The sequence below is a fragment of the Streptococcus mitis SK1080 genome (assembly GCF_000220085.1).
GTDB classification, from domain to species: Bacteria; Bacillota; Bacilli; order Lactobacillales; family Streptococcaceae; genus Streptococcus; species Streptococcus mitis_K.
This window is the reverse complement of the sequence record NZ_AFQV01000023.1, coordinates 230686-318811: the sequence shown is the minus strand read 5'-3', so window position 1 is coordinate 318811 and position 88126 is coordinate 230686. Positions and strand designations below refer to the sequence as shown.

Annotated in this window: 80 protein-coding genes, 1 tRNA gene, 1 other RNA gene and 1 pseudogene; 18 read left to right on the top strand and 65 right to left on the bottom strand. The window is 40.5% G+C overall.

Features of this window, described 5'->3' with window-relative positions; translation table 11 throughout:
• Positions 1–565, bottom strand: a 565-nt coding sequence (locus HMPREF9957_RS12845) for a YSIRK-type signal peptide-containing protein (RefSeq protein WP_000808573.1), incomplete at its 3' end; no start/stop codon positions are given.
• Between the two features lie 560 nt (positions 566–1125).
• Here HMPREF9957_RS12845 and HMPREF9957_RS10790 point away from each other — a divergent pair.
• A complete protein-coding gene (locus tag HMPREF9957_RS10790; protein ID WP_000981521.1) occupies positions 1126–1425 on the top strand; it encodes a YbaB/EbfC family nucleoid-associated protein in 300 nt (99 codons plus the stop codon).
• Positions 1426–1497: 72 nt separating this feature from the next.
• On the opposite strand, the gene HMPREF9957_RS10785 is transcribed toward HMPREF9957_RS10790, so the two are convergent.
• From HMPREF9957_RS10785 to glmU, 7 genes are all read right to left on the bottom strand, one after another.
• A complete protein-coding gene (locus HMPREF9957_RS10785; RefSeq protein ID WP_000801735.1) occupies positions 1498–3261 on the bottom strand; it encodes a glycerophosphoryl diester phosphodiesterase membrane domain-containing protein in 1764 nt (587 codons plus the stop codon).
• A gap of 8 nt (positions 3262–3269) precedes the next feature.
• Entirely contained in the window at positions 3270–3860 is a 591-nt protein-coding gene (locus tag HMPREF9957_RS10780; protein ID WP_000440262.1) for a 3'-5' exonuclease, read from the bottom strand.
• Between the two features lie 238 nt (positions 3861–4098).
• Positions 4099–4590 (bottom strand): chromosome segregation protein RocS, encoded by a 492-nt coding sequence (rocS, locus tag HMPREF9957_RS10775; protein ID WP_000021242.1) that lies wholly within the window; start codon positions 4588–4590, stop codon positions 4099–4101.
• Between the two features lie 76 nt (positions 4591–4666).
• Positions 4667–5359 carry a 5'-methylthioadenosine/adenosylhomocysteine nucleosidase gene (locus HMPREF9957_RS10770; RefSeq protein WP_000689768.1) on the bottom strand — a complete coding sequence of 231 codons (693 nt, stop codon included), beginning with the start codon at positions 5357–5359 and terminating at the stop codon, positions 4667–4669.
• 16 nt (positions 5360–5375) lie between these two features.
• Positions 5376–5687 (bottom strand): cell wall synthase accessory phosphoprotein MacP, encoded by a 312-nt coding sequence (gene macP / locus HMPREF9957_RS10765; RefSeq protein WP_000520407.1) that lies wholly within the window; start codon positions 5685–5687, stop codon positions 5376–5378.
• Between the two features lie 11 nt (positions 5688–5698).
• Positions 5699–6244, bottom strand: a complete 546-nt coding sequence (locus HMPREF9957_RS10760) for an NUDIX hydrolase (RefSeq protein WP_000393816.1) — start codon at positions 6242–6244, stop codon at positions 5699–5701.
• Positions 6245–6253: 9 nt separating this feature from the next.
• Complete coding sequence (glmU, locus tag HMPREF9957_RS10755) at positions 6254–7633, bottom strand: bifunctional UDP-N-acetylglucosamine diphosphorylase/glucosamine-1-phosphate N-acetyltransferase GlmU (protein WP_000073744.1); 1380 nt, start codon at positions 7631–7633, stop codon at positions 6254–6256.
• Between the two features lie 144 nt (positions 7634–7777).
• Between glmU and HMPREF9957_RS10750 the strand changes: the two genes are divergently transcribed.
• From HMPREF9957_RS10750 to lysS, 5 genes are all read left to right on the top strand, one after another.
• The gene (locus tag HMPREF9957_RS10750) at positions 7778–8578 is read left to right on the top strand and encodes a GH25 family lysozyme (protein ID WP_001231220.1); all 801 of its coding nucleotides are present in this window, start codon (positions 7778–7780) and stop codon (positions 8576–8578) included.
• A gap of 94 nt (positions 8579–8672) precedes the next feature.
• On the top strand, positions 8673–9515 hold the full coding sequence (locus tag HMPREF9957_RS10745; protein ID WP_000954104.1) for a DUF368 domain-containing protein: 843 nt from the start codon (positions 8673–8675) through the stop codon (positions 9513–9515).
• Positions 9515–9997, top strand: a complete 483-nt coding sequence (locus HMPREF9957_RS10740) for an aminoacyl-tRNA deacylase (RefSeq protein WP_001085898.1) — start codon at positions 9515–9517, stop codon at positions 9995–9997. Before HMPREF9957_RS10745 ends, HMPREF9957_RS10740 begins: the two co-directional genes overlap by 1 nt.
• On the top strand, positions 9997–10614 hold the full coding sequence (locus tag HMPREF9957_RS10735) for a histidine phosphatase family protein (protein WP_000780827.1): 618 nt from the start codon (positions 9997–9999) through the stop codon (positions 10612–10614). The genes HMPREF9957_RS10740 and HMPREF9957_RS10735 overlap by 1 nt, the downstream gene beginning before the upstream one ends.
• 334 nt (positions 10615–10948) lie before the next feature.
• Positions 10949–12439, top strand: a complete 1491-nt coding sequence (gene lysS / locus HMPREF9957_RS10730) for a lysine--tRNA ligase (protein ID WP_000102451.1) — start codon at positions 10949–10951, stop codon at positions 12437–12439.
• Positions 12440–12500: 61 nt separating this feature from the next.
• Here lysS and HMPREF9957_RS10725 read toward each other — a convergent pair whose 3' ends face one another.
• From HMPREF9957_RS10725 to HMPREF9957_RS10705, 5 genes are all read right to left on the bottom strand, one after another.
• Positions 12501–13340: an amino acid ABC transporter substrate-binding protein gene (locus HMPREF9957_RS10725; protein ID WP_000182490.1), complete on the bottom strand. Its 840-nt coding sequence runs from the start codon at positions 13338–13340 to the stop codon at positions 12501–12503.
• 9 nt (positions 13341–13349) lie between these two features.
• Positions 13350–13979 (bottom strand): amino acid ABC transporter ATP-binding protein, encoded by a 630-nt coding sequence (locus HMPREF9957_RS10720; RefSeq protein WP_000891760.1) that lies wholly within the window; start codon positions 13977–13979, stop codon positions 13350–13352.
• A gap of 9 nt (positions 13980–13988) precedes the next feature.
• The gene (locus HMPREF9957_RS10715) at positions 13989–14630 is read right to left on the bottom strand and encodes an amino acid ABC transporter permease (RefSeq protein ID WP_000120826.1); all 642 of its coding nucleotides are present in this window, start codon (positions 14628–14630) and stop codon (positions 13989–13991) included.
• 145 nt (positions 14631–14775) lie between these two features.
• Entirely contained in the window at positions 14776–16005 is a 1230-nt protein-coding gene (locus tag HMPREF9957_RS10710) for a tetratricopeptide repeat protein (protein WP_001065967.1), read from the bottom strand.
• Entirely contained in the window at positions 15995–17161 is a 1167-nt protein-coding gene (locus tag HMPREF9957_RS10705; RefSeq protein WP_000435448.1) for an AI-2E family transporter, read from the bottom strand. Before HMPREF9957_RS10705 ends, HMPREF9957_RS10710 begins: the two co-directional genes overlap by 11 nt.
• Positions 17162–17305: 144 nt before the next feature.
• Here HMPREF9957_RS10705 and HMPREF9957_RS10700 point away from each other — a divergent pair, with 144 nt between their 5' ends.
• Complete coding sequence (locus HMPREF9957_RS10700; RefSeq protein WP_000665629.1) at positions 17306–18319, top strand: lactonase family protein; 1014 nt, start codon at positions 17306–17308, stop codon at positions 18317–18319.
• Positions 18320–18363: 44 nt separating this feature from the next.
• Here HMPREF9957_RS10700 and HMPREF9957_RS10695 read toward each other — a convergent pair whose 3' ends face one another.
• The 11 genes from HMPREF9957_RS10695 to guaA form a co-directional block, all read right to left on the bottom strand.
• Positions 18364–18783, bottom strand: a complete 420-nt coding sequence (locus HMPREF9957_RS10695) for a F0F1 ATP synthase subunit epsilon (RefSeq protein ID WP_000068042.1) — start codon at positions 18781–18783, stop codon at positions 18364–18366.
• 10 nt (positions 18784–18793) lie between these two features.
• Positions 18794–20200 carry a F0F1 ATP synthase subunit beta gene (gene atpD, locus HMPREF9957_RS10690; RefSeq protein WP_000094360.1) on the bottom strand — a complete coding sequence of 469 codons (1407 nt, stop codon included), beginning with the start codon at positions 20198–20200 and terminating at the stop codon, positions 18794–18796.
• 191 nt (positions 20201–20391) lie between these two features.
• Entirely contained in the window at positions 20392–21270 is an 879-nt protein-coding gene (locus tag HMPREF9957_RS10685; protein ID WP_000301222.1) for a F0F1 ATP synthase subunit gamma, read from the bottom strand.
• 15 nt (positions 21271–21285) lie between these two features.
• Positions 21286–22791, bottom strand: coding sequence for a F0F1 ATP synthase subunit alpha (atpA, locus tag HMPREF9957_RS10680; protein ID WP_000996629.1), 1506 nt, complete (start codon positions 22789–22791; stop codon positions 21286–21288).
• Between the two features lie 14 nt (positions 22792–22805).
• Positions 22806–23342: a F0F1 ATP synthase subunit delta gene (locus tag HMPREF9957_RS10675; RefSeq protein WP_000359033.1), complete on the bottom strand. Its 537-nt coding sequence runs from the start codon at positions 23340–23342 to the stop codon at positions 22806–22808.
• Positions 23342–23836 carry a F0F1 ATP synthase subunit B gene (gene atpF / locus HMPREF9957_RS10670; RefSeq protein WP_000558549.1) on the bottom strand — a complete coding sequence of 165 codons (495 nt, stop codon included), beginning with the start codon at positions 23834–23836 and terminating at the stop codon, positions 23342–23344. Before atpF ends, HMPREF9957_RS10675 begins: the two co-directional genes overlap by 1 nt.
• Before the next feature lie 13 nt (positions 23837–23849).
• Positions 23850–24563, bottom strand: a complete 714-nt coding sequence (gene atpB / locus HMPREF9957_RS10665; RefSeq protein ID WP_000392863.1) for a F0F1 ATP synthase subunit A — start codon at positions 24561–24563, stop codon at positions 23850–23852.
• Between the two features lie 32 nt (positions 24564–24595).
• Positions 24596–24796, bottom strand: a complete 201-nt coding sequence (locus HMPREF9957_RS10660) for a F0F1 ATP synthase subunit C (protein WP_001054557.1) — start codon at positions 24794–24796, stop codon at positions 24596–24598.
• Between the two features lie 312 nt (positions 24797–25108).
• Positions 25109–26395, bottom strand: a complete 1287-nt coding sequence (locus HMPREF9957_RS10655) for a peptidase U32 family protein (protein WP_000169104.1) — start codon at positions 26393–26395, stop codon at positions 25109–25111.
• A 443-nt stretch (positions 26396–26838) separates the two neighbouring features.
• On the bottom strand, positions 26839–32841 hold the full coding sequence (locus tag HMPREF9957_RS10650) for a collagen-flanked surface repeat-containing protein (protein WP_004242573.1): 6003 nt from the start codon (positions 32839–32841) through the stop codon (positions 26839–26841).
• A gap of 539 nt (positions 32842–33380) precedes the next feature.
• Complete coding sequence (guaA, locus tag HMPREF9957_RS10645) at positions 33381–34943, bottom strand: glutamine-hydrolyzing GMP synthase (RefSeq protein WP_000065709.1); 1563 nt, start codon at positions 34941–34943, stop codon at positions 33381–33383.
• A 246-nt stretch (positions 34944–35189) separates the two neighbouring features.
• On the opposite strand from guaA, the gene HMPREF9957_RS10640 reads away from it, so the two are divergent.
• Positions 35190–35888: a GntR family transcriptional regulator gene (locus HMPREF9957_RS10640; protein ID WP_000936191.1), complete on the top strand. Its 699-nt coding sequence runs from the start codon at positions 35190–35192 to the stop codon at positions 35886–35888.
• Between the two features lie 42 nt (positions 35889–35930).
• On the opposite strand, the gene HMPREF9957_RS10635 is transcribed toward HMPREF9957_RS10640, so the two are convergent.
• The 9 genes from HMPREF9957_RS10635 to HMPREF9957_RS10595 form a co-directional block, all read right to left on the bottom strand.
• Positions 35931–36827, bottom strand: a complete 897-nt coding sequence (locus tag HMPREF9957_RS10635; RefSeq protein ID WP_000071687.1) for a DMT family transporter — start codon at positions 36825–36827, stop codon at positions 35931–35933.
• An 8-nt stretch (positions 36828–36835) separates the two neighbouring features.
• Positions 36836–37771, bottom strand: coding sequence for a serine hydrolase domain-containing protein (locus tag HMPREF9957_RS10630; protein WP_000831501.1), 936 nt, complete (start codon positions 37769–37771; stop codon positions 36836–36838).
• Complete coding sequence (locus HMPREF9957_RS10625; RefSeq protein ID WP_001102231.1) at positions 37768–38493, bottom strand: CppA family protein; 726 nt, start codon at positions 38491–38493, stop codon at positions 37768–37770. The genes HMPREF9957_RS10630 and HMPREF9957_RS10625 overlap by 4 nt, the downstream gene beginning before the upstream one ends.
• Positions 38494–38619: 126 nt before the next feature.
• Complete coding sequence (gla, locus tag HMPREF9957_RS10620) at positions 38620–39489, bottom strand: aquaglyceroporin Gla (RefSeq protein WP_000348101.1); 870 nt, start codon at positions 39487–39489, stop codon at positions 38620–38622.
• 158 nt (positions 39490–39647) lie between these two features.
• A complete protein-coding gene (locus tag HMPREF9957_RS10615) occupies positions 39648–40811 on the bottom strand; it encodes an ATP-grasp domain-containing protein (protein WP_001108611.1) in 1164 nt (387 codons plus the stop codon).
• 12 nt (positions 40812–40823) lie between these two features.
• A complete protein-coding gene (locus HMPREF9957_RS10610; protein ID WP_000546808.1) occupies positions 40824–41564 on the bottom strand; it encodes an esterase family protein in 741 nt (246 codons plus the stop codon).
• Between the two features lie 20 nt (positions 41565–41584).
• Positions 41585–42409, bottom strand: coding sequence for an alpha/beta hydrolase (locus HMPREF9957_RS10605; RefSeq protein WP_001076724.1), 825 nt, complete (start codon positions 42407–42409; stop codon positions 41585–41587).
• A gap of 136 nt (positions 42410–42545) precedes the next feature.
• Positions 42546–43760, bottom strand: a complete 1215-nt coding sequence (gene thiI, locus HMPREF9957_RS10600) for a tRNA uracil 4-sulfurtransferase ThiI (RefSeq protein WP_001200056.1) — start codon at positions 43758–43760, stop codon at positions 42546–42548.
• 8 nt (positions 43761–43768) lie between these two features.
• A complete protein-coding gene (locus tag HMPREF9957_RS10595) occupies positions 43769–44911 on the bottom strand; it encodes a cysteine desulfurase family protein (protein WP_000638918.1) in 1143 nt (380 codons plus the stop codon).
• Between the two features lie 138 nt (positions 44912–45049).
• Between HMPREF9957_RS10595 and HMPREF9957_RS10590 the strand changes: the two genes are divergently transcribed.
• Positions 45050–45487 carry a DUF6556 family protein gene (locus tag HMPREF9957_RS10590; RefSeq protein ID WP_000073940.1) on the top strand — a complete coding sequence of 146 codons (438 nt, stop codon included), beginning with the start codon at positions 45050–45052 and terminating at the stop codon, positions 45485–45487.
• A 43-nt stretch (positions 45488–45530) separates the two neighbouring features.
• Here the strand turns inward: HMPREF9957_RS10590 and HMPREF9957_RS10585 are convergent, their stop codons facing one another.
• From HMPREF9957_RS10585 to HMPREF9957_RS10570, 4 genes are all read right to left on the bottom strand, one after another.
• A complete protein-coding gene (locus HMPREF9957_RS10585; protein WP_004242599.1) occupies positions 45531–47834 on the bottom strand; it encodes a DNA translocase FtsK in 2304 nt (767 codons plus the stop codon).
• A gap of 85 nt (positions 47835–47919) precedes the next feature.
• Positions 47920–49872 carry a fructose-specific PTS transporter subunit EIIC gene (locus HMPREF9957_RS10580; RefSeq protein ID WP_000701467.1) on the bottom strand — a complete coding sequence of 651 codons (1953 nt, stop codon included), beginning with the start codon at positions 49870–49872 and terminating at the stop codon, positions 47920–47922.
• Positions 49869–50780, bottom strand: coding sequence for a 1-phosphofructokinase (pfkB, locus tag HMPREF9957_RS10575; RefSeq protein ID WP_000640810.1), 912 nt, complete (start codon positions 50778–50780; stop codon positions 49869–49871). The genes HMPREF9957_RS10580 and pfkB overlap by 4 nt, the downstream gene beginning before the upstream one ends.
• Entirely contained in the window at positions 50777–51517 is a 741-nt protein-coding gene (locus HMPREF9957_RS10570; protein WP_000920674.1) for a DeoR/GlpR family DNA-binding transcription regulator, read from the bottom strand. The genes pfkB and HMPREF9957_RS10570 overlap by 4 nt, the downstream gene beginning before the upstream one ends.
• A gap of 161 nt (positions 51518–51678) precedes the next feature.
• On the opposite strand from HMPREF9957_RS10570, the gene HMPREF9957_RS10565 reads away from it, so the two are divergent.
• A tRNA-Ser gene (locus HMPREF9957_RS10565) sits at positions 51679–51766 on the top strand.
• Between the two features lie 78 nt (positions 51767–51844).
• On the opposite strand, the gene HMPREF9957_RS10560 is transcribed toward HMPREF9957_RS10565, so the two are convergent.
• The 5 genes from HMPREF9957_RS10560 to HMPREF9957_RS12825 all read right to left on the bottom strand — a co-directional run bounded on the left by HMPREF9957_RS10560 (position 51845) and on the right by HMPREF9957_RS12825 (position 56791).
• On the bottom strand, positions 51845–53179 hold the full coding sequence (locus HMPREF9957_RS10560; protein WP_000094601.1) for an Nramp family divalent metal transporter: 1335 nt from the start codon (positions 53177–53179) through the stop codon (positions 51845–51847).
• 397 nt (positions 53180–53576) lie between these two features.
• Positions 53577–53924: a transfer-messenger RNA gene (gene ssrA, locus HMPREF9957_RS12830) on the bottom strand.
• Between the two features lie 61 nt (positions 53925–53985).
• A complete protein-coding gene (locus HMPREF9957_RS10555) occupies positions 53986–54621 on the bottom strand; it encodes an SGNH/GDSL hydrolase family protein (RefSeq protein WP_000290667.1) in 636 nt (211 codons plus the stop codon).
• A 1-nt stretch (position 54622) separates the two neighbouring features.
• Positions 54623–55450, bottom strand: a complete 828-nt coding sequence (locus tag HMPREF9957_RS10550; protein WP_000153514.1) for an HAD family hydrolase — start codon at positions 55448–55450, stop codon at positions 54623–54625.
• Positions 55451–55471: 21 nt separating this feature from the next.
• Positions 55472–56791, bottom strand: coding sequence for a CapA family protein (locus tag HMPREF9957_RS12825; protein ID WP_025170724.1), 1320 nt, complete (start codon positions 56789–56791; stop codon positions 55472–55474).
• A 325-nt stretch (positions 56792–57116) separates the two neighbouring features.
• Between HMPREF9957_RS12825 and def the strand changes: the two genes are divergently transcribed.
• On the top strand, positions 57117–57728 hold the full coding sequence (def, locus tag HMPREF9957_RS10525) for a peptide deformylase (protein WP_001272955.1): 612 nt from the start codon (positions 57117–57119) through the stop codon (positions 57726–57728).
• A gap of 44 nt (positions 57729–57772) precedes the next feature.
• Positions 57773–58501 (top strand): 23S rRNA (guanosine(2251)-2'-O)-methyltransferase RlmB, encoded by a 729-nt coding sequence (gene rlmB, locus HMPREF9957_RS10520; RefSeq protein ID WP_000855739.1) that lies wholly within the window; start codon positions 57773–57775, stop codon positions 58499–58501.
• A gap of 236 nt (positions 58502–58737) precedes the next feature.
• Here the strand turns inward: rlmB and trxB are convergent, their stop codons facing one another.
• The 7 genes from trxB to HMPREF9957_RS10490 all read right to left on the bottom strand — a co-directional run bounded on the left by trxB (position 58738) and on the right by HMPREF9957_RS10490 (position 63092).
• Positions 58738–59649: a thioredoxin-disulfide reductase gene (trxB, locus tag HMPREF9957_RS10515; protein WP_000272338.1), complete on the bottom strand. Its 912-nt coding sequence runs from the start codon at positions 59647–59649 to the stop codon at positions 58738–58740.
• A gap of 65 nt (positions 59650–59714) precedes the next feature.
• Positions 59715–59939 carry a DUF4059 family protein gene (locus HMPREF9957_RS0102635; RefSeq protein WP_000926601.1) on the bottom strand — a complete coding sequence of 75 codons (225 nt, stop codon included), beginning with the start codon at positions 59937–59939 and terminating at the stop codon, positions 59715–59717.
• A gap of 77 nt (positions 59940–60016) precedes the next feature.
• Positions 60017–60760 carry an amino acid ABC transporter ATP-binding protein gene (locus HMPREF9957_RS10510; RefSeq protein ID WP_000590966.1) on the bottom strand — a complete coding sequence of 248 codons (744 nt, stop codon included), beginning with the start codon at positions 60758–60760 and terminating at the stop codon, positions 60017–60019.
• Positions 60760–61560, bottom strand: a complete 801-nt coding sequence (locus HMPREF9957_RS10505) for an amino acid ABC transporter permease (protein WP_001103449.1) — start codon at positions 61558–61560, stop codon at positions 60760–60762. The genes HMPREF9957_RS10510 and HMPREF9957_RS10505 overlap by 1 nt, the downstream gene beginning before the upstream one ends.
• Before the next feature lie 157 nt (positions 61561–61717).
• A complete protein-coding gene (locus tag HMPREF9957_RS10500) occupies positions 61718–62074 on the bottom strand; it encodes an arsenate reductase family protein (protein WP_000889091.1) in 357 nt (118 codons plus the stop codon).
• 5 nt (positions 62075–62079) lie between these two features.
• Entirely contained in the window at positions 62080–62598 is a 519-nt protein-coding gene (locus HMPREF9957_RS10495; protein WP_001170332.1) for a methylated-DNA--[protein]-cysteine S-methyltransferase, read from the bottom strand.
• Positions 62598–63092 (bottom strand): GNAT family N-acetyltransferase, encoded by a 495-nt coding sequence (locus HMPREF9957_RS10490; RefSeq protein ID WP_000405851.1) that lies wholly within the window; start codon positions 63090–63092, stop codon positions 62598–62600. The genes HMPREF9957_RS10495 and HMPREF9957_RS10490 overlap by 1 nt, the downstream gene beginning before the upstream one ends.
• Positions 63093–63226: 134 nt before the next feature.
• Here HMPREF9957_RS10490 and HMPREF9957_RS10485 point away from each other — a divergent pair, with 134 nt between their 5' ends.
• Positions 63227–63673, top strand: coding sequence for a DUF1836 domain-containing protein (locus tag HMPREF9957_RS10485; RefSeq protein ID WP_000858733.1), 447 nt, complete (start codon positions 63227–63229; stop codon positions 63671–63673).
• Entirely contained in the window at positions 63670–64317 is a 648-nt protein-coding gene (trhA, locus tag HMPREF9957_RS10480; protein WP_001098003.1) for a PAQR family membrane homeostasis protein TrhA, read from the top strand. The genes HMPREF9957_RS10485 and trhA overlap by 4 nt, the downstream gene beginning before the upstream one ends.
• Positions 64318–64337: 20 nt before the next feature.
• Here the strand turns inward: trhA and pdxT are convergent, their stop codons facing one another.
• The 3 genes from pdxT to nox form a co-directional block, all read right to left on the bottom strand.
• Positions 64338–64919 carry a pyridoxal 5'-phosphate synthase glutaminase subunit PdxT gene (pdxT, locus tag HMPREF9957_RS10475; protein WP_000689930.1) on the bottom strand — a complete coding sequence of 194 codons (582 nt, stop codon included), beginning with the start codon at positions 64917–64919 and terminating at the stop codon, positions 64338–64340.
• Positions 64920–65795 carry a pyridoxal 5'-phosphate synthase lyase subunit PdxS gene (gene pdxS, locus HMPREF9957_RS10470; protein ID WP_000138517.1) on the bottom strand — a complete coding sequence of 292 codons (876 nt, stop codon included), beginning with the start codon at positions 65793–65795 and terminating at the stop codon, positions 64920–64922.
• Positions 65796–65946: 151 nt separating this feature from the next.
• A complete protein-coding gene (gene nox, locus HMPREF9957_RS10465; protein WP_000036780.1) occupies positions 65947–67326 on the bottom strand; it encodes a H2O-forming NADH oxidase in 1380 nt (459 codons plus the stop codon).
• A 306-nt stretch (positions 67327–67632) separates the two neighbouring features.
• On the opposite strand from nox, the gene HMPREF9957_RS10460 reads away from it, so the two are divergent.
• From HMPREF9957_RS10460 to HMPREF9957_RS12820, 4 genes are all read left to right on the top strand, one after another.
• Positions 67633–68556 carry an FAD:protein FMN transferase gene (locus HMPREF9957_RS10460; RefSeq protein ID WP_001131404.1) on the top strand — a complete coding sequence of 308 codons (924 nt, stop codon included), beginning with the start codon at positions 67633–67635 and terminating at the stop codon, positions 68554–68556.
• 59 nt (positions 68557–68615) lie between these two features.
• On the top strand, positions 68616–69221 hold the full coding sequence (locus HMPREF9957_RS10455; protein ID WP_000915952.1) for an NADPH-dependent FMN reductase: 606 nt from the start codon (positions 68616–68618) through the stop codon (positions 69219–69221).
• A gap of 18 nt (positions 69222–69239) precedes the next feature.
• The gene (locus tag HMPREF9957_RS10450) at positions 69240–70478 is read left to right on the top strand and encodes an NAD(P)H-dependent oxidoreductase (protein WP_000673654.1); all 1239 of its coding nucleotides are present in this window, start codon (positions 69240–69242) and stop codon (positions 70476–70478) included.
• A 209-nt stretch (positions 70479–70687) separates the two neighbouring features.
• Positions 70688–71944 carry an ISL3 family transposase gene (locus tag HMPREF9957_RS12820; protein WP_000436600.1) on the top strand — a complete coding sequence of 419 codons (1257 nt, stop codon included), beginning with the start codon at positions 70688–70690 and terminating at the stop codon, positions 71942–71944.
• Between the two features lie 71 nt (positions 71945–72015).
• Here HMPREF9957_RS12820 and HMPREF9957_RS10440 read toward each other — a convergent pair.
• From HMPREF9957_RS10440 to prfB, 13 genes and pseudogenes are all read right to left on the bottom strand, one after another.
• Positions 72016–72272, bottom strand: a pseudogene (locus tag HMPREF9957_RS10440) (DUF896 family protein).
• Positions 72273–72314: 42 nt separating this feature from the next.
• The gene (glyS, locus tag HMPREF9957_RS10435) at positions 72315–74351 is read right to left on the bottom strand and encodes a glycine--tRNA ligase subunit beta (RefSeq protein WP_000164775.1); all 2037 of its coding nucleotides are present in this window, start codon (positions 74349–74351) and stop codon (positions 72315–72317) included.
• A gap of 259 nt (positions 74352–74610) precedes the next feature.
• Complete coding sequence (gene glyQ, locus HMPREF9957_RS10430) at positions 74611–75528, bottom strand: glycine--tRNA ligase subunit alpha (protein ID WP_000038728.1); 918 nt, start codon at positions 75526–75528, stop codon at positions 74611–74613.
• 382 nt (positions 75529–75910) lie between these two features.
• The gene (locus tag HMPREF9957_RS0102625) at positions 75911–76282 is read right to left on the bottom strand and encodes a GFA family protein (protein ID WP_000912013.1); all 372 of its coding nucleotides are present in this window, start codon (positions 76280–76282) and stop codon (positions 75911–75913) included.
• 268 nt (positions 76283–76550) lie between these two features.
• Positions 76551–77393: an aldo/keto reductase gene (locus HMPREF9957_RS10425; RefSeq protein ID WP_000844578.1), complete on the bottom strand. Its 843-nt coding sequence runs from the start codon at positions 77391–77393 to the stop codon at positions 76551–76553.
• A 76-nt stretch (positions 77394–77469) separates the two neighbouring features.
• Positions 77470–78861, bottom strand: a complete 1392-nt coding sequence (pgdA, locus tag HMPREF9957_RS10420; RefSeq protein WP_050541857.1) for a peptidoglycan-N-acetylglucosamine deacetylase PgdA — start codon at positions 78859–78861, stop codon at positions 77470–77472.
• Positions 78862–78951: 90 nt separating this feature from the next.
• Complete coding sequence (gene metK / locus HMPREF9957_RS10415) at positions 78952–80142, bottom strand: methionine adenosyltransferase (protein WP_000003940.1); 1191 nt, start codon at positions 80140–80142, stop codon at positions 78952–78954.
• A gap of 213 nt (positions 80143–80355) precedes the next feature.
• Positions 80356–81699 carry a DEAD/DEAH box helicase gene (locus tag HMPREF9957_RS10410; RefSeq protein ID WP_004242683.1) on the bottom strand — a complete coding sequence of 448 codons (1344 nt, stop codon included), beginning with the start codon at positions 81697–81699 and terminating at the stop codon, positions 80356–80358.
• A gap of 140 nt (positions 81700–81839) precedes the next feature.
• Positions 81840–82655: an endonuclease/exonuclease/phosphatase family protein gene (locus HMPREF9957_RS10405; protein WP_000670825.1), complete on the bottom strand. Its 816-nt coding sequence runs from the start codon at positions 82653–82655 to the stop codon at positions 81840–81842.
• Between the two features lie 51 nt (positions 82656–82706).
• Complete coding sequence (locus HMPREF9957_RS10400; protein ID WP_000974073.1) at positions 82707–84887, bottom strand: PTS transporter subunit IIBC; 2181 nt, start codon at positions 84885–84887, stop codon at positions 82707–82709.
• Positions 84888–85299: 412 nt separating this feature from the next.
• Positions 85300–86226: a permease-like cell division protein FtsX gene (ftsX, locus tag HMPREF9957_RS10395; RefSeq protein WP_000625547.1), complete on the bottom strand. Its 927-nt coding sequence runs from the start codon at positions 86224–86226 to the stop codon at positions 85300–85302.
• Positions 86219–86911: a cell division ATP-binding protein FtsE gene (gene ftsE, locus HMPREF9957_RS10390; RefSeq protein ID WP_000022265.1), complete on the bottom strand. Its 693-nt coding sequence runs from the start codon at positions 86909–86911 to the stop codon at positions 86219–86221. The genes ftsX and ftsE overlap by 8 nt, the downstream gene beginning before the upstream one ends.
• 17 nt (positions 86912–86928) lie before the next feature.
• Positions 86929–88024, bottom strand: a protein-coding gene (prfB, locus tag HMPREF9957_RS10385; protein WP_141562085.1) for a peptide chain release factor 2 whose coding sequence is annotated in 2 segments (ribosomal slippage) — positions 86929–87951 and positions 87953–88024 — 1095 coding nt in all. Because the reading frame shifts where the segments join, the coding sequence is not laid out codon by codon here.
• Positions 88025–88126 lie beyond the last annotated feature (102 nt).

The following is an 88126-nucleotide window of genomic DNA, read 5'->3' as shown; positions in this document are numbered from 1 at the left end:
TTTTTTCTTTTGGTTTTGTCTTCAGTTGAGTTGTTGCTGTAACTAATTTACTATGCGCTTGTGTTAATTCACTTTCTGTTGTCGCATTACTTAAAACTGATCTTGCTTCTTCTAAAGTTGTCTTTAATTGGTTTACACTTTCTTCTGTTTTAGAAGCATATTTCCCGTTAGTAAATTTCCCATCAATTTCTTCTATTAGTTTTGATAAAGCTAATTTTCTCTCATTTGAATCTAAAATAGTTGAAACAACCGGCTCTAACTCTTGAGGATTTTGTGAACTCCCTACCAGATTTCCCTCTGGTTTATTCTCAACATTTGGAGCAGAAACTGAAGTATTAGCTTCTTTAGTAGACACTCCAGTAGTAGATGAGTTGCTCGGTATAAGAGGATTAGGAGTTTGTTTATTATCATTCACACTCACTACATTTTGACTTTGTTCAGCTGCTCGTACATCTTCAACTGAACTAACTGCAAAAAAGACTGACCCTAATAAGACAGAGGCAGCACCAATTGAAAATTTGCGAATCGAGAAACGCTGGCGCTCATTAAATTTAAATTGTTTCATTGTTACCTTTCTTTCTATCCTGTTCTAAATAGCTCAAGACTATATAGTGAATCTACACTTGTTTACTTCTTTAAAAAGCAGGAAAATGGACCTCCTATTATCTTTCTAGGAATAAGAAGTCTCATATTTTTATAGTTTTCCAATCTATTATATCAAATTTACTATATTTTTTGCAAACTGCTTTCCTCCTACAAATAAATAAATTATATATATATATATATATATGCACAAACCTTATACTATAAGGTTTGTAGCTCTTTTTTTAAAATTTAACATATTGTCGGATATTTTTAGAATTTTTACATTTTGATGACAATTGGTAGATGCTCCATTTAAGCAATCTCGCTTAAACCTATTCTTTATCTTTTCTTAGTGATAAACTTTATCTGACTTTCATATATGAGATAAATGAAAGACTATATTGCAAAAAAATGGTACAATGTAGTATGTACTTGGAGCTATTAAACTACACGGTAAAGTAGTTGCAAGACACAATCTACTCACTATTTAAAAAATATAAGGGAATTAACCCTTGATATGAAAGGAATTTTAGAAATCTTATGATGAACATGCAAAACATGATGCGCCAAGCACAAAAACTTCAAAAACAAATGGAACAAAGCCAAGCAGAACTTGCTGCTATGCAATTTGTTGGCAAATCTGCTCAAGACCTTGTTCAAGCGACCTTGGCTGGAGATAAGAAAGTTATCAGCATTGACTTCAATCCAGCTGTTGTTGACCCAGAAGACCTTGAAACTCTTTCTGATATGACCGTTCAGGCCATCAACTCTGCTCTTGAACAAATCGATGAAACTACCAAGAAAAAATTGGGTGCTTTCGCTGGAAAATTACCATTCTAAGCATAAGAAAAACAAGCATTCCAGAGAATACTTGCCTATCGTAGGAGGAACAATTGTTCCTCTTTTTGCTTACTAAAAATTAAAGAATTCCATAGCCTGTTTGAAAAGCAATTCAGTATACTCTGGGTCTTCTTGGGCAATGGTAACCTGCTCTTGAATCATTTCCAAGTCATCTGTTATCATGCCATCTGCTCCTAACTGAACAGATTTATCAAAGGACTCTGAACTATTGATGGTCCAAACGTACAATTTCTGATCCGTATTCCAAAGCTTGTTGACAAAATTTTCATCTAAAGTTGAATACTCCATGGTATAACCTGTAGCCTTGGTTCTTGGAAAAATACTATTATAAGGTAGGATGAAATAGACTGGAATTTGTGAGTCATAGGCCAACACCTGGTCAATCACATGGTAGTCCAAGGATTGCATTTGGTGACCATTCTGCTTAAGAACAGTTCCATATTTTTCCATAAAACGTTTCATCATATCTGGGCTATCTTTTCGACTGGTTTTAATTTCAATGAGGAGTTTTTGATGCAATTCATTGGCTTTATTGAGATAGTCATCAAAACTAGATACCTTGCTATGATAGCCATTTTCTGAAATATCGAGTTTGGTTAATTCTTCCAAGGTTAAATCCTGAGGATTGGCATTAACTCCTGTCAGATTCTTGATATTGGCATCATGCATCATGACAAACTGCCCATCTTTTGTTTCCTGAACATCTGTCTCAACGAAATCTGGAGATAACTGAGCGGTTTTTTCTAGTGATTGGACAGTATTTTGAACACCATTTTTATCTGAAACACCGCGATGAGAGATAACTAAAGGTTTATGTGCAACTGGAGCTTCCAAATAGACATACCCCTCAAGAGCGAAAAAGATGCCGGCACAGCCCATCACTCCCCATCTCATCCAGTGGTCTTTCTTTCTCCTTGGAGTGATTTCTAGTTCCTCCCCTGTCAAAAAGGAAACAAACTTAATGAGAAAGTAAGTCAAGGCCATATAGTGGAAATTCTTAATCAAGACAAAGTTGATAATTCCCAGCACAAGAGATTCCTTATGGGTCATACCATCCATCAGTGCCTGACTTGCTAAGATTGGAATCAAGAGAAGAATGAAAAATAGATAGGTTTTGACGATAATCCAAAGCAAGTTCCAAGTATAAAACCAGGAGTGCTTTCTTGTCTTCTCTAGACTGTATCTGACTGCCTCTTTGACTGTCTTCTTCTCAAATAAAAGCTGAGGTAGGGCAAACATGAAACGAACTGAAATGTAAAATAGAAGTAAAGCCAGAATAGTAACCACTATACCTACTAGCCAATACTTGTCTTCCACATAATCAACGATAAAGTCCGGAATGACAATTTTATTTAGGTAGTAAATCTTTAAAATCTTTCGAATCAATGGAAAGAGCATCATGACATAAAAGAAAATAAAGGCCATTTTTGAAATCGTCACTTGCTTCATAAACAAGAAACTTTGACGAAAGACCTTGCGACTGTACTCCAGCAGAGTTCTCCTTTCATGATAGAGGAGATGGCGAGCTCCGATAAAGAGAAGTCCTATCTGGTAATAGGCGACCAATAAATTAACAATCACCAGAATAAATAAAGCAAGACTAACAAAGGGAGAACCCTTTATAATGGCAAAAATATTGTTGTAGGAAAGAAAGAGATAGCCTGTCTGACGGAGTAAAAGTCCAGCAATCCAAGAATTAAGTGGTAACCAGACAAACTCAATCATCATAAATATCAAGAAAAAGAGAAAGAGAATTTTATCTAGATTAAAGTATATCTGCTTAAAATCTAGATTTTTAGGTTTTTCAGGTTTCATAGGCACTCCTAGTCAAATAATTGAGACAAGTCCAAGCCTCCAAAAGGATTGTTTGATAGGCTACTTTCTGTTTCTAACAATTCTCTAGCTTGATCTGACTCTAGGAAGGACTCGTAAACACGCGCCGTCATACGAGCATCCTCTAAGCTATTATGAGACTGACCTTGAAATCCAAGAAATGAGGCAACAGTTTGCAATTTAAGATTGGCAATACCATGTAAATCCGAGCTCCGACGTTCAAAAGCTTCATCATACAAATCCACCTTATACTGCTGGCTGTAGTCTAAACCATGATCCGCTAAAATAGGTAGATCACTTTTAGCAGCATTGTAGCCTACCATGGGTAAAGAACCCACAAACTCTTGGAATTCTTTTATGACTTCCTCCACTGGAGGAGCATCTTTTAAGGTCTCAGCTGTAATCCCTGTCAAACCATTGATAAAACTCTTTAGAGGCACACTAGTATGGACATAAGAGTCATAGGAATCGATTTCCCGACCATCTCTAAAACGCACTGCCGATACTTGAATCAAGTGTGTTTGCCCTTCGTGCTGATTAAATTCTAAGTCAAAAGCAATGTAATCTTCTAATCGTTCCATTTTCTACCTCTCCTATACTGTTATTTTATACTTTCAAACCGCGTCAGCTTCGCCTTGCCGTAGATATATGTAACTGACTTCGTCAGTCTTATCTACAACCTCAAAGCAGTGCTTTGAGCAGCCTGCGACTAGCTTCCTAGTTTGCTCTTTGATTTTCATTGAGTATTAATTGAGCAACTATACTATTTAGAAATAAAAGAAGCCATCAGGTTAGCATTTAACCTAAACAGCTCCTTGATTATCCTCCAAATAAACGAGCAAAAAAGCCTTTCTTAGTGGATTGGACTTCTTCTTTTGCTTGGTCCAGCTCTAGCTTAAGATTTTCTTGATCCTTCATAGCTTGAAGGGTCAACTGTTGTTGCTGATCGAGTTGTTTGTCTTTCTCAGCAATCTGACGGTCTTTGATACGCATCTGCTCGTCTTTTTCTGATAACTGACGATCCTTGGCTTTTAATTGTTCATAGAGACGAAGAATTTCTGCATTCTTCTCATCAACCAGAATCTCCATCAGTTCACGTTGCTTGACATCTTCACTGACAGGCTCATCTTCAAAAATCGTTTTTTTATAGATTTCTTCTAGCTTAATCAAGCCACTTCTGGTAACGACTGTTACCCCTTTGTCATTTTTATCTGTGTCTTCTTCTGGTAATTCTTTGACACGGTTATTGATTGCTTGGCGAGATAATCCTAAGACCTCTGCAATCTCACTGACGGTCATTTCAATACTCATAATATCCTCTGAAACGTTTTCTAGCTTTTCTTTACTTAAATCTTATCATAAGCTAGAAAAACTGTCAAATTTCCGCTTAATCTAAAGCCTTCAAAAAGGCTAATAAGACTTGGGCAGAGCGACGTCCAGCTTCGATAATAAACTCATCAAAAGAGATGTTTGCTTCATGGTTGGCATTGTCACTCATAGCTCGGATGACTAAAACTGGAAGATTAAGGGCATGCGCTGCTTGAGCAATAGCTGCCCCCTCCATCTCCACAGCTAAAACATCTGGGAAATGGGACTTAATCGCTTCTATCTTGTCATTTCCTGCAACAAAACTATCTCCTGTAGCAATCAAACCAAGATGCCATTTTTGGTCCAATTGAGATAAACTCTCTTGGATTTTGGCAACAAAGGTTTTATCTGATTCGAAATAAAGCGGTTGTTGCGCCATTTGTCCATAAGCATAGCCAAAAGCTGTAACATCCACATCATGATAGGCTAATTTGTCAGCAATCACGACATCCCCAACAGCAATACCTTCTGCTACTGCCCCAGCTGATCCCGTATTAATCACTGCATCCACTTGGAAATGATCAGCCAAAATCGCCACACTCATAGCAGACATGACCTTACCAATTCCACTTTCTACAAGAACGACTTCATGAGAGGCAAGGTTTCCTGTATGATAGGTATTCCCCAAAACAACTTGCTCCTGGGCATTGTCTAAATGCTGGACCAGATACGCCAGTTCTTCTGGCATAGCCGCAATAATTCCTATTTTCATTTCAATTCCTTTTCTATTACAAAAGTTTCATTGCTAAGACAAGCAAAATCAAGAGAAAGATGACTGCAAATAAGATTTTATTCAATTTAGAATTGAAGACATTTCTCTTGGTATTTTCAATGCGACGGCTTTTATGAATAGACGGTTCGACCTGAATCTTCAAGGTTTCCTGGCTAAAACCATGCCCCTTAGGGTTGGCATAGCCAAAACGGGAAGAAGAGGTTGGTAAAATCTTGGTTTCCTCGTCATCAAGTAAAGGAGGACCTGAAATTTTTTCGCCTCTATTAGCTCTTTCAATCATTTCATCCGTTAATAAAGATTTACCCACACTGACCTCCTCTATTTTTTGTGCAATTCCCAATACTGTACAGCCATAATTGTCTTGGCATCACAGATATGACCTGATTGGATCAATTCCTTGGCTTCTTCTAAGCTCACTTCAAGGACTTCCAAGGTCTCATCCTCATCCTGCGGACGCGGATTTTCCACTTTCGTCAAATCGCTTGCTAGGTATAATTTTAACTTTTCATTACAAAATCCAATGGCTGAGTAAAAGTCATACAAAAGTTCTAACTTCCCTGTATAGGCTGTTTCTTCCTCTAATTCACGAAGAGCAGCTGCTACAGGGTCTGTATTTTCTCCTACTTCTAATTTTCCGGCTGGAATTTCGTAAGAGACAGCCTCGATGGCCTTGCGGTACTGCTTGACCAAGATGAGTTTTTGCTCATCTGTTACTGCTAAAACACAGACAGCTCCATTGTGGAAAATCAAATCCCGTTGGGCAGTTCCCTTGCCTTCTGGTAATTCAACCTGATCTTGGACCAGTTTAAATATTGGTCCTTGATAGATTTCTTTTCGGCTAAGCGTTTTTTCTTCAAATTCCATGACAGGCTCCTACTGATTATTAGGATGATGAGGGAGGCGAGTCGCATATTCGTCTTTATTGACCTGACGACCGCGACCAATAGCAATCGCATCCGCTGGCACGTCTTTGGTAATAGTTGAACCAGCACCAACGAGGGAATTGTCACCAAGTTCTACTGGGGCAATAATGGTTGAATTTGAACCAACAAAGACATTGTTACCGATGACTGTCTTGTATTTGTTTTTGCCGTCATAGTTGACTGTAATGGTTCCAGCACCGAAATTAACCTTGCTACCCACTTCACAGTTTCCGATATAAGTCAAATGACCAGCCTTAGTATTCTCGCCGATAGAAGACCCTTTCACCTCAACAAAGTTACCAATATGTGCTTGGCTAGCGATACTTGAACCTGGACGAATGTGGGCGTAAGGACCGACTGTTACACCGTCTGCAACACTACTTTCCTCAATCATAGAATTGGTAATAATCGCTCTTGCTCCGATAGTGCTATCCACTACATACGTTCCATTTGTCAAAACAGTCTCAGCACCAATTTTCGTTTGACCTTTCAAGGTAACATTGGCTTCGATTTGAACTTCAGGCGCAATCTCAACATCAATATCAATATAAGTTGCTTCTGGGTTGACAAAGCTAACCCCATTGACCATATGTTGGTGATTGATGCGACGACGCATAACCGACTCAGCTGTCGCAAGAGCCACACGATCATTTACCCCAAGACTTTCATCAAAATCTTTCAAAGTATAAGCGCCAACTTTTTCACCAGCTTCACGGAAAATGCCAATGACATCTGTGATATAGTATTCTCCTTGAGCATTATTGGTATTGATATTTTTCAAAGCCTCAAACAAACGCTCGTTGTCAAAGACATATGTTCCAGTGTTGATTTCCTTGATTTGTTTTTCAAAATCTGTGGCATCCTTTTGCTCAACAATGCGAAGAACCTCAGCATTGTCATTACGAACAATTCGTCCATAGCCAAAAGGATTATCCGTCTCAGCAGTCAAGATAGTAGCCACATTTTTATGATTGATGTGGAAATCAATCAAGTTTTTCAAGCTTTCACCTGTGATTAAAGGAGTATCCCCTGCAATGACCAAGGTGTGACCTGACAAACCTTCTAGGATAGGCTCTGTCATCATAACTGCATGACCAGTCCCTAACTGTTCAGATTGAGTCACAAATTCTGTCTGTCCAGCCAAGACCTCTTCAACCAATTCCGCCTTGTGTCCGACAACTGTGACTGTCTTTTCAGGTTGGATAGCTCCCACACTACGGAAAACATGTTCCAACATAGAAATACCCGCAACCTTGTGCAAAACTTTTGGCAAATCAGATTTCATGCGAGTCCCTTTACCCGCTGCTAAAATAATGGCATAATTTGACATAATCTTCTCTTTTCTCTAGAAATTCCCTTTTATTATACCATATTTCAAATCATTCCGCGCCCTTGAATGAAAAAATGCTCCAAAGTCCTTTCCTTAACCCATTTTTTTTGATTTTTTTTCATTTTTAGGGTAAAATTATGAGATATGAGAAAACAAATTCATCCACTTATTTTATTTAGTTTTTTTGGGATTATAATTTTCATTTTAATCATCAATCGCCCACTTAATGACAACCAATCGTTTAAAACAAAATCCAATATAGCACAGATTGAAGCACAGGCTTTGAAACACTTAGACAAACCGATTATTGACCTCTCTGGCTGGCAGCGTCCTGAGGAAATCAACTACGACGCCCTCTCACAAAATATTTCAGGCGCTATTGTTCGTGTTCACAGTGGTGCTCAAACGACAAAAGAAAATGATGCTTCCTTTATCAATGGAATAGACAAGGCCTATAAGAGTCATATCACTGAACTTCAAAAGCGGAATGTCCCAGTTGCTGTCTACGCTTATGTAGCTGGAAAAAGTGTCCAAGAAATGGAAAAAGCCGCTGAGGTTTTCTACAATGCAGCCTCTCCTTACAGCCCTAGTTACTACTGGCTAGACGTAGAAGACAAAACCATGTCCAATATGAACGAGGGTGTTGAAGCCTTTCGAGCAAAACTAGCATCACTAGGTGCTAAAAACATCGGAATCTACGTTGGGGTCTATTTCATGGAAGAACATAGTATTGATACAGGCAAGTTTACCTCTGTTTGGATTCCGTCCTACGGCTCTAACTCAGGATTTTTGGAGAGCAGTCCTAAAACTGACTTAGATTATGATATTCACCAATACACATCTAAAGGAAAAATTGCCGGCTTTGACCACGATTTGGATATCAACGTTATCTCTCCCTTAAAAAACAAAGAAGAAACCTTTAGAAAAATCTTTTTAAAACCTTAAAAGCATTTGTTTATCATTTGCTTTTTCTTTTTGTGTTTGATTGTGATACAATATAGTAAGGATTTTTTGAAATAGAAATAGTTGGAGGAACTATATGCTCTCATGGTTAGCGCGCATTATTAAAGGGATTGTGATTGCTCTTGGATTTATCTTACCGGGAATTTCCGGAGGAGTTCTAGCAGCAATCTTAGGCATTTACGAACGGATGATTAGCTTTCTGGCTCATCCTTTTAAAGACTTTAAAGAAAATGTTTTGTACTTTATTCCAGTTGCAATCGGTATACTTCTGGGAATCGGCTTATTTTCCTACCCGATTGAATACCTGCTTGAAAATTACCAGGTCTTTGTCTTATGGAGCTTTGCGGGTGCCATCATTGGTACAGTTCCTAGCCTCCTCAAAGAATCGACTCGAGAATCTGACCGAGACAAGATTGATTTAGCTTGGTTCTGGACAACCTTTATCATTTCTGGACTAGGACTCTATGCCTTAAATTTTGTCGTTGGAACCTTAAGTGCTAGCTTTCTTAATTTGGTCCTAGCAGGTGCACTGCTGGCTCTTGGCGTATTGGTTCCTGGCCTCAGTCCATCAAATCTACTTTTGATTTTGGGACTCTATGCTCCTATGTTGACTGGTTTTAAAACCTTTGACCTCTTGGGAACCTTCTTCCCGATTGGAATCGGAGCAGGCGCAACTCTCATCGTTTTTTCAAAATTGATGGATTATGCCTTAAACAACTACCACTCACGCGTCTATCATTTCATCATCGGTATCGTCCTATCAAGCACCCTTTTGATCTTGATTCCAAATGCAGGAAACGCTGAAAGCATCCAATATACCGGTATTTCACTTGTTGGTTATGTCATCATCGCCTTCTTCTTTGCGCTGGGAATCTGGCTTGGTATTTGGATGAGCCAATTGGAGGATAAGTATAAATAATGGCAAAAAAAGTAAAAATCAAAAAAACATTGGTGGAACAAATCCTGTCGAAAGCAGGCATCCCACATCAGGGAATTCAAATCAATGCCCTGGAAGGAGAGCTGCCTCAAGGTTATGAACGAGATCAGATTTTCAAAACCTTGGCGCTTTTGGGAGATAAAACAGGACCGATTATCGGAATTGTGCCCATCACTCAACACTTGTCTGAAAAGAAACTAGCCAAAATTTCTGGCAATAAAAAAGTGAGCATGATTCCACAAAAGGACTTGGAAAAGACAACAGGTTATATTCATGGAGCCAATAATCCTGTCGGAATTCGTCAGAAACACAATTATCCCATTTTTATCGATAAAATCGCCCTAGACTTGAATCAAATGATTGTATCCGCTGGTGAAGTTGGTCACAGCATTATCGTCGCGCCACAAGACTTGGCTAGCTTTGTAAAGGCCGACTTTGCAGATATCTTGGAGGACAGCAAGTAATGAAACTCTACTTTGTCCGCCACGGTCGTACAGTCTGGAACCAAGAAGGACGCTTTCAAGGTGCTAGTGGAGATTCTCCCCTTCTTCCTGAATCCATTGACATTCTCAAAAAACTTGGCCAATATCTCAAGGAAATTCCTTTTAATCAGATTTATTCAAGTGATTTACCTCGAGCGGTCAGATCTGCCGAGATTATCCAAAGTCAACTCCATACGCCCTGTCCTTTAGAAAGTGTCCCTAATCTCCGCGAATGGCAGCTGGGGAAGTTGGAAGGTTTGAAAATTGCAACCTTGGAAGCTATTTACCCACAACAAATCAAAGCTTTCCGATCTAATCTTGCTCAATTTGACACTCAAATGTTTGGAGCTGAATCCCTCTATAGTACAACTCAACGGACCATCCAATTTATCAAATCACTCAAAGACAGTCCAGCTGAGCATATTCTAATTGTCGGACACGGCGCCAATCTTACTGCCAGTCTTCGTACTCTTCTAGGATATAAAGAACCACTTCTTCGTAAAGATGGCGGTCTAGCCAATGCCAGCCTAACCATTCTAGAAACCCATGATTTTGAAACATTCACTCTCGATACTTGGAATGATACTTCCTATCAATAACAGAACTTGATTTTATACTCAATGAAAATCAAAGAGCAAACTAGGAAACTAGCCGCAGGCTGCTCAAAGCACAGCTTTGAGGTTGTAGATGAAACTGACGAAGTCAGCTCAAAACACTGTTTTGAGGTTGTGGATAGAACTGACGAAGTCAGGAACATGCATACGGCAAGGCGACGTTGACGTGATCTGAATTTAATTTTCGAAGAGTATTAGCGTCAGGTTCTTTTTAGTTTTTAAAGATTATTCGTGAATTTCTTGCTTATTTATGATAAAATGGGAGTATCGCAAAAAATGACTCATCGTATTCAATTTTGAGTAAAACTAGGAGGATCCCATGTCTACAGAACATATGGAAGAACTAAATGACCAGCAGATCGTTCGCCGTGAAAAAATGGCTGCGCTCCGTGAACAAGGAATCGATCCTTTCGGAAAACGCTTTGAACGCACTGCAAATTCCCAAGAATTAAAAGATAAATATGCTGACCTCGATAAAGAACAATTACACGATAAAAACGAAACAGCTACTATCGCAGGACGCTTGGTAACCAAACGTGGTAAAGGTAAAGTAGGTTTTGCCCACCTTCAAGACCGCGAAGGGCAGATCCAAATCTACGTTCGCAAGGATGCTGTCGGTGAAGAAAACTACGAAATCTTCAAAAAAGCAGACCTTGGTGACTTCCTTGGTGTCGAAGGCGAAGTGATGCGTACAGATATGGGAGAACTCTCTATCAAGGCTACTCACATCACACACTTGTCTAAGGCTCTTCGTCCTCTACCAGAGAAATTCCATGGTTTGACAGACGTTGAAACCATTTACCGTAAACGTTACCTTGACTTGATTTCTAACCGTGAAAGCTTTGAGCGTTTTGTCACTCGTTCAAAAATCATTTCTGAAATCCGTCGTTACCTTGACCAAAAAGGTTTCCTTGAAGTGGAAACACCTGTTCTTCACAACGAAGCTGGTGGTGCTGCTGCCCGTCCATTTATCACCCACCACAATGCCCAAAACATTGACATGGTCCTTCGTATCGCAACTGAGCTTCACTTAAAACGCCTTATCGTTGGTGGTATGGAGCGTGTCTATGAGATTGGCCGTATCTTCCGTAACGAAGGAATGGATGCTACACATAACCCTGAGTTCACTTCTATCGAAGTTTACCAAGCTTATGCAGACTTCCAAGATATCATGGACTTGACGGAAGGCATTATCCAACACGCTGCTAAATCAGTTAAGGGTGATGGTCCAGTTAACTATCAAGGTACTGAAATCAAGATCAATGAACCATTTAAACGTGTTCACATGGTGGATGCTATCAAAGAAATTACTGGTGTAGATTTCTGGCAAGATATGACTTTGGAAGAAGCTAAAGCTATCGCTGCTGAGAAGAAAGTGCCAGTTGAGAAACACTACACTGAAGTTGGTCACATTATCAATGCCTTCTTTGAAGAGTTTGTTGAAGAAACCTTGATCCAACCAACCTTTGTCTATGGACATCCAGTAGCTGTATCTCCACTTGCTAAGAAGAATCCTGAAGACGAACGCTTTACTGACCGTTTCGAGCTCTTCATCATGACTAAGGAGTACGGTAATGCCTTTACTGAGCTCAACGATCCAATCGATCAACTTAGCCGTTTTGAAGCCCAAGCTAAAGCTAAAGAACTTGGTGACGATGAAGCGACAGGTATCGACTACGACTACATTGAGGCTCTTGAATACGGTATGCCTCCAACAGGTGGTTTGGGAATCGGTATCGACCGTCTCTGCATGCTTCTCACTGATACAACTACTATCCGTGACGTATTGCTCTTCCCAACAATGAAATAAATTCTTATCCTCTGGTTCTTGCCAGAGGATTTTTTGATGCAAAAAAAGACTGAGTAAAAACTCAATCTCTACTTTTCACTTCTTTGGTTGCTACATCTTCTCCAAACCATTTTTGGCTGATTTCCTGGAACTTTCCTTCTTGGTATAGTTCAATAAAGGCTTGGTTTAAAGCTTGTAGTAATCTTTTGTCAGCTGGTCTAACTCCGACTGCAAAGGATTCACTTTCAAATCCAGCCGAAAAGACATTGTAGTCATTTAATACCCCCTCAGACTGGAGATAGTAATTAGCATACACTCGGTCAATCAACAAGGCATCAATCCGGTCATTTTTCAAATCAATCAAGGCCTCATTAAAACTCTGGTACTGATTGGCCTTCTGATCTTTGACACGATTTTTCAGTAAATCTGGCTGGGCTTCAAAGTCTAAATAACCAGAGGAACCGGCTTGGGCTCCCAAAGTCTTATCCTTCATATCCTCTACTGAATGAATTTGCTGGCTTTTCTTCGCAACCAGAACTTGCTGATTTTCCATATATGGAATGCTAAAGGCAACCTTCTCTCGGCGTTCATCAGTGGCAGAATAGCCATTCCAGATGGCATCTATGGTTCCATTTTGCAGTTCCGTTTCCTTCATATCCCAGTCGATTGGCTGAAATTGAATCTTAAAACCTAATTTTTCAGAAACTGCTTGTGCTAAGTCAATATCAAAGCCCGTATATTGGCCATTCTTTTCTTCAAATCCCATGGGTACAAAGGTATTGTCAAAACCAATGGTTATACTGCCTTGCTCTTGATACTTATTCCAGTTATCCTGCTTTGGATCGCTAGCCTTCTGGGTACAAGCTGTTAAAAAGAGAGTCAGGAGCGAAACCAATACCAAAGCAATTTTCTTATTAGTCATTGGCACCTCCTACTTAGGCTCAACCTTGAGAATCTGATCTGCGATATTTTCAGCAAACTGCAAATCGTGGGTTACCACAATCTGGGTCATCCCAAGTTCCCTATTTTGCAAGATTAGTTTTTCCACTTCCAAGCGCAATTCTGGATCTAGGGCAGAAGTTGGTTCATCGTAGCCAATGATTTCTGGGTCAATCATCATAGCACGCGCCAAAGCCACTCGCTGCTTTTGCCCACCAGATAGTGAGAAAGGATAGGCATCTGCGTGTCCTCCTAGTCCTAACTGTTCCAAGAGTCCACTCGCCTTCTTCTCAGCCTCTTCCTGCTTCATTCCCATGGTCTTCACAGGCGATAAGGTCAAATTGTCCAGAACTGATAAATGAGGGAACAGTTGAAAATCTTGGAAGACAAATCCCAGTAGATTCCGCTTCTGCAATTCATCCAGCTCTAAAGGTTGTCCATTATAAAAGATTTGCCCAGAATCAATGGTTTCAAGACCCGCAAGCATACGTAAGAGAGTTGTCTTACCGCCACCAGAAGGTCCAACGATTGCCAGGATTTGCTTTTCAGGAATACTTAGACTGAAATTAGACAGGATTTGTTTGTCTCCAAATTTCTTATTGATATTTCGTAATTCTAACATGGCAACCTCCTATCTATAATAACTATACTTCTTCTCAACTTTTTTGGAAATAATTGTCACAATCCCAATTAAAATCAAGTAAATGGCTCCTGCCAAGAACATAGGAACCAGACTAGCATCGCGGTTAGCAGCTGTTCGACTAGCCAAGATAAGGTCTGAAATTCCGAGAGCATAGACCAAAGAAGTATCCTTGACCAAACTCATAACTTCATTAAAGACACTAGGGAGAACAATCTTGGTTACCTGAGGCAAGATAATATAGCGAACTGTGTCAAAAGGACTAAACTTCAAGACCTTTGCAGCCTCATATTGTCCTTTAGGAATGGTATCAATTCCGCCACGGAAGATTTCAGCAAAGTAAGCTGCATAGTTGAGAACAAAGGCAATGATAGCTGCAGGAAGGCGATCCAGACGAATTCCAATACTTGGGAGCACATAATAAATAAATATCAATTGCAAGAGTAAGGGGGTTCCTCGCATAACCCAGATGTAAATGTTAATCAGATAATGGAGGGGCTTCCAATGGACTTGCAAGGCAAAGGCAATCAAAACGCCCAAAGGAATCGAAAATAGCAAGACCAGTGCAAAGACCTGTACAGTCGTGCTCGCACCATTCAGTAAACTCGGTAATATCTCAAATAAATAAGACATACTGCACCTCCTAAAAATAATTGCTCCTATTATAGCATAAATAAACTAAATAACCAACTATTTTTGTAAAAAAATTCTATCATATACAAATAAAAACCGTAGCTATCAAAAGAGATAAACTACAGTTCTATATGTTTAAACATTCTTACAATCTCTCAAACAGTTCTTGCATTTGCACATCATCTGGAACCAGTTTTAAGTAAGCGTGAGCATGGACTTTTGCTTCCTCAAAGTAGCCCAATTCACGTAAGAGATAGATATAGTGTTCCAGAAACTCTGGATTGTCTTTTAAATCTCCTGCCAACTCTTGGTAAAGCTCATAGGCAGTATCCAAATCATCTATTTCTTGATAGGAACGAGCAATCATCCATTTGGTCAAGAGATTTTCTGGCTCCTCACTTTGCAAGTCTAGAATATCCTCATAACGCTCCTGCTCCAGATAAATAGTTGCTAGACGGAGTAAGATTTCTTCCGTATCCTCAGCATCTTCTTTAGCAGTAAGGAGGTAATTTTCTGCACCACTAGCATCATGCAATTCATAAGAAAATTGTGAAGCAGCCAGCAAAAGGCGAGTTTCAAAGGGATTTTTCTCCAAGCCTTGCTTAGCGATACGCAGAGCATCTTGAACTTGATGTTCTTTATGTAAGGCCTGACTATACCCATACTCATATCCTTCAAAGTCAGGAGAAATAGTATCAAGCTGCTTAAAGTAGAGGACAGCTTTTTGATATTCTTCTTGATCAAAGTAAAGACTGGCCAACTCAAAAGCTGTTAAATCATCATATTCTAACTCCAGAGCTTTTTCTAAAAACTCTGTAGCTGTTTCAAATTTCCCTAACTGAGCATAGGCAAAGCCAATCCGTTGATAGGTAGAAATGCCCGTTTGCTCATAAATCGAGCGATTATCTAACTGGGCATAGCCTTGAATGGCCTCTTGGTAATTTTCCAACTCACTATCCAACTCTGCCAAGCCCAATATCAAGAGAGGATCTTCTGAGTAAGTCAAGGCCTCTAACAATTTCTCACGCGCCACATCTGTCAAACCTTCCAGCTGATAAAGGTCCGCCTTCAGAGCCAAAGCCGAAACATACCAGTCACTGTCAGGTTGGATTTCCTCTAGGTAAACAAAAGCTTCTTCGATTTGACCATCCTCGCTAGCAATGGCTGCTAGATTAAGATGAACCTCTGGAAAATCCTCTACAATTTTCAGATAAATTTCCTTGGCCTGAGGATAAAAACCAATTCCTTCTAGATAGGTGGCTAACTCATAAAGAAGGTCACTTGAATCATTTTCTAAAGCTTCGGCGAAATAATACTCAGCCTTAGTTAAATCTTGCTCCTCCAAAGCCTGTAACATCTGTTGACTATTGTTCACTCTTGACTTCCTCGCCCTCTAATTCATATAGACCACTGACTACCTTATACCATTCAAAAATCGCTGAAATGACAACTTTAGCAGAGGCATAAACCGGAATACCGAGTAAAACTCCCCAGATACCAAACATGGATCCTGAAGTTAACAAAACAAAGAGAACATTAATAGGATGGATGTTTAATTGACTTCCCAAAATCAATGGAGAGACAAAACGGCCTTCAATAGTTTGTTCTACGATAAAGACAATCACTACTTTCAAAAGCATGACTGGTCCAGCAATCAAGCCCAATACTAGGGCAGGAAGCATGGCTAGGAAGCTACCAAGATAAGGAACCAGATTTAAAATACCAGCAGTAACACCCAGCGTAACCGCATAGCGTAGACCAATAATCTTGAAGAAGATGATAAACATTACTGCTACAATAATAGCTACTGTCACTTGCCCTCGAACATAGTTGGACAACTGTTGATTCACATCTGATAAAACTTGTCCTACAGGTTCTTTCAATTTTCTTGGCATAAATTGGGTCAAATAGTTACGCAAGCCTTTCCCATCACGCAAGAGATAAAAGAGCATAAAAGGAACGATAATCAAGGCAACAATCACTTGAGAAGCCCCGCTAATAAAGGCGCTCACCCAGTTGACTGCCTGAGATGAAACCTTACTTGCCCAAACTGTAGCCTGGCTAGAGAAGTTTGTCAAAACCTGCTCTAACTGAGGTCTGAAATCATCTGGCAGGTGCTGGGCTACCAATCCATTAACAATCCTATCTATATCTTCTAAGTAAACAGGAACGTTTCTTGCAAATGTCAAAACCTGACGTTGCAGATTTGGAATGGCGACTGCCAAGCCCCAAATGATAAAGAGAGCTATGATGACAAAGACAATGCTGATGGCTATGACGCGATTGACTTTGTGTTTTTCCATCCAATCAACAATAGGATTCAACAAATAATATAACAAACCAGACAGAATGACTGGCAACATCACAACTGCTAAAAAGTCTAAAACAGGTGAAAATAGAAAACTAATCTTACTTAAAATAAAAAGATTCAGTCCCAATAATAAGGTTACTAAAAATACCGTAATTGCCTTGTTATCTAAAAACCACTTAAAAAACCAAGATAGGCTAAAATGTTTCTCTTTTTGCTCCATAAATAATTCCTTTCTGTCGTCCTTTCATTATACCATTTTTAGACCAAAATAACTCTTTTTTAAAGTGCTTACATCTAATTGGATGTCTTTATTTAGCTTGTTTTTGTGATATAATAGTCTTATCTTTATTATAGAGGTAAAGTTATGAAAGAAACTGTTTATTTTGGAACTTACACACGTCGTACTTCCCAAGGGATATACAAGGCAGACTTTGATACAGAAACTGGTCAGCTTTCAAATCTAGAACTTTTTGCAGCTGAGCCAAGTCCAACCTACCTTGCCTTTGACCAACACCAACATTTATACACTGTTGGTAGTCAGGATGACATGGGGGGAATTGCAGCCTATCAAACTGACGGGACTTTGTTAAATCATGTTGTTGAGGAGGGAGCCCCCCACTGTTATGTTGCTGTTGATGAAAAGCGTGATTTGGTCTATGCAGCCAACTACCATAAAGGACAGGTCCTTGTTTATAAACGTCAGGAAGATGGTAGTCTTCTACTTAGTGATGTGGATCAACACAGTGGCCAAGGTCCACACGAAGATCAAGCTTCTCCCCACGTTCACTTTACAGATTTAACACCTGACCACTATCTAGTGACCTGCGACTTGGGAACGGACCAAGTCATCACCTATGACCTTGACCAAGAAGGGAAATTATCTAAGCTCTATACCTATCACAGCCAGCCTGGAGCAGGCTCACGCCATATCATTTTCCATAACCACTATAAAATCGCTTATCTGATTTGTGAACTCAATAGTACTATCGAGGTTCTAATCTACGATGGCGTTGGCGAATTTGAACGTATGCAAATTATTTCAACTCTACCAGACGGTTATGAAGGCTTTAATGGAACCGCTGCTATTCGTCTCTCTAAAGACGGTAAATACCTCTACGCTTCTAACCGTGGCCATGATTCTATCGCAGTATATACCATCCTTGCGGACGGTAGCTTAGAATTATTAGAAATCGTTCCAACACATGGTAAGACTCCGCGGGATTTTGATTTGACACCAGACCAAAAATTTCTCATTGCTGTCCACCAAGACTCTGACAATGCAACTGTCTTTAAACGTAATTGTGACAATGGTCGTCTAGCAGAACTCTCCAACGACTTCCATGTTCCCGAAGCAGTCTGCATCCGTTTTGCTCCTTAAGAAAACATAAAAAATGAACTTGGATTTTCAAGTTCATTTTTTTCTTATAGTCTATTTCCGACATTAATACGGTTAATGGCACGTTGCAGTGCAATCTTCGCACGACGTTCTTGGTCAATCAAGTGTTTGTCTTGTGCTTCTTCAATTGCACGTTCTGCACGAAGTTTGGCACGTTCTGCACGACTGATATCGATATCACGAGCACGTTCTGCAGAATCCGCAACGATTGTGATGGTATTATTGGCAATTTCAATAACGCCTCCGTTTACTGCAATCCAGTTCACGTGATCTTCATCATCAATACGTTTTACCTTTACTTCATCAACTGCTAAAACCGCAATCATATTTTCATGTCGTGGCAAGATCCCCATCTCACCATCCAGAGTTCGAACCGATACATAGCTGGCATGGTGATCATAGACGAGACCATCTGGTGTCACGATCTGGACAGTTAACTGAGCCATAGATCACCTCTTAAAATCCCATTTTTTCAGCTTTTGCAATCACATCTTCGATAGAACCTACGCCACGGAAGGCATCTTCTGGCAAGTGGTCGTATTTACCATCAAGGATTTCCTTAAAACCACGTACAGTTTCAGCAACTGGAACATAAGAACCTGGCTGACCAGTAAATTGTTCCGCAACGTTAAAGTTTTGTGACAAGAAGAACTGGATACGACGGGCACGAGCAACCAAGGTCTTTTCTTCATCAGAAAGTTCATCCATACCAAGGATAGCAATGATATCTTGCAATTCATGGTAGCGTTGAAGAACGCGTTTTACTTCTGCAGCAACTGCATAGTGCTCTTCTCCAACGATTTCAGGTGCCAAGGCACGTGAACTTGAAGCGAGTGGGTCAACGGCAGGGTAGATACCCAATTGTACCAACTTACGTTCCAAGTTTGTTGTTGAATCCAAGTGAGCAAAAGCTGTTGCTGGCGCTGGGTCAGTATAGTCATCCGCTGGCACATAGATAGCCTGGATAGAGGTTACAGAACCCTTCTTAGTTGATGTGATACGTTCTTGCAATTGACCCATTTCCGTAGCAAGTGTTGGTTGGTAACCAACGGCTGATGGCATACGACCCAAAAGGGCAGATACCTCTGAACCAGCCTGAGTGAAACGGAAGATATTATCGATAAAGAGAAGCACGTCTTGGCCTTCCACATCACGGAAGTATTCAGCGATTGTCAAACCAGTAAGGGCAACACGCATACGTGCTCCTGGCGGCTCATTCATCTGACCAAATACCATGGCTGTTTTCTCGATAACGCCTGATTCTTTCATTTCCCAGTAAAGGTCGTTCCCCTCACGAGTACGTTCCCCAACACCAGTAAATACTGAAATACCACCGTGTTCTTGGGCAATGTTGTGAATCAATTCTTGGATTAAGACGGTTTTACCAACTCCGGCACCACCGAAGAGTCCAACTTTACCACCTTTAAGGTAAGGGGCAAGAAGGTCGATAACCTTAATCCCTGTTTCAAGGATTTCAGAAGAGGTAGACAATTCATCAAAAGTTGGAGCTTTCTTATGAATTGGCTGACGCTCTGCGTCTTCTGTAAAAGGAGCTTCCAAGTCAATAGTATCTCCCAAAACATTGAAGACACGTCCCAAAGTTTCTTTACCTACTGGTACAGAGATTGGACGACCTGTGTCCAATACTTCCATTCCACGAGTCAAACCATCTGTTGATTCCATGGCGATAGTACGAACCATACCATCTCCCAACTCTAAGGCTACTTCAAGGACGATTTTTGTTTTTCTTTCGTCATTTTTGTAGACGACAAGTGCATTGTTAATCTCAGGAAGTTTTTCCCCTGCTGCAAACAAGACGTCTACAACGGGACCGATAACCTGAGCAATTTTACCTGAACTCATCTCCTTCTCCTATTCTATATAAGATACTGTCGGTTCCTAGCTCAACTAGGTCCTAATACTCTTCGCAAATCAAATTCAAACCACGTCAGCGTCGCCTTACCGTACTCAAGTACAGCCTGCGGCTAGCTTCCTAGTTTGCTCTTTGATTTTCATTGAGTATAAGTTCATTTTCATACGAGCTGGACTAGTGCTTATTCTAAGGCACTAGCTCCTGCTACGATTTCTGTAATTTCTTGTGTAATCGCCGCCTGTCTGGCACGGTTATACTGAATTGTCAAATCATTGATGACTTTCTTAGCATTATCAGTCGCTGTTTGCATGGCTGTCATACCGGCAGCATTTTCAGCTGTCTTGGCATCGATAATAGCACCGTAAATCATACTTTCTGCAAACTGAGGCAACAACTGCTCCAAAATTTCTTCTCGGCTGGTTTCCAATTCAAAAGTCAAGCTGTAGTCTTCATCCGCTTCATTGGGATCCAAGTCAACAATCGGAAGCATTTGTTCCACACGCATTTGACTGGTTAGCGTATTGACATGGTGGTTGTAGCAAACATAAAGCTCATCAAAGAGTTCATTTTGGTACATTTCAACAGTTTTTGAAATGATCTTACGAACTTGATCAAAGCTAGGTTGGTCTGCCAAGCCACGTAGTTCATAAAGTGGTTGAATACCACGAGCTTTAAAGAAATCAGCTCCCATTCCACCGATACAGATCATTTCAAAACCTGTACCGTCTGGGTGGTATTCTTCCTTCAACTCCATAACAGCTTTCAGAATAGAAGAATTATAACCTCCAACCAAACCGCGATCTGAAGTGATGACGATATAGCCTGTCTTCTTCACAGGACGGCTAATCAACATGGGATTAGTTGAACCACCAGCTCCATTACCATGAAGAATATCTGTCAAAAGTTTGCGAACCTTCTGAGCATAAACTTGGAAGTTACGAGCTGCTTCTTCAGAGCGACCTAGCTTAGCAGCCGATACCATTTGCATGGCATTAGTGATTTGACTCGTATTTTTTGTTGAGGCGATTTTTGTTTTAATATCATTTAGAGATACTGCCATCTGACACCTCTATTCTTATTGGAAGCTGGTTTGATTGAGAAACTCTGTAATCGCAGCATCCAAGACTGCTTCTTCTGGCAAGTCTTTTGTATCACGAATGGTTTCCAAAATCTCTGGATGTTGAGCGTCAAAGAAGGCATGGAACTCTTCCTCGAAACGAACAATATCATCTACTGGAACAGTATCCAAGAAACCATGTGTCAAAGCATAAAGAATGGTTACTTGTTTCTCAACAGGTAATGGTTTGTGAACAGGTTGTTTCAAGACCTCAACTGTACGACGACCGCGGTTCAACTTAGCCTGTGTTGCCGCATCCAAGTCAGAACCAAATTTAGTGAAGGCTTCCAACTCACGGTATGAAGCAAGGTCGATACGAAGTGTACCAGCAACCTTCTTCATGGCTTTGATTTGTGCAGAACCACCTACACGAGATACAGATGAACCCGCATCAATGGCTGGACGAATACCCGCATTGAAAAGACCATCACCAAGGAAGATTTGTCCATCAGTGATAGAAATCACGTTGGTTGCGATATAGGCTGAGATATCTCCTGCTTGTGTCTCGATAAATGGTAGGGCTGTAATTGAACCACCACCAAGCTCATCAGAAACTTTAGCTGAGCGCTCAAGCAAACGGCTGTGAAGATAGAAAACATCCCCTGGGAAGGCTTCACGACCTGGAGGACGACGAAGCAAGAGAGACAGTTCACGATAGGCTACCGCTTGTTTTGATAGATCATCGTATACAATCAAAACATGCTTCCCTTGGTACATAAATTCTTCCGCCATGGCAACCCCAGCATAAGGAGCTAGGAAGAGCAATGGAGATGGTTGTGAAGCAGAAGCTGTCACAACGATTGTGTAGTCCAAGGCACCGTACTGACGAAGTGTTTCTACTTGAGTACGAACTGTTGATTCTTTTTGTCCAATCGCTACGTAGATACAGATCATATCTTGACCTTTTTGGTTCAGGATTGTATCAATCGCAATGGTTGTTTTCCCTGTCTGACGGTCACCGATAATCAACTCACGTTGACCACGACCAATCGGTACAAGGGCGTCAATAGCTTTCAAACCAGTTTGCAATGGTTCTGATACAGACTTACGTTGCATAACACCAGGAGCTGGCGCTTCTACTGGACGAGTTTTATCGGTGTGGATTTCTCCAAGACCGTCAACTGGACGACCGAGTGGGTCCACAACACGACCAATCAGACTTTCACCTACAGGGACTTCCATGATTTTACCTGTACGGCGGATTGTATCGCCTTCACGGATATCTGTAAAGTCACCTAGGATGATAATACCGACGTCTGTTGACTCCAAGTTTTGAGCCATACCATAAGAGCCGTTTTCAAAAATCAACAACTCTCCACTCATGGCATTTTCAAGACCGTGAGCACGCGCGATACCGTCCCCGATATAGGTTACAACACCTGTTTCAGTCACATCAAAATTGGGTTTGAAATTTTCAATTTGTTGCTTAATTAAAGCGCTGATTTCTTGTGCGTTAATTGCCAAAAGAACACCACTTTCTATTTCAAATTTTCTTTAACAACTTTAAGTTGTTGTTTAATACTCACATCAATTGTCTTGTGATTGGCAAAAATGACAAAACCACCAATAAGACTTTCATCGATTTGTTCTTTTACACTCCTTACTTTCAGAGACATTTTTTTCTCAATCAAAGGGAGCAAACGACTCTTTTGTTCATCAGTTAGAGGATGAGCAGAAGTAATCGTGACTTCAAATCGATTTGTTTCTTTTTCAAGTCGGTCCAAGCAATCTACAAGCACATCATAAAAAAGATTTGCTCTGTGATTGTAAGCCAGAACCTGGATCAAGTTTTGCAATAAAGGTGACACAGAGTCTTGGAAGAAAGCAATTGTTTTTTCCTTATCAGACTCGTCTACTGCCACTTTTTTTAAAAAAGAAGGTAAACCTGTTTCTTCAGCAACTTGCTTGATTTGAGTCAAGTCTGAAAAGATACGGTCTTCTTCTCCTTTTTCAAGTACCAATTGGACAAAAGGCATGCTGTATTTTTCAATTACCTTTACTGTTTTCTTGTCCATTAAGCTTCTCCTAGCTGATCGATATACTGATCAATGAGTTCTTTATGGGCATGACCGTCAAGGTTTTGTGAGATGATTTTACCAGCTAAGCTGATAGTCAAATCTGCTACCTCACCCTTAACGCTTTGTAAAGCTTCAGCTTTGTTTTGAGCAATTTCTTGGTTTGCTTTTTCTTTTAAGCGTCCTGCTTCTAGTTTAGCATCTGCTAAAATACTAGCCTTACTTTTCTCAGCTGTTTCTTTCGCATTCTCAATGATTGTCTTAGCTTCTTTACGGCTACCAGCCAATTCATCTTCGCGTTTTTGAGCCAATACTTCTGCTTTTTGACGTGCTTCTTCAGCTCTGTCAATATCTGAAGCAATTTTTTCAGCTCTTTCTTCGAAAATGCCTGTAATATTAGACCATGCAAATTTTTTAATCAAGACTAGCAAAAGGATAAAAGAGCCAGCGATTAAAATAAAATTACCAATTAATTCACCTACTGTTACGTGCATCAGTTACTCCTTTCTACTCTTCATCATTAATTTTATTTCCTAGGTACATAGAGGATAATAGTGTAAAGACATAGGCCTGTACACAAGAAATGAACACGGAAAATGCAGTCCAAACTAAGTTTGTCCCAAATGCGATTGGATACCAAAAAATAGCCTGATGTGAAAGTAAGAGAAGCAAGCTTGTCATTACTTCACCTGCAAAGATATTCCCAAAAATCCGCAAAGCAAGAGAAAGGAAATTCGTGACTTCTTCAAGTAGATTCATCGGTGTCATAAATGCAGGAGTTACAAAACCTTTTAGGTATTGTTTAATCCCACGACGACGAATCCCCTCAATGTGCGCCATCACAATAATACAGAAAGACAAGACAAGGTCAAATGAAAGATTTGCAGTTGGCGATGTCCAAAGGTTTGTCCCATCTGTTGTTTGAAGTTTAGCCATCAAACCAAGATTATTGGCGATGACCATAAAAAGAAATAAGCATAAGTAAAAGAGTGAGTAATCTTTCATGTAGTGGGAACCAAGGTTAGGTTCTGTAAATCCAATTACAAAATCATAGAGATACTCTAGTACATTTTGTTTACCTTTGGGTTTCAAGGTCATATTACGACTTGCCCAATAGATAAATGCAAAAATCAGAAACACAGACAGCAAAGTCAAGGCTGTCAAAGTTAAATCAAAGGTAACAGGACCAATATTGATGGTTGGATTGATACTTTCTTCCATCTAACATTCTCCCTTCTCCAATTTATATTTCGTTATTTAATAATAAATGAGAAGACAAGAGTTACGAAGAAAGTTCCTTCAATAAAGGCAACCCCTAAAAACATCAAGCTACGAAACTCAGCGATAATATCTGGTTGGCGAGCTACTGATTTCAACAAACCATTCATCAATAACCCTTCACCAAGAGATACACCCATACAGGCAAGACATAGACCAAAAAATGTTAAATTCATGATGAATTCTCCTTTTAATTAAAATTTACTTACTTAGTTTAGTCCTAAAAATTGGATTTGTCAACTTTTTACCAACATTGAAAGCGTTTAATGGAAATTATTTACAATTTTACTATTTTTGAGCTCATTATATAGAAAAAATTGGAAAAAACTTGTAATAAATCCGACCATTATCTAGGTCTTTCTGAAAAATAATGAAAAAATCCGAGATGAAATCTCGGACGAAATTGATATATTTTCTTTACTTCTTTTCTTTTAGTGAGCAGGATTAAAGGGAAAACAACTAGAAATCTTTCATATCCTGCTTGCTTATTAAGCACGAACTGTGACGCTGGTTCCATCTTCTTTATAGAGATTGATGAGTCCTTCTTTTAATGCACGAACCATGTCTCCTGCTTGAACAGGTTGAGGCACCTTAATAGTCAAGAGTTCCATTGGATTTGGGGCGCGGTCGATTTTATTGCCTTTGGCATCGTGCAAATCTTCGATATACGTTTCAAAATGACGGAAACCTGGACCATAAAACTCAACTTGATCGCCTTCGTTGATGACATTCCGTTGACGAATGGTTGCCGTTTGAGTCGCATCATCATAAGAAACCACTTCAGCGACAAACTTATACTCAGGAATTTTACGACGCGCACCAAACAACTGCTCATTTTCAGATGGTGTACCGTAGTAGAAACCTGTTGCCAATTCACGTTGGGCAACCTTCCACATCTCGTCCACCAAGTCTTGTTTGATAGATTCAAACTTTTCAGGACTTTCAAGATAAGCATCCACAGCTGCCTTATAGCAGTTGGTTACTGTTGATACATAGTGAATAGACTTCATACGTCCTTCGATTTTTAGACTGTCCACACCATTTTCAATCATATCTGGGATATGGTCAATCATAGACATGTCAACGGCTGACATCGAAAATTCTTCTGGAATTTCACCTTTCAAGCTCTTGCGTTCTTGACCAAATGGCATATCGTAAAGGTCGTATTTCCAACGGCAAGATTGAGAGCAACCACCACGGTTAGCATCACGCATACTCATGTGGTTTGAAAGAGTACAACGACCAGAGTAAGAAATACACATGGCTCCGTGAACAAAGGCTTCAATCTCAACATCTGTACGTTTGCGGATTTCTGCCAATTCTTCCATTGAAACCTCACGCGCCAAAACGACACGAGTCAAGCCCAGTTCTTTCCAGAACTCAAGGGTTTCATAGTTAGTGGCACTTGCTTGAGTGGAAAGATGGATTTCAAGACCAGGCGCTTCAGTCGCTGCAATCATAATCAAGGCTGGGTCAGACACGATAACTGCAGCGATTCCGATATCACGTAGTTTACGGAACCACTCACCAGCACCAGCTTCATTTCCTTCGTGCATAACCATATTGGCAGCTACATAGACTTTGGCACCGTACTTGGCAGCAAACTGGACGCCTTCTTCCATCTGTTCAAAGGTAAAGTTACCTGCACGGCTACGAAGACCATAGGCCTGACCACCGATAAAGACAGCATCTGCTCCATATTGAACAGCTACTTTTAACTTCTCTAAAGTCCCTGCAGGTGATAAAACCTCAGGACGTTTTAATGTTTTTGTCATGTTTTCTCCTATTTGCAATATAAAAGTTTGACGTTTTTCCTTCTCATTTTATAGTAAATAAGCGATAAAATCAAGCCTAGACAGATTGTTTTGACAATTCTAATCTTTTAGACTTTAGATAACAGAGTTCTAAAAGCTTTTACTTATAGCAAACTTCTCACATCATCATCTCGTGAAAAATTTATACTCAATAAAAATCAAAGAGCAAACAAGGTAGCTAGGCGTACAGCAAGGAGAAGCTAAAAATATCCTCCGATACACTACTTTCATCTAGCATATCGGAGGATTAGCTCTTATAACAATTTTCCTATTATGGAACACCTACAATCTGGCAACCATAATTAACTATCTTAAACCATTAAAAGCAAGTAAGCATCTGAGGGATTTGCACCTTCTATACTCTATTCTCACTTTTGATAAACTAAGAGCGAAAAATTTAGCTTCTAGTCTTCTTTTCTTTTGGCTACATAAAGAGTAAGCAAGATTCCACTTCCTAAAAGAATTGAAATGACATCTGTTTGGCTTCCAGTATTCGGTAACATTCCAGAAGTTCCATAATCTGAGATTTGAGTATTTGGCTCAGATGTTACTGGAACTGCGTTTGGAATCTCTACAGTGTCAGAGGTATGTGAATCAAGTACAGTTTGATTATTTGTACTTGGGATGCCTGTTTCTGGTGCACCTGTTCCTGGCTTCCCTGTATTTGGAGTAACTGCTCCTGGAGTGTCTGGTGTTCCGGTTTCTGGCGTTCCCGTATTTGGAGTACTTGAACCCGGAGTGTTTGGTTTGCCGGTTTCTGGTTTCGGATTCGGTTTTGATTCCGGCTTAACCGGTTTGTCTGATGGTGGTGTAATTCTTCCTGATTCTGGTTTCGGTTGTTCTGGTGGTGTTGTTCCAGTATTTCCTGGTTGTACAGGGGTTGGATTCACAGCACAATTACATGTTCCATCCTTACCATCACGTCCATCTTTTCCGTCTTTACCATTTTTCACTACAATTTCTTGTTTTGTTCCATCTGGATTTGTGATGACAATTGTATGACTTCCATCTGCATTCTCTTTCGTTTCAATTGTAGGAGATTTACCGTCTTGGCCATTTTTCACTACAATCTCACGTTTTGATCCATCTGGGTTGGTAATAATAATTGTATGGCTTCCATCAGAGTTTTCTCTTGTTTCAATTATCGCTGATTTACCATCAATACCATTACGACCGTCACGGCCATCTACTCCGTTATAGATATCTTCCTCACTAATCAAAGTATCTCCAGCAGTATAGGTCAAAGTATTATCATTATCGTAATAAACTGTAATATGAACGCCAATTGGCTCCGTTGCTGGTTGAGTAGTTGCACGATCTTCATCCACACTTCTTGCTCTTCTAGCGCTTCGAGGTTGTGCAGGATAAATTGGTTTTAGTTCAATTCTTGGAGAACGTCCATCTTTTCCGTTTTCTCCATTTTTAACCGTTGTTGCAATTGGTTCTTTACCATCTGGTTGAGTAATTGAAATTGTATGACTTCCATCTGTATTTGTCACTACACTTACTTCTGGTGTAAAGCCGTCTTTTCCGTCACGGCCGGCTACTCCAGTTTCACCTTTTTCACCTTTTGCTCCCTTGATATTTCCTGCTGGTTTCCATTCTCCATCTTTCTTAACAAGTACATCTCCTGTTGTTGTATTGATGAATGTGTCCCCATCTTTACCATCTTGAGCTGTTGGTGTACTTGTGCCATTTAGGATATCTTTTCCGTCTCTGCCGTTTTGTCCTGGTAAACCTTGAGCTCCATCTTGCCCACGTTCACCTTGAATACCTTGGTCACCCTTGTCACCTTTTGGACCAGCTACTCCAGTTTCACCTTTTTCACCTTTTGGTCCGGCTGCTCCGTCTTGTCCATCTTTAATCACGGATGTGCCTAGAACTGTATCTGTTCCTTCGTCAAACTGATTATTGGCATTCTTGTCACTATAGAACGTTAGTGTCGTTTCTTTCTTAGTTTCATCACGATCTACTTTAACTTTTGGAGTCTCACCATCTTTACCATTCTTAATAACGGTTGATACTGGTTGTCCACCTGGTTGTGAAATAGTAATTGTATGCGTTCCATCATTGTTTTCTGCCACAGTTACAGTTGGTGTAGCCGGCGTTAAGTCTACAACATCTATAGTGATGTCTTTGGTAATTGATTTAGTTTTACCTGCATTTGTCACCGTTACTGGAATATCAAATGCTCCAGCTACTGTCGGTGTTCCAGAGATGGTTTTAGCAGTTTCATCATATGTTACACCATTTGGAAGTTTTGTTGTATCAACAGTAAGTGTAACTCCATCTGGAACTGTGAACGTAATTGGTCGAAGACTTGTTTTTCCTAGTGCAATCATTTGACGATCATTTTTAATGTCTAACGATACTGGATCATCTACTACCGTTACAGTGATAATCTCTTCCGCACTACCTTTACCTAATGTTTCAGAATCTAATGTTGCTTTTAAACGAACTTTATAGACACCTAGCTTGGTTGGAGTTCCACTAATTGTACGATTTGCACTGTCATAATGCAGACCAGAAGTTGATTCAAGATAAGAATCTAAGTCTGTTTCTGGTAAATCCACACTTAAATAACGAGCACCTAAATCTGAATGTTCACTGTGAGAAACCACCATATTTTTAATCGTTTCACCCAGACGAATCGTTTGCTCTTTTTCTGTAACATTAATACTTACCGGAAGTGGGCGAACATTAATTTTAATATGTCCCCCATCTACTGGAGATTCTGCCATTTCTGGGAAAGTAGCTCTATATGGAATTAAGTATTCTCCCACTTTAGATGGTGTGCCAGAAATAGTCCTTGTAGCTGAATCATAGGTAACTCCTGGCGGTAATTGACTTGTATCAACTTCTAATCTTGCTTTACTGTCAGAAGGAGTTAAAACTACATTGTCTATAGCAGTTAGAACAGTCTTCTCTTGTTCCTTATTCTCAACTCCAACACTTAAATCACGTGATGTTACATTAATCGTTAATGTTGCACTTGCTGTTGAATTTCCACTAATAGTTGGACTTGTCGCTGTGAATGTTGCTGTATACGTTCCGACTTTTGTAGGAGTTCCCAAAACAGTTTTCGTCGCAGCATCATAATTTACACCTGGAGGTAGTGAGCCTGAAGTTATCGATAACACCGCTCCATCTGCTTGTAGATTAATCGGTGGCAGTTCATCTAAAGCTTTTACTGTTTTTGTATTATCAGGAATTGAAAAGTCTAAAGGAACACTTTTTACTGTAATATTGACATACGCATAGGCATATTGGTTATTTCCCGATTTGTCAGTTCTGTATACATAAGCATATGTTTGGAAGGTCCCTACTTGAGTCGGTGTTCCTGTTATAGTTTTGTTATCCGCAGACCAATTTAAACCATTTGGTAAACTGCCGCCTGTGTAACTTACTGTCGCATTTTTAGGAATTTTAAGAGTAATCGGTGGTATCGCTTCACCTGCTGTAAATGTGTAACTAGCTTCTGGAACATTGAAGTTTCCTGGAGTTACGGTCAAATCGACTACTTTAGTAATGGAAGCCCCATCTTTAGTAGCAGTAACTGGAATCACATAATGCCCTTCATATAATCCAGTACCTGATAATGTTTTGCTATTGCTATCATACAAAACACCATCTGGCAGTGTTCCTACTGTAACTGTAGCTCCTTCAGTTGCTGTTACAAGCATATCTGCAAATTTAGTTCCTTCTGAAACTGTTTGCTTATCATTCGTTACAGATAAAGTTAAATCAGAAACTGGTGGAGGGGTAACTGTATAGGTAAAGCTTGTCTTAATCTGACGACTTTGACCTTCATTATTGATATAAGTAGCGGTTACAATCGCTGTTTGTGGTGCATCTGTATGTTTTAAAGCATAACCTGTTAGACCTGTATTGTCAGCATTAGGACTTAGGTAGAGATAGCCTCCATCAGCCTCAACTGATAGACTCGTAATCTTACTACCATTTGTCATCGAAACAGGAATAGTTGGGATAGCTTGTCCTTCTTGCCAGCTTTGATTGGAAATAGGATTTAACCCATCCATCACTTCAAACTTATAGGTACGAGCTGGGACATTGGCTCCAAAGTGTCCATCCTTTGCTGTAGCCGTAATAGTATGGACACCCGCAGTCAAGGTATGACCATTTTGTTTGATAATCTTAAACTTGGTCGGATCCTCAGTATCTGGAACAATCTCGACCCCATCCGGTTTACTATCAACCGTTAAAGTCGCATTTGCTTTATTCAATACCAAGTTTCCTAGATTCTGTTCCTTATCCGAGATAGGCACAGCTACCGGAATTGGATTCGTTACACGGTACAGCTTATCCGCATCAAACATAACATCAGCATTGGTTAAAGTATGATTTCCAGCATAAGTATTACCATCTCTTGGAGTGTTTCCATCTGGTGTTGTTTGTGATACTTCCCTAGTAACAATATTTAAGTGATGATTGGTTACTCGACCAAGATTATCCGTCACTTGAAAATCAAGAAAATAGGTTCCAGCTTTGGCTGGCAGATTTTTGAAGTTTAAACGATAGGGTGATATTTTCTCGTAATAATAGCCAGTAAGGTCGGAACTTACACCAGTATTATTCGTTAACACATCACGTCTGCCATTACTAGTATAGACAAATACATTATCTGCTGTTGCGGGTCCATCTTTTATAAACTCGACCTTAACACCTGGACTAGCTCCGGTTTGCTCCAGTTTAGTGATGGTTACAGGTGCAGTATTACCTACAATATTATATTCAGTTCTACTACCTGGTAAAGACAACCAAAGGTTAGACGTATACTGAGGACTATCTGGAGTCGCATCCGCTATTGTTTGTGCTTTGTTAGGAGAATTTAAAAAATAACCAAATGGAGTCACTGTCATATAAGCTGTATGGCTAGCTTCATCGTAGTCAACAGAATTTCTCTCTTTCCCCTGACCATAAGCATCAACCAGCTTATAAGTAGGTGGTTCTTCTATCGTTAGATTAGCTGTGATCCTAGTGTAGGGATCTGCTTTGGACTGAACTCCGATCGTATAGGTTCCACTTTGAATCGTATTATCCAAGGTGACAGTCTTGGTCAGATACCGTTCATCTCTACCACCGTCATTAAATACAAACCCTAACCGTTTCGCATCGGGGGTTAGTTCAATTTCATTAGGCTCGATATTTGTCAAGCCCACCTTATATTTCAATTCTACTGTAGAACCATCTTTTTTAAATTTGTAATTGCGGTCAGCACGAGTCCTTTCATCCCCAAAATACCGCTCCAAGGTCATATACGGATAGTTCATATATGGAACACCTTCAGCAGGCTTGACTGTAACTGTTGTCGTATAGGTTTGATTGTTATAAGTGAAGCCAACATTGTAAGTACCAGGCTCTACCGTAGTTGGAACATTTCCAGATAGGGCGAGAATCCAGTCACTATTCCCTGAAGGATTCGTAGTCGATTTTTCTATAATCTTTAAACCTAATTTTTGAGCATCTTCATTCAAAGTTGAACCGCGTTCAACACTATTATATAGACTAGAATTAGAATTATAGTATGGTGCAAGATTGGTAGAAATATCAAACTCGACTTTAGGTGCAGTTGTTGCTCCGTAGGAGTAAACCGTTTTTGACCCTGTTGTCGGAATTAGCACAGCTGGTTGACTCGTCGTCTCTGCATCCAACATATAACTAAGATTTCCTGAATGCCCCATCTTTTTGAGTTGGTTCCAGACTGCCTCAATAGCGTCTGCTAGATTGGTCCGAGCTGTTTCAAAGGCTGCATTTGAAGCATCTATTGACTTGAAAGAAGTTCTGGCCTCTGTTAGAAGTTGGTTGGAGCGACGCAAGGCTTCTTCGATGGCAGCTTTTTGATTGGAGTCTGTTAGACCGCTCAGGTATTTTTCGGCTTCCTTCGTTACTACTTCTGCTTCAGTGATTGTTGTTCCCAACTGGTCCTTGTCAGGATTTGTAACCTCTTCCTTTTCCTCCAGTTTCGTCAGAGGAGCCTCTACTAACGGTTTTTTATCGGATTCTTTATGAACAGTCTCTGCCACTTCTTTTGGCAGCATTTCTGGCTGGACTTTTGGATCCTTTTCTGTAGAAACTGCTTTTTCTGAATTTGAAATGCTTGTTTCAACTGACGGTTGAGTTACAACTGGTTTTTCTGCCGATGGATCTGACTCAGGTCTAGGAACAACTTGATTTTTATCAGTGTCTACAGTAGCTGCTTCTACCTTTGGTTGAGCTACTTCAGCATCTGGGTCGTTTTGCTTTTCCGTATGGACACCTATCACTTCACTGGCGCGTACGACTGGCGCATTGGCTACAGCACCAATAAAGAATTGCCCAATCAAAACAGATGCCACACCGACACTGAATTTCCTAATGGCAAACTTTTGACGTTTTTCAAATTTCACTTCTACTCTCCCTTATTATTTTTTTGAGTTCTTTTATCAAACAATAATAAACATATACTAAATCATAAGCAATTGTGTATATTATAGCCTGTTTTACTATTTTAATACTTTCTGAATATAAATCAACAGATATCCACTGTTTTCTTTCACAGCAAAAGTAGAAATAACCACTAATAATAAATTTATCACAAAATAAAATACACAAAAATAATAACTATTCATTTTATTAAGTATTTGTTCTTGCTATACGCATATTTACCCCCCCCATGAAATATTGGGAGTTCTTTGTGAAATACAACATTTTTAGTACAAATTTCAATTTCTAGATTCAGAGATAGACAAAGTCCACTTCACAATTATTGTAGGGTGAAAGTTCTGCTATTTTCCATTTACTGAGTAGCAACTTCATTTCACGCTTGATAGTAAACAAAAAGACTCCATAAAATCTGAAATGGATCTTAGCCACTACAGATTTTATGGAGTTTTATTATCTTAATGCTGTTAAATCAAGGATTCTTAGCCTAAGTTACTCTTATCTATTATTCCCACTCAACTGTTGCAGGTGGTTTACTTGTGATATCGTAGACGATACGGTTAACATGATCCACTTCGTTTACGATACGTACTGAGATTTTTTGAAGGACATCCCAAGGAATCTTTGCAAAGTCAGCTGTCATACCATCAATAGAGGTGATGGCACGGATTGCAATTGTGTAGTCATACGTACGACCGTCACCCATAACACCAACTGAACGAACGCCTGTGTTAACAGTGAAGTATTGCCAGATATCGCGGTCAAGACCAGCTTTGGCAATTTCTTCACGAAGGATAGCATCTGATTCACGAACAGTTTCTAGCTTCTCTTCAGTAATTTCACCCATGACACGGATAGCAAGGCCTGGTCCTGGGAATGGTTGGCGCCATACGATGTGGTCTGGCATACCAAGCTCCGTACCAAGGGCACGAACTTCGTCTTTATAGAGAGTGTTGAGTGGTTCGATCAATTCAAACTGCATGTCTTCTGGAAGACCACCCACGTTATGGTGTGACTTGATAGTTTGAGCTGTATCCGTACCAGACTCGATAACATCTGTATAAAGAGTTCCTTGAGCAAGGAATTTCACATCTTTGAGCTTGCTTGCTTCGTCATCGAATACATAGACAAACTCGTTACCGATGATTTTACGTTTTTGTTCAGGGTCAGAAACGCCAGCAAGTTTGTCAAGGAAACGTTTAGCAGCGTCTGCTTTGACGATATTCAAACCAAACTTACCACCAAGCATGTCCATAACTTGGTCCGCTTCTCCTTTACGAAGAAGACCGTGGTCTACGAAGATACAGATCAATTGATCGCCAATCGCTTTTTGGAGAAGAACTCCAACAACTGAAGAGTCAACACCACCTGATAGACCAAGAAGGACACGTTTATCACCGACGGTTTCACGAATTTTTTGGATCTGCATATCAATGAAGTTATCCATTGACCAATCGCCTTTAGCCTTACAAATGTTAAGGGCAAAGTTACGAAGGATATCATTTCCGTATATAGAATGGCGAACTTCAGGGTGGAATTGGATACCGTAAATGTGTTTATCTGGGTTTTCAATGGCTGCATAAGGGCAGTCAGCTGATGTTCCAGTACGAACAAAGTCAGCAGGAATTTCAGTAACCGCATCACCATGGCTCATCAAAACAGTCTGTTCATCAGGTGTTGATTCAAAAAGCGCTGATGGTGTGTGAGTTAGGGTTGATTGACCGTATTCACGATTCCCAGCGTCACCTGCAGGGACAACTTTTCCTCCAAGTTTATGGGTCAATAACTGCATACCATAACAAATTCCCAAAATAGGAATTCCGAGTTCGAAGATTTCTGGGTCAATATCAAATGAACCATCTTCGTATACAGAGTTTGGACCACCTGATAGGATAATTCCTACAGGATTGATTTCACGAACTTCAGCAGCTGAAATTTTATGGCTCTTTAGTTCTGAAAAAACGCCAATCTCACGGATACGGCGTGAAATCAGCTGGTTATATTGGCTACCATAGTCCAGCACGATGATTTTTTCTACATCTTGCAAATCAGTTGATATGTTGCTCATCTTTTTCCTTTCTCAAAAGAAATATCTTTTTCCAATATTCTATCACAAATAAGGCCGAATTACCAACTAATACTCAATGAAAATCAAAGAGCAAACTAGGAAGCTAGCCGCAGGCTGTACTTGAGTACGGTAAGGCGACGCTGACGTGGTTTGAAGAGATTTTCGAAGAGTATAAACAAGGCGAAGTTTGACTTTTTCTAGTTTATTGGGGTACAATAGAGAAAAGATAGAAATGAAGTGAAAAATATGCTACCTGCTTATATGAAAATCCATGATCAGATTAAAAAGGATATTGACGAACATCGTTGGGCCATTGGTGAGAGACTTCCCAGTGAACGAGATTTAGCAGAGCAGTTTGCAGTCAGTCGCATGACCCTTCGCCAAGCTGTATCTCTATTAGTCGAAGAAGGCGTTTTAGAGCGCCGTGTAGGAAGTGGCACCTTTGTATCCAGTACACGTGTACAAGAAAAGATGAGAGGGACAACCAGTTTTACTGAAATTGTTAAGTCCCAAGGTAAAGTACCCTCTAGCCAACTCATTTCCTACAGAAAAACCATTCCCAATGAGCAGGAAGTTGCTAAACTAGGAATTTCTCCTACCGAGAATATTATCCGAATGGAGCGGGTTCGCTATGCGGATCAAGTTCCTCTGGTTTATGAAGTTGCTTCTATTCCTGAAAAATTCATTAAGGACTTTAAAAAAGAAGAAATCACCAGTCATTTCTTCCAAACCTTGCAAAAACACGGCTACCGCATCGGTAAATCACAGCAGACTATTTATGCTCGCCTCGCTAAAGAAAAAATTGCCCACTATTTGGAAGTTGAAAAAGGACATGCTATTCTTGGTTTGACTCAGGTTTCCTACCTAGAGGATGGTACTGCTTTTGAATACGTAAAAAGTCAGTATGTAGGCGAACGTTTTGAATTTTATCTTGAAAACAATTAGATTACTACCCAAAAACTCTCTGTCACGGACAAAGAGTCTTTTTTATTTTTCTAAGAGTAAATCTTTCAACGAAATCAGAGTTACAGCAAACAATATCATTGCCATACCAAGAAAATCAATGGGATAAAATTGTTCATTCATGATTAAGAAGGCAAAGAAAACCGCCGATATTGGCTCAATTGAAGCCAACAAGCTTGACTTGACCGGTCCTATCAGACTGGCTCCTTTAAGGAAAGCTGTATAGGCAAAGACAGTTCCGATAAGAATAATACCCGCAAAAGCAAGGAGAAAATCAAGACTAGTCGGTATATTGGCCTCTAGAACCCCTGTAAAAGGAAGGGCGACCAAACCTGCTATGACCATTCCCACACCAATGACCAAACTGCTCCCCCACTTCTTAATCAAGGCTATGGGCAAAATGATATACATGGCGTAAGTCAGAGCAGAAAAGAGCCCCCAGAACAGACCTGCAGGTGTCATAGATAACTGGTCTAACTGCCCATGAGTGGCGATCAGGAAGGTTCCTCCAATGGCTAATATGATAGAAACAATCTCTCCCAGTGTTGGCGCCACCTTATCCTTGATACAGCTATAAATCAAAATCCCGACAGGACAAACATACTGAAGCACTGTTGCGGTTCCTGCATTGGTCTCCTGAATAGCGGTTAGATAGGCAAATTGGTTGAGAAATAGACCAATTAGAGCAAAAAGAAGAAGAGGCAGCAAACTCTTTCTATCCTTTAAAAAGGTCAGCATTTTATCCTTTGCAGTAGCATAAGCCAAGAGCATAAGAATCCCACCGGCGATTAAAAGACGCAAGTTGGTCAAGACCAAAGCCGAAATTCCGTGTGCCATCAGGTATTGACCACTCGTTCCTGACAAGCCCCAAGCAATCCCAGCCACAACTGTTAATAAAGTCCCTTTTAAACTGTTTGACATGTCTCTCCTTACTCTTCTTTACGAATCAAGTCCATCACTTGATTGCGGTCTATAATCCATTGAGCCCTCTCATCCTTTTCATAGGTACGATTCGATAGGAAAATAGCCGCTTCTTGCTTCTGACGATTCCACATGATAAAGGTACCTGTATAGCCCGTATGGTCTAGCCAATCTCCCTCCAAATTCCATGCCAAAGAACGTTCCTTATCATCCAAAGGAGAAAAATTTTGACTCAAATCTCTTGCAAAATCATCTGCTAAATAGTGTTCTAAAAAGATTTGTAAATCCTTTACAGTCGAAAACAAACCAGCACTACCTGCATGTCTGCCCAGGAGGCGAGCCTTGGGATCATGTACCAGACCTGCCTCTACACCTCTAACTGTTGGAACAGCAAGCTCAACAGGCCCAAACTGGGTTTCCGTCATTCCCCACGGTTTCCAAACTTGCTCCTGTAAAATCACATCCAAATCTTGATTAAAGATTCTTTCCAAAATAAAACCCAACAGCAAAAAATGGACATCCGAATAAAGAAAGGCTGGTTGACTTCGTCTCTTGAGATGAAACATCGCTTCCTTTAATTCAGAAGCTGTTAAAAGATCACGATTGGGAATAAACGGATCAAGATCTGTTGTGTGAGTCAAGAGCTGGCGAATAGTGATGTCTGGATAATCACTTTCAGGTAAAAAATCGGTTACTGGTCTGTCAATATCTAATTGACCTTTTTCCCACAAGAAGGTAAAAACGGTACCAACCCCAACAACCTTGCTGACACTAGCTAGGTCATAAACAAGTCCTGCCTCTGTCTGCAAGCCATGCTCTGGGTCCCTCTGGCCTAAATAGACCTCCGTCCATTGATTGTCCTTAAAATATGCAAAAGAGGCTCCGGGATAAATCCCTGCCTCGATTTGTTCTTCTATTTTTTTAATAATCTTGGTCCGCTTCATACTTCTTCAAACCACAATTCAACATTATTTCTATCTTTACCAAGGAAGAATTTTTCAGACTTAGGAATAAAATATTCGGTAGACTCAAATTTCTGGCGAAGACTTGCTATATCTAGTTCATTGACCAAGAACTTGAGCATAGATAAGTCCCAAGTAACCGTATTATCCACAGTCAAATCCTGCCCCTTAGTTGGGATAAAATCAAGTGATTCTCCAACTTCAGATAGTTTCAAGAAACTTTCAATATCCGTTGGAAGGTGTATTTCCATAGAAATCTCAAATTTACTTAAAGAAATTGATTCCAAATCTGTTTGAAATTCAGGCTTTTCTCCTACTTCTACTAGACTTGCTCTATCATCTTCCGCATGAATCAAAATCAAATCATCTTCTGGCGAGTAAATTTCAAAAGCGTAGCCATTTTGCCCCTTATATAATCGATGAATCGAATCTGTTTTAGATAAGAGTCCTTCGATTTCCAAGGGATTTTCCACCTTGACAATCAATCTAGCTAGTTTTTTTCTTCCCTCTACCTTACGAGTACGCATGCTTGGTGCTTCTTCTAAAACCAGCTTTTCAAGACCTGTTTGGTCGCCTAGTGACAGAAAGGCTGACTCCTCTAACAAGGCCTTCATTCCAAGGGTCTCAATATAAAATGTTTCATTTAATTTTCTATTATTAACTTTTAAAGTAGGAATAATCCGTACAATCTGATTTACATTCATAAATTCCTCCGTCACTTTTTATTTTATAGGATTTTAGAATTTTTTACAAGATATTATGCTCAAATTTACCAATTTTTCGTAAAAATTCCATCTAAAAAAACCGAGGAAATCCTCGGTTTCAATTTCTTATAGGTAAAGGAATTTGAAGATAGCTACTGCCGCAATTGCTGCTGCGATAGGTGCTACTACTGGTACCCAAGAATACCACCATTTTGAATCACCTTTGTGCTCACCAAGAACTGATTTTGGAAGGAAAGCATGAAGGAGACGTGGTCCCAAGTCACGGGCTGGGTTCAAGGCAGGTCCTGTAGGTCCACCAAGTGATGTTACCAAAGCCATAACAAGGAAACCAAGTGCCAAGTGAGCTACTGAAAGTCCTGAAGCAGTATGTGGTGCTACTTGGGCTTTGATTGCTAAATCAGAAAAGTCAACATTTTGACCTGCTTGACTAGCCATTTGTTTCATGTATTGAAGCACTTCAGAACCAAAGAAGTTTTTAGTCATACCAAGGGCTGCGAAGAAAAGAACAAATGAACCAACAAACTCGTTTACAAAACCATTAACAGTTGCTGCAAAACGTGATTCTTTTGTACCATTATCCAAACTTGAAATTGTTGAGAAAGTACCCAAAATGTTGTTTGGATTTTCAGTTTTCAAGTAGTATGGGCGGTGTGTTGCCACAACCAAGGCTTGACCAAAGATAGCACCCAAAACTTGTGCAATGATATAAGGCGCAACTTGTGCCCAAGGGAAGAGACCGCTGATTGCAAGTCCAAGAGTGAAGGCTGGGTTGATGTGGTTTCCAGATACGTTACCAAACATTAATGCTGGGATCATAACCCCCATACCATAACCAACAGCGATAACGATCCAGCCACTTTGGTGACCTTTCGTACCTTTAAGTTCAACGTTGGCAACTGCACCATTTCCAAGAATGATCAAAATAGCAGTTCCCAAAAATTCAGTGGCATATTTAATTGCCCATGTGAAATCCATTTGATAGATTCTCCTTAAAATTTTTTAGACAATCCTTATTCTATCAATTTTTATATCTTTTAGCAACAGGTTTTCTAAAAGATTAATTGGGAAAACGCTTTTATTCAGGAAATTTAAAAAGACTTAACAAATAAAGTTTGTTAAGTCTTCATATCCTATTATTGACGTTGTCCGAAATCTGTAATCATCTGCTCCATTTCTTGTCGACTAGGTGTTGTCAGCATATAAAGGTAATCTCCTTGAAGTTCTGCGAAGGCAGCTGGCATGATTTTTTTAACCTTGAACTGCTGGCTATATTTGTCAAGCAAGTCCTCTTCTGAATAAACATAGTGAGCATTTGTACGACGGGATGTAGCTAAACAATACTGAGCTTCAAATTCTGACGCTGGGAACTCTTCTCCTGCGACTATAGCCGCATAGCCACGATAGAGGTCCAAGGAATGGGCAAAATTATAAACATCAATGGTAAAACCACCTGCAGGGCGGTTATTATACTCGATGGCGATGTAATCGTCCCCTTCACGGAAGAACTCGATATGGAAGAAACGTTCTTTCATATCAAATTCCTTGACAATCGCTTCCCCATACTTGCGCAGTTTAGAATCCATATCCTTGAGCACATAGTAGGAATTGTCCATCTTGTAAATCATGAGATCAAGTGGTGTATAGGCGTAGTCAAAGGTCGTTGAAAAGACGATTTTACCATCCTTGTCCACTAGACCATCAAAGGTACAGATTTCACTAGACGTGACAAATTTCTCAAAGAAATAAACAGTTGAATGGTCCCACTCAGTCTTGAAGTGATTGATATCGTCCTCTGTATCAAGCTTAAAGGTGGCGACTGCTCCCACTCCATTGTCAGGTTTGGCAATCATTGGAAGGCCGATTTCATTCACAGCTTGATCAACATCTGCTTCCGTCTTGATAACAGCTCCAGGTACCACAGGGACACCTGCTTTTTTGAAGAGCTTCTTCATTTCAGACTTAAATTTCGTCTTTTTGAGATCCTCTGGTTTGGCACCAAAGACATTGAATTGCTCACGAAGACTTGCATCTAACTCAAGCCAGTACTCATTATGAGACTCAATTCGGTCAATTGGACCATGTTTATAGAAAAGGAAAGCAACTGCACGTTTGACTTCGTCTATGTTCTCAAGATTATCAACACGGAAATACTCGGTCAGGCTATTGCGTAAAGGTTCATCCAATTGCTCGTAAGGTTCTTGCCCAATTCCCAAGACTGTGATGCCTTTATTGGCTAGTTCAATGGTAAACTGTTGAAAGTTTTGCGGATAGTAGGGAGAAATAACAAGGTAATTCATAGGTAACTCCTTTTATAGATACAGGTGTCCAAGGAAATAAGGCATCTGTTTGCGCCACCATTCCCAGTCGTGAGTGACATCATGTCCCCATTCAGCAAACCAGGCTGGAATTTGTTTCTGGTCAAAGGCTTCTTTAAGCTTGTAGAAAGATGGTAGACCATCTTGTTCCCAGGCACCAAGCCCCGTACACAGCACAATCTCTGCCTGACGATAACGGTCAATAAACCAGCCGTCGTTCTGGTTCCAGATATAATCTACTGGCGAGTTTTGGTAAATGGCATCGTCATTGTAGTAATCACCGACAAAGAAACGTGCGTCGTAAACACCACTGAGAGCAATCACCTTGGTAAAGACATCTGGATGTTGGAGGAAAAAGTTAACAGCATGGTAAGCGCCCATGGAGCAACCTGTCGTCATCATACCGTCAAACCAACCTGTCTTATGCTTAATAAAAGGAATGGCCTCCTCAATCACATAGCGTTCGTAGGCACGGTGCATCTCTGCTTGGTCGTGACCATTTTTCCAAGTGGCCAGCCAGCTCTCACTATCCACACTGGATAGAGTAAAGAACTGGACACGGCCTTCCTCGATAAAGGAAGCACAGGCATCAATCATGCCAAAATCATAGTATTCATTGTGACTACCACCTGATGAAGCAAAGACCACAACTGGCATCCCAGCATGTCCATAACGGTTGAGATACATTTCACGGTTGAGATGACCACTCCAGTGGCTAAGGTTTTCAATATGCATTGGCTTTCTCCTTTCCTAACTTACCATTTCTCTGCAAAAAATCTCAGACAGTCTGGTAAATTTTCCGACCAAGGGATTTCACTATGGATGGCGCCAGACTGAACTTTCAAAACAAGATTATCTAAGTGTACCCCACCTGCTATCAAATCATGGTAATATCGAAGAGACGAATCAATATAGGCTTGCTTGATATTGCCAGCCATCAAGGTCTTGTCCGTATCATCTGCTTCTTCAGTTCCTACATAGATGAAGATACGCTGATCAGGCGACATTTTCTGGCGCTCGATATAACGGTTAAAGGCGTCTTGGTGAAGCCAGTTGGCAGATGAAAAGACCCCTAGACAACCAATTTGGTCTTGGTATTCTAGTCCGATAAACTGGGTAATATTGCCTCCTAGTGACGAGCCAATCATAGCCGTATGCTGGCGATCAGCTTTAGTACGGTAGGTCTCATCGATAAATGGCTTAACCACCTCCATAACAAACTCGGCATACTCCACGCCCTTACCGCCAAATTGCTGTCCTGGGATAGGAGATTCTTGGAACTTCCATGCCGCATACTCATTCATCCGCCCCATTCCATCATTATCAATGGCTACGACAATCATGCGACTGATATCAGGATTACGCTTAATAGCTGGGATAATCTTCCATGAATGACCAATGAAAGACTCCTTGCTATAAAAAACATTTTGCCCGTCATGAAAGTAAACAACAGGATAGGAACGATTCGTGTCTTTCTCATAATCTTTAGGCAGAAGAACACGTACACGGCGTTCCTTACCTGTATAAGGAACCTTGAGTTTGTGTTCTTTCATTTTTAGATAAAAGTAGGATTGATTCATTGTCAGAAAACTCTCTATATTCAAAATTTTATTTTATTATATCACAATTATAGAAAAAAAGTTAGTTTTGCTTCCACTTTTGGAATTAAAAACTAACTTTTTCATCTATTTTTCTATATTCTTCTGGATTTTCTGGTTAGAGCAAATTATCAATCAAGTCATCCACTTCATCTTTTTCAGCCTGCGGTGTTATCTCAGTAATCATGATTCCAGCCACAGCTCGCTCAACTAAACCTTCAACATCCATACGTGCTTCATACTGCTCCGCATTCTTAATCTTAGGATTTGTTTTTGGACGATCTGGTGCAAAAATCGTACAACAGTCTTCAAACGGCTGGATAGAAATGTCAAAGGTATCAATTTCTTGTGCAATATCGATGATTTCCAACTTATCCATGGTCACAACTGGACGGATGATGGGAGTGTTGGTAACAGCATTGATAGCCTGCATACTTTCAAGGGTTTGGCTTGCTACTTGACCAAGACTTTCCCCATTGATGATAACCAAACCATTTCGTACCTCACGAATACGGTCGGTAATCCGCATCATAAAGCGACGCGTCAAGGTCATAAGATAGGCTTCTGGTGCCTTGGCCTTGATTTCCTCTTGAATCTCAGTGAAAGGCACTTCGATAAACTGGATATTCCCCCCAAACTTGGTCAATTTACGAGTCAAATCTTGGGCTTTTTTAAGAGCACCAGGACTGGTGTAAGGTGGACTAGCAAAGTGAACTGCCTCGATATCCACCCCACGTTTCAAAGCAAGATAACCTGCTACAGGTGAGTCAATCCCTCCTGACAACATAAGCATCCCTTTACCTGAAGTTCCCACTGGTAATCCACCTGCCCCACGAATGGTTTCATAAGAAATATAAGCAGCTTCCTCACGAATCTCCACCTGAAGATTGATATCAGGATTTTTCATCTGAGCTTGCACATTTGGAATGGCTTCAAAAACAGCTCCTCCAAGCGTTTGGTTGAGTTCACGACTGTCGAGTTCAAAGTTGTGGTCGCTACGCTTGCTAGAAATCTTAAAGGTCATACCTTCCTTGTAGATGTCCTGCATAATCTCTTGCACAGAAGACTTCAGAACTTCTACAGATTTTTCAATCTTATAAACAGGGGAAAAGTTTTGAATCCCAAATACTTGTTTGAGCGATTCTGCTACTGCTGTGTAATCTGCTCCATTGAGGTAAGCATGGGCACGATCGCGATCTGCCGTTACCTTAACTTGGGGATAGATAGACAAAACGTCTGAAATATTATTACGAAGTTTATTGATGAAACGCATACGGTTTTTACCCTTAGTTGACAGCTCACCGTAGCGAATCATAATTTCTGAATACTGCATGAATGCTCCTATCTTACTTTTCTAGTTTTATTGTAAATCAATTTTAACTTTGTCAAAAACTGCTCGACCTGACTCATATCATTTTCAAGGTCTAGGCTTAGACGCACAGCTGACTGGGCCTTATCTTTATCCACTCCCATGGCAATCAGAGTTCCTGCAGGTTTCCCAGCCTTGGACGAACAAGCAGAGGTCGTTGAGATGAAAATATCATAGTCTTCAAAGGCGTGAACGATGACTTCACCACGAACACCCTTGATTCCAAAAGTCAGAATATGAGGTGCAAAGTCTTCCTCATCTGAAAAGACAAATATATCGGGATAGTCCAGAAGTGCTTGGCGAATCACTGCCTTCATCTGTCCAGTCTTGCTCCTAAAGATATCTAGCTTTTCCATAGATAAACGGAGAGCCTTGGCTGTCGCTGCAATCCCTGCCACATTTTCAGTTGTCGAACGGTAATCACGTTCCTGACCACCACCAGTCAACAGTGGCGTAATCTTCTTGCCAGACTTGATATAGACAAAACCAACACCACGAACTCCGTGGAACTTGTGACCAGAGAAAGTCGCGAAATCGACTCGTTCTGTCAGATACTTTTCAGTCGGAATCTTGGCAAGCGCCTGAACCGCATCAACGTGGAAGGAAATAGTTGGTTTGTCTGCCAACAGTTTTGAAATAACCTCAATAGGCTGAACAGAGCCAATTTCATTGTTAACTGCCATGATGGAAACGAGGGTCGTATCAGGTCTTATCAAATCTGCTAGCGCCTCAACATCCACAAATCCTTTCTCATCTACTGGAGCCAAATCCACCTCAAAACCTTGAGATTTCAACCAGAGGGCTGATTCCTTAACTGCTGGATGTTCAATGGCTGATACGATGATGTGCTTACCAAACTGTTTTTTTTCAAATGCTACTCCCTTGATGACCCAGTTATCTCCTTCTGTCCCACCAGAAGTAAAGAAGATTTCATCACTTTTCTTACCGATTAAATCTGCAATCTGTTGACGGGAAGCATCTAAAATTCGTGTTGCCTGGTCTCCCAAACGATGAAGACTAGATGGATTTCCTAAAATTTTTGAAGCCACCTGCATATAGGTTTCAAGGGCTTCAGGATAGGGCTTGGTCGTCGCCGAATTATCAAAGTAAATCATGTTTTCTCACGCTTTCTAAAATCACTCCTTCTATTGTATCATGAAACGGAGCCTGCGACAAGAAAGGGCAATTCCTCTTTTTTTAAGATTTTTTTAAAGAAATGCGGTATAATAAATTTTAATCAAAGGAGAGAATGTATGTCTAATTATCGTAGAACTTCAAAACCAAAAACAGAACACATCAAAAAAGGCTTTACAGTCTTTCAAAAAACCGTTGCTACAATCGCTAGTATCCTTGGCTTGATTACCGCAAGTATCACGATTATGAACGCATTGGATAATAACAAAAATACTAAAAAAGAACCTACGACAAGCCAGACGACAACCATTGTCAAAGAAATTCAAAAAGAATCCCCTAAGGAAAACACTAGTCCCAATAAAGAAACTAACACCACTCAAGAAAAAACACAGCAAGAGGAAACACCAAAAGCCAGCGTCAAGGAAGAGAAAAAAGAAGAGCAGAAAACATCAACTCAGGATTCTTCTACTCCTGCTACTGCTCCAAGTAAACCTGCTACTGAAAATGAAAAACAGTCCAATAATACACCAACTTCGGAAAATAAAACTAATCAATAATCACTAAAATAGCTTCCCTCCAAACTTGGAAAGAAGCTATTTTTTATTGTTGCAATACTTTTCTTGGTTTGGTACCTTCAGCTGGACCAATGACACCTGCCATCTCCAGTTCTTCCATGAGACGAGTCGCACGGTTAAATCCAACTGACAAACGACGCTGAATCATAGATGCGCTGGCTTTCTGAGTTTCGATTACCAAAGACTTGGCTTCTTCAAAGAGCGGATCACCACCAGATTCACCATCTGAAAATTCACCTTCATTTTCAGAAACCTCACCTGGATCAAAACTCTCATCGTAGTCCGCATCAGCCTGAGCCTTGATGAAGTTTACGATGCGTTCAACATCATCATCCGAGATAAAGGAGCCTTGGAGACGAACTGGATGATTTTCATCAATCGGTTTAAAGAGCATGTCTCCTCGACCAAGTAGTTTTTCTGCTCCATTTTCATCCAAGATGGTGCGCGAGTCTGTACCTGATGATACCGCAAAAGCCACTCGAGATGGGACATTGGCCTTGATCAGACCAGAGATGACATCAACGGATGGACGTTGAGTTGCGAGAATCATGTGGATACCAGCAGCACGCGCCTTCTGCCCAAGACGAATGATGGCATCTTCCACTTCCTTGCTGGCAACCATCATGAGGTCAGCCAACTCATCCACAATCACGACAATGAGCGGTAACGGAACCTGCTTGTACTCAGACTGGGCATTGAACTCTTCTACCTTGGCATTAAAACCTGCAATATTCCGAACTCCCACCTTGGCAAAGAGTTCATAACGATTTTCCATCTCATCCACAACCTTTTGCAGGGCCTTGCTGGCTTTGCGTGGATTGGTCACGACTGGAATCAAGAGATGGGGAATGTCATTGTAAACAGACAACTCAACCATCTTGGGGTCAACCATCATAAATTTAACTTGGTCTGGTCTCGCCTTCATCAGAATGCTAGCGATAATGCCGTTAACTGCTACTGACTTCCCTGAACCCGTTGAACCTGCGACTAGCAAGTGGGGCATTTTAGAAAGGTCAAAAGCTCTTGCGGTGCCATTAACCGCCTTTCCTAGAGGAATTTCCAAGAGATTTTCTGCTTTTGTTTGAGATTGTTCCCATAGTTCGCGGAAAGAAACTGTAGCAATCTCGGAGTTAGGGACTTCAATTCCGACTAAGGATTTACCAGGTATTGGAGCCTCAATCCGAACATCCTTGGCCGCTAGAGCAAGCGCTAAGTCATCTGCTAGATTGGAAATGCGGTTGACCCTTACACCTACTGCTGGCTTGACTTCATACTTGGTCACTGATGGCCCAATTTCAGCCCGTTCAACTGTTACCTTGATACCAAAGCTAGCAAAGGTTTCTTCTAGGATTTTGATGTTTTCTCGAACAATTTTCTTCTCTTTAGACTGGTCTTTTGGTTTATCTGGGGCAAAGAGTTGTAAGCTTGGAAGTTTGTATTCAAGGGCTTCTTTGGCTGAAAAATCAACCTGTACGTCTTCATCATCAGAGCCATCTTCCTTTTCAGGGAATTCAAGCTCCGGTTGAGGTAGGATGATTTCTGGTTCCACCCACTCTTCTTCCGGAACAGGTGGAACGTCAAGCACAGCATCTTCTGTCAGAATTTCACCCGTTTCCATATCAATAGGAGGCAAATCGAGTAAGGCTTTTTCAGCCTCTTCTTGTTCTAATCTAGCCTCTTCCTCAGCCTTTTGGCGAGCTTTTTCTTCTTGTTTGACAAAGCGTTCCTCTTTTCGAAGCTCATGTCCTTCCCTCCATTTGGCAAAGCCTCTACTGAAAAATTCAGCAATATCATAAACAGACCAAGGACTGACTAGGAGGGCACCCACTAAAATCAAGATAGAACCAATAAAGTAAGTACCGATATTTGAAAAGAGAAAGGCGGTTGGAATATAAAGAGCGACCCCAATCAAGCCCCCTCCAGCAAAACTGGTCGTTCGAAAACTAGTCAGATCCGTCACAACCTGAGCCATGGTCCCTTTTAGAACGGACTTGTCTAAACCATATTTCCAAACTAAGTAGGCTTCAAAAATCAAGAGCAAACCTGCAAATATGGTAAAAAATCCTGATAAGAGTCCTTCCTGTTTTCGTATCCACTTGAAAAAGAAGAGGTAGAGCAGGATACCAAATATTGCCAGATAAGCTAAGCTACCCACCAGCAAGCGAATTAAATTGTAAAGAGTGATACCTGCAGCCCCTAATTTGAAGGCTGCGAAAATCAATAAAAGTGCGATTCCCAACGAAATCAACATTCGTTGAATCGCTTCTTTTCTTTCGAGTTCTGCTTTAGACGGTCTCCGTCTTGTTTTACTTGTATTCTTGTTTGCCATTCTTCTATTATACCATATTTCACAAACATTTCGGAAAGAGAAAAAGACTGCACCAAACGGTCCAATCTTTTCATTTTTCTATTTTTTATGCTTGGGGTTTACGTAGGTAACCATAAACCACACCACTTACAATTGCTCCTACCAAGACAGAAACGAGGTAAAGGAGAGCATTTGAAGTAAGGGCAATAACGAAGATTCCTCCGTGTGGCGCCATGAGTTTGATACCAGTAAGACCAACGAGACCTCCTGCTACTGCTGAACCAAGGATAAAGCTTGGGATAGCACGAGCTGGGTCAGCTGCACCAAACGGAATCGCTCCCTCAGTGATAAATGACAAGCCCATGATGATGTTTGTCAAACCAGAGTTGCGTTCTTCCTTAGTAAATTTATCTTTGAAAAGAAGAGTTGCGACAAAGATGGCAAGTGGTGGCACCATTCCTCCAGCCATAACTGCTGCCATGGCTACAGAACCACCTGAAGAAACAGTTGCTGCAAGCGTACCTGTACCAAAGACATAAGCCGCTTTGTTGACTGGTCCCCCCATGTCAACAGCCATCATTCCACCAAGGACGATACCAAGAAGGACAGCTGAACCTCCTCCAAGACCGCCTAGGAAGTCATTCATAGCAGTATTGATTGCTGCCATTGGGATATTCACAGCTAGCATGACAAATCCAGTCAAGATTGTTCCAAGAAGTGGCAAGAGAAGGATTGATTTAGCACCTTCAAGTGAACGAGGAACTTTAACGTATTTCTTGATAGCAAGAACCAAAGCACCTGCGATAAATCCACCCACAAGGGCACCTAGGAAACCAGATGAGACACCTGCAAGAGTTGACGTTGCTTCACCACCTGCGGCATAAGGGATCTTACCAAAGGCAAAACCTTCTTTGGCAATAGCACCAGCCACGAAACCTGCTACCAAACCTGGTTTTTCAGCGATAGAGTAGGCAACATAACCTGCAAAGACTGGAAGCATCAAACCAAAGGCAGCTCCACCAATTTTCATGAACATAGAAGCTAGCTCATGGTAGGAACCAAGACTGCCAAGGTTTTCATTTGGAACACCCAAAGCACCATCAATCAAGAAGGCAAGGGCAATCATGATACCACCACCGATAACGAATGGTAACATTTGAGATACACCACTCATCAAGTGTTTGTAGAAGGCACCACCAAGGCTTTGTTTTTCGTTAGAGACAGTTGCAGCTTTTGCACCATTAGCGGCACGGTAGACTTCAGCATCTCCTGAAAGAGCCAAGTTAATCAACTCTTCTGTCTTACGGATACCGTCAGCAACCGGACGATTGATCAATGGTTTACCATCGAAACGATCCATTTCTACAGCCTTATCTGCTGCGATGATAACAGCTTTAGCCTTACGAATGTCTTCCGCAGTTAGTTGGTTACCAACACCGCTAGCACCGTTGGTTTCGACCTTAATTCCAACACCCATTTCAGCAGCCACTTTTTGAAGGGCTTCTTGGGCCATGTAAGTGTGGGCAATACCTGTTGTACAAGCTGTAACAGCCACGATAAAGTCACCAGAGTCATTAGCAGGTACTTGAACAGGTTCCTCAGTTTTTTCTGAAGCTTGGTCAAAAAGCTCAATGACTTGGTCAGCTGATGTTGCTTGACGAAGTTTATCAGCAAAACCGTCTTTCATCAAGTATTGAGACAATTCTGCCAAGGCTGCCAAGTGAGTGTCATTTGCACCTTCTGGAGCCGCAATCATGAAGAAGAGGTCAGTTGCTTGTCCATCCAAGCTCTCGTAGTCAACACCCTTGTTTGACTTGGCAAATAGAACTGTCGCTTCTTTTACAGCAGCATTTTTACTGTGAGGCATTGCGATTCCGTCACCCAAACCAGTAGAAGTCAGAGCTTCACGCGCCAAAATGCCTTCTTTAAAGATTTCAAAATCTGTCACATAACCGTGATCTACCAAGCTTTTAATCATCTCTTCGATGACAGCAGTTTTTTCAGTTGCCTGCAAATCCAGCAACATAACATCTTTTCTCAATAGGTCTTGAATTTTCATCTTTTTTCTACCTCAACTTTTTCATATGTTTCTTTAATAAATTCCGCCGTTGCCAAGTCATCCGAGAAGGTGGTTGCCGTTCCGCAAGCTACTCCCCATTTGAAGGCTTCTACTGCGTCTTTTGATTTGACAAATTCACCTGTAAATCCAGCGACCATAGAATCGCCAGCTCCGACAGAATTTTTGACTGTTCCTTTGATTGGTTTAGCGAAATAAGCTCCCTCAGATGTGACAAGAAGAGCACCGTCACCAGCCATAGAAATAATGACGTTTTGAGCACCTTTAGCCAGTAACTCACGAGCGTATTTCTCAATTTCATCTAAACTTTCGAGTTTCACTCCAAAAATCGCTCCAAGTTCATGATTGTTTGGTTTGACCAAAAGTGGCTGGTAGTCCAAACTATCAATCAAGGTCTGTCCTTCAAAATCACAAACGACTTGCGCACCAGTCTTGCGTGTCAAGGCAATCAAATCCTTGTAGATGACATTGCCTAGATTCTTAGCACTTGAACCAGCAAAGACAACTGTATCTTCTGCAGTCAAACTAGATAAAATAGCTTTCAATTCTTCTAGCTGAGCTGGTTCAACATTTGGACCAGTCCCGTTGATTTCTGTCTCTTGGTCTGCTTTGATTTTAACATTGATACGAGTATCTTCTGCCACTTGGACAAAACGTGTCTCGATTTCTTCCTCTGCCAGAGTATCTGTGATAAATTCACCAGTAAAACCTCCGATAAATCCAGTCGCTGTATTTGGAATACCCAAGCGTTTCAAGACACGACTGACATTGATTCCTTTCCCACCAGCAAACTTATCATCACTGTCCATTCGATTGACACTACCGACTTGAACTTGATCCAAACGAACGATATAGTCAATGGATGGATTGAGTGTGACTGTATAAATCATACTTCTATTACCTCCGTTTTCTCCTTAATAGCCTGCAAGAGCTCATGCCCTTGACTTGTGATAACAATAGCTCGTTTGAGTGGTGCTACCTTGGCAAAGCAAGTTTGTCCAATTTTAGACGAATCCACCAAGACATAGGTCTGTTTGGCATTTTCTAAAATAGCACGCTTCACAGCTCCCTCTTCCATATCAGGAGTCGTATAATAACCATCGTCCACACCATTCATCCCGATAAAGGCACGGTCAAAGTGCAATTGGTTAATCTGGTTAAGAGCAACGCCCCCGATACTAGCATCTGTCGCCATCTTGACACTTCCTCCAACCATGACAGTTGGAATCTGCTTTTCAACCAACTGAGCGGCATGGTGAATCGAATTTGTCACAACAGTAATATTCTTATTAACCAATTCATGAATCAAAAAAGCAGTTGTTGTTCCAGCATCGATAAAGATGACATCTTGTTCCTTAATGAGAGAGGCTGCTTTCTGAGCCAACAACTTCTTCTCTTGAAGGTTTTTGACAGATTTTTCTTGAATGGTTTCTTCTTCCTGCAAGGAATGGGGTAATTCTGCTCCACCATGCACGCGACGAAGCTTGTTTTCTGCTTCCAATTCATCCAAGTCTCTTCGAACCGTTGATTCTGAGGTCTCTAGCAAACTAACTAATTTTTCTAGAGAAACTACATTATGTTGATTTAACTCCTCTAAAATCAGTTGCTTCCGCTCTGTTTTTAACACTGAATCACCTCCTGTTATCGTTTACACTATTCATTCTATCACACTTTCTTTCAAAGTCAAGCGCTTTTTGTCATTTTCTTTCAAAATCTATCATTTTTCTTATTTCCAAAATTTTTATTGCAAGATAAGAGCCTTTATGGTAGACTATTTGAGTAAGTATTGGAAGATTACTCAAGAGGCTTAAGAGGCCGTGTTGGAAACGCGGTAGGCGTGTAACAGCGTGCGTGGGTTCGAATCCCATGTCTTCCGTTTATTTTAAAAAAGATACCCAAGAAATCTTGGGTATCTTTTTTCTTATATGCTTGTTTTATAACTCGGGTGAATTTCTTAGAAAATATCAAATAACAATTTCACATTGAGAATTGTTAAGATAATGGAAACGATATAGCCAAGGATGGTATTCCATTTGGCATTGGTAAATTCTCCCATCAGTGATTTCTTAGAAGTTAGATAAATCAGTGGGAAGATTGAAAATGGAAGAGCAATCGAAAGAAAGACTTGTGAATAAACCAATAACTGATCTAATGTTTTTTCCTGATGACCAAACAGAACCGCTACAATCATGACAGGCAACAAGGCAAAGAGACGAGTTGCCAAACGAATGAACCATTGAGGTAATCTCATATGCAAGAAACCTTCCATAACGATTTGTCCAGTCAAGGTACCCGTAATTGTCGAATTTTGACCACTGGCTAATAAAGCCAAGGCAAACAAGGTTGATAAGGTCGAGCTAGCTATAGCTCCTGCAATAGTAGAATCCTGCAAGGCATTATACATTTGAGAGAAGGCAGAAATCTCAGATGCATGGCCGAAAAAGAGAGCCGCCCCGAGAATTAATAGAAGGGAGTTAACCACAAAGGCCAAGGATAATTGGAGATTTGAATCCCAGGTCATAAAGCGCACGGCTTTTCGAACATCATTCTTGTCCTTGTGATTGATTTTCCGAGTTTGTGACAAGGAAGAATGCAAATAGAGGTTATGGGGCATAACCGTTGCTCCCACGATCCCTAGTGCCAAGGTTAATTGACTTTCATGCCCTGGCAAGGGACTTTCAAATAAGGTTGCATTCGGTAGATAACCCTCAACGATTCCTTGGAAGCTTGGATGTGACAAAGCTACCAGATAGGTAAAAATTGCTAGAATGGTTAAAATCAGTGTTGTCACAATAGCTTCAATCTTCTTAAAGCCAAATTTCATCAGAAGCAATAAGAGAAAAACATCCAACACGGTCAAGAGAATTGCTATCATAATCGGAATCTTAAAGAGAAGATTGAGAGCAATCGCTGAACCTAGAACTTCTGCCAGATCTGTCGCCATCAAGGCTAATTCTAAAATCACCCATAGACTATAACGAAGCCATTTAGGTGAATGATGAGCCGTTGCTTGAGCCAGGTCCATCTGGGTTACAATACCAAGCTTTCCTGCCATCTGCTGAAGTTGCATGGCAATGAGAGATGAAATCAAGATAACAAACAAGAGACTATACTTATAGGAAGCACCACCGACTACACTGGTAATCCAGTTTCCTGGATCCATATAACCAACTGCGACAAGAGCACCCGGACCTAAAAAGGCATTTAAATTTTGCCAGAAATGATTGTTATTTGGAGTATCGATAGATTGATTAATCTCAGAGAGTGACACTTTTTTATGAGAAGACATAGATACTTACCTCTTTCTAAACCTACTTTTTCATTATTTTCTATTAGAGAAAAATAAGATTGACTTTAAACTATTAAAACAATGAAAACTATATGAAAAACATTTAGTTTTTTCATTATTTTTCTTAAGGCACCTTAATATTTTTCTTAAGGCACCTTAATTATAACACAAAAATGAAAACTATATGAAAAACATTTAGTTTTTTCATTATTTTTCTTAAGGCACCTTAATTATAACAGAAAATATGATAAAAACTTAAGAAAATTCAGGACTTGATTTAATATTTAGGATACAACAAAATGTTGTATTCTTTTTTTGCAAAAGAATACCAAAGAATAAAATAAAAAACGTTGTAAAAACAACGTTTTAGAAAGATTTACAAAACAATGTAAATTATCAATGGAGCCGGTGGGAGTCGAACCCACGTCCAAACATCTGCTAACATATTTGTCTACAACCATAGGTTATGTATTCGTTTAACAGTCCCTCGACACATAACTCAAGCCTAGAAACCGCGAGTCTATCAATCTCTTATCAAGCCGCTAGACAAGACTTGATCGTATCTCGCTAATAATAAGACCTGTCATTGAACACGAGCAATCCAAATCGGGTCACGCCTGCTGGTTTTTAGGCAGCTAGAGCGTAAGAAGTGTTATTTTTTGCAGTTATATTTAACTGAGCGTTTACGTCGCCACACGAGTCGCAAAATATGCCTCATAATGCCTGTCGAATCCGTAACGACCCCAAAAGACAATAGAACCATTATACCTCATCTAACTCAAAAATGCAAAAAGGAAATCAACTAACTACACAAGATAGTCTTTCAAGGCTTTTGTCAAAACCTGATAACCAGTAACACTAAGGTGCAGTCCATCAGTTGTATATTCTTTTTTGAGTTGGCCTGCTTGGTCTGTCAAACTATCAAAAACTGGCACAAATTCTACCTGCATATAGGCAGAAGCAATTTCTTGATAGGCTTGATTCCATTTTTGAATTTTTTCATTCGTGCGGATATAGACTGTCTGCTTGTACTCCTCTCCTTCATTGACTGGCAAAATAGAAAGCAATTTAATCTCAGTCAATGGATAATCGCGAGCAATGGATTGTATGATAGCTTCGAGATTATTGAGAGCCTCATTCACAGGCACATCTTTTCCGATATCATTTGTCCCAATCAAAAGGACAATTTTATCTACTGCTCCACCGTACAGATGCGCATCTAGATTCTCTAGTAACAGTCCTGTCTGATAGCCACGAATTCCTCGATTGACAATTGTCTTTGAAGTCCCGAATAGTTCCTGCAGAGGATAATATTCGACAATGGAATCCCCAATAAAAAGAACATCTGGTTCAACAACAGAAATGCGATTTAAGTGACGATACTTGGTTTGGATTTTTTCTTGTTCCTTTAGTAACCAATTTTCTAATAACTGTACTGCCACTTCATTCTCCTTTTTCTAACCAGTTTTCCAAGACTTGATAAACTCCTCCTTGGCTGTTGGCTGGCGCTAGAGCCGTCGCAACAGCTTTGGCTTTGTCATCAGCATTTTCCATCGCATAGGCAATTCCAGCCATTTCAAGCATTTCAACATCATTTTCACTGTCACCAAAAGCCATGATTTGTTGGGGGTTCAAGTCCCAGCGCTTGAGTAATTCTTCCAAGCCCCATGCTTTATGAATTCCAGCTTGGAGGATATCAATGCAACCATAGCCACTCGATACAGCCCGAACACGGCCATCAAAGAGGTCATTGATTTCTTCCAAGACCGAACTCAAACGTTCCTCACCAACAACCATACTCATCTTGAGCACACCACCAAAGAGGTCAGAGGTTAATTCATCCACAAACTGCATCCGTTGGTAGAATTTTTCAATCATTTCTGGAGTCATAAAACTTTCAAGGTCTGTAAAAATCGTACCTTCCTTGACGAAACCACCCTTTATCCCCGTTACCACAAACTGGTCCTGACACGCTCGACCCTTGAAATGAGCCAAAGCCTTATCGACAATGGCATCATCCCAAGTCTGAGCCTGAATCAGTTCATTGTTTTCAAATATACGAGCACCGTTGGCAACAACCAGAACCACTCGTTCCACCAAGTGCTCCAGTAGTTGCCTCATGCGGTGAATTTCATTGCCCGTCGCGATGACAAAACGAATGCCCCTTTGATCCAACTGATCTAAAATCTTTTCCAAGCGTGGGATATCAAGCTGGCCTCTAGCATCCAGCAAGGTCCCATCCATATCTGTCGCAATTACTTTAATCGTCATTTTCTTTCCTCTGAATTCAATCTAGTCCCACTTCAATCCCACATGTTCGTTCATTTCTTTATAGGCTGTATCAATTCGTTCCTTAGTCGCTTCATCTAATTGGTCACGATGACTGCCACCCTCGATGAAATCTTCCAAGATATAGGTTTGATAATGATATAAAGGATAGCCTTCTGGTGAAAAGGTTCCCTTTGGTGTTCGATTGACCCAAGTAGGATGAGCTTTAGCTGTTCCGATAGTTGTTTTTCCATCCTTCTTCTTAATGGTCACGTCCATGAGAACGCCACGTTCAGTCCACTTAGCATTTTCTTCATCTCCCATAGATTCAATCCGTTGATTGGAAATGAAGTTCCCCATTGAATAGATAATGAGTTTCTTTTCTCCATCTTTTTCAACCGTTTCAGATGGTTCAACAACGTGAGGATGCCCTCCAAAGATGATATCCGCCCCCCAATCAATCATCTTGTGATAAAGAGCTTTTTGTTCTTCAGTTGGTTCCAAGCGATACTCCACACCCATCTGAGGCATGATAATGGTGATATCTGCTTCCTTCTCTGCCCGTTCAATTTCAGCCTTCATCTTATCTTCGTTTAAATCTGAAAGATAACGATTATAGTCTTCCTGAGAAATATACTGCTCAATTCCATTGAATCCATAAGAATAGGCCAAAAGAGCAACCTTGATCCCATTCACTTCCTTAATGACCAGCGGAGCCTGATCACGTGGTTCATGCGTATAAACTCCGATTGGAGTGATTCCAGCTTTCTCAATAATATCAGCCGTTGAAATAACTCCCTCAATTTGCGAATCCAAAATATGATTATGAGCTAAATCCAGCACATGATAACCTGCATCCTTAATGGCATCCATAACTTCAGCAGGAGCATTAAAGAGAGGATAACCTGCTAAATAATGATCCTTATTAATGGTTCCTTCAAAGTCACCAATAGCTAAATCTGCTTGCTTAAGCCAAGGTGTCACATACTCAAAATTCTCATGAAAGTCATAGGTACCGTCTTCTTTTTTAGCTGAAAAGAAAAGTCCATCGTGGTAGAGCAAATCTCCGTTGGCCATAATTCTAGCAGATTTTTCCTCTTCCTGCTCCTGAGACTTTTGCTTAGTCCCTTCTTGAGAAATAGTATCTCGTTTTTGACTGGTCAGAGGCATGCCTTGGAAACTTTCAAACAACAAGACCAAGCCCATTGATAAAGCAACTGCTAGCAAGAGTACCGCCACAAATCCTTTATTGCTCCACCTGCGATAACTCCTAAAAAAGTTTACCAAGCCCTTCATAAAACGAAAAGCTAAACCACCCTGATTTCTATCTTGTCTTCTTTTCATCTTCATTCTCCCTACTTTCTTATGCAAGCCTTTTCTTTTTATTATATCATAGATAAGTAATTCTTTCACAATTGATACTCTTCGAAAATCTCTTCAAACCACGTCAGCGTCGCCTTACCGTATATATGTTACTGACTTCGTCAGTTCTATCTGCAACCTCAAAACAGTTTTTTGAGCAACCTGCGGCTAGCTTCCTAGTTTGCTCTTTGATTTTCATTGAGTATGAATTGAACTTCCTATCTATTTTCTATAAATCCTAAAGGCTGTAATACTTTCAATCCTTGTCATTTTGTGTTATCATGTAGAGGTAATGAAAGGAGAGAAAATGTCTGCTATAGAACGTATTACAAAAGCTGCTCACTTAATTGATATGAACGATATTATCCGCGAGGGGAATCCTACTCTACGCGCAGTTGCTGAGGAAGTCACTTTCCCCTTGTCTGACCAAGAAATCATCCTTGGCGAAAAGATGATGCAATTCCTCAAACATTCCCAAGATCCTGTCATGGCTGAAAAAATGGGGCTACGCGGTGGGGTAGGACTGGCTGCTCCTCAGTTGGATATCTCAAAACGCATTATCGCTGTTTTGGTGCCAAATATTGTTGAAGAAGGCGAAACGCCACAGGAAGCCTACGACTTACAAGCCATTATGTACAATCCAAAAATCGTCTCTCACTCTGTTCAAGACGCTGCTCTTGGTGAAGGAGAAGGTTGCCTATCTGTTGACCGCAACGTGCCTGGCTATGTTATTCGCCATGCCCGCGTTACTGTTGACTACTTTGACAAGGATGGAGAAAAACACCGTATCAAACTCAAAGGCTACAACTCCATCGTTGTTCAGCATGAAATTGACCACATCAACGGAATCATGTTTTACGACCGTATCAATGAAAAAGACCCATTTGAAGTTAAAGATGGTTTACTGATTTTGGAATAAAGAAAATCCCGTTGCAAGACGGGGTTTTGTGTTATAATAGAGGCATGAAAACAAATGATATTGTCTATGGCGTCCACGCCGTTACCGAAGCCCTCCTTGCAAACACAGGAAACAAACTCTACCTCCAAGAAGATCTCCGGGGTAAGAATGTTGAGAAAGTCAAGGAGCTGGCTACAGAAAAGAAGGTGTCCATTTCTTGGACATCAAAAAAATCCCTCTCTGAGATGACTGAAGGTGCTGTCCACCAAGGTTTTGTTCTACGAGTGTCCGAATTTGCCTATAGTGAGTTGGATCACATCCTTGCCAAAACACGCCAAGAAGAAAATCCACTTCTATTGATTCTGGATGGCTTAACTGATCCTCACAACTTAGGCTCCATCTTAAGAACCGCTGATGCGACCAATGTTTCAGGGATCATCATTCCCAAGCACCGTGCTGTCGGAGTTACTCCTGTCGTTGCCAAAACGGCCACAGGTGCTATTGAACACGTTCCCATTGCCCGAGTGACCAATCTAAGCCAAACTCTAGACAAACTCAAGGATGAAGGCTTCTGGACCTTTGGAACGGATATGAACGGTACTCCTTGCCACAAGTGGAATACAAAAGGGAAAATCGCCCTCATCATTGGAAATGAAGGAAAAGGTATCTCTAGCAACATCAAAAAACAGGTCGATGAAATGATTACCATTCCTATGAATGGACATGTTCAAAGCCTTAATGCCAGTGTTGCTGCAGCCATTCTCATGTACGAAGTTTTTCGAAATAGACTATAAAAAAGTTTCCAGTCATCTGATTGGAAACTTTTTTATGATTATACTCAATGAAAATCAAAGAGCAAACTAGGAAGCTAGCTGTAGACAGCTCAAAGCAGTGCTTTGAGGTTGTAGATAAGACTGACGAAGTCAGTTCAAAACACTGTTTTGAGGTTGTGGATAGAACTGACGAAGTCAGTTACATATACCTACGGCAAAGCGAAACTGACGTGGTTTGAAGAGATTTTCGAAGTGTATTAACTATGTTCTGTGATAAATTTATAGGCTTCTTGACCAGCGATAGCTCCATCTCCAACTGCTGTTGTCACTTGGCGAAGATCTTTCAAACGAACATCTCCAACTGCAAAGATACCATCAACTGCAGTCTTCATGTGATTATCTGTCACAATCCATCCAGCCTTGTCTTGAATATTCAATTCTTTAACAAAATCGCTAAGAGGGTCCAAACCAACATAGATAAAGACACCACCGAAGGCTTGCTCTGTCACTTGACCTGTTTTCACATTTTCAAAAACGACAGATTCTACTCTGTTTTCACCCTTGATTTCCTTCACTACAGAATCCCAAATAAAGCTGATTTTCTCATTCGCAAAGGCGCGGTCTTGTAAAACCTTTTGAGCACGAAGTTGGTCACGACGGTGAACAATGGTAACAGTCTTAGCAAAGCGAGTCAAGAAGAGAGCTTCTTCAACAGCCGAATCTCCACCACCAACTACCAACAAATCTTGGTCACGGAAGAAAGCACCATCACATACGGCACAGTAAGAAACACCACGACTGTTCAGTTCTTCTTCTCCAGGTACTCCCAAAGGACGGTGTTTAGAGCCAGTCGCTACGATAACTGTACGTGTTTCATATGTTTGGTCATCGGTCATCACTTTCTTAAAATCACCATGGTCTTCGACATTTTCAACATAGCCATAAATGTGCTCAACACCAAGATTTTCAAGCGGTTCAAACATCTTTTCTGCCAATTCTGGCCCACTAATATTAGCGTATCCTGGATAATTTTCAATATCAGATGTATTATTCATCTGACCACCTGGCAGACCACCTTCAATCAAGGCTACTTTCAGATTGCTTCGAGCAACATACAAGGCTGCAGTCATCCCTGCAGGTCCAGCACCGATAATAATAGTATCGTACATATAGATTCCTTCTTTCTTGTTGTAACTATCTTTATTCTAACTCTTTCTTGTCAATCAAGCAAGGATTATGCCTTGAAAACAAGAATTAAACTCATAACCGCAAAGGATAATACTGGAACAACCAAGACCCCAATCATAATCATATCATAGAGATGGGCTTGGCGAGCCTTGGCTGTCTTATCAACTCCCGACATGGCTCTCAGTCCAATCCAAATCCCTAAAAAAACCAGGACGAGGATGGTGGTCAAGATCAAACTCTCGAAATATAAAGAAAATAGTTGCAGTAGCATGATTTCTCTCATTTCTATCTTTTTTAAAGAGTAAACTCAGCTAGTCCAGCTAACTGAGTTTTTCTTTATCTATTATATCAAATATAAGTCCGTTTGTAACTAGCAAAGAATTCTTTTGTCCGTTCTTCTTTAGGACGGTGGATAATCTCATCCGGTGTTCCAGACTCGATGATTTTCCCCTTATCTAAGAAGAGAATCTTATCAGCCACTTGGGCTACAAAGGACATGTCATGACTGACCAAAATCATAGTCTGACCTGACTTAGCAGCATCTGCAATAGACTTTTCTACTTCACCGACCAATTCTGGGTCAAGGGCTGAAGTTGGTTCGTCTAAGAGCAAGACATCTGGTTTCATAGCGAGAGCACGCGCCAAGGCAACCCGTTGCTTCTGTCCACCTGATAAATGGCGAGGGTAATGGTTTTCACGATCAGAAAGCCCAACCTTAGCCAACTCTTCCTTGGCAATCTTGGTTGCTTCTTGGTCAGATAATTTCTTGACAACAACCAAGCCTTCTTTCACATTATCAAGTGCTGTGCGGCGTTCAAACAAATTAAACTGTTGGAAAACCATAGACAGCTTACGACGTAGGGCAAGGATTTCTTCTTGAGTGATCTTAGAAAAATCAACTGAGAAATCATCAATCTGAATAGAGCCACTGTCAGGTGTTTCAAGATAATTGAGACTGCGAAGAAAGGTTGATTTTCCAGCTCCTGAAGAACCAATCAAGGCTACAACTTCTCCTTTTTGGATATCCAAGTCCAGATGATCCAAGACAGTCTGTCCTGAAAAGGATTTACTTAAATTCGAAATCTTAATCATTAACGAAGGTCTCCTTTCACATCTGTCTGCACTGTATCAGGTGCAGAAATAGCCATTTTTCTCTCGATGAAACGACCGAGGCTTTCAATTCCGATATTGACCACCCAATAAACAAGGGCAACGGAAATAAAGCGTTCAAAATAGCGGTAATCAGCTCCACCCAGAATCTGAGCTTGGGCAAAGACTTCCACAACACCCGCACTAAAGGCTAGGGAAGTTCCCTTGGTCAAGCCGATTAGGGAATTAATCAAGGTTGGAGTCGCCACAACTGCTGCATTTGGAATAATCACTCGTCGATAAACTTGTGCTCGGGTCATCCCCAGACTGCGTGCCGCTTCAATCTCACCAGGATTGACTGAGAGAATGGCTGCACGAATGGTTTCACTCGCATAAGCTGCTTCATTGAAAGCAAAGGCGACAATCGCAAAAGCAGCGGCTGGAATCGCATTGATATTGAGACCAGTTCCCCATTGCTGATTGAGGGCTTTCAAAGCCAAAGGAATTCCGTAGTAGGTCAACATGAGCTGCACCAAAATCGGTGTCCCTTTTAAGAAGCTAACAAAGAAGGCCTGCAAGGGATATAAAATTTTGACACGATTGATTTTCACAATGGCAAAAAGAAGTGCCAAAACCAAACCAAAAAGGGCCCCACCAATGGTCAACATAATTGTTGTTGGAAGTTGTTGGACAATTCTTGGAATCCCATCAAAGACCGAACGCAGGCTAAACAGCTTGCCATCCGGAATCAATTGCATCAAGTTTTGGTACCAATCTGATGCTAAAATCGTTGTAACATTCATAAAAACATCCTCTCCTGATAATGATTCATTCTACCATACTTCTGCCGTCAATGAAATTATTTGCTACGGTCAGATACAGACTTTGTCTACCTACTAGTTTATCATACTTTGAAACAGGGAGGTTATATATTTTATCTATCAAAGAGATAGATAAAAACTATTTCAGTCCCAATTCTTCGTAAGCTTTTCGATAACCGATTTGCTTAACAGTTCCATTCTCCACTAGAATCGGTCGTTTTAATAACATACCGTCGCTTGCTAGCAACTCAGCTGCTTCTTGATTTGACAGACTTCCTACCTTATCTTTCAGCCCCAATTCACGGTATTTGATTCCACTGGTGTTAAAAAATTGCTTCAACTCGAACCCTGAGGTTTCTAGCCAGTTTAAAATGACTTCTTGACTAGGTGTTTCTTCCACGATATGGACGGCTTTGTAGTCCACACCGAGTTGGTTTAATTCTTGTTTTGCTTTTTTACAAGTTGAACATTTTGGGTATTCGATAAATTCTAACATGTCTTTCACTTTCTATTATTTATATCTTTAAAATCTGCGCCTTCATGCTCCAAGAGCCAAGCTTTCTTTTCCACTCCTGCGGCATAACCAGTCAGACGCTTGCCTGCTCCCAGCACACGATGACAAGGTACTAGGATAGACCAAGGATTACGTCCTACAGCTCCACCAATTGCTTGAGCAGAAGCCACTTGCAGGTCTTGGGCTATTTGTCCATAGGTTACTGTCTGACCATAAGGAATTTCCTGTAAATAGGACCAAACTCTCTTTTCAAAATCCGTTCCGATTGGCGCCAAGGGAAAGTCGGATAAATCCTGAGGCTTGCCTATAAAGTAAGCATCTAAACAAGCAATAACTGGGTCTAAAATGGGGTGACTAACAACTTCTTCTATTGTTTCATCTCCTATCCCCCTCTCAAAATGTTTCTGCTCCTGCACCCAAATCCCATACAAATGATGGTCATCAGCTACAAGAGAAAGGGAGCCAATTGGCGAAGAGTAGAGTATTTTTGCGTACTTCTTTTGCATTATTTCTTCAATTTTTGATAGGCCAAGCGTTCACCATCAACTGGAACCTTACCAACCTGTTTAAAACCTAGTTTTTCAAAAATATGCTGCATGGCCTTGTTTGCAACATGCGTATCTGAGCGAAAATCTAGATAGTCAAAACCTTCAATCAAGCCCTCTAGGAAAGTCTGAGCAACTCCTTGTCCCTGCACATCTGCTGCCACAGCAATACGGTGAAAGACTAGGTACTCTGACTCTCCAGCTTGCCAGTTTCCTTCATAAATGGCTTCATAGGCTGCCTCTGGACTCTTGGTCACAGCTGCATAAGCTAGTAGTTCTCCCTCTTCCAAGGCTACATAGGCTTGACCTGAGATAATATCCTCAATAATAATATCAGCATTTGGATAACCATTTTGCCACTGGTCACTACCAGCATCTGCTAAACGTTTTTTAGCGTCCTCCATCACCTGCATAATGGCATCTACTTCATTTGGAAAAGCTAAACGAATTTCCATCTTTTCTCCTCATTTCTGACTAGTTTCTCCCATCATAGCATAATTTAAGCCTTTTCACAAGCAGTTAAAACTTGACTTTTTGTTTTTGTTATTTTATAATCTAGTTATTAAAACTAGATAAAAAGGAGTTGAAAATGAAAACTACCTTTTCCTACCCAAAATGGGCAGAAATTCCAAACATTGACCTCTATCTGGACCAGGTGTTACTCTATGTCAATCAGGTCTGCTCTCCTGTCTCTCCAGATAAAGACAAGGGCCTAACAGCATCTATGGTCAATAATTATGTGAAACATGGCTATCTGACAAAGCCTGACAAGAAAAAATACCAACGCCAACAAATTGCCCGTCTGATTGCTATCACAACCCTCAAGTCGGTATTCTCTATTCAAGAAATAGCCCAGACACTGAATACTCTCCAAAGTCAAGCAAGTTCAGAGCAACTCTACGATGCTTTTGTGGACTACATGAACCAAGGAGTTGACCCAGCTAACCCTATCATCCAAACCAGCTGCCAAACCGTTAAACTCTATCATCAAACTCTAGCCTTAATCCATCATACTCAAGAGGAGGTAATCCAATGAACACTAGTCTTAAACTCAGCAAACAACTCAGTTTTGGAGAGGAGATTGCTAATAGCGTGACCCATGCCGTAGGTGCAGTCATAATGCTCATCTTACTCCCCATTTCATCAACCTATAGTTATGAGACACACGGATTTTTATCATCTATTGGCGTTTCCATTTTCGTTATTAGTCTCTTTCTCATGTTTCTATCATCCACCATTTACCACTCTATGGCCTATGGTTCGACCCATAAATATGTCTTGAGAATCATTGATCATTCTATGATTTATGTTGCTATTGCCGGCTCATACACGCCCGTCGTCTTGACCTTAATGAATAACTGGTTTGGTTATCTAATTATTGACATCCAATGGGGAACGACAATCTTTGGTATTCTCTATAAAATCTTTGCTAAAAAAGTCAATGAGAAATTTAGCCTTGCTCTTTACCTGATTATGGGCTGGTTGGTTCTAGCTATCATTCCTGCCATTATCAGTCAAACAACGCCAATTTTCTGGAGTCTCATGGTAACTGGCGGACTCTGTTATACAGTTGGAGCTGGGTTTTATGCAAAGAAAAAACCTTATTTCCACATGATTTGGCATCTCTTTATCCTAGCTGCGTCCGCACTCCAATACATCGCCATTGTTTATTACATGTAAAAAAGTTGAGAAATTCAATCTCAACTTTTTTCTTTACACATTTCGATAAAGTACTGGTGCAAGCGCACATCATCAGTCAATTCTGGATGAAAAGAGGTTACCAGCATATTTTTTTCTTGGGCTGCAACGATTTGATCTTCAACTGTTGCTAGAATTTCTACATCTTCTCCAACACTACTAATAATCGGACCGCGAATAAAAGTCATTGGAATCTGACCGACTCCCTTACATTCTGCTTCGGTATAAAAACTTCCAAGCTGGCGTCCATAAGCATTGCGCTCGACCACCATATCCATAGTTCCTAGATGACTCTCTTCCTGGGAAGCAATTTCCTTAGCCAGCAAAATCAAGCCAGCACAGGTCCCAAAGGCTGGTAAACCAGATAGAATGGCTTCTCGGATGGGAATCAACATGTTCTGGTCTCGTAAGAGCTTGCCCATGGTTGTAGACTCACCACCAGGCAAAATCAAACCTGACAAGTCAGTCTGATGTTTCTGAAAATCATCTAGATTTCTGATTTCGACACTAGCGACTCCTAGTTTATCTAGTACTTTTGCATGTTCTGCAAAGGCACCTTGCAAGGCCAATATTCCAATTTTCATCTATTTTCCTCGCTCAGCCATGAGAATTTGGATTTCATTTTCATTAATACCCACCATGGCTTCTCCTAGATCTTCAGAGATTTGAGCTAGGATTTGAGGATTACGGAAGTTAGTCACAGCCTTAACAATGGCACTCGCTCGTTTAACAGGATCGCCTGACTTAAAAATACCTGAACCGACAAAGACACCCTCTGCCCCTAATTGCATCATCAACGCAGCATCTGCTGGCGTTGCAACGCCTCCAGCTGCGAAGTTTACAACTGGCAATTTCCCATGTTCATGGACATATTGAACCAATTCTACAGGGACTTGCAAGTCCTTAGCAGCAACATAAAGTTCGTCCTCACGTAGATTTTGAATGCGACGAATTTCCTGATTCATCATACGCATATGGCGAACAGCTTGGACAATATCTCCTGTACCTGGTTCTCCTTTTGTACGAATCATAGAAGCACCTTCAGCGATACGACGCAAGGCTTCTCCCAAATCCTTAGCCCCACAAACAAAAGGAACTTGGAATTCTTTCTTATCCACATGGAAACGGTCATCAGCTGGAGATAGAACTTCACTCTCATCGATATAGTCAATTTCAATAGCCTCTAAAATCTGAGCTTCCACAAAATGCCCGATTCTGACCTTGGCCATTACTGGAATACTAACCGCTTCTTGGATTTCCTTAATCATCTTTGGGTCACTCATACGGGAAACGCCACCAGCTGCACGAATATCAGCTGGAATCCGCTCCAAGGCCATAACAGCTGCCGCACCAGCAGCCTCTGCAATACGAGCCTGTTCAGGATTTTGAACGTCCATGATAACCCCACCTTTGAGCATCTGCGCCAAGTTTTTATTTAATTCATAACGATTTTCAGTCATTTGTTTTATCCTCATCATTTGTATTGGTAGCTACTATTTCATTTTAAGTCAGAAAAGGATGAACCACAAGATAAAAAAAACGCAATTGTATGGGTACAGATTAACTAAAAACTATCTGACCTTAACTTAAGGCCAGATAGCTCATTTATTTTTATTTTTCAGCTGTAAGGGCAGCCATTGTGATGTAGTTATATGGTTTGTTGAAGTGTGGCAAGAAGAAGAGATCTGTCAAGGCCAATTTATCAATTGTAACATGCTCTTGAATAGCAAGTGAGAACATATGGATTCCCATGCTAATTGCAATATCATGTGAAACCATTTGGGCACCAAGAATTTCACGGCTATCTTTGTCAAAGACAATCTTAATTGCTACTTCATGGTTGTCATGTTTCATGAATTCTGGTTTTTGAAGATCGTTAAAGCCTGTTTCAGTCGCATTGTAACCTGCAGCTTTCGCTTTTTCAAGAGTCAAACCAGTTGAAACCATGTGAAGACCATAGATTGAGATACCGTTTGATCCTTGCACACCGATTCCTTCCAATTCATGACCACAAGCGTTGTAGGCACCAACGATACCAGTACGAACAGCATTTGAAGCAAGGGCAATGTAGCTAGTGTCTTTACGAGCATTATCATAGACAGTCGCACAGTCACCAACTGCAAATACACCTGGAATTGAAGTTTCTTGTTTCTTATCTACAAGAAAGGCACCGTTACGGAAGAGTTCAATCTTACCGTCAGCAAGGGCTGTGTTTGGACGGAAACCAACTGCAAGGATAACCATGTCCACATCGAAAGTTTCTTTATCAGTAATCAAGCGTTCAACTTTACCGTCACCTTCGATTGCTTTAACAGTTTGACCAAGAGCCAAGCGGATGTTGTGGTCTTCCAAGTTCTTGGCCATCATTTGTGTGAAGTCTTTGTCATAGTAACCGTTCAAGACAGTATCAACGATATCAACAAGGACAACTTCTTTTCCAAGACGTTCAAAGGCTTCAGCAAGTTCAACACCGATGTAACCACCACCAACAACGGCGATACGGTCAAGGTGTTGGCTCTTATCAGCAAGTTTATTGATAACTTCTTCAGCATTTTGGTACAATTTCACGAATTGTACGTTTTCAAGAGTTGCTTTAAATTCGCGGTTTCCTTTAACAATTTCAACACCTTCGATTGGTGGCAAGATTGGTGTAGAACCTGTAGCGAAAATCAATTTTTCGTATGATTCTTTGTGCTCTTTTCCTTCAACTTCCGCTGTAACTACTTTGTTATCATAGTCGATTGAAAGAACTGGTGAATTCATATAAACCTTAGCACCTTTAGCTTCCAATTTTTCTTTATCAGAATAGAACAAGCCTTCAGCACCGTCAATTTGTTCCCCAATCCAAAGAGCCATTCCACATCCTAGGAAAGAGATGTTAGAGTTTTGGTCAAATACAACAATTTCGTTCTCATTTCCAAAATTATCCAACATGGTATTGATACATGCTGTACCAGCGTGGTTAGCACCGACTACAACGATTTTACTCATAAAAAATTCCTACCTTCAATTTTAAATTTACCCTTCTAGTATACCATTTACTGTTAGCGTTTACAAGAGTTTAGCTAATTTTCCCGATTTTTTTGTAAAAAAATGTAAATAATCTGTATCTTAACACGGATTCTTGCAATTTTTCTTCATTTCTTGAGCATATTTCTTGACAAGTTTTCAAATTTTATTTGTGAAAACGCTGACTTTATGGTATGCTAGTATCATGGAAAGAAAATGTAAGGGGTTCATTTTTCATAAATTTACTATATTTCAACCTTCTTTTCATAAGAGAAAGGAGTTGGTAGTTTGCCTCTTAGTTCACATTCTGAACGCCTAATGGGAACCACTATCACTATTTCATTAGTGGATGTGCAAGCAGATATCTTGCTCCAAAAATCTTTTGATTTACTCAAAGAGCTCGAATACCGCTTCAATGCCAATAGCCAAGAATCTGAGTTGATGGAAATCAATCATCAAGCTGGAATAGCCCCCGTCAAGGTTCATCCAGACCTGTTCGAACTGATTTCACTTGGGTTAGAGCATAGCCTAGCGCCCTCTAGCCACCTCAATATCAGCATTGGTCCCTTGATTCAAACTTGGCGCATCGGTTTTTCAGATGCCAAGGTTGCCCAGCCTCAAGAAATTGAATCGGTGCTACCTTTAATCAATCCTCATGATATCGAGTTAGATTCTTCTACTTCCACTGTATTCTTAAAGCAGAAAGGAATGAAGATCGATCTTGGTTGTTTAGCCAAGGGTTATAGTGCGGATAAGGTTGCCCAATTTCTGAGAGAAGAGGGAGTGACATCTGCCTTAATCAATCTGGGAGGGAATATCCTGACCATTGGAAAAAATCAGGCAAGAGGAAATCAGCCTTGGCAAATTGGGATCCAAGACCCAGCCAATCCAAGGGGAAATCACTTAATGACCATCCCTGTTGTCAATCAATCTGTCGTGACTTCAGGCATTTATGAACGTCACCTGACAGTCGATGGAAAAGATTACCATCACATTTTTGACAGCCAGACAGGATATCCTGTTGAAACAGAACTCGCTAGTCTGACAATTATCTCTGATAAGTCAGTTGATGGTGAAATCTGGACAACTCGACTCTTTGGAGAAAGACCTGCTTCTATCCTCTGGCAAGTCGAAAGTTTGGAGGGCATCGAAGTCATCCTCATTGATAAGGAAGGTCGCCTAAGTTGTTCTTCAGGAATTCCTACTCTATAGAGACAACTGTTTCAATGGAGTTTTAAAATCGTATTATGTAAAAAGAGAAAGGAAATCTCATGTTAAAACTTATTGCTATTGTTGGAACAAATTCAAAACGTTCTACAAACCGTCAATTGCTTCAATACATGCAAAAACACTTTGCTGAAAAAGCTGAAATTGAACTTGTTGAAATCAAAGACATTCCTGTCTTCAATAAACCAGCTGACAAGCAAGTACCTGCTGAAATCTTAGAAATTGCTGCTAAAATTGAAGAAGCAGATGGCGTTATTATCGGTACTCCTGAGTACGACCACTCTATCCCAGCTGTTTTGATGAGCGCTCTTGCTTGGTTGTCTTATGGTATTTACCCACTCTTGAACAAACCAATTATGATTACAGGTGCTTCTTACGGTACACTCGGTTCATCACGTGCTCAAATGCAACTTCGCCAAATCTTGAATGCTCCAGAAATCAAAGCAAGTGTCCTTCCTGATGAATTCTTGCTTTCACATTCTCTTCAAGCCTTTAACCCAAGTGGAGATCTAGTAGATCTTGATGTTATTAAAAAACTGGATGCCACTTTTGACGACTTCCGTATCTTTGTAAAAATCACAGAAAAATTGCGCAATGCACAAGAATTACTTCGCAAAGATGCTGAAGACTTTGACTGGGAAAATTTGTAAGATAGGAGACCAAAAAGAATGAAATTTGTTGGACTTGTAGGATCAAACTACGATCAATCATATAACCGTAAACTCTTGGAATTCATCCGTCGTCACTTCAAACTCAAATTTGAATTAGAAGTCCTCGAAATTGATGAAGTTCCAATGTTTAACCAAGACGAAAAATGGGACGAAAGCTTCCAATTGCGTCTCTTGTATAACAGAATTACTCGTGCTGATGGTGTCATTATTGCTACTCCTGAGCACAACCACACAATCTCAGCTTCTCTTAAATCTGTTCTTGAATGGCTTTCATACGAGGTTCATCCATTTGAAAACAAACCAGTCATGATTGTTGGAGCTTCTTACTATGACCAAGGTACTTCTCGTGCCCAAGTTCACCTTCGTAAGATTCTTGACGCTCCAGGTGTTAATGCCTATACGCTTCCAGGTAACGAATTCCTTCTCGGTAAAGCTAAAGAAGCATTTGATGTTAATGGGAATATCACAAATGAAGGAACTATTAATTTCCTTGAAACATGCTTGGACAACTTTGTAAAATATGTGGGAGTCGTTTCAAAATTGAAAAAACCAAAACCAATTGAGCCAGAAGATTTATATTGTACAAATTCAATTGCAACTACCATCCAAGGTGTTGATCCAGATGATCCTGAATGGGTAGAAAAAGCTGCTGAACTTGTTGGAGCTGTTTCTGGAGATACTTACGTTAAATTAGACCACGGTATCTTGACAGTTAACCAACTTGACATGTTCTTGAAAGCAATGCCATTTGAATTGACATTTGCAGATGATAATAATCAATTCTTGTACTTTAATAACGCACACCAAGACCCAGATACAATGTTTGGTAAACGTGTCCGTGCTCAATCAGGAAATAGATTAGGAACAGTACACGGTACATTGCCAGATTCTAGAATGAAGAACGTTGAATGGGTTGTCGGCGTATTGCGTAACGGGGATCAAGAATATGTCCGTACAATTGTGCCAGGAACACCTGAAGGCGTTATTAATACCCATAATTACCAAGCAATGTATTACCCAGATGGTTCATATGCTGGAATCAATGAGATTATCTTCAATTTCCAACCATGGCTTGACTGGTACCTCAATACAACTGGTCAACGTCTAGTTGGTGGAAATGCTGCAGCTCCTGCCGGAGGCCACGGTGGCGCAGATGCCACATCTGGAGCTTCTGATTCAGGTGATGCTGGAGGCCACGGTGGTGGCGCAGACGCTACATCTGGAGCAAGTAACTAATAATAGTTTTGGGAACCATATTGGTTCCTTTTTAAGTGACAAAAGACTAGCAGTTTGTGTCTGCTAGTCTTTTGGTTATTATTTTAGGCTCTATAATATTTGTAGTGGGTAAATCCCCTATGGATATTATGGAGCCTATTTTGTGTAGAAAAAAAGTCCCATATGACCTATAATGAAAAGCGACCAAACAACTCATTAGAAAGATTCATATGGAACAATTACATTTTATCACAAAACTACTCGATATCAAAGACTCAAATATCCAATTTATGGATATCATCAATAGGGATACACACAAGGAAATCATCGCTAAACTGGATTATGAGGCCCCATCTTGCCCTGATTGCAGAAGTCAAATGAAGAAATATGACTTTCAAAAACCGTCGAAAATTCCTTACCTCGAAACAACTGGTATGCCTACCAGAATCCTCCTTAAAAAGCGTCGTTTCAAGTGCTATCATTGCTCTAAAATAATGGTCTCCGAGACCTCACTCGTCAAGAAGAATCATCAAATTCCTCGTATTATCAACCAAAAAATTGCGCAAAAGTTGATTGAAAAGACTTCTATGACCGATATTGCCCATCAGCTTTCCATCTCAACTTCAACTGTCATTCGAAAGCTCAATGATTTCAACTTTAAGCATGATTTTTCTCGTCTTCCTGAGATTATGTCCTGGGACGAGTATGCCTTCACTAAAGGAAAGATGAGTTTCATTGCACAAGACTTTGATAATCTCAACATTATCACCGTTCTTGAAGGTAGAACACAAGCTGTCATTCGAGATCACTTTCTTAAATATGATAGAGCCGTCCGATGTCGAGTGAAAATCATTACTATGGATATGTTTAGCCCCTACTACGATATTGCCAGAAAACTTTTTCCTAACGCTAAAATCGTTCTCGACCGCTTTCACATTGTCCAACATCTCAGCCGTGCTATGAGTCGTGTCCGTGTTCAAATCATGAATCAGTTCGATCGAAAATCTCATGAATACAAGGCCATCAAACGTTACTGGAAGCTCATTCAACAGGATAGTCGTAAACTGAGTGATAAACGATTTTATCGCCCTACTTTTCGTATGCACTTAACAAATAAAGAAATTCTAGACAAGCTTTTGAGCTATTCAGAAGACTTGAAACACCACTACAATGTCTATCAGCTCTTACTTTTTCACTTTCAGAACAAGGACCCTGAGAAATTCTTCGGACTCATTGAGGACAATCTTAAGCAGGTTCATCCTCTTTTTCAGACCGTCTTTAAAACTTTTCTCAAGGATAATGAGAAAATAGTCAACGCTCTTCAATTACCCTATTCTAACGCCAAATTGGAGGCGACTAATAATCTCATTAAACTTATCAAGCGAAATGCCTTTGGTTTTCGGAACTTTGAAAACTTCAAAAAACGGATTTTTATCGCTCTCAACATCAAAAAAGAAAGGACAAATTTCGTCCTTTCTAGATCTTAGCTTTTCATCAACCCACTACAGTTGACAAAGAGCCTTATTTTATCTATCCTTATTAAAAGAAAGAATACTTATTATGAATTTGGATCATCGAGACTACGGCCATGTAAACCTTTTTCACGTTGAACTTGACGTAGTTTCTCTGGTGTAACATCGTTTCCTTCTTCGTCCACAATTTTGATCCCTTCAATATGGTGACGAACAGTGCGACGATAACCTTCGATGTACTCCTCACGTAGTTTGGCTTGTTCTACTTTTTCTTCCGGTGTCAAGCCTTCTGCTTTTTCTTTTTAGCTAGCTCGTTGATACGAGCAATTTTTTTCGGATCCATTTCTTCTCCTTTTTGATAAGATAAAGTCCCGTTTATCAAATTTTATTTAGTGTTAATTTGGTTAAAACGAGCAAGCTTTGCTGCTTTTTGAGTTAAATGAGACAAGATTGCCAAACGATTTTGACGGACTGCTTCATTTTCAGCCATAACCATGGTATTCTCAAAGAATGCATCAATGACTGGGCTAAGAGCAAAGAGTTGTTTCAATTGCTGACTGGCAGTCCCTGACAAAACGAGTGATTCTACTGCTTCTGCCAAGGTTTTCTCTTCTTCATTCTCAAAGAGAGCCGAATCAACTGTAGCAACTCCTTCTGCCTTCTCAGCCAAGTTAAAGGCACGAGAAAGTGATTCAACAGATGGTTTAAAGTCTTCTTTCTTGCTTGCTTCTACGAGAGCACTTGCTGCTTCCAACATATCCGCCACAACAAAGTTTGAACCTGCAAGAACGGCTTCCTTGATATCTTTTGGAGTAGATCCCATCATCTTATCAACACGAGCCTTGATAAAGTCCATAACCTCTGTCTTATTTTCATAAGTCAAGCTGTCAAATTTCAAATCATAAAGGCTATCGATCAGCTCATCCATAGCAATGTGCCAACCAAAGGCATCCAAGATACGAACCACACCTTGAGTCGCGCGACGAAGAGCATACGGGTCATTAGACCCTGATGGAATCAAACCTACTGAGAAGAAGCTCAAAATCGTATCCAATTTGTCTGCAATGGCAAGCACTGCGCCGACCTTGCTCTCTGGAAGTTCTCCTTCAGCTGAAGTAGGCATGTAGTGTTCACGAATAGCAGCTGCCACCGCTGGAGTTTCACCAGCAAGAAGGGCATATTTCTCACCCATAATTCCTTGGAGCTCGTCAAATTCGCCAACCATACCTGTCAACAAGTCAAACTTGTAAATGGCTGCTGCACGGGCTAGGTCAATCGTTTCATCCGCTGACAAGCCTGCTTTTTCTGCCAAGAGAATAGCAATCTGACCCGTACGAATCATGTGTTCACGAAGGGAACCAATTTTCTCATGGAAAGTCACATTGTTTAATTTCTCAACAAGGTCTGAAATCACCAATTTTTGGTCTTCACGCCAGAAGAATTCACCGTCTTCTAAGCGAGCTACTAAGACTTTTTCATTTCCTTTAATGACATTTTCCAAATACTCTGCGTTTCCGTTACGAACAGAAATGAAGTTTGGCAAGAGTTTACCGTCTTGATCACGAACAACAAAGTAACGTTGGTGTTCTTTCATTGAAGTCACCAAAACTTCTTCTGGAACTTCAAGGTATTTGGCATCAAAGCTTCCCATAAAGGCAGTTGGGTATTCAACCAAGTTCAAGACTTCATTAAGCAAATCAGCATCAATTTCGATACGTACACCATGCTCAGCTTCGATTGCCTTAATTTGGTCAATAATCATTTGCTCACGTTCACGAGGATCCGCGATTACAAACTGCTTACGAAGTTCTTCTTCGTAGCTCAATGCTGACTGAATCTTGGTTTCTTGTCCCAAGAAACGATGACCACGGCTGACACGATCTCCCTTGATATCAAGGAAATCCAAATCAAACTCTTCTTCATCTAAAAGAACAGTTAAAGTGTGAACAGGGCGGATGTATTCAAAGGTGTTGTTAGCCCAGTGCATGCTGACAGGGAAAGTCAAGGACTTCAAGACATCTACAACACTAGGGACAATGGCTTCAACTGCTTGACCGATTTCTTCCTTGGTAACATAGACATATTCTTCACCCTTGATTTCACGGAATTCGATATCTTCAACCGTCAAGCCTTTGCCACGAACAAATCCTTGAGCTGCTTTGGTGAAGTTTCCATCACTATCCAAGGCAATTTTCTTTGCTGGCCCCTTAAAATCTTCTGTCAAATCAGCCTGTTTGTCTGCAAGACCAGTTACACGAACAGCCAAACGACGTGGTGTTGAGAAGGTTTGAACAGCTTCAAAAGACAGGCGGTTTTCCTTGAGGAAGGCTGCCATTTTTTCGCCTAGTTGTTTTTCACTTGGTGTGACAACATAGGCTGGTAATTCTTCAAGACCGAGTTCTACTAATAAGTTTTTTGTCATGTTTTTTCCTTTACATTTTCTTCAATCTTTTTTGATATGCACCTTAGGTACTGGGGACGTCGCTAACTAACTTTGTGAGTCTGTATGGAAATCTAATGCAAAATTGATCAAGATTTCCAACAGTCTCATCAAAGTGGATTTAGCTGACTGATTTTTGAACCCAAGGTTTCAAAAATCCCCACATAACAGTACGGCGGTGCATATCCCTCTAGCAAGTCTTTGACTTGCCTTTAACGATTTTAGAGCACAGTATTACTCACTATTCTGCGTCTTCTGCTAAGAGTTTAGCTCGTGTTTCTTCATCCAAAAGTGGGTAGCCTAGGCGTTTGCGTTCTGCGACAAATGTTTTAGCTACGACACGGGCCAAGTTACGGATACGAGCGATATAGCCTGCGCGCTCTGTTACAGATACGGCACCACGCGCATCAAGCAGGTTAAAGGTATGTGAACATTTGAGAACATAGTCATAGGCAGGGTGTACCAAGCCTTCTTCCAAGGCGCGACCAGCTTCTTTTTCAAACTTATCAAAGTTTTCAAGCAACATTTCTTGATCCGAAATTTCAAATGAATATTTTGAATGCTCGTACTCAGGCTGAATAAAGATTTCTCCGTATTTTACACCATCAGCCCACTCGATATCATAAACAGAGTCTACTTCTTGAATGTAAGAAGCCAAACGCTCCAAACCATAGGTGACTTCCGCAGTCACAGGGGCAGTTGCCAATCCACCGACTTGTTGGAAATAAGTGAACTGAGTGATTTCCATACCGTCAAGCCAAACTTCCCAACCAAGACCAGCTGAACCAGTTGATGGGTTTTCCCAGTTATCCTCAACAAAACGGATGTCGTGCTCCAAAGGATTGATTCCCAATTTTTCCAAAGACTCAAGGTAAAGTTCTTGGATGTTTGATGGAGATGGCTTCATGACCACCTGGAATTGGTGGTGTTGGTAAAGACGGTTAGGATTTTCTCCGTAACGACCGTCAGCAGGACGACGTGATGGCTCTACATAAGCCGCATTCCATGGCTCAGGTCCGATAGCGCGAAGGAAAGTGTAAGGACTCATTGTTCCCGCACCTTTTTCATTATCATAAGCCTGCATAAGCATACAACCTTGGTCATTCCAAAATTGTTGCAAAGTAAGGATGATTTCCTGGAAAGTCAATTTTTTAGACATTATTTACTCCTTTTTCTATAAATTACTTGCGACACGAGTCTGCCTCGTCGATTATACGAGGCAAGACGAGTTAGTACTGCGTCTAGCTCAGGCACTCTAGTGCTGAGCGTGGGGCAGTCCGACTGAAGGAGGTTTCTGCCACTGACGCAGTGGAAAGTCAATTTTTTAGACATTATTTACTCCTTTTTATATAAATTACTTGCGACACGAGTCTGCCTCGTCGATCATACGAGGCAAGACGAGTTAGTACTGCGTCTAGCTCAGGCACTCTAGTGCTGAGCGTGGGGCAGTCCGACTGTAAGGAGGTTTCTGCCACTGATGCAGTGAAATGTTAATTTCTTAGACATTGAATACTCCTTTAATTTATATTATCTTCTTAGATTTATTTTTCAAGCAACCAAGAAAAGGCTGGGTCCTGAAAAATATGACGTTTAGGAACAGTTTGTAAATTCTGATCGCTTTCATCTATTGTACCTAATTTCAAAGCACAGACTTCTGGTATATTTTCTTGAACAGTGAAAATTTGACTATGACAGTTCTGGCAGTAATAACGCTGTTTTCCTGGAGAAGAACTATAGGAAACAAGCTTTTCTTTTCCATGCAATACTAGCTTTTCACTGCTAACTTTAGCATTAACTGTATAGGCAGACGCAGTTGCTTTCCGACAAAATGAGCAATGACAAAAAACTAATTCCGATAATTCCTCATCTAGAGTGTAGGTCACTGCTTTACATAAACAAGATCCTTTAAGCATTATGCTCCTTTCTACTTAGGCATTAGACGAATTCAAAAAGAACCGAATTTCAACACCCAAGCCTTGCGACTAGGGGCGTCAGAAACGCGGTTCCACCCTAATTTATTACTTCATTGTTTTTAAAAATATTACAGAAAGCGCCAGTTCTTTATTTTGCCCTACTTGGCTCCCACTATCCCAAGTTCGCTTGAAGAACGCCATAAGACTTTCTTTCCTGCTGACTATTATATCAAAAATTAGCACAATGTACAATTCTTTTTATGATTTTCTAGAAATCCATATCATCAACTCGTGGAGCACCAGACTGAACATCAATCGCTTTTAAGATTTCACGCTCCTCGTGACTCAGTTCAATTCCGAAACAATCAAGATTAGCCTGAATACGAGACGCTGTGACAGATTTCGGAAGCGGTAAAAATCCTTCTGCCAAGCTCCAGGCCAAGGCTATTTGAGCAACCGATTTTCCGTGATTTAGCGCTATTTCTTGCACTTGCTTGCTATCAAACAGTTCTCCCTGACCAAAAGGTCCCCAAGCTTCCAATAAAATTCCTTTTTCTCGACAGTAAGCTACAACTTCCTCTTGATACACACCTGGAGCCAAGCGGATTTGATTGACCGCTGGAAGAATTTTTGCTGTTTCAAGCAAGGCATCCAAATGATGGGGAAGGAAATTACTAACTCCAATAGCACGGATTTTACCTTCTTGATAAAGCTCCTCCATCGCTCTCCAAATTTCCGCATTTCGGGTTTTCCATTGGTCATTTTCCCTGAGTGGTTTTGGATTTGGCCAATGAATCAAATACAAATCCAAATATCCCAAGCCTAGCTTCTCTAAAGACTCTTCAAAAGCCTGACGAGCTTGTTCATAGTTGTGATTTGTATTCCATAGTTTACTGGTTACAAAAATTTCCTCACGCGGAACGCCACTATCATGAATAGCACGACCAACGCTTTCTTCATTTTTATAGATAGCTGCCGTATCGATATGGCGATAGCCTTCCTTTAAGGCCTCTAAAACTGCTTTGTAGGCAATCTCTCCATTTTCAGCTTTCCAGGTTCCAAATCCCAGAACTGGAATCGTAACACCATTATTTAAAGTATAAGATTTCATTATTTTTCCTTTCTATGAGAAGAAAATCCAAAGAAACAACTTCTCAAAGAAAACTTATCTCTTTAGATTTTGTGTATTATTGATCACGGTTATAGTAGAGCTGGTGAGCTTTAAGACGAGTATCTAACAAATCTGGAATTGTTACAAAGTCATAACCTTGCCCTTTCAAGTAGTCAATAACCTTCGGTAGAGCATTTACCGTCTCAGCATGGATATCATGCATAAGAATAATAGAACCATTCTTGACTTCACGCTGAATTTCTGTCAAAATAGCTGCTTCATTTTTACTCTTCCAGTCCAGACTATCCACATCCCACATAATAAAACTCAAATCGAGGCTATTGCGAATGTCGTCTGTAATAGCTCCATAAGGGGGACGCATAAGTTTAGAGCTAGAACCCAGCACTTTAGTTAGCGCATCCTCAGTATCAGTTATTTGTTTTTTAGCGTCATCAAGCGAAAGTTTTGAAAGCACTGGATGGCTCCAACTATGGTTTCCAATGACATGACCATCTGCTTTCATGCGTTTCAAAATCTCCTCATTGCCAGAAACATTCTTACCTAAAACAAAGAAAGTTGCCTTGATACCATACTTAGAAAGAGTATCTAATGCTTGATTGGTCGTCGTAGGATTTGGTCCATCATCAAAAGTCAAGGCCACTACTTTACGATTTTTCTTTTCATAATAAGCCTTATATAGTTCTGCGTCCTTATCTAATAAATAAGAGGACTGAATAACTTCAAAGAAACTAGATACCGGCAAGGCAATCTCATCCAGATTTTCAACAGGCTGACTCGGATAAATAAGAATTTGGCTATCCTTGTAATCAAAATTCCATGCAGATAAGTCTTGGTCAGACAAACCTTTAACGACCTGATCAATCTTTTCTTGCTCCAATTTCTTATCCTGTAAGAAAAAGGTAATTTCTTTTAACAGCTGCTCTTTGGCTTTACTAGCATCTGAAAATAATTGATTAAGTGTAAAAGGTTTGCCATCTTCTGTCAAATGGACTTTTGCTAGACTAGTTTTTTCAGTCTCTTCAACTTTTGACGAAGTTAAATCATAGACTTGTTTCATCACACTTCGGTTGACAATCCCTTTTAAAGTCGAATCCTGTTTCTCCGTATAATAAAAAACCAGATTCTCCTTGTCTTCTAAATTTTTCTTAATATCCTGTGTCATGATTTCTTTTACAGAGGAAATCACTTGCTCCCCTTGGAGAGGATAATAGGCAATCACTTCGGCTTGTCCCTTACGAAAATGCTCCTTCTGATTTCCCTCACTCAATTGATCATCTTTCTCTTTTTTGAGCGATTCAATCTTTTGCTCAAAACTTTGTTTTGTGTATATTTTGTATCCAATTATTGAACCAAGGACACAAATACTTACTGAGAAGATAGCTACTAGGGCTATTAGACTCATTCTTATCTTATCGTGATTCTCACGCTTTGCTCTACTTTTATCCATAAGACCATCATATCAAATTCAAGCTATAATTTCAATGATTTGGAAGGAAATAGTATATTAAAAAAGAGAGGAAGTCCCCCTCTTAAGATTTTATTTGACTGCTTCTTTCAAAGCGTCTACCTTGTCCAAACGTTCCCACGGAAGATCAATATCTGTACGTCCCATGTGACCGTATGCTGCTGTTTGACGGTAAATTGGACGCTTGAGGTCCAGCATTTGGATAATTCCTGCAGGGCGAAGGTCAAAGATTTGACGGGCTGCTTTTTCAAGCTTGCTTTCGGCTACTGTTCCTGTACCAAAGGTATCGATACGGACAGAAACAGGCTGGGCAACACCGATAGCGTAGGCCAATTGAACTTCTGCCTTCTTAGCCAGACCTGCTGCAACAATATTCTTAGCAATATAACGAGCCGCATATGAAGCGGAACGGTCAACCTTAGTCGCATCCTTACCAGAGAAGGCACCACCACCGTGACGAGAGTAGCCACCATACGTATCTACGATAATCTTACGACCAGTCAAACCTGAGTCTCCTTGAGGTCCACCGATTACAAAACGACCAGTCGGATTGATGAAGAATTTTGTTTGCTCATCCAAGTAAGAGGCTGGAATAACCTCTTTGATAATCTTATTAATGACATCATTGTGAATTTGTTCGTTGCTGACTTCTGGATCGTGCTGAGTTGAAATAACAACTGTGTCCACACGTACTGGACGGTCATTTTCATCATACTCAACTGTAACTTGTGATTTAGCATCTGGGCGAAGATAGCTAATTTCCCCAGACTTACGAAGTTCTGCCAGACGACGAACCAACTTATGACTGAGTGAGATTGGCAATGGCATGAGCTCTTCTGTTTCATCCACTGCAAATCCAAACATGAGCCCTTGGTCACCAGCACCAATCAAATCAAGTGGATCTTGATCTGCATTTCCACGAACCTCCAAGGCTTCGTTAACACCTTGAGCAATGTCAGGAGATTGTTCCACCAAAGATGGATGTACTCCTACAGTCTCTGCAGAAAATCCATATTCGGTATTGGTATAGCCAATCTCTGCAATGGTATCACGAACCACACGGTTAATATCCACATAGGCATTTGTAGAAATTTCACCAAAAACATGGACAGAACCAGTATATACAGCTGTCTCAGCAGCAACGTGCGCCTCTGGATCCTTAGCTAAAATAGCATCCAAAATCGCATCTGAAATTTGGTCTGCAATCTTATCTGGATGCCCCTCAGATACAGATTCAGACGTGAATAATTTACGTTCTGACATAAAAATGTCCCCCCTTAAAAATAGTGTTATAGAGTTACAAAGTACTGATAGGAAAACTCTTAGTGATAAATGCCTACCATCTTATCGGGACTATATAACTTTATCATTATACCATTTTTTAGCGCAATTTGCAGTCTTTAATGTGATATTTCGGTTTAGATAGTTCGTTCTCATAAAGCAAAAAGTTGGAGTTCAGTACTCCAACAATTTCTATTAAAATGTTTGGCGTTTAGCTTTACGCTCTGCACGACCGCGAGCGCGATTTTCAGCGCGCTTGGTTTTGCGGCGTTTTTCATCAACCGCCCACTGAATTTTTTTCTTATAACCTGGTTTGACTTTTTTCTTTTTCTTTTTAACCAAACCAATCATTTCAATATCAAGTTTATCTTGTTTTTTCTCACGGTTGGCACGACGATCACGGTCATAAGTATCTTGAAATTCTCCATCTTTTACCATCTTAGGAGTAAACTTAATTCCTAATTTCTCCAACTCACGGATATCCAAGTCATCGCTTGGCTGGTAAAGGGTAATAGCTGTACCTGGTAGGCCGTTTCGTCCGGTACGACCAACACGGTGCACGAAGAAGGATAAGTCTTGAGGAATGGCATCATTGATGACATGGCTGACACCTTCAATGTCAATCCCACGCGCCGCCAAGTCTGTTGCGACAATGTACTCAAAATCCAGATTTTTCACCTGATTCATGATTCGCTTACGTTCACGAGGGGCAATATCTCCATGGATTTTTGCCACCTTCAAGCCTTGAGCAGTCAGATATGAATGCAATTCATCAGCACGTGTCTTAGTATTGACAAAAATCATTGCCAAATAAGGCTGCATCAACTGAGTCAACTGATAAATTTGAGCATTCTTATCACGTCCCTTAGTAGAAATCAACCAATTATCAATAGTGTCAGAAATGACCGTTTTGGTCTTTATTTTCTCCATGACAGGATTTGACAAGTATTTTTTCAAGAATGGTTGCAACTTTTGTGGAATAGTCGCTGAGAAGACCATGAATTGCAGGTCTTTTGGAAGGCTGCCAGCAATCTTATCAACAGTTTCTAAGAATCCCATATCCAAGGTCATGTCTGCCTCATCGACCACAAAGGTCTTGGCCTTGTGAATAGCTAGGTCACCGGATTTAACCAAGTCGTAGATACGGCCTGGTGTTCCAATAACAATATGAGGCTGATTGCTTGCCAATTTCTCAATCTGGCGAGCCTTATCCGTACCACCCACATAATTAACTACACGAACTTCCACTTCTGAGTGGGCAGCAATCTGACGGGCTGCTTGGTAAATTTGAGTAGCCAACTCACGACTCGGTGCAGTAATGACTGCTTGTACACTATCGCTAGCTTCATCTAGTTGCTGGAAAATCGGTAACAAGAAAGTGTGAGTCTTACCTGAACCTGTTTTTGATTCTCCAACCAAATCTCGGCCTGCCAAGACAATGGGAATCAACTTATCTTGTACCTCTGTTGGAGTTGTAAATTTCAACTCCTGCAAGGCTTCTCTAATATAGTTTTTAAATTGAAATTTCGTAAATGACATAATATCCTCGATTCTATCTATCTTACCAATTATACCATATTTTATTTCATTTCAGTAGTCTCACTTATTTAGGCTATTTCCAGTAGCTTCTCTAGTCAGAAAAAGGCTGGAACTTCATGATTCCAACCTCTTTTCAGTCATTATTTCCAGTTTAAAATAGCATTCAAGCCATAGTGATCACTCACTTGTGGACTCTTCTTACCATCAAATACGACATGTAAATTTTCTACCGCTAACTCTTTGGTAATAAAGACATAATCGATCCGAAGGGGTTCAGTGTTCCCTTTCCATCCATCTATTTCTGGTGGAACAGTATAGCTACCACTTTTCTCTTGAGCAACTTCAAATGCGTCTTGTAAGCCTAATGGACTAGCTAAAATAGCTTGGTATCCTTCCTGACCAGCTGGGTTGTTGAAATCTCCAGCAAGCAAAAGTGGCTTGTTCAATTCTTTCAAGACAGCCTCAAATCGTGCCCATTCTTCTTGGAAACCTTTATCCCACCAAGAGAGATGAACACTGGCAACTGCTAGCTCCTTACCATCGACTACAGTCTCAGCTAGGGCAACACGACGAGTATGATAGTCTGTTGGATCATCCACATCTGAAACCAAAATTTCTCTGGCTTCAATCGGTGTTTTAGATAAGATTGCCACACCTTCATGATAGCGGTCATAACCGATATGATTATAGGCCCAGGTCCAGTAGTAATTTTTTCCTTGCTCTAACAACTTCTCAACCAAAAGTCTAACATAGTGATCTTGGTGAATAGGCTCAGCTGCTGGCAAAGCTTGATAGAGATCATTAACCTCCACCTCTTGCGAGGTGATCTCCTGATTGATTTCTTGGAAACAAATCAAATCATAGTCCTTTTCAAGAATATCCTCAAGCAAAATCTGGAATTTTTCCTCTGCTTCTTTCTCCATCCAACTGTGAGTATTGAGTGTTAAAAATTTCATTCTTTTCTCCCAAAATAAGAGGTTGGAATACAGCTTCCAACCTCAAGTATATTACAATTCTACTTTAGCAACTGCTGTTTTAGCTGCAAGAGAACCTGTTTTTTCTAATTTAACTGATTTAATTGCATCACCATTTGTGAAGACAACTACTGTTGAAGTTTCACGTCCTGCTGCACGGATAGCATCCAAGTCAGCTGTGACAAGGAGATCTCCTGCTACAACTTTTTGTCCTTCAGCAACATGAACTGTAAATGGTTTACCTTCAAGACTTACTGTGTCCAAACCAATGTGAACCAATACTTCAAGACCTGCTTCAGTCACAATACCAAGAGCATGTTTTGTTGGGAAGATGCTTGATACAGTACCTGAAACTGGAGATACAATGTTTCCATTTGCAGGTTCTACTGCAAATCCATCACCCATCATTTTTTGAGCAAATACTGGATCTTTTACTTGTTCCAAAGCAACAACTTGACCGTCTGCTACTGAGTAAACTTCCTCAGTAAGACCTTTGAAGTGAACAGTGTTTTGTTGCGCTTCTGTCATTTGACTTGGAAGAGTTTCAGGAATGATTTCACCTGAATCAAGAATATCTTGGATATCAGATTTCAATACGTCAGCTTTTGGTCCGTAGATAGCTTGAACCCCTTGTCCTTTCATGACAAGACCCATAGCTCCTTCTGCTTTCCATTGCTCTGCATTTCCTACTTTATCTGCATCTTTAACAGTTACACGAAGACGAGTCATACATGCGTCAACATCAACGATGTTTGCACGTCCACCAAGAAGGTTGATAATGTTTACAGCTTGAGAACCTGCTGCAACTTTCACTTCGCTGCTAGATTCTTCTGAACCTTCAGCAGTTTCGTAGTTTCCGTTACGCCCTGGAGTTGCGTAGTTGAATTTTTGAATCATGAAGTTTGCGATAAAGTACATGATTACGGCAAAGAGAACAGTTACCCAAATGAAGTTAATGATATCCATACCGATACCAGCACTGATTGCAATAGGTGTACGAGTCAAGAACTCGATTGAACCGAATGAGTGCATACGTAGGTTTACAACGTCAGCCATAGCGAAGGCAGCACCTTGAACAAGTGAGTAAACAAGATACATAGGTGTTGCGACGAACATAAACATGTATTCGATTGGTTCAGTAACCCCTGTCAAGAATGTTGCAAGAGCTGTCGCAATCATCATACCTTTATATTGATGTTTCTTATCAGCATCGACATTACGGTAGATAGCCACGATCACACCCATCAAGATACCGAATGAACCGATCATTTGTCCAACTTTGAAACGAGCTGGGTGAACAGTATCTAACAATTGTTGGTAGTGACTTGCATCTGTACCTTTAAGGTTAACAAGGTCTGTTACCCATGCAAGCCAAAGTGGATCTTGACCAAATACTTGGCTACCTTTTGCTGCACCAGTTAAGACTTCATAAGTACCACCAAGAGCTGTGTAGTTCATTGGGATAGTCAACATGTGGTGAAGACCAAATGGCAAGAGCAAACGTTCCAATGTACCATACAAGAATGGTGCAAGGATTGGAGCAGTTTCTTGTGAGTTGGCAATCCAGATACCAAAGCTATTGATACCAGTTTGCACAAGTGGCCAAAAAGCAGCAAGTACAATTGCAGCAATTATTGAACGAAGAATAACTACAAATGGTACAAAACGTTTTCCGTTAAAGAATGAAAGTGCATCAGGAAGCTTACGGAAGTTATAGTATTTATTGTAAGCAGTTGCTCCAATAAAACCAGAAATAATCCCTACGAATACACCCATGTTCAATGCTGGAGCTTCCATAACACTAATGAAGTAATCAGCAACTTTGATTGAACCACCAAAGAGAGTAGTTACCATAGCATCCGGATTTTTCAACATATCGCCTGATACACCAAAGATTGTACCAGTGATACGGTTAATCAAGATGAAGGCAAGACCAGCGGCGAAAGCACCACCAGCACGTTCCTTAGCCCAGCTTCCTCCAATAGCGAGGGCGAACAAGATATGAAGGTTAACGATAACTCCCCAACCGATTTGCTCTAGTACACCACCAGTAATAACGAGTGGTGCAAAGGTTGGGTTAATCATCACGATAGACTTACCGATTGAAATCATCAAACCAGCAGCCGGCATAACCGCGATAACCACCATCAAAGCCTTACCGAATTTTTGCCAAAATTCGAAAGACAAGACATTTTTGAATGTATCTTTCATCATTCAAATCTCCTTTATTTTTATTTAGGCAAACGTTTTACGAAAACGTTTGCACCTTTTATGATTTAATTATACCACTTTAATTTTTTTTGTAAAGGCTTTTATTCAAAAAAATCCTCTTTTTTCAAAAAAATTTCTAGTGTCAAATTTCAAGTTAGCCATCAAGAACTCTTCTCTGAGCGACTTCTTTATACTCTTCGAAAGTCTCTTCAAACCACGTCAGCGTAGCCTTATCGTATATATGTGACTGACTTCGTCAGTCTTATCTACAACCTCAAAACAGTATTTTGAGCATCCTGTGGCGAGCTACCTAGTTTGCTCTTTGATTTTCATTGAGTATTAGAAGTCCCTTTTCTAAAATTTTTGTAGCAAAAAAGGAGATTTTACAACCTCCTCATAAAAGTAATTATTTTACCTAAATCTTCAAGAATCGGCGCATTGAAATTCCTGATCCCAGTGAACCAATGAAAATCCCAATCACAAACAATAGGGCAATCATCAGAGGAGTAAATACCTCTGGCGCGATCATAGAAAGATTTTGTCCGACCAACGACTTATTGACAGATTGGTAAACCATTCGATAAACAATAAAGACCAACACTGATGGCGCAGTTGCTCCAAGTAAACCAATGAAGGCACCTTCAAGTAAGAAAGGTCCACGGATATAACTGTTCTTAGCACCAACCAAGCGCATGATTTGAATTTCGCGACTGCGAGAAATAATGGTAATACGAATGGTATTTGAAATCAAGAAAACTGCAATGAAAATCAAAAGTCCTGCAATAACTAAGCCCCAAACACGGATAAATGATGCTAGTTGGAATAGGCGTTCTGTATTGGCACCTCCATCCTGAACCTCAGATACACCTTCAATTTTTTTAGCATCCTCGGCTACAGTTTTTACATCACTTGGCGTATTGGTATCAACGATATAGGCATCATAGAGGGGGTTGGCATCTCCTTCAAAAATTTTCCAGTTATCACCCATTGTCTCGGTTAATTTTTCATATTGTTCTTCTTTACTTGAAAAAGTAACATTCTTAACAGTAGACATGCCCTTCAATGCATTATATACCTTATGGTAGTCATTATTTGTAACAGTTTGACCTTCTTTTTCAATAGTCTCACTATTATCAGCGACATCCTTACGAATGTAAACCATTACTCGAACATTATTTTCAATATCTGTAGCTAGTTTTGCTGTATTGAAAATAACAGAAGCAAATATGGCAACCAAGGTCAAAGTAATCATGACTGAGCTGACAGCAGCCACTGTCATCCAACCATTTCGTTTCAAACTTTTTAGTGATTCAAATAAATGGCGAAAAAATCTACTAATCATCGTATCCATACTCTCCTTTTGATTCGTCACGAACGACACGACCATTTTCAATGGCAATGACACGGTGGCGCAAGGTATTTACAATCTGGCTATTATGAGTCGCCATCAAAATAGTTGTCCCTTGTAGGTTAATCCGTTCCAAGAGATTCATAATTTCCCATGAATTATCCGGATCCAGGTTTCCTGTTGGTTCATCGGCTATCAATACTTTGGGATTATTTACAATGGCACGTGCAATCGCAATCCGCTGTTGCTCCCCACCTGAGAGCTCATTTGGGAAAGAACGAACCTTGTGCTTCAACCCAACCAAGTCCAAAACTTCCATCACACGTTTTTTGATATTACGGCGATTTTCCCCGATTACTTCCATAGCGTAAGCAATATTTTCATAGACCGTTTTCTTTGGCAACAATTTATAATCCTGGAAGACAACCCCAACACTACGACGTAGAAGCGGGACATCTTTCTTTTTAATTTTAACCAGATTAAAACCAGCAACTGATAGACTTCCTTTATCGATTTTTACTTCACGATACAGAGAACGAATGAAGGTTGACTTCCCTGCTCCTGAAGGTCCTACGATGTAAGCAAATTCCCCTGGTTGAACACTGACCGAAACACCGCGTAGGGCAGTCGTTCCGTTGTCGTATTTTTTGACGACATCTCTCATTTCAATGATTGACATGTGACTTCCTTTCTATATTAGCTAATTCGCCACTTGAGATAGGCATCGATAAAACCATCTAGGTCCCCATCCATAACCTTATCTACCTGAGCAACCTCAAAGCTAGTTCGATGATCTTTTACCATAGTATAAGGCGTGAAGACATAAGAACGGATTTGGCTTCCCCATGTGATTTCTTTTTTCTCACCCTTGAGGGAATCTACCTCCGCAGCTTTCTTCTCTTGCTCCATTTGATAGAGCTTAGCCTGCAACATCTTCATAGCTCGATCTCTATTTCCATACTGGGTACGATCCACTGTTGATTGGACAACAATTCCAGTTGGAATGTGGGTTAAACGTACACCTGTTGAAACCTTGTTGACGTTTTGTCCACCAGCACCACCTGAACGGAAGGTATCCATCTTGATGTCATCTTCACGGATTTCCACTTCAATAGTATCATCCAATTCTGGCATCACTTCTACAGATGTGAAAGAGGTATGGCGACGTTTGGCAGAGTCAAATGGTGAAATACGGACCAAACGATGAACACCCATTTCTGACTTGAGAAGACCATAGGCATTAGGCCCTTCAAATGATAAAGTTACTGACTTGATACCAGCTTCATCTCCTGCTTGGTAATCCAATACTTCCACTTTAAAGCCTTTAGCATTACCATAACGAGTATACATACGAAGCAACATATCGCCCCAGTCCTGCGCCTCAGTACCACCAGAACCTGGATGGATTTCCAAGATGGCATTGTTGTGGTCATAAGGTTCTGACAAGAGTAGAGTCATCTCATAGCTGGTCATCATCTTATCAAGTTCGGCTAACTGCGCTACCAGTTCTTCTTGAACCGACTCGTCTTCTGCTAAAAAGTCCAATAAAATTTCAACTTCATCCTGCAACTCTTCCATCTTATGGAAGGTATTATAGGTGTTTTTTAATTCATTTAATTCTTGCGACGTTTTTTGGGCCGCGATATTATCGTTCCAAAAATCAGGTTCTGTCATCTTGTTTTCCAAGATGGCAATCTCTTCCTCTAGACCTTCTAGGTCAAAGAGACCCCCTGAAAGAAGCTAATTTTTCACGATTTGCGTCAATTTTCTGACGAATTTCTGAAATGTCCATAAATACTCCTTTTTTACATCATTTCATTATAGCATATTTTATCATTTCTTTCCATCTTTTGCTCTAGTTCCTTTTTATGAAAAAAGAAAAAAGAAGCCTTTG

Excerpts from the sequence above, each read along its gene's own strand:
- ftsX (WP_000625547.1), bottom strand. The coding sequence starts at position 86,226 with ATGATTAGTAGATTTTTTCGCCATTTATTTGAATCACTAAAAAGTTTG.
- HMPREF9957_RS10605 (WP_001076724.1), bottom strand. The coding sequence starts at position 42,409 with ATGAATCAATCCTACTTTTATCTAAAAATGAAAGAACACAAACTCAAG.
- HMPREF9957_RS10610 (WP_000546808.1), bottom strand. The coding sequence starts at position 41,564 with ATGCATATTGAAAACCTTAGCCACTGGAGTGGTCATCTCAACCGTGAA.
- HMPREF9957_RS10700 (WP_000665629.1), top strand. The coding sequence starts at position 17,306 with ATGAAAGAAACTGTTTATTTTGGAACTTACACACGTCGTACTTCCCAA.
- lysS (WP_000102451.1), top strand. The coding sequence starts at position 10,949 with ATGTCTACAGAACATATGGAAGAACTAAATGACCAGCAGATCGTTCGC.
- HMPREF9957_RS10780 (WP_000440262.1), bottom strand. The coding sequence starts at position 3,860 with ATGGAACGATTAGAAGATTACATTGCTTTTGACTTAGAATTTAATCAG.
- thiI (WP_001200056.1), bottom strand. The coding sequence starts at position 43,760 with ATGCAGTATTCAGAAATTATGATTCGCTACGGTGAGCTGTCAACTAAG.
- HMPREF9957_RS10405 (WP_000670825.1), bottom strand. The coding sequence starts at position 82,655 with ATGAAATTTTTAACACTCAATACTCACAGTTGGATGGAGAAAGAAGCA.
- HMPREF9957_RS10715 (WP_000120826.1), bottom strand. The coding sequence starts at position 14,630 with ATGTCTTATTTATTTGAGATATTACCGAGTTTACTGAATGGTGCGAGC.
- rlmB (WP_000855739.1), top strand. The coding sequence starts at position 57,773 with ATGAAAACAAATGATATTGTCTATGGCGTCCACGCCGTTACCGAAGCC.
- HMPREF9957_RS10625 (WP_001102231.1), bottom strand. The coding sequence starts at position 38,493 with ATGAATGTAAATCAGATTGTACGGATTATTCCTACTTTAAAAGTTAAT.
- HMPREF9957_RS10790 (WP_000981521.1), top strand. The coding sequence starts at position 1,126 with ATGATGAACATGCAAAACATGATGCGCCAAGCACAAAAACTTCAAAAA.
- HMPREF9957_RS10510 (WP_000590966.1), bottom strand. The coding sequence starts at position 60,760 with ATGATTAAGATTTCGAATTTAAGTAAATCCTTTTCAGGACAGACTGTC.
- HMPREF9957_RS10655 (WP_000169104.1), bottom strand. The coding sequence starts at position 26,395 with ATGACAAAAACATTAAAACGTCCTGAGGTTTTATCACCTGCAGGGACT.
- HMPREF9957_RS10495 (WP_001170332.1), bottom strand. The coding sequence starts at position 62,598 with ATGCAAAAGAAGTACGCAAAAATACTCTACTCTTCGCCAATTGGCTCC.
- HMPREF9957_RS0102625 (WP_000912013.1), bottom strand. The coding sequence starts at position 76,282 with ATGCTTAAAGGATCTTGTTTATGTAAAGCAGTGACCTACACTCTAGAT.
- HMPREF9957_RS10490 (WP_000405851.1), bottom strand. The coding sequence starts at position 63,092 with ATGGAAATTCGTTTAGCTTTTCCAAATGAAGTAGATGCCATTATGCAG.
- HMPREF9957_RS10400 (WP_000974073.1), bottom strand. The coding sequence starts at position 84,887 with ATGATGAAAGATACATTCAAAAATGTCTTGTCTTTCGAATTTTGGCAA.
- HMPREF9957_RS10685 (WP_000301222.1), bottom strand. The coding sequence starts at position 21,270 with ATGGCAGTATCTCTAAATGATATTAAAACAAAAATCGCCTCAACAAAA.
- glmU (WP_000073744.1), bottom strand. The coding sequence starts at position 7,633 with ATGTCAAATTATGCCATTATTTTAGCAGCGGGTAAAGGGACTCGCATG.
- guaA (WP_000065709.1), bottom strand. The coding sequence starts at position 34,943 with ATGAGCAACATATCAACTGATTTGCAAGATGTAGAAAAAATCATCGTG.
- HMPREF9957_RS10505 (WP_001103449.1), bottom strand. The coding sequence starts at position 61,560 with ATGAATGTTACAACGATTTTAGCATCAGATTGGTACCAAAACTTGATG.
- HMPREF9957_RS10630 (WP_000831501.1), bottom strand. The coding sequence starts at position 37,771 with ATGAAGCGGACCAAGATTATTAAAAAAATAGAAGAACAAATCGAGGCA.
- trxB (WP_000272338.1), bottom strand. The coding sequence starts at position 59,649 with ATGTACGATACTATTATTATCGGTGCTGGACCTGCAGGGATGACTGCA.
- HMPREF9957_RS10585 (WP_004242599.1), bottom strand. The coding sequence starts at position 47,834 with ATGGCAAACAAGAATACAAGTAAAACAAGACGGAGACCGTCTAAAGCA.
- HMPREF9957_RS10560 (WP_000094601.1), bottom strand. The coding sequence starts at position 53,179 with ATGTCTTCTCATAAAAAAGTGTCACTCTCTGAGATTAATCAATCTATC.
- HMPREF9957_RS10635 (WP_000071687.1), bottom strand. The coding sequence starts at position 36,827 with ATGTCAAACAGTTTAAAAGGGACTTTATTAACAGTTGTGGCTGGGATT.
- HMPREF9957_RS10735 (WP_000780827.1), top strand. The coding sequence starts at position 9,997 with ATGAAACTCTACTTTGTCCGCCACGGTCGTACAGTCTGGAACCAAGAA.
- glyS (WP_000164775.1), bottom strand. The coding sequence starts at position 74,351 with ATGACAAAAAACTTATTAGTAGAACTCGGTCTTGAAGAATTACCAGCC.
- HMPREF9957_RS10740 (WP_001085898.1), top strand. The coding sequence starts at position 9,515 with ATGGCAAAAAAAGTAAAAATCAAAAAAACATTGGTGGAACAAATCCTG.
- HMPREF9957_RS10595 (WP_000638918.1), bottom strand. The coding sequence starts at position 44,911 with ATGATTTACTTTGATAATTCGGCGACGACCAAGCCCTATCCTGAAGCC.
- gla (WP_000348101.1), bottom strand. The coding sequence starts at position 39,489 with ATGGATTTCACATGGGCAATTAAATATGCCACTGAATTTTTGGGAACT.
- HMPREF9957_RS10720 (WP_000891760.1), bottom strand. The coding sequence starts at position 13,979 with ATGTTAGAATTACGAAATATCAATAAGAAATTTGGAGACAAACAAATC.
- atpB (WP_000392863.1), bottom strand. The coding sequence starts at position 24,563 with ATGGAAGAAAGTATCAATCCAACCATCAATATTGGTCCTGTTACCTTT.
- HMPREF9957_RS10760 (WP_000393816.1), bottom strand. The coding sequence starts at position 6,244 with ATGGAATTTGAAGAAAAAACGCTTAGCCGAAAAGAAATCTATCAAGGA.
- HMPREF9957_RS10675 (WP_000359033.1), bottom strand. The coding sequence starts at position 23,342 with ATGGACAAGAAAACAGTAAAGGTAATTGAAAAATACAGCATGCCTTTT.
- pdxT (WP_000689930.1), bottom strand. The coding sequence starts at position 64,919 with ATGAAAATTGGAATATTGGCCTTGCAAGGTGCCTTTGCAGAACATGCA.
- atpD (WP_000094360.1), bottom strand. The coding sequence starts at position 20,200 with ATGAGTTCAGGTAAAATTGCTCAGGTTATCGGTCCCGTTGTAGACGTC.
- def (WP_001272955.1), top strand. The coding sequence starts at position 57,117 with ATGTCTGCTATAGAACGTATTACAAAAGCTGCTCACTTAATTGATATG.
- HMPREF9957_RS10695 (WP_000068042.1), bottom strand. The coding sequence starts at position 18,783 with ATGGCTCAGTTAACTGTCCAGATCGTGACACCAGATGGTCTCGTCTAT.
- trhA (WP_001098003.1), top strand. The coding sequence starts at position 63,670 with ATGAACACTAGTCTTAAACTCAGCAAACAACTCAGTTTTGGAGAGGAG.
- HMPREF9957_RS12820 (WP_000436600.1), top strand. The coding sequence starts at position 70,688 with ATGGAACAATTACATTTTATCACAAAACTACTCGATATCAAAGACTCA.
- HMPREF9957_RS10500 (WP_000889091.1), bottom strand. The coding sequence starts at position 62,074 with ATGTTAGAATTTATCGAATACCCAAAATGTTCAACTTGTAAAAAAGCA.
- glyQ (WP_000038728.1), bottom strand. The coding sequence starts at position 75,528 with ATGTCTAAAAAATTGACTTTCCAGGAAATCATCCTTACTTTGCAACAA.
- pfkB (WP_000640810.1), bottom strand. The coding sequence starts at position 50,780 with ATGATTTATACAGTCACACTCAATCCATCCATTGACTATATCGTTCGT.
- HMPREF9957_RS10455 (WP_000915952.1), top strand. The coding sequence starts at position 68,616 with ATGTTAAAACTTATTGCTATTGTTGGAACAAATTCAAAACGTTCTACA.
- HMPREF9957_RS10785 (WP_000801735.1), bottom strand. The coding sequence starts at position 3,261 with ATGAAACCTGAAAAACCTAAAAATCTAGATTTTAAGCAGATATACTTT.
- HMPREF9957_RS10450 (WP_000673654.1), top strand. The coding sequence starts at position 69,240 with ATGAAATTTGTTGGACTTGTAGGATCAAACTACGATCAATCATATAAC.
- pgdA (WP_050541857.1), bottom strand. The coding sequence starts at position 78,861 with ATGGATAAAAGTAGAGCAAAGCGTGAGAATCACGATAAGATAAGAATG.
- HMPREF9957_RS10550 (WP_000153514.1), bottom strand. The coding sequence starts at position 55,450 with ATGACGATTAAAGTAATTGCGACAGATATGGATGGGACCTTGCTGGAT.
- HMPREF9957_RS10750 (WP_001231220.1), top strand. The coding sequence starts at position 7,778 with ATGAGAAAACAAATTCATCCACTTATTTTATTTAGTTTTTTTGGGATT.
- atpF (WP_000558549.1), bottom strand. The coding sequence starts at position 23,836 with ATGCACGTAACAGTAGGTGAATTAATTGGTAATTTTATTTTAATCGCT.
- pdxS (WP_000138517.1), bottom strand. The coding sequence starts at position 65,795 with ATGACTGAAAATCGTTATGAATTAAATAAAAACTTGGCGCAGATGCTC.
- HMPREF9957_RS10770 (WP_000689768.1), bottom strand. The coding sequence starts at position 5,359 with ATGAAAATAGGAATTATTGCGGCTATGCCAGAAGAACTGGCGTATCTG.
- HMPREF9957_RS10705 (WP_000435448.1), bottom strand. The coding sequence starts at position 17,161 with ATGGAGCAAAAAGAGAAACATTTTAGCCTATCTTGGTTTTTTAAGTGG.
- HMPREF9957_RS10640 (WP_000936191.1), top strand. The coding sequence starts at position 35,190 with ATGCTACCTGCTTATATGAAAATCCATGATCAGATTAAAAAGGATATT.
- metK (WP_000003940.1), bottom strand. The coding sequence starts at position 80,142 with ATGTCAGAACGTAAATTATTCACGTCTGAATCTGTATCTGAGGGGCAT.
- HMPREF9957_RS10410 (WP_004242683.1), bottom strand. The coding sequence starts at position 81,699 with ATGTCATTTACGAAATTTCAATTTAAAAACTATATTAGAGAAGCCTTG.
- HMPREF9957_RS0102635 (WP_000926601.1), bottom strand. The coding sequence starts at position 59,939 with ATGCTACTGCAACTATTTTCTTTATATTTCGAGAGTTTGATCTTGACC.
- HMPREF9957_RS10485 (WP_000858733.1), top strand. The coding sequence starts at position 63,227 with ATGAAAACTACCTTTTCCTACCCAAAATGGGCAGAAATTCCAAACATT.
- nox (WP_000036780.1), bottom strand. The coding sequence starts at position 67,326 with ATGAGTAAAATCGTTGTAGTCGGTGCTAACCACGCTGGTACAGCATGT.
- HMPREF9957_RS10590 (WP_000073940.1), top strand. The coding sequence starts at position 45,050 with ATGTCTAATTATCGTAGAACTTCAAAACCAAAAACAGAACACATCAAA.
- HMPREF9957_RS10580 (WP_000701467.1), bottom strand. The coding sequence starts at position 49,872 with ATGAAAATTCAAGACCTATTGAGAAAAGATGTTATGTTGCTGGATTTG.
- HMPREF9957_RS10425 (WP_000844578.1), bottom strand. The coding sequence starts at position 77,393 with ATGAAATCTTATACTTTAAATAATGGTGTTACGATTCCAGTTCTGGGA.
- HMPREF9957_RS10725 (WP_000182490.1), bottom strand. The coding sequence starts at position 13,340 with ATGACTAATAAGAAAATTGCTTTGGTATTGGTTTCGCTCCTGACTCTC.
- rocS (WP_000021242.1), bottom strand. The coding sequence starts at position 4,590 with ATGAGTATTGAAATGACCGTCAGTGAGATTGCAGAGGTCTTAGGATTA.
- HMPREF9957_RS10660 (WP_001054557.1), bottom strand. The coding sequence starts at position 24,796 with ATGAATTTAACATTTTTTGGTCTATGTCTTGCCTGTATGGGTGTATCT.
- ftsE (WP_000022265.1), bottom strand. The coding sequence starts at position 86,911 with ATGTCAATCATTGAAATGAGAGATGTCGTCAAAAAATACGACAACGGA.
- HMPREF9957_RS12825 (WP_025170724.1), bottom strand. The coding sequence starts at position 56,791 with ATGAAAAGAAGACAAGATAGAAATCAGGGTGGTTTAGCTTTTCGTTTT.
- HMPREF9957_RS10615 (WP_001108611.1), bottom strand. The coding sequence starts at position 40,811 with ATGAATTACCTTGTTATTTCTCCCTACTATCCGCAAAACTTTCAACAG.
- HMPREF9957_RS10745 (WP_000954104.1), top strand. The coding sequence starts at position 8,673 with ATGCTCTCATGGTTAGCGCGCATTATTAAAGGGATTGTGATTGCTCTT.